Here is a 111,958-nt window from a genome sequence, read left to right on the forward strand (position 1 = left end):
CCCACGGCACGGCTTCGGCTAGAACTCCCTGTGGAAGGGCTCCGACGGTGAGTGCCTCGTGTAAAGGGTCCCGTCCGAGCCCTTGATCGCGTCGATGTTCAGCCCGAAGTCGAAGGTGATACCGTCCGCATTCGGAACCGGCGAGTCTTGGATAGTGATTTTCTGTGGAACGATTTTGTATTCCGTGTAGGTGATGGGCTTGCCGTCGAAGCCCGTCGCAGGCGCTCCGAGCGGGGGCTCGGCAGGAGCGGGGGCGGCCAAGGACGGGAGAAGGGGGTAGACGAAAGACAGCCCGAAATTCTCGATCGAGGGTTGCAGCTTGGGAAGGTTCTCCTCCTCCCACGCGACCCGTTTCTTGAGATTCGGGATCTCCTTCTGCAATGCGGACACGTCGCGGTTCGCCTCGGCCTGGTCTTGGTTCAGCGTGCCCACCGCAGCCGCCCAGGCGCTCTGCGCCGCACCGGCGAGGGCTGCCACCCGGCCCAGCTCTTGCTGGCGGAAGGGCTTCTCCCACACATGGGCGTTCGCGAGCGCGTTCCGCGCGTTCTGCAGGTCTTTCTCGGCTTGTTCTTTCTTCCGCTGCGCGTCCGCGACTCGGGCCTGGTCGCCCGGCACTGCGTCGACGAAGTGATTGTGCAAGACAGCACGGTCATTGTGTTCGGCGACGTCTCCCTGCGTTTCGGGCGATGAGTTGGGTCCGACGTCCACGGTTGCAACTTTTTCTGGCATGTCTCCTGCTTTCGAGTGTGTTCGGTTCTTGCGCCGCCGCGCGGGCTCCAAGCCCCGTGAACGGCGGCTTCGGGCCGCAAGGCCCGAAGGTTCGATTGGACTGTGCGAAATGTGTCAATTCCGGGCGCTAAGCCATAGGCCTCCTTCCGGTTCCTGGCCGTCCTTCCGCCGTTTCTCGCGTTGGACGACAGCGTTCAGCGGACGCAGAGGCGCCAGCCTCTGCGTCGGGGGTCGTATGGGCCGATGTCGATCACGCCCGACTCGTCCACGCTCGCGGGCGGTGTGATCTCCACCTCTCCCACATGCAGCTCTATTCGGATGACGTTCCACTCGCCCAGGACGACGGGGCGCACGGTGACCGGCTCTTGCGCGATGAGCACGCCGGGTATGGCGGTCAGCTCCACGCCGCCGATGAAGAGCCGGTGGTTGTCGATCACGGCTTTCGGAAGACGGACCACGCTGCCCCCTTTTCCGTCAGCCCGCGGGCACCGCGCGCAGCTTCGCGCGCCGTGCTCGCGGGTGCGCTCGGGCCATTCGACGTCCTCGGGCAGCGCGGACTGCTCGCAGGGCTCGAACGGGAGGACGGTGACCGCCATCGCGTCGGTGTTGCGGCGGGCGCGTTTGCTCGGGGGCTTGGGGGCGGGGCTGCGGCCTGCCATCGGTATCCACCCCCCTCGGATCACATCGACGCCAGCCCGTGCGGTCTGGTTCTAGCTGCCGGAAGAGCGGCTGCGGAGTCGGCTGGCGGCGTTCCGCACGGCAGACCCGACCCTCGCGCCGAGGCGGGACGCGGCCAGTCCGGCGCGGCGGGTGAGCCCGTAGAGCGCGTTGCGCATGTTCTTCCTCCTGGTTAGTTGGCGGCGCGGGGGAGCCCGCAGGCCTTCTTCTGGTTGGTGTTCTGCTGCTCGTGCTCGGCGGCGATCTCCTTGCGCCTGGCCTCCAGGGCGGCGGGGTCGATCCCGGCGAGCTGGGCGAGTTTGCGCCCGTCGAGGTATTTGTCGCCGTCGCAGCCCCGGTCCCAGCCGATGAGGTCGAGGAAGGCCTCTTTCTCCTCGCGGGTGAAGAAGCACGCCGCGCACCAGAACTCGCTGTCGGTGGCGAGGGTGATGCGGGCGTTCTCACTCGTCACGCGCTCGCGGAAGGCTTTCTGCACTGCGGTGAGCTCCACGGCGCAGTCTTTGGCGAAGTCCCCGGTGTACTCGACCCCGGCCAGGGGGTCGGCGGCGGGGTTCTAGTAGCCCTTGGGGCCGAGGCCCCCGGCCTTGACCCCCTTCCCGCCGCCCTTCTTCCAGCCGTCGCCGGTGCCGAATTTCCCCATCACACGACCTGCGGCCCGTCGAAGAACTCGTGGCGCAGGATTTCCAGCTCCGCGAGGGGGAACCATTCGAGGATCTGCGCGTAGTCCTCGGGCGCGTTGTCCTTGACCGGTTTGAGGAACCTGTGGTCGATCCCGTCGAACGATCTGCCGAACCACTGGTAGTCCACCGGGAGCGCGATGCCCTCGGCCTCGATGCGGCCTTTGACCTCTTTGGTGAGCCAGTCCGCTATCGGGCTGACTTTGCGCGTGTTGCGCTTCACGAGGCCTTGGGCGGTCAGGGCGATGCACCGGGGCGGGTTGTCCACCGCTTTCACGCCGTCCGCGACCCAGGTGTCTTTCGCCGCCCCGGTGTCCTTGCGGATCACCCGCCACATCTCCAAATCGTCCACCTCTGGGAAGCGCGCCATCTCGATGATCGCGCACCGTTCCGGGGGCGTGAATGTGAAGGCGTTGAGCATCCGGTACAGGGAGGGGTGCGGGTAGCGGCGGATGCGCTGCTGGAGCTTGTCCTCCAAGTAGTCCAGGCCGTCTTTCACGAACCCCAGCGGCTCCCCCGGCTCGCGTCCGGGCACGAAGTACAAGTACGCCAGCTCGGTCTGAACGCCCGCGTCCCGCAGCGCGAGGACGGTGGCGACGGAGTCCTTGCCCCCGGAGAACGCGACCATGACCGTCTTGCCCTCCGCGGCGAGCATCGCGCGGACCTCGGCGCTGGTGGGCTGCCCTTTGATGACGGTCGGCACTACGCCGCCCCTCGCGCCAGCTCGTCCAAGGAAACCGCGTGTCCGGTGACGGCGATGAAATGCCCGGAGCTGGAGAACTCGACGCCGCCCTGCCGCCACCCCGGCGCCGGGTCCGCGCGCACGAAGACGTGCAGCCCGTCCCCGGAGAGGGAGCGTTCGACGAACACCGGATCGCCCACGAGCGAGAGGGCCTGGCGAGCCCACGGGGCCAGGCGCCCGCCTTGCAGGCAGTGGTCGATGTCCCAGCAGCCGAGCCCGTCCCCGAGCATCACCCCCACCCCGTGCCCGAACTTCGAGCGCGACGCCGCCGCGTAGCTCGACCAGGTGCCCGGGTCCGCCGAGGAGGCGGGGCGCCCGTCGATGGTGTAGGGGCGTTTGCCGACCCTGCGGCACCACCGATCCAGCTTGGCCAGCTCCCACGGGAGCCCGTCGCGCTCCCGCCACGCACGAGTGCGGCATTTCGGGGAACAAAAACGGCGCGGCCTTCCCCTGGCGCTTTCAGAATCGGGAAGACGCGCCGAGCAACTGGCGCAGAACACCCATTCATTATAGGCGGGGGCGGCGGAATGCGACAATCCGAAAACCCCCTCGTCCCACGAATTCCCAGCGGCGGATAAACCCGAAAACAACTCTGGCGAACGGCCCTCGCGCCGAATTGCGCGGCACGTCTCGGCGCACGGGAAAAAACGAGGAAAAGCCCCGGAGCGGCGAGCGCGGGAACCCCCGTGCGCCCGCTCCCCCAGACCTGTACGAAATCCGAGCGCCTAAGACGACCGACGCTGCTTTTATTCCGGGGAGGGGAACCCCCACCCCTTTCAAGGAGCATTCTTTTCGCTTCTTGGGAATTGCTTTCCATTTGCGCTTTTAATTTCGTCACGCGGGGGGCACCGCCTTTGAAAACCACCGTCAGAATAGCGCATCGGGGGGACATGTCAAGCACCCCCTTTCGCGATGAGCCCCGGATGGGAATTGGCTTTGGCTTTCGACGTCCGCTCACGGCCCGCTCTCGCCTCTCTGGCGCTTTTCGCGCCGTGGCACACATCGCAGAGGCATTGCATGTTGTCGGGGTCTTGCTCGGGTCCGCCGAACGCGACAGGGACGATGTGATCGACTTGGGCATAGGGGGCGCCGCACCAGGCGCACCGGGCTTGATCGCGCTTGACGACGAGTTGGCGGACGCGCTCGGGAGTCCTGCTCCTGGGCACTCGGCGCGGCGCTCCCCACATGGCGAACCCCTCTCTCACGCTGCCCTGAAAAGCCTGTTCATCAGGGCATATATGCCTCTATGTCAGCACGGGGAGCGCCTGGACAGCGCGCGGGGTCCGGAAAGTGGGGAATTTCCCCACTTTCCGCAGCGGCCCTACGGGGCCTGGGGGCGAGGGGTCTCTTCGCTGAGGAGGCCGTGGAACTCCACGACGGCTTCGCGTTGCAGGACGCCAGGCCTGCCGGGGACGGACCGCCACTGGTCCGCTTGTCGTTCCGCCTGCTTGTGCTTCCGCGTGAGGGCGCGTTTGCAGAGGTAGCCGCCGACAGCCACCGTCACGAGGGAGGCGACGAGGTAGCCGTCCACCACGACGGCTTTGAGCAAGGTGTCGAGCTTGAGCCAGCCGAGGCCGGTGAGGACGCCGATCACGGCCTGGGTTCCCGCGGTGAACATGCAAAAGTCGGCGAAGCGCTCACGCTTTCGGGAAAGCCGCATCGTGGTCTCCTGCCTGTTCGGAGGTGTTTCAGGGATGGGTCTACCCACACCGGGGACGACGGTAGCAGTTTCCGCGGCAAGGGTGGGGAACCCCCGTTCGCGGGCCTCGCGCGCACACGCGCCTGCGCGCCTATCCGCGCGCGCCCGTGTGCGCGCTTTTGCTTCGAAGAAGCAAAGTGGTCGGGTATAGGGCCTGTTTGCTTCGTTTTGCTTGAAGCGGACGTTCAGCAACTTGCTTCGGTTTTGCTTGGATTTGCTTGAGCCTCACGGCAAGCAAATTGCTTCGGTTTTGCTTGAACGCCGATCCGGTAAGGAAAAGGGTGTTCGCACTGATGAAGACGCTCGCCACCCCGCGCTGCGGAACGGATTCCGCGTTGTTCCCGTCCGCCCGGTAATGCCCGAATCTCCAAGGGCATTCTTTTCGTCACCGACGTGCCCCCGAGCCTTTAGAAACATGACGGGAGCGGAAAAAATTCGTGCGGAAAACACTTCCAGGAGCCCCGGAAAAACTTTTTTCGCGAATTCTCCGATCCGGCTTGACAAACAGAAAAGCAGTGACGAAAATCAGTGGCGGGACATCAATTGGGCATCGCCCGAATCCGAACCAATCACCATCGCGCTTCCGCGCGCTCTTCTCCGGCCTTATCGCGCCGCGAAACCCTTCTGAGAGAAAGGCACAAACATGTCCGGCCCATTCGAATGGCTGAACGGCGCCAAGCAGCGCCCCCGCCTTCGCTTCACCGCATGGAGCAAAAACCACACCGGAATCTGCCTGCACAGCAACGGCGAGCAACAACTGCACCGGGCGCCGTCCGGCCGCCCCGCACCGAGCAGGCGCCCCGGCTGCTCCGCGCGCTCGCGACCGCCCCGCGCCTGACGAAAGGAAACCAGAAATGACACTGCCCAGCACCCGCCCGGGCGCCGCGACGGACATCGACGCGCCATCAGCCGAAGAGCTGCGACGGCGCGTCAAACAACTCTCCAAAGAGCACCGAGAAGTCCTCGCCCGCATGCCGAGACGCATCCGAATCTACATGCAGTGTGATCTGTCAACGGTTTTCCGGACGGTTATGCCACGCTCTCGGTGAGGGCGGGCAGGTTCTCGTAGGCGGCGGGGCTGTGGTAGCCGATGCCGCTGTGGCGTCTGAGGGGGTTGTACCAGGCTTCGATGTATTCGAATATGGCGTTGGCGAGCTCCGCTCGGGTGGCCCACTCTCTGCGGTCGAGGAGTTCGACCTGCATGGACGAGAAGAACGACTCCATCATGGCGTTGTCCAGGGCGCAGGCGACTTTTCCCATCGACCCGAGCAGGCCGGCCTCTCTGAGCCGGTGGCCGAAGATCCACGACACATATTGCCCGCCCCTGTCCGAATGGACGACCGTGCCGCGGGGCTTGCGCCGCCAGCGGGCCATGTCCAGGGCGTCGACCACCAGCTCGGCGCGCAGGTGGTCGGCTATCGACCAGCCCACGACCCGGCGGGAGAACACGTCCAGGACCGCGGCGCAGTAGACCTTGCCCTCGTCCGTGGCGTGCTCGGTGATGTCGGTGACCCACAGCTTGTCCGGGCGGTCGGCGGTGAACTTGCGGGCGACCAGGTCCGGGTGGACCGCTTGGGCGGGCTTGTTCCCGCGCCGCCTGCGGCGGTGGACCCCGGCGATCCCGGCCAGGCGCATCAGGCGCCCGACCCGGCGCAGCCCGACCCGAAGGCCCAGGCCCATGCGCAGCTCCGCATGGACCCGCCGGACCCCGTAGGTCTGCCGCGAGCCCGACCAGACGGTTCGGATCACGCCGGTCAGCGCCTCGTCCGCCACCTCTCTGACGCTCGGCGGGCGCGACGCCCAGTCGTAATAGCCCGAGCGGGAGACGCCCAGGACCCGGCAGGCCGCCGCGACGGGGAAACCGTCGTCGGCCAGCTCGTGGACCAGCCGGAAGATCATTTTGGGGTTGGGAGGCTCTCCCTCGCGAAGATCGCCGAGGCCCGTTTGAGGATCTCGACCTCCATCGCCAACACCCGGTTCTCCCGGCGCAGGCGGACCAGCTCGGCCCGCTCGTCGCCCGCGATCCCCTCGTGCCCTCCCTCGCGGACCACGCGCTTGCCCTCCACGCCGTCGGCCTGGGCCAGCCACTTGCGCAACGTCTTCGCGTCCACGCCCAGCTCCTTCGCTGCCCAGGCCACAGGCCGCCCGCCCTCGCGGGCGGCGCGGGCCGCCTCTGTCGCCCTGCGGCGGAACTCCTCCGGATGCGCGGCCATCCGCACTCCCTTCCCGAGGCCCGAGGCCCCGACTCAAAGTGTCCGGAAAACCGTTGACAGATCACCTCGGGGTCGGCGCGCGCTGGCCGGTGCCGGTGCAGGGCGTCGCGCCAGCCGCCGTCCTCGGGCAGCCACAGTCCGCTGTCCACGAGTCTTCTGGCCTGCGCGGGGGTGCCGATCATGGGCAGCGCCGAGCGGGGGAAGAACCCCGACGCGCCTTGTCTCTGCGACCAGGAGCCCGCACGCGTCCACAGGCCGACCGCGGCGTTGCCGGCGTCGATGGCCTGCGGGCAGTCGTAGAACTCGTCCCCGACCAGGAACCACGTCATCCGCCCTCCCTGCCGCGCCGCTCTGCGGTCGCGCGGAACAGCGTGGCGTGGTCGGGGTCCACGCACAGCGGCTCGCCGCACGCGGCGGACAACCGCCCGCGCCCGATGGGACCGTAGACGCGCTCGAACGCCCACTTGCGCGCCGAGACGCTGGTGCGCTCGGCGCGGATCAGCAGGGTCGGGACGCTCTCCCCGGTCCAGATCCAATACCCGCCCGAGAGTTTCACATGCGCGGCGAAGTGCTCTTCGATGGTCTGCGCACGGGGGCGGCTGCGCTCGGAGGCGTCGTTGCGCTCGCGGTTGTAGTGCTTCTCGCAGAGGCTCTTGGCGTAGGCCGGGAGCCCGCACACGGCGACCAAGCAGTGCCGGGGCTTTACGGGGCGCCAGCGGCGGAGCGGCCTGAGCCCGAGCACCCCGTGCCTGGCGGGCTTCTCGCAGCCGTCGAACGAGAAGGGCGCCTGCTGCGGGGGTTCGGGCCGGTGGTCGAAGCAGACATGCGCGGCGATGCGGCGGGAGCCGCTCGGGGGGCCGGGGTTCCACGAGCTTGCGCGCAGGCTGGGGCCGACGTGCTCAGCTTTGACCGCCAAATCGATGCGCCGCTCCCCCGTCTGGTTCCCCCAGCTTCGGGACTGGATCTTGCCGATGAGCATGACCCCGTCGCCTTTGCCTAGGGACTGGGCGCCGTGTGGCGCGAGCTCGCGCCACACGGCGCAGCGGAAGTAGCTGTTGGGTCCGTCCGCCAATTGGCGGGCTTGGGTGTCACACCGCCTGACGCCTGTGGCGACGGCGTCATTGGTGGTTTTCAGGTCGTCTCCGAACGCAGCCCGGAACTTCTTAACCGCCTCTCTCGGATCTGTGCCGAGTTCTTCAAGCACCTGGCGCAGCTCTTCTTTCGCGTCCGCAGACTCTTCGCCCCGTAGTTGCTGGGCGAATTCCTCTGTCGCCCGCCCCGCCCGGTCCCCACAGCGCGCGGCGACTTCCTGCGCGGAGGCGACGGGGCGTTTGGTGGGGGCGCCCATGACGGCTCGGCCCCACGCGGAGGTCTCGGCGTTCATCGCCTCCGAGTCGCGCATGAAAGTGGTCTTGCCCGGATAGGGCTCCCACGGGATCCAGACACCGGGGCGCGGGTCGTCGGGGTTGCGGTCGGCGAGCGCGACATACAGCAGGAACGTGGACGGCACCACTTCGACCACCCGCACCGACTCGCGCAGATCTGCGGGCTGCAGCGAGCCGTCCGGGTAGGCGTGGAAGAACATCGCCAGGCGCTCAGCGACATCGATGTAGTCCGAAGCGAACTTGCTCACAGGCACTCGGGCCTCCCGTCCTCGCCGCGCGCCGCCGCTTCAGGGCCCCTTGCCGCAGCGCGGGCGCACATGATCGCGTTCTTCAGCCACAGCCTGGCGTGCTTGAGCTGGACCTCGTCTATGTCGCCGAACCGTAGATCGCCGTTGAACTCGTCGAAGAACGCCTCGTGCTTGGCGTAGACCAGGGCGAGGTCGTCCGCGAGCTCCGCCATCCTGGTGTGGTTCACCTCGGCCCCCCGCGCTTGCCGCCCACCGGGTGCAGCAGACGGGACTCCAACTGGGCGAGGCGCACGCGCAGCGCGCGGGCCAACGCTCTGTGCAGGTGCGGGAACCTGGCGGCGAAGTCGTGGTCGCGCTGAACTCTGTCGAGCAACCCGCCGTAGTGGGCGGCCAAGTCGAGCAGGGACGGCTCTCTCATCAGGCCCCCAGTCCCCGGACGCGCGACGCGGGTAAGTTCTCCTCGGCCCATCCGCCTTTCGAGGCTTGGATCCTCGTGAAAGAGCGGCCCTCGACCCAACAGCTCCAGGCGACGAGGAAACATCCGAGGATTTCCCAGTTGGTGGTTTTCACGGAGTCGGCGCGGATCCTTCGCGGCCTGTGGTCCAGCGCCAGGATCAGGTCGGCGACGAAGCCCCACCGTCCCGCATCCATGTCCGAGCGGTAGCGCCCGAAGACCTGGCCGCAGATGAGGCGGTTGTGCGTGTTCGACTTCAGCCACCGCTCGGCCGTCGCGCACGACACCGCTGTGACACTGTGCGCGACAATAGGTGAGGGTGTGTTCAGGTCCTCGCCGCGATCTTCGGGTAAAATCATGGGGGTTGCTCCGTTTATTGTTGTTGGGCTGGCTCGGAGTCGAGGGCGCGGATGACGCCTCTCACGAGATCTATGGCCCGTTCGAGAACGGGCCGCAGCGCATGCGCGACCTCGTCGCGCTCACCAGGGGTGCGCGCGGACGCGATCAGGCCCTTCATCGCGCCGAGCACTTCGAAGGCGGATCTGTTCGCATCCGTGAGGAGTTGTTCGAGCGGGGCCACGCCTCTCCTTTCTCTGTCCATCTGTGATAGGGCGGCTCTTGGGCGGAGAGCTCTTCGAGCGAGCGACCCGGCAGCCCGGCGCGGTGCAGCAGGATTCCCAGGTCGCGTTTGGCAATCTGCTCGCATTGCGCGGCAAAGCGCTCGTCTCGTGCGAGCGCGGACAGGACGCACTCGGACTCCGTGCTGCACCTGCTGAACGCGGCCGTGAGCGGGGGCTAAGGGCGCAGGCTGGCTCCCAGCCGGGGCCCTCGGGTTCACGCGCTCGGAAAAGTTGGAAATTTCCCCACTTTCCTCAAGGCCACGCTGCACGGATGCGGCGGTCTCGTGGTCCGCGCCAGGCCTTTTCGCGTGCTCGCGGTTCGAAAGCTCCGGGTCTGCTTTCAGCGACACCGCCAAAAGCGTCCTGCGCTGCTCGCGGGTGAGATGGCGGCGGTGCACGTTGAGCCCCAACGCGAGCGAGCGATTCTGCTCGCCGCTGAGGACTTCGACGGTTTTGCTCGGGCAGCGCAGGCCATGGATCGCCGCGTCGGTCTTCTGCCGGTGGCGCCCGTCCACAACCACGCCCCGCTCGTCGCGGAGGACGAGCACTTGCAAACCGTACGCGAGAATTGAGGCCTCCAAGTCCCGGTACTCCTCCGGCGACTGCGGCGGAAGCGACTGGAACAGGTCCGGGCCGCTCACCCGCGCGCCCCTCTGACGCGACGCTTGCGGATACTGCCGGGGGCCAGGCCCCACGGGTTCGCGTCGCAGGCCGCCTCTCGGCGGTTCGCGCGCATGACCGCCTCGACGTCGGCCTCGGTCAAGCGCCACCGCTTGCCGAGCTTGGAGCCGGGAGCGCGCCGCGCCCGCAGCTCTTTCTCCAACCAGCTCGTGGAGCAGCCGAGCACGGTTGCGGCCTCAGCCGGGGAGTACGTGCGAGGGGAGAGCCTCAGTTCGGGGCGCTCCCCGTCGGGCTGGCCTTTCCCGGTCATCGCCGCGCCTCCGGGCTCGCTTTCGCGAGGATGCTCCCGCGCGTGGTCCCCAATGCCTTCGCCACAGCGGTCAGCTCCCAAAGCTGGAAGGTCTCGGGCGCGCTCAAACGCTTCCGCAGCGTCGTCTCCGACATGAGCGCCGCAGCGGCGACGCGGGGCACCGAGGAGCGTTGAGCGCGAATCAAATCAAGCAAGATCGGCCGAATGACCGCGTCTTCGTGTTTCATGCCGTCGAACAAACCACCCCCACACCCCGGATGCAACATAGAAAGCCCAGGTCAAGGACAAGAATTGCACATGTGAGCAATTTAGCCCCCTCACCGGCGCGCTCACGGGGAAAAAGCCCAGGCCACGGGTGCGCATGGCGTGCCCGCACATTTCGGGCCGAGATTGCACACCTGTGCATTACTGAGACCGGGGCCGCTGTCCGCGCAAAATCAAAGTGATTCATATCACTCATTTTTTTATAAAGTGCTCAAAAGCAAGTTTTTCCCGATACATGACGGTTTTATGCACATTTGAGCACAGAGAGCGCGTCAGAAGGTCAGCAACCCGGACCAGGGCGCGAGTCCGGCACCGCAGAGTTGGAACCTAGTGTGGTGGAAGAAGAACCCCGAGAAGAGGGCGCCGCCCCGGACCTCGGATACGCGGTCCCCATGGAACACGCGGCCCTCTTCAACAAGCATGTGGGCGCCGAGATCGCCCTATGGCGCAGGGTGCTCGACATGGGCCAAGACGAGTTCGCCGCGATGGTCGGCATCGAGCGCTCGCGGCTCTCGAAGATCGAGAACGGCAAGCTTGCCGCGCGAATGGACGAGTTCCTGGCGGTCGCAGCCCTAGTCGATACTAATGTCGTAGATCTCTTGCAGCCCGCTTACCACCGCTACCACGGCCAGATAAGCACGAAGAGCGGCCCTGCTCTGCCGGGAGCTTAGCACCTCGAACGGCCCAAACACGTCGAAAACCGTGATCTTCCGGTCCTCGCCCGCCCGCACCTCGGCAACCTTTTCGGAGAGCCGCTCCAAAAGCGGGACCGTCCTCGGATCAGCCCGCAGCCGTGCCGACACCGCCTCGAACTCGCTCAGCCGCCTTCCATCCGAGCGCATCGTAAAACCCCTTTTCGTGTCAACCTCCCCGCCTGCCCCCCTATTGTCAAGAAAGGCGGCTCGTGGAACCTCGGGGGTTCCGCGAGCCGCCGCTTGCCCGAACTACCGCCTCGTCATCAAAGGGCCGCAGACTCGTCATCGCCCGCGGGCGCAGCGACACCGCAATGCGGACACAGGCGCTCTTCCACCCTCGGCGAAGTGGCGCCGCAATGCGGACACAGGCGCTCCTTCGCCCTCGGCGAAGTGGCGCCGCAATGCGGGCACAGGTGCTCCCTGGCCGTCTTCGAGGCTGGCCCCCGTCGCAGCCGTTCGGACTCCCCCTGCCCTTCGCCGTCGGACCGCTTCACAGAATCTTGAACCATGCTCTAGCCATTTCTCCTTGTAATCCGATACCCCACCGTTCGTCGCCGACCGCCGGGAACTGTACGCTTCCGGATCGTACACAGTAAACATTTTTAATGCAATAGCAACATTATAATCTGTTAATTCACATTTAACGTCGAAAAATAACATTTTCTGTCTGTCGATAGTAGGATTGGCAACGTGCGAAGACTGGCAGACGCGATGGCGGACAACCTGCGTGGGCTGGCGGCCAAGCGGGGGCTCAAGTACACCGAGATAGCCGCGCTCACCGGCATCCACCCCGTCCACGTCAAACGGCTGTTGAGCAAAGAGACCAAGATGAACGTGGACGCGGCGCACATCTTCGCCCACCACCTCGGCACGGACGTGGTGGCGCTCGTGGCGGCTTCGCTCGAAGACGTGCCCGACCTACCCACACGCGCTGACGAGGAGGAAGAGCGAGCGGCCATCGGGGACGAGATCCTGCGTGAGGCGATCGGGCGCGGCGAGAATGCACCCAAAAAGCCGCGGAGATGGAAAAAGGACTGACAACCGCATGAGCACACTCAACGCGTACGTCCCCCCGGCGCTTCTCAACCAGATCGCCTCCCTCGTCGTGGCCGCGACCGCCGCCGTCCTACTCGCTGCCGCAGCCCGAAGGAAGCGCTCCTCAGCCAAGGCCCGGTTCACCGCAGGCCTGGTCGCCGCCGCCGCGGGGCACCTTTCCCTGCTGTCCTACATGGCAGTCGGCCCGTGGTTGCACCGCCACGCGGGCTTGATGAACCTCCCCGTCTTCTGCGGATACTCCCTCCTGGTCCTCTCCTCCTACCTCTACGGGACCGACACATGGCGCAAAGTGGTCGATTACGGGGAAGCCAGAAGCGTCTGGCCGCGCATCGCCGTGGCCTTGACCGCGATATCCATCGTCGGCATGAGTGTCGTCTATTTCGGCACCAAGCTGTGCAACCAGGCCATACCCGATCCGGGGAGCCATCACGGCGCGTGGAGCTTCGCCGCGGTGCTCCTGCAGACAACGGGCCTGCTGCCCACCCACGTCGCGGCCGGCGTGTACGCGCGCAAGCACCTACCGGGCCGGAGAATGAGGACTGCGCGAAGGCTCCTGCTCGCCTACGCGGGCGCGGGCGTTCTCTTCTCCCTGCTCATGATCTCCATCCGATTCAACACCCCCTTGCTGCGATGGGGCAAAGAGCCCATGTACCTCACTGCGGCCGTCCTGCAGTTCATCAGCCACGCCAGCCTCGCGGTCGCATCATGGAGTTATAGCGAGAAAGCACTGGGCGACGACGACTGAAAGCCCGGACACAAAACGCGACGAGCTTAAGAAGACGAACAACCACCGCCCAGCGGCCCCGCCAAAACCATGTTGACCCGGTCAACAAACCAGCCGTAAACACCAGGAGGCAAAAGACCCCGAAAAGCACTGCGCTAACCTGAAATCGCTGATAAAACCGCGCGACCTGCAAGGAAACCGGGAGTTCGAGTCCCCTCAGCTCCGCAAGAGAACACAGCGCGGGAAGACAACAGAGTGCGGGCGGGCCGGAAATTTCCGGCCCGCCCGCACTCTGTTGTCTGGATCAGTGCCTTGTGGCTCAAGCCCCGACGAGGTTGAGCCTTACTTCGTCCAGCGGTCTTTGCCGTCAGAGCCCTTCGAACAGGTCAGCTTGGCGCCATCGCTCGCGGTCGCGGACTTGCCTTCCTGCTCCTTTGCGCAAAACTGACCGGGGGTCGCGCTGTCGGCCGACGTCCAGCGGTCTTTGCCGTCAGAGCCCTTCGAACAGGTCAGCTTGGCGCCATCGCTCGCGGTCGCGGACTTGCCTTCCTGGTCCTTTGCGCAAAACTGACCGACGCCCGGCTGCGGGTCGGCCGACGCGCTCGGGGCGGAAAAACCGCCCAACAAGGCCGTGCCGACAAATAAAGAGGTCATGAACTTTTTCATCGCACCATCTTTCTCGATATGTGACGAGCCTCTCCGGCTCGTGCGCACAGTACCACGGCGCTTTCGCCCTTCCGTTCTCGCGCATACGGCACACTGCGGTTAGAGCGGCACTTGCGTGGCACAGCCCATACCTGTTTTAGCCTAGAAGAGACATGTGCGCCCTGCTAAGATTTTCCGCAGTGAGTTGTGTCAATTCAATTAACATGGATGGTCTCTTTTCCGGGGCCTGGAAATGCACGGTGAAAGGCGGCGTGATGAGCCAAGGCGGCGGTGAGGCCCGCAAAGAGCGCAAGCCGGGTTTGCTGAAGCAAAAGTGGCTGTACATCGTGGCTGTTCTTGTCGTCGCCCTCGTCGCGCTCGCCATCGACCGAATCGACAGCATGTATTTCCAGACGACGAACGACAAGGCCACGCCGAAAAACGCGGGCGACGTCGTGAAATTCATTCCGAAACACGTCACGTTCGAGCTCACTGGCGACATGGGCGGCAGCGGACAAGCCACCTACCTCGATGTCGACGCGCAGCCGCATGACGTCACGTTGACCTCGCTGCCCTGGTCGTACACCGAGACGACCTATCTCACCACTGCCTCCGCCACCATCGTCGCGCGTGTTCAGGGCGACAACCTCACCTGCCGCATCCTCGTGGACGGCGTGCTCAAAAAGGAGAACTCCTTGACGAACCCCGGCGCAACAGTCACTTGCGTGGTCTTGTCCGCATGAGCCAGCCGATCAGCGCGATCCCGCCCACGAAGAGGCCTTTTTTCGCGAAGACCATCCGCGCCCTCGCGGTGCCTGTCATCATCTTCTGGTTGCTCTTCGCCGCCGTGGTGGAGATCTTCCCGCCGCAGATCGACACTTCCTCCATCACGCTCGCGGGACCGATGGTCCCGCTCGACTCGCCATCGCAGAAAGCGATGCTGCACATCGGGGATGTGTTCCACGAGTCCACGTCCACCAGTATCGTCATGATCGTCCTGGAGGCCGACGGGCGCAAACTCGACGCCCAGGACCACCAGTACTACGACGACTTGCTCCGGAGGCTGCAAGCGGACAAAAAGCACGTCCAGTACGTCATGGACCTGTGGGGGAAAAAAGTCACGTCCGCCGGCGCGCAGTCCAACGACGGCAAATCCGCGTACGTGCTGGTGCGCCTGTCCGGCAACATCGGCGAGGCGGAGGCCACCGAATCGGTGAACGCGGTGCGAAACCGCGTTTGGGCCGACACGCACCCCCAGCAGTACCCGAACACGCCAGGGCTCAAGCCAGTTCCGCAAGGGCTGAAAGTCTACGTCACCGGGCCCGCGGCCCTGGCTTCGGACACGATCCAGGTCGCCACCGACAGCATGCGATGGATCTTGTATCTGACGCTGTTCATGATCATCGTGCGGATGCTGCTCCTCTACCGATCGCCCATAGCCGCAATCCTGCAGTACGTCGTGGTGGTCACCGAACTGCTCGCGGCCCGGGGCTTGGTCTCGGCCCTGGCGAACATGCACTTGATCCCGATCTCGACCTTCGCGGCGAACTTCGTGGTGACGATTGTCCTCGGCGCGGGGACGGACTACGGGTTCTTCCTGGTCGGACGCTACCGCGAAGCCCGCGCCCAAGGGCAAAGCAACGAGGACGCCTACTACGACGCCGTGCGCGGGGTCACGCACGTCATTCTGGGCTCTGGCTTCGCGGTGACCGGCGCGATGTTCTGCCTCGGCTTCACCCGTCTGAACTACTTCAGCACGATGGCGGGAGCCTGCTGCGTGGGCATGCTGCTGACCACGCTGATCGCCCTGACGATGGGCCTGGCGATGCTCGCCTTGGGCGGCAAGTTCGGCTGGTACGACCCGAAGCAACAGGCTTCGAACAGGGGGTGGCGCAAGGTCGGCGCCATTGTCGTCCGGTGGCCGGTCCCGGTGCTCGCCGCGAGCTCGGTCCTGGTCGTCATCGGAGCCGTCACCGTGTTGACCTACCACGTCGACTACGACGATCAGCACTCCCAACCGGATTGGACCGCGTCCAACCTCGGCTTCCAAGCCGCCGACCGGCACTTCCCGCCCGGCAAGATGAACACCGAGATGCTCATGGTCGAAGCGGACCACGATCTGCGCAACCCTGCGGACATGGTCGCCATCGAGCGCGTCGCGAAGACGATCTTCCGCGTCCCTGGGATCGCGGAAGTGCAAGGCATCACCCGGCCCGAGGGGCATCCGCTCGAACACGCCACGCTCGCGTACGCGCTCGGCAACAACGCGTCGAACTCCGCGGCGACGCTGGAAGTGACCAAAGACAACATCGCCAAGATGGAGCAGTTGGCCGAGGTCACGACGCACACAGAACTCATCTCGGAGAAACAGCTGTCCGTGCTCAAGGACCAACTCGCCCTCCAAGAAGAGCAAGCGGACATCTCGCACGACTCGCTGGCTTCCGCCCAACGCCTCACTGCTCTGACCGACCAGATCCGAAACGACGTGGGCTATCTCGACGACTATCTGCGCCCGTTCCGAAACTACTTCTACTGGGAGACCAACTGTTGGGAGCTGCCCTGGTGCTGGGTGGGCAGATCGACATTCGACATGTTGGACCAGTTCGACAAACAAGCTGACGAGACCGCGATCAGCATGAACAACGCCCAACGCACAGACGCGCTGCAGCCGAGGATCATCGCGCTCACCAAACAGAACATCGCGCTGACCGAAGAGACGATCGCGCAGACGAAGAAGCAGCTCGATCTGACACGCGAGCAGATCAGCATCCAAAAAGCACAGTTGACGCTGACCGAGTCCGGGCTTCCGGACGCGCTGCCGATAGGGAAGGCATACGACGACGCCCGCAACGACGAGGTGTTCTACATGCCCCCGTCCGCGTTCGTCAACCCGGACTTCAAGATCGGGCTCGAGTTCTTCATGTCCTCGGACGGCAAGGCCACCCGGTTCATCATCACGCACGAAGGCGACGCGCTGAGCGAGGCGGGCGTGCAGCACGCGCGGGCTGTCCTTGAAGCAACCGCGCAGGGCATCAAAGGGACTTCTCTCGCTGGGTCGAAAATTTATCTCGGCGGCGCGGGATCGAATTACATGGACATCCAGGACGCGGCCGATCTCGACTTCGTCATCGCGGCGATCTGCGCCTTCGCGCTGATCTTCTTGATCATGCTGTTCATCACCAAGAGCCTCGGCGCAGCGCTGACCATTGTCGCCACGGTGGCGTTCTCTTACACCGGGGCGTTCGGCATGGGCGTCCTGATCTGGCAGCACATCCTGCACAAACCGCTCAGCTGGCTCGTGCTCCCCATCTCCTTCATCATCATCGTGGCGGTGGGCTCGGACTACAACCTGATGCTCATCTCCAGGTACAAAGAAGAGGTCGCCACCGGAGCCGGGCTGAAGACTGCCCTCATCCGGGCGATGGGATCAACGGGCGCCATTGTCACCACTGCGGGCGCTATCTTCGCGGGCACGATGTTCGGCATGCTCATCAGCCATCTCAACAGCATCCGGCAAGTGGGCACCACCGTCGGCATCGGCCTGTTGATGGACACGCTCCTGATCCGCACATTCGTCACACCGTCCATCGCCACCCTGCTCGGGCGCTGGTTCTGGTGGCCGATGCGGGTGCGTCCCCGCCCAGTCAGCCTGCTCAGGAAGTGAGCGCCGTCAGCCAGTCTCGATCGCCGAGGTCGAGGAGTTTGCCGTTCTTCAGCAAGGACGGCACTCCTTTTCCGCCTGCCTTTTTGAGCTTGGCCAACGACGTCGCAGCTTCGGACTTCGCCGCCGCGACCTGGGCGCCTTGGCGGACGCAGGACGCCGCCGCCCCCGCGCCCACATCGACGGAGATCCGCGCCAAGTCGCCGTTCGAGAGATCAGAATCGCCCTGCTCCTCAGGCTGCACGTCAGGGGCGAACAGCCGGGAGCGGAACGCGGCGAGACGGCCCGGAACCAGGTTCGCGACGCACCGCGCGGCTCCCGCCGCGCGGGAGGAGTAATCCCCGGAGGCGGAAAACTTGTCGAGCTTGTTCACGAAGTGGTAGCGAAGCTTGATCCGCGACGCGCTCGCGGCCTTGCCCAATTCGGCTCCGTACTGCTGGTCGAAGGCGGCGCAAAACGGGCAGAGGAAATCCTCGTACACATCCACCGATGGCACTGGGGACGCGGCGGCCTGCGAACCAGCGAAAGGGGCCGCAGACAAAAGCAGGGCGGCGAGAAGCGCGCGACGCGGTGTGGGCATGGCGACTACTGTATCGCCTGATTTCCCGACGCGCGCAGGTTATCCGAGCAGCTTGCGCAACCAGTTTTTGTCATCCACATCCACCGGCTTGCCGTCCTTGACGACAGTCGGCACGGAGACTTGCCCTGTGCTCTGGCGAAGCTCGTCCGCGGACTGCTCCGCCAGATCCTCAGCGGCGGCGGTCTGAGCGCCGTCCGCGATCGCCGAGACCGCTCCTGGGTCCGCGCCGAGATCGTCGGCGATCTTCGCGAGCTGCTCGTTGGACAGGTCGCTCTTGCCGTGCTCCTTCGGCTGTGTCTCCTGCGCGAACAGGCGCTGGTGCAGGGGGGCGAAATCCTCCGGGTCGCGTTCGAAGAGGGCCAAGGCCGCCCCCGCCGCCCGTGACGAGTAGTCGCCAGAGGCCGACCTCGGGTCGAGAAAGCGCAGCATGTGGTATCGGACGCTGAGTTTTCCGCTCGCCGCGGCTTCGATGAGGCGAGCGCCGAACTCCTGCTCGAACGCCGCGGAATACGGGCACAGATAGTCCTCGTACACATCAATCACCACTGGGGCGCCATCGTCGCCGATCGTCGCGACCGCGGTGTCAGCGGGGTCCGCGCCCGCACGGGGAACCGGAACAACAGACAGAACCAACAGGATCGGCATGAGAAGAACGCGACGAAATCCGAGCACGTTCCTCACTCTACAAAACGGCTGCCAGTTTCACGAGCCTTCTTGGCCGGCCGAAACCGGCGCTCGGCCCTGCCGACTACGACTGCCGCAGAAAGGGTCAGCCCGCCGGCTTCGGAGCCGGGGTCTGCGCCGGGGTCGAGGTCTGCGCCGGGGTCTGGGTCAGGGCCGGGCCGCCGACGATCTTCTGAAGCCATTGGTCGTCGCGCTGCCAGTTCAACGGCTTGTTGTCCTTGAGAACCGTGGGCGTGGAAACCGACTTCGTGAGGCTCTGCAGCTGCTTGATCGCGGCTTGCGCGGAACCCGCCGCGGCCTTCACATCCGCGCCAGAGCGGATGTCCGCCGCCGCCGCGCCGGCTCCGACCGATTCGGCGATCTTCGCGAGCTGGTCGTTGGACAGGTCGCTCTCACTGCCCTCCCTCGGCTGTGTGTCGGCGGAGAACATCTTGGTGTGGAAGGCGAGAAACTTGTCCGGGGCCTTCTGGAACACCGCCAACGCCGCGCCCGCCGCGCGCGAGGAGTAATCCCCCGAAGCCGAGTTCCGGTTCAAAAAGTTCAGCATGTGGTACTGGACGCGCAACTTGCCGTCCTCCACAGCCTTCGCGATCTGCTCCCCGTACGCGCCCTCGAACTCGGCGCAAGCAGGGCACATGAAGTCCTCGTAGACGTCGATCACCGCAGGGGCGTCCGGTTTGCCGACCGACGCGAGCACCGGTTCGAACTTGCCCGGCGTGTCCTCCTTGTACTGCTGCTTGATCCCCCACCAGACGCCGACGGCGAGCGCCACGATCACGACGGTTCCCAGTGCCCAGGGCATCCATTCGCCGATCTTCGGGCTCGGGCCTTTGCGCACAGGCGCTTTCGCGGCGCCCTTCTTGGACTGTGTCTTCGTCTTGATCGTCATCTACGCCTCAGGTTTCTTCGCTCATTGGTTGGCAGGAGCCGGCGATGATTCTAGCGGAGCCGGGAACCGAGAGCGCGGCCCGAGCGCGGCCCACGACCTCGGCGCGACGGCGAGCCAGGCGGCGAGGACGAGGAAACCGGCGTCCCTGGCGATGTCTTTGGCGTAGCCCAAGCCGGTGGCGGAGGGGTCCTCGCCGCCCTTGGAGAAACAACCGCAGTCGATCCGGTAGCCGTGCGCCCACACCCAGACGATGCCCGCGATATAGCTGAGCAGCACCATTGCGCTGACAACCGCTGCAACACGCACACCGAGCCCTGCCAGGAGCAGCACGCCGAGGGCGACCTCCAAGGCAGGCTGCGCGCCCGCGACAGGGCGCACCGCCCAGTCGGGCAAGACCCGGAACGCGGAGACGGCGAGCTCGTTGAGGGTCGGGTCGCCGAAAAGTTTGGGGAGCCCCGCGTAGAGCCAGACGGCCGCAAGCCCCAACCGCGCGGCGGTGCTCACGAACGGCGCACTTCTCGCAAGCCGCGGGCTCGGATCATCTTTCACAGCCGAATGATACCGCTATGACGGCTTTTCGCTTCGGCCGCTGCCGATTTTGCTTGTGCTCTCCTCAGGAAAAATCAGGTATTTTCGACATGTGCCCTGCAACCCTGCCCGCTTTTCCGCCAGGCTCCTCGCCCTCGTGTTGACCGGTGCGGCTCCAGCCCTCCTCTGCGCAGCATGTTCCGGCCCCGCTCCCACTGGGGCCGACGAACGCTCAGGGGTGTTCACCCTGCGGCACGAGCACATCGCGACGCTCACCGGCCCGGCGAGAGACCAGCCTTGCGACATCGACGCGGACCTGTACCTGCCGTCCGACGCCACCTCCGAGCATCGTGCTCCGGCGCTCATTGACTCCCACGGCTTCGGCGCGACAAAAACGCAGGAGAGCCCGATGGACGCGGAGCTCGCCAGGCGCGGGTACGTGGTCCTCGCGTACACCCAGCTCGGGCACGAAGGGTCGGGCTGCCAAATCCACCTCGACGACCCCGACTACGAAGGCGCCGTGGCCAGCCAATTGGTCGACTACCTCGCCGGAGCCCCAGGTCTCGCGTTCGCGGACGCCGAACACACCAAGCCGCTCCCCGCGCTCACCGTCGTGGAAAGCGACGAGCAGGACCATGCGGGCGGCCATACGGCGCACGACCCACGAGTCGGCATGATCGGCGGCTCCTACGGCGGCGAAATACAGTTCATCGCCGCCGCGCGCGACCCACGGATCGACGTGCTCGTTCCCTCTGTCACCTGGAACGATCTGAACCAAGAGCTCGCGCCCAACTTCGCCACGCAGAGCGGCTCCGCGCCGCTGCCGGGCTCGCCCAAGGCGGGGATCGCTGAAAGTCTCTTGCGCAGCGGCGAGCACGATCCGGAAGCCACCTTCGGCTCCGTCGAACAAGGCAACGGCTGCCGCAGGATCGCACCCGTCGCCTGCCAGGCCCTCGTCGAGCTGGGGACACGGGGACAACTCAGCGAGGGCGAACGACAGCAACTGCTGTCCCGGTCGGTGAAAAGCTTCATCGACAAGATCAACGTCCCCGTCCTGCTCGCCCAAGGAGAAGAGGACCGCCTCGCCCCGTTCAACGAGGCGCTCAAAACCTACCAGGCGCTGCGGGAGCGCCATGTGCCCGTGCAACTCCTGTGGCACAAGTACGGGCACGACTCCCCATGGGACCATGGCGGACCGGTCGGAGACTCCGGCTGGAACTTCGACCCGGACAAGGTCGAGCACGCTTTCGCGAGCATGCAAGTGATCCGCTGGCTCAACCATTACCTCAAGGGCGAACAACTCGTGGACACGGGCGCGAGCTTCAACTACTACCGTCCTTGGTCGGACGGGCCAGGGGTCGAGTCGGCTCTGACGTACGGCAGGGCGGCGAACTACCCGGCGGGCCCCGAGCAGTCCTGGTATTTGACCGCTGACGAACAGCTCGTGGGAGTCCCCGGCGACCCGGCACAGGGCCAGCAAGCAGTCACCCGCGAACCAGCCGGGGGGAGCGGACCGGCGAAAACCTTCACCAGCGCGGCGCTCGAACAACCGGTGGACGTCGTCGGAGCAGGAAAACTCGCCGTGTCCATGTCGGCGGGAGCGGGCACAGGCACCGTGTTCGTCGCCCTGCGCGACATCGCGCCGGACGGAACGAGCGACCTGGTCACCAAACTGCCCTCCTTGGCCCGGTTCAGCGGCGAAGGCCCGGTGGTGGTCGAACTCGCCGGTGTCGCGCATCGGTTCGCCCCCGGGCACAAAATCCAGCTCACGGTCGCCGGCGCGGACCCGGCGTACACATCCGACCCCAACCCCGCACCAGTGACGCTGTTCCTCGGGGACTACAGCGCACGGCTGACCTTGCCCACGGCCCCCGCGAACTGACCGCCACAGCGGCGGGCCGGTTAGGCTGCTTCTGTGACCTCTCCGCAATTGCGCCTCATCGCACGGCTCAACCCGTCGGCGGCAGACTCGCGGCGCGGCGTCGTGCGCGTGCACGCCGAAGTGCTCGCGGCATTGGGGTTGCGGGAGTGGGACGCGGTCGAACTGCTCGGAGCCCGGACAACAGTCGCGGTCGCGGGGCTGTCCCCCGTTGGCTTCCCCGCTGGCGTCGCCCTCTTGGACGACATCACGTTCTCCAACACGGGGCTTCGGGAGAACGGCCACGTGGTGGTGAGCCCGATCAGCGTCGTCGGAGCCCGTTCGGCGCAGCTCTCCGGATCAGTCCTCGCCCGAGCCTCGATCACGCCCAACACACTGCGCCGTGCTTTGCTCGGCAAAGTGCTCTCGGTCGGCGACGCCGTCTCGCTGTTGCCACGAGACCTCGGCCCCGGCACGAGCACCGCGTCCGCTGTCGAGTCCCTGACCAGGTCAGTCGGTATCACATGGACCAGTGAACTGCTCACCGTCGTCGCGACCGACCCGCCCGGTCCGGTGAGCGTGCAACCGAATTCTGCAGTGAGCTTCGACGGCGCGGCGGTGCCCGAGCCTGCTCCGCAAGCCGCGTCGCCAACGGCTGCCCCGCCTGAGTCGGCGACGACAGCCCTCGGCACGCGCGCCGAAACGCCGAATGGGATCGGGCCCGCCGTGCGCGACTCGGCCGAGCTGGTCGGGGTCGGCCAGCAAGTCGCAATGCTGCGCGAGTGGCTCGCCCTCGCGTTGGACCAGCCCGAGCTGCTGCGCGCGCTCGGCGTCGAACCCCGGCTCGGCGTGCTGGTCACCGGATCTGGCGGAGTCGGCAAAGCGACATTCGTCCGCTCGGTCGCCCAAGGCAGAGCGCTGGTGGAGTTGGACGGGCCAAGCATAGGAGCACTGGAGTCTCATGCCCGCTCGCAAGCAGTCCGAGCGGCGGCCGCCGAAGCCGCGCGCCAACGCGCCGTGCTCTTGGTCACCGATGTGGACGCGCTGCTGCCGGACGATCCCGACCCGGTGGCAACCGCCATCCTCGACGAACTCACGAGCGTGGTCCGAACCCCCGGCTGCGCCCTCGTGGCCACCACCGCGCACCCGGAAGCAGTGGACCGCCGACTGCGCGACCCTGACCTGTGCGACCGCGCCATAGCGCTTCCCTCCCCCAACAGCCAGATCCGGGAAGACCTGCTGCGCGTCCTTTTGCGCGCCACACCGACCGGAGCATTGGACCTGCACGAGATCGCCCTTGGAGCACCCGGTTTCGTCGCGGCGGATTTGGCGGCCTTAGTCCGCGAGGCGGCGTTGCGCGCGGCGGCGAGAGCAAGCCAATCGAATGCGCCGCCGCTGATCGAGCAACAAGATCTGCGGGGCGCGTTGTCCGTCATCCGCCCGTTGTCCCGCTCCGGCGGCGAAGAACTTGCCGTCGGGCGGCTCACCCTCGACGACGTCGGGGACATGGCGGAGACAAAGCAAGCCCTCACCGAGACCGTCCTCTGGCCGCTGCGCCACCCGGACACCTTCGCCCGGCTCGGCGTGGCTCCACCGCGCGGCGTGCTCCTCTACGGCCCGCCGGGCTGCGGCAAAACCTTCCTGGTCCGGGCGCTGGCCGGATCCGGCCAGCTGTCCGTGCACGCGGTCAAAGGGGCCGAGTTAATGGACAAATGGGTCGGCTCGTCGGAAAAAGCGGTGCGGGAGCTTTTCGCGCGGGCCAGGGACAGCGCGCCCTCTCTCGTGTTCCTCGACGAGATCGACGCCCTCGCCCCCAAACGCGGCCAGTCCTCCGACTCCGGTGTCGCCGACCGCGTTGTCGCGGCCCTGCTCACCGAGCTCGACGGCGTGGAGCCGCTGCGCGACGTCTCCGTGCTCGGTGCGACGAACCGCCCAGACCTCGTGGACCCGGCCCTGCTGCGTCCAGGACGGCTGGAACGTTTGATCTATGTGCCGCCGCCGGACGCCGAGGCCCGAGAGGCGATTTTGCGGGCCACCGCCAAAGGTGTGCCGCTCGCCGACGACGTGGCGCTCAGCGAGCTGGCCGCGCAGCTCGAAGGCTACTCAGCCGCCGACTGCGCCGCCGTCCTTCGTGAAGCCGCGTTGACCGCGATGCGCAGAGACATCGAGGCGGCCGACATCACGAGGGCGGACGTCGAAGCCGCGGTCCGCGCGACACCAGGTTCGCTCGACCCTGGCCAAGTGTCTCACTTGGCGGCGTACGCGCAGGCACGGCAAAGCTAGGAACGAGCGTTCAAGCTCGACATTCTTCCATGCTGCAGAGCGCAGCTTGCGGCACGCCGCTCGCGAGTTGACAATGACGCGCAAAAAGAAGTTGGAAGTGAAGTAACGACTGAACCCTGAAAAAGGAACCAGGCCAGAGGATGCAATCCTCTGGCCTGGTCTTTCGTAGCGGGGACAGGATTTGAACCTGCGACCTCTGGGTTATGAGCCCAGCGAGCTACCGAGCTGCTCCACCCCGCGCCGGGGACGCTCTCACGAGCGCGGTTTTCGAGTATACCGGCGGGGCGTGCGCCTCGCAAACCCGCAGCTGAGCCTGAGGATCAGTTGGGGAGGCTGGCAAGATCGGCGACGCCTTTGCGGAACTCGACGACCGCGTTCTGATACGCATGCACCGCAGCGCTATAGGCGTCCATTGCTTTCTGTTGGTTGGCGAGCGCTTGGCCGATTCTGGCGAAGTCGCCGCTCTTCTCGGCCTCGTCCAGCTTGGCTTTTGCCGTCTCGACCGCGCCTTGGGCGGAGCCGAGGGACTGCTGGGCGGAGTCCAACGCCTGGCCGAGCGCTTGCAACCTGGCTTGGGCCTGGGGCTTTGTCTGCTGCGCTGGCTCCGGGGACTGCTGCGCGGGCGGGGGCTGCTGCGCGGGCGGCGAGCTCGGCTGCTGCGCTGTGGCGACAGCGCTCAGGTCGGCATTGATGCCCGCCTGCCCGAGCGCGTCCTGCAACGCGTCGGCGACCTTGGACTGGAAACCGATCTTGCCGTTGAAGTACACCACGACTTTGTACAAGAGCGGGAACGCCGCGTCCCTGCTCTTGACCTGGAAGTAGATCGGCTCCAGGTAGAGCAAGCCACCGTCGCCCACCGGCACGGTGAGCAAATTGCCGTACAAGGGGTCCACCACGTTGACCCTGGGGCCGATGTCGTTGCTGACCGTCGGCCGGGTTTCGTTCGCGACGTTGTTCGGCCCTGGTATTTGCGGGCTGGGAGGCAGCTGTTTGATGTAGATCTTGCCGTAGTCGTCGGGGTCTGAGGCGACCGCGATGTGCGCTGCCAGGTATTGCTGGTTCTGCGGGGTCATCACCGTGGTGAGCTGGAACGAGGCCCGGCCCTGGTGCGCCGGGTCGGGATCGGAGGCGACCATGTAGTAGGGCGGCTGGTTCGCTTGGCCCACGCTCTGCCCGATGCCCGCTGGCTCCAGCGGAACCGCCCAGACCGCTGTCTGGTCGAAGAAGACGGTGGGATTGTCCACATGGTACCGGGTCAGCAGCTCGCGCTGGACCTTGAACAAATCCTCCGGGTAACGGAAATGCGCTGCCAACTGGGGAGGGATTTGGCTCTTGGCTTTCACCAGGCCGGGGAAAACTCCCATCCAAGCTTTGAGCACCGGATCCTTGTCGTCCTGCTGGTACAAGGTGACTGTCCCGTCGTAGGCGTCGACGGTGGCCTTGACCGAGTTGCGGATGTACGAGACCTGGTCGGCGAGCTGGCTTTGCCGGACAGCAGAGCTGACCTGGGCGTCAAGGGTCGCGTCGCGCAGCGAGACAGGCTTGGAGTAAGGGAATTGGGCGAGGGTGGTGTATCCGTCCACAATCCATTGGATGCGTCCGTCGACCACGGCGGGATACGCCTTCTCGTCCAAGGTGAGCCACGGGGCGAGCTTGGCGACGCGCTCGCGCGGGTTGCGCACGAAGAGCAGCTTCGAGCTGTCCGTGATCTGCTCGGAGCGGAAAAAATTGAGCTCCCAGTACTTGACGGCGAACGCGAAACGGTTCACGAAGCCGCCGAGCGGCACGCCGCCCGCGCCTCGGTAGGAATACCACGGGGCCCTCTCCTGGTCGTACTCCTGGGCGGGGCCGCCGACAATGGCGTAGTCGGGGTCCGAGGCCGCGATGAGCGGGCCGTAGTACACCCGAGGCTCGGACACCCGCAGCGCGGGGGGGACGGAAGGGTCGTCCTTGGTGTAATTCGAGAGGTCGCTCACGGCGAAAACCGGCAATCCGCCCTGTGTGACCCCTTGCGGGGCCTGCCCTTGGGCCGGACTCGCGTCGCCCTGCTCGTTCACCTGGTTGGCCGGGGCCGCGACGAAGCCGTTCCCGTGCGTGTAGACCAGGTGCCGGTTCTGCCAGTTGGCCTGATTCCCGGTGAGATTGTCGCTGGAGAGCTCGCGAACTGCGACGATGTAATCGCGGAGTTGACCGTCCACCTGGTACCGGTCGAGGGCGAGCTGCTTCGGGAAGCCGTAGAAGGACCGGCTTCGCTGCAGCTGGGTGAAGGTGGGAGACAGCAGGTTGGGGTCGAGGACGCGCAGATGGGTCAGCGTGTTCGTGTCGTTCTGAACGCTTTTGGCGAACTCTTGTTTATTCTGCGGCGCGGCCCAGTCCACCGTCTTCACATCGCCTTCGGTGAGTTTGAAGGCAAGCTTGGTGGCTTCGATGCTCCGCTTGATGTAGTCGTGCTCCACTTCCCGCGCGTTGGGCGTCGCGGTGAGCCATTGCACGGTCGCGGGCCACGCCATGCCGACGAGGACCGACGACAGGACCATGAGCGCGGTGGCCAACGCGGGCACCCGCAAATCGCGGAGCACGATGGCGGAGAAGAACGCTGCCGCGCAGATCATCGCGATCGCGGTGAGGATGAGCTTCGCCGGAAGCACCGCCGTGATGTCGGTGTAGCCGGCGCCGTTGAACAGGGCTTCCCTGCGGGTCGAGAACAACAGCTCGTACTGGTCGAGCCAATACCCGACTGCTTTGAGCAGGAAGAAAATGCCCGCGATGACAGCCAATTGGACCCGTGCGGCCCGTGTGAGCATGCCGCCGGCGCGGGACGGGCGAATGCCGTCGAACAGGTAGTGGGTGACCAGGTTCGCCAAGAAACAGACGACGGCGACGACTTCGAGCGTGCCCAGGATGAAAACGTAGAACGGCAAGGCGAAGGCGTAAAAGCCCAAGTCGTGATGGAACTGGGGGTCTTGGACCCCGAACGAGGAGCCGTGCAGGTACAGCTCGATGACGGGCCAGTTGGCCTGCATGAGGAAGCCCGCGAGCATGCCGAACAGAGCAGGCATGCCGACCCCGAACAGCCGGACAGAATTCTCCACCACAGCGCGGTAGCGGGCGATCGGGCTCTCGGCGGACACCGGGATGAACATCGGCCGGCTGCGGTACGCGAACCAAAGCGAGGTGAAGACCAAACCGCCGACCAGCACCGACGTCGCGAGGAAAGCCACTGCCCTGACGCGCAGCACGGTGAGGAAGACCGAGGTTTGGCCAAGCTCCTTGAACCAGAGCCAATCGGTGTAGGGGCCGACGAGTTTGAGCGAGACGAAGGCCGCCACCACAAGCACGCCGACGATCATCGACATGGCCCGCACGCGCCGGGGTACAGTCCGAGGGCTCATTCGCTGCCAGCCTGCGCAGCCGTGTTCGTGTCCACCACGACAACCACTCTACGGAAACCATCTGTCAGGACTGCGGGCAGCCAGCCTCAACACGAGGGAACGGGCCGGCCGGCCCGCAGATCGTCCAGCTCGCGCACGGCGTCGTGGAGGGTGGCGACTTTCACCACGCGCATGCCTGCGGGGATGTCTGTGCTCGCCTCGGAGCAGTTGTCGGAGGGGACGAGGAAAACTGTCGCGCCGTCTCGGCGGGCCCCGAGCATCTTGTGGGTGACGCCGCCGATGGGGCCGACCTTGCCGTCGGGCTCGATCGTGCCAGTGCCCGCGATGTCCTTGCCGCCGGTGAGCTCGCCAGTGGTCAGCTTGTCGATCACGGCGAGGGCGAACATCAGCCCGCCGGAGGGGCCGCCGATCTTCGCCGGGACGGCGATCCGCACATGGAAAGGCACGTCGGCGGCGAGCCGCATCTGGACGCCGATCCGGCCTTTCGACGGGTCGTTCTCCCGCGGCGCGAGAACGAGACGCGCGCTGCCGAGCGTGTCGCCCCGCTGGTATTGCACGACGACGGCTTCGCCCGCTTTGCGGGCGGCGACCGCCTTGGACACGTCTTCGAGCGTTTTGGCCGCCGCGCCGTCGACAGAGACGAGCCAATCGCCGGGCCGCAAGCTGCCGTCGGCGGGCGAGCCGGGCAGGATTTTGGCCACTCGGACCCGCAACGGATACCCCAGCTCGCCAAGGGCGGCCGCCTCGGCGGCTTCCTCGGAGTTGGAGAAATCGGCCGCGTTCTCTTGCTCGACTTGCTCTCTCGGCTTGTCGGAGGGATACACCTCTTCGCGCGGGACGAGCTCCTCGTCGCCAGAGAACCACAGGCTCATTGCTTGGAACATGTTGAGCTGGTCGGCCGCGGACACCGTCACCAACCGCAGTTTGCCGCTCGTGGGGCTGGCCTGCTTGCCCGTCACGGTGACCACCGGGGCTCCGGTGTCCTTGCCGTTGTCGTCGATCCCGTCGCCGAGCAAGTCCAGGGTCGGACCAGGTCCGAGCGCGACATAGGGCACTTCGATCGAGCCCGCGATCACGAGGAGCGCCGCGAAGGCGAGCCCCGCCGCGAGAACGGCCGTGATTCGTTGGAGAACAGGACTGCCCAGGAAACGAGCGGGCTGGTCATGCGGCCCAGTGGTCATCGGGCAACCGTATCAGGTTCGCTCTGGGCAGAACCACAAGCAAAACGAAAGGCGTACCCTTGAACGAATGACAACGCCGCTCTTTGCCAGGAAGGACGAGGTGACCCTGTGAGCAAGCCACCATTCGGATTCTCCGCTTGGGAAGGCGGCGACGGACTCGGCGAGGGCGGGCCTTTCGGCCGTTCCTCCGGTTTCGACCCGAGCGACATCGGCAAGATGCTGTCCCAGCTCGGTGAGACGTTCAGCAAACTCGGCCAAGCGGCGAGCGGCGGAGCCGAAGCCCCGGTCGTCGATTACCAAGCGGTCTTGGACGGCGCGAAGAAAGCGGCGGGCAAGAGCCAAGCTCCGAAAGAGGAGCATCAGAAGGCCGTCGCCGACGCGGTTCGGCTCGCAGAACTTTGGCTCGACGAGGCCACAGCTCTTCCGACCGGAGTGAGTTCGACGGCCGCGTGGTCCCCCGCCGACTGGCTGGACAACGTGATCGGCTCCTTCCAAGAGCTGTGCGACCCCGTCATCGAGCGGATGGCGGGGGTCTGGCAGGACAACGTGCCGCACGAGGCTGCTGAAATTTTCGGCCCCATGCTCGCCATGGTCTCCCGACTGGGCGGATTCGCGTTCGGCGAGCAGTTGTCCCAGGGGCTCGGCGGCATCGCGGGCGAGGTGCTCGCCGCCACGGAGATGGGGATGCCGCTCGGCCCGGCCGGCGTCGCCGCGCTGGTGACCGAGAATGTCGCCGAATTCGGCGACGGCCTGGAACAACCCGCCCAAGAAATCCTGGTGTACTTGGCGGCCAGGGAGGCGGCGCATCATCGTCTGTTCAGCCATGTGCCGTGGTTGAAGCCGACCATGCTGTCGGCGTTCCAGAGCTACGCGCGGGGCGTCCACGTCGAACTGCCGGACTTCCAGTCCGCCGCCGCGGGGCTCGACTTTGCGGCGTTGCAGGACCCGGAGCAGATGCGCGAGCTGTTCGACCCGGCCAAATTCGAGCTGAAACCGACCGAAGAGCAATTGCAGGCGCTCAGCCGTCTCGAGCATTTGCTCGCCACAGTCGAAGGCTGGGTCCGCGCGGTCGTCACGACAGCGCTCACCGACCGCCTGCCGAGCACGGCGGCCCTCGACGAGATGATCCGTCGCCGGGCCGGCGGAGCGGGCAGCGCCGAAAAGGCGTTCGCCACCTTGCTCGGGCTCGAGCTGCGCCCCAAGAAATGCAATGAGGCGACGCGGCTCTGGCTCCAGGTCGGCGACAGCGTCGGCGCCGACGCGCGAGACCGGCTTTGGGAGCACCCCGACCTCATGCCCACCCAAGAGGAGCTGGACCACCCCGCACGAGTGGTGGACCGCCTCCTCGCCGAGGACGAGGGGCCGGGGACTGCCGCATCCTGAACACGGCGTCCTCGCCGCCCGGCCCGTGAGCGGCGCAGGTTGTGGACAGCCTGTGGACAAAGAATTCGACTTCGGGCGCTATCGCTGACAAAGTGCGCAGCATGGCGACAACGTGCGGCAAATTTCCTGTCCATCACCGCGCAGAATCGGCTTTCCGGCCCACCTCGTCGCAGAGGTGCGCGGGCTTGCTGCGGCTGCGCACCGGCGTGACCGCCTTCCCTCGCGCGGACGGGAGCATCCAGGTGGGCTGCTCGGAACGATCAGGCTTGCGCCTGCGGCCTCCCTCCTCGCTCGACCAGCGGAGCTGCCTGAAATTGCTCTCGCTCCTGGAAGCGGGCCGCACCGCGGCGCAACTGCGCGGCGCGGCGAAGCAAGAGGGCGCGGAGCCCAAAGCGGCAGAGGAGCTTGTCGCGCACGTCCGCATCGCAGGTCTGCTCGCCGCGGCGGACGAGGAGAAACCGGCCCGTGTCCATGTGCACGGCTCGGGGCCGCTTGCGACTGGCTTGCGCAGCGCGCTCGAAGAGGGCGGAGCGCTGGTGACTGCCACATGCGAGGCTCCCCTGCGCGGCGGCATCCCCGAGCACAATCCAGAACTCGTCGTTCTCACCGACCGTGTCGCGCCCGACCCGGCTGTCGTGCACCAGCTGCTCGTGGCCAGCGCGCCGCATCTTCGAGTCCGCCTGGTGGACGGCTGCGGCCAGATCGGCCCGCTGGTGCTGCCGGGCCGGACGAGTTGCCTCTGGTGCGAACAGCACCACGCCTCGGACGCGGACCCTCTCTGGCCGGAGCTGCTGCGCCAACTCGGCGCCGCAGCGGGCCGCGCGGAGATCAAAGTGGTCCGCGCGGCGCTCGCCCAGGCAACAGTCGAAATCGATCACACCATGAGGTTTTTGCGCAGCCGACGGCCTGTGCCCCCACCGCGAGCGCTCGGCGGGGTCGTCGAGCTCCGCCACGACGGGCTCCTCTCACCGCCGAGGAAAGCGCCGGCACATCCCCGGTGCGTGTTCCACACTGTCCTCCCGCACCTGGGTTTGCCCCTTCGCCAGGACCGGCAAACCGCTCCTCGTCGGGATGTATCTCACAGATGCTCCCCTGTTGGGACTGTAGTATCAAATGTCTATGAATGACATCTCCCGCGGCAGTTTCCGGCGGACCACAAAGATTGCTTCATTCGGTCTGGAGGTCGCAGGACGCGGCATGCTTGGCTTCGGGAAAAAACTCGCGGGCCAGGACAAGGAGACTGTCAACGCGGAGCTGTTGCAAAAGTCCGCAGAGCAGCTGTTCTCTGTGCTCGGAGAACTCAAGGGCGGGGCGATGAAGATGGGCCAAGTGCTGTCGGTCTTCGAAGTGGCCGTGCCCAAAGAATTGGCCGAGCCGTTCCGCGAAGCCCTCGCGAAACTGCAAGACGAAGCGCCGCCCATGCCGGCGAAGAAAATCCACCAAGTGCTCGACCAGCAGCTTGGGACGAAATGGCGAGAGCGGTTCCAGTCTTTCGACGACGCCCCTTCCGCGTCCGCGAGCATCGGGCAAGTGCACCGGGGGGTCTGGTCGGACGGGCGGCCGGTCGCGGTCAAAGTGCAATACCCTGGCGCAGACCACGCCCTGCGCAGCGACTTCAAAACGATGCGCAGGCTCACTGGAGTCTTCAAAGCCGTCTCCCCAGGCACCGACTTCGACGCGATCATGGACGAAATCGACGAACGGGTCGAAGAAGAGCTGGACTACCGGAGCGAGGCGAGCAACCAGCGCCACTTCGCGAAGATCTTCGCGGGGGACTCTGACTACCTCGTCCCCAAGGTGGTGGCGAGCTCGCCCAAGGTGATTGTTTCCGAGTGGGTCGAAGGGACCTCGATGCGAAAGATCATCGCGAGCGGCTCTCAAACCGAGCGTGACCACGCCGCGGCGCGGCTCTGGGATTTCCAGTTCGCCGCTATGGAGCGCGCGAAACTGTTGCACGGCGATCCTCACCCAGGAAATTTCATGTTCTTGCCGGACGGGCGAATGGCCGCCCTCGATTTCGGGACGTGCGCCCCGTACCCAGAGGGCGTTCCCAGCTGGATCGGCGAAGTCGTCACCCTCGCCCTCGACGACGACTACGACGGCGTCGTCGAAGTGATGCGCAGGCATGATTTCTTCCGGGCCGGGTATTCGGCGACTCCCGAACAGGTCCGAGGGTACCTGCGGCCGCTGTGCGATCCGCTGCACACGGAAGACTTCCATTTCAACAGGTCTTGGGCGCAGGAGACGGCGAACCCCTACACCGACGTCCGGGGGGAGAACTGGCAGACCGGGAGGCAGATGAACGCCCCCGCGAGCCATTTGCTCCTGTTCCGGGTCATCAGCAGTTGCGCTGCGATCAGCGCACAACTCGACGCCCGAGTGCCGCTGCGCAGCATCGTGAAACAGTGGAATCCTTCCTGGAGATGACGGGAAAGGACCAGGTCATCGCGCTGACCGGGCCGCCAGGAGCTGGAAAAAGCACTGTCGCCAACCTGCTCGCCGAACGGTTCGCGCTGAGCGTCCACCTGGTCGGGGACGCTTTTTGGCACTTCATCCGCTCCGGTTTGATCCTCCCCCACCTCCCGCAAGCGCAGCGGCAGAACGAAATCGTCACACAAGCTGGAACGCGGCGTGTGCCGGTTGCGCCCGTGAACAGGCGCCGCTGGGGCGCTCACGCGCAAGCAACGCGCGAGCGCCCCGGTGAGCGCTCACGCCCCGACAGCTTCGGCGACAAGCTTCTTCGGCCTGCCCCGAGGCCTTTTGCGGGCGATGACCTCCCCCTGGTGGAAGATCTCCCCGCCCCACACGCCCCAGGGTTCGCCCCGGCGCAACGCCTCCGCGAGGCAGGCTTCGCGGACAGGGCAAACCCCGCAGGACTGCTTGGCGAATTCGAGAGCGGCGGGCTCTTCGGCGAACCACAGGTCTGGGTCTAATGCCTCCTGGCAGGGCAAACCAGGGCCGACGGTACGTGAGGCAAAACCTTCCAGCTGCGCGACTGGGAACATGATGAACTCCTTGGACAAAAAATCGGGAAATCGACGGTGTCGTCGTGAGCAGCGCTGTCGCAACACCTGTCAGGTGGGGGCGAGAGCCTGCTGCGGACGGAAACAACAAGTGGGCACGAGAGGCGAAACAACGGCCAGATCAAAAACAGGCGGCGCTGCCCAGAACCCCAGGCAGGTGCTCGAATCGGTGCGGCTACGACAAAAACTTCAGGTCAGCGGCAGAACGGCTGACGACTGTTCGCGAAATTACGAACGCGGCAGACGGCGCCCGCGTTCCGGAAGAGCCGAACGCTCACCGGGAATCACACGCCCAAACGCCTGCGCCAGGCCGTCGCGCGCAGACACCGCCCGCGGGGAGAGCCAAGACCCATGGGGCTGCGGTTTCGCCTGGGAATCGCGCAGGCCTTGGAGGTTCTCGGTCCCGATCACGGCAGCCTGCATCGCGAGCGTGCTCACAGCGGTGTTGCTCATATCGGTCGTACCTCCTACAGATCTCCGCGGAACCTCAGGATAACGAGTCCTCCACGACTTCTTTGCGATTATTGTAACGAGCGCCGCAAAAGTGCGCAATCAATTTTTGATCAGGCTTTTTTCCGCTCCGTTCGAGCGGAGCGGCGCGAGGAAGCGCGACGGCCGGGCGGCCCGGCCGTCGCGCTCGCAGTACCACGAGAGCACAAGACGTGTCCGTGCCCGCGTGATGCCGACGTACAGCAGCCTGCGTTCCTCGGCCACCGCGTCAGCCCCGGCGGCGCTCGCCCACCCGAGCGGCAGAACCCCTTCGACGAGGCCGACGAGGAAGACCGCTTCCCATTCCAAACCTTTGGCCGCGTGCAGAGAGCACAAAGAAACGCCGCCCTCTCCGGTGGGGACCCCCCGCGCCCGCAGCGCCCGCTCGAACCGCGCGGCGTGGGTGTTGGCCCGGAAAAGGACGGCGATCTCGCGGGCGGGCACGCCGTCGCGGATCAGGCCGACGATCTCGTCCGCGGTCGCCGTCGCCTCTCTTGCCTCGTCCGCGTGCCCGACGAACCGCGGAGCCGGACCGTCGGGCACTTGGCCTCGCAAGTCGCCAGCAGCGCCGAGCAGCCGGTTCGCCAAATCCGTCACCTGCGCTGTGGAGCGGTAGTCGCGATCCAGCCGGAACAAGGCCGCGTGCGGGAACCGTCTGGCGAACTCGGCGAAAAACGCGCCCCTGGCCCCGGCGAACGAGTAAATGGTCTGGTTGGGGTCGCCGACCACCGTCACATTGTCCCGAGCCCCGAGCCAGGTCATGAGCAGCTCGTGCTGCAACGGCGTGACGTCTTGGAACTCGTCGACGAGGAAGCATCGCAGCCATGAGCGCAGCTGGTTGGCCGCGGCCGCTGACGACTTCGCCACCCCGATCATCGCGAGCAGCACGTCGTCGAAATCCAGCTGCCGCGGCGCGGCGGCCGCCTTGAGCGCCTCGTATCGGCCGTAGACGTCGGCGATCGCCTCCAGGCTCGATGTGACGGCCCTGCGTCGCGCGCGGGCCGCCTGAGGGTATTGCTCGGGCCCGATCAACGAGGCTTTCGCCCATTCGATCTCGCCTTGGGCCTCCTTGCAGTCGAACCCTCGGTCCGACAGTCCGGCCGCGGCGGCAGCTCGCGAGATCAACGGCGCTTTCCGGTCCAGGATCTGCCATGGGCGCGACTCGGCAGGCCAGAAGTGGCCGAGCTGGCGGGCGGCGGCGGCGTGGAACGTGGACGCGCGGACCGCCGCAAGCCCGAGCTCGCCCCCCGCGAGCTCGTCGAGCGCGTCGAGGCGCGCGCGCAGCTCGCCCGCCGCCCGAACAGTGAAACTCACCGCGAGCACCTCGCCGGGGCGGACTTGCTCCGAGGCGACCAAATGCGCGATTCGCCTGGTCAGAACCCGAGTCTTTCCTGATCCGGCTCCGGCGAGCACCCGCACCGGCCCGCGCGGCGCGGCCACTGCGCAGCGCTGGCGCTCGTCAAGGCCGCGCAGCAGCGCCCGCATGAATTGGGCACGGGCAGAGGACATAGGGCCATCATGGCAGAAAACCCTGACACACCCCGGCTTGCGGGGAATAGATCGGGGCTTCTGCTGTTATTAGGAGCGTGAGCACTGCGACCGAACCTCGATTCACCTTGTACAGCACGACCTGGTGCGGCTACTGCCGCAGGCTGAAGATCCAGCTGGAGCAGGCACAGATCCCCTTCGCCGAAGTGGACATCGAAGAAGACCCGCAAGCCGCCGAATTCGTCCGCTCGGTGAACGGCGGCAATCAGACGGTGCCGACGCTGCGCTTCCCCGACGGGACCGCCTTCACCAATCCGCCGTTGTCCAAGATCAAGGAGAAGCTGGCGGAAGCGGACAACGTCTAGCGAAAGGCTTGCTAGGCTGTCGCACATGGCAGATATCGTCCCCATTTCGCTCGGCCTCACCGAAGGCGACGTCTTCACTCTTTGGGCTCCGCGCTGGCAGGAGGGCGACGACGAGTGGGAGGCGTTCCTCGGCAAGGACGAGGACCTCTACGCTTTCCCGACAATCGCGGCGCTCGTCGCTTTTGTGCGGTCCGAAACCGACCACGACCTCGTGGACCATCCCAGCTGGGGCGCGCTCGCGGGCCTTGCCGCAGAGGACTTCGTCCCGGCAGAGGACCGCGTCTTCGACCTGGTGAGCCTGCCCGAGCTCGTCGCGGAGGACCCGACCGACGAGTCGTTGGCCGAAGTGGGCGACATCTTCGAGCTCAGCAACAGCATCGGCGAGGTTTGCGAAGTCGCCGAGGTGGACAAATTCTTCACCAAACACCCCGTGCTGTCGCTGCAGTACACAAACGCGCGAGACTACCAAGGCCGAGACGGCGCGCGCCTGTGGTCGGTCATCGGCAGGGCGGTCGAGCAGGACTGGGACAACGTCCTGGACGCGATCGACGAGTTGGTCAGCTCCCCCGAAGTGGACAAGGGCGCGGTCCGCGAAGCGGAGGAAGAGCTCGAGGCCGCAGCCCTCGCGCACGAGGACGACGAGGCCGAAGAGCTGGACGAACTCGACGACGCCGACCTTGACGACGAGGATTTGGACGACGAGGACGACCTCGACGACGAGGACCCCGAACTGGACCTCTGGACGGAGATCGGCATCGACCCGGTCAAGATCGTCACCAAAACGGGCGACTTCTACACCTTGCGCTGCTATTTGGACGGGGACCCCGTCTTCCTCGGCCGCGACGGATCGATCTACGTCTTCGGCTCGGGCCGGGCCATGCTGCGCTACCTCGCCGACGACCACGAGCACGAGCTCGCAGAGGTCGCCACGTACGACCGGCTGCGCCTCGCCGTGCTCGACGGCTTCGCCGATGTGGACGTCGCCGAGGAGAACATCTACATCCTGACCGGCCTCGCGGAGGACCTTGAAGAAGGCCCGGAGGCGGTCGACCGCGACCAGCTGGACCTCGCAGTCGAGCTTTTCACCGACGCGGCCGACTTCGCGGGCGACTCGAACGTCGAGAGGGAGCTCTCCCCGTCCACAACGCTCGGCAGGCTCGTGACGCACATTCTCGACCCGAAGAAAGGCAGGATCGCCCCGAGCGCGCCGTACGACGCGGAGGCGGCCGCGTGGAAAGCCCTGGAACTCGAATTCGAAGCGCGCCTTTCGCGGCGTTAGCCCCGGACCCGGTCAGAGGTCTTCGCGCGACGCCGGGTTTTCGAGCTCCGCGCGTGCCTGGCTGTGCTGGGAGGCTTCGCCGGGCTCCTGCTGCATGGCGAAATTCTCCCGAACTGCCTCATAGATGGCGAGGCCCTGGCTGACGAGCCCGCTGGCGAGCTCGTTGAGCCCGCTGCTGCCGTTGAGGACCGTGAGGTTGGCCCCGGAGAGCCCTTTGGCGACCTGTTCGGCGATGGCGGGGAGTTGGTTGACCAACGCCTGGTCGAGCGCCACCCGGTTGTGCGAGGAGAACGCGGCGGCCTGGGTCTTGATCTTCTCCGCCTCCGCCTGGGCGAGGATGCGGATGCGCTCGGCCTCCGCCTCGGCGGGTTTGACGACTTCGGCGACGAGCTGCTGTTGGCGCAAGGCCGCCGCGCGCTGCGCGAGCTGCGTCCTCATCTCCAACACCTCTCGTTCGGCGAGCGCCTGGGCGAGCGGCCCGGACTGGGCGGCCTTGGCCTGCTCGGCGTCGGTCTCCGCCTTGTACTGCGCCTGCACGATGGCCGTGTCCCGAGCGTATTCCGCCTGTTTGCGCTGCGACTCCTGCTCCGCCTCGGCGGCCGCCTGAGCGGCGCGGGCCTGGGCGATCTGCGCCTCGCGCTGGATGGCGGCGTTGTGCGGAGCCGACATCGCCTGGATGTACCCGAGATCGCCGTCGTCGATGGACTGGATCTGGAAGGCGTCCACCGCGAGGCCGATCTTGGCCATTTCCGCCTTCGAGCTCTCCAACACCTCCATTGCGAGCTTCTGCCGGTCTTTGATGATCTGCTCGACGGTCATCGAACCGATGATGGAGCGCAGATGCCCGGCGAAGATGCGGCCGGTGAGCACGCCCATCTGGTCTTGTTCGTCCAGGAAGCGCTGAGCGGCGTTGACGATGCTCGCCTCGTCGTTGCCGACTTTGAACGCGACCACCGCGCGGACATTCAAGGTGAGGCCCTGCTGGGTGACGCACTTGTCCGCTATCTCGGCCTCGCTCATCGCCAAGGTGAGGAAGCGAGCTTTGCGCAGGACCGGGATGACGAACGCGCCATGGCCGGTCACGACCCGGAACGGGGATTCGGCATTGCCGCGCCTGCCGCCCGAGATGAGCATGGCTTCGTTCGGGTTGGGCACTTTGTAGCCAAACATAGTCTTCCTCCTGGTCGTGCGTTCCCTAGATCAGGGTCCACGGTTCGACGTGCACGGTGAGCGGACCTCTCTCGTCGATGACGAGCACGGAAGTCCCGACCGGAAGGGCATCGTCCGACCAGGCCAGATACGCTTCTCGCCCGCCTCGGACGTCGAGCAACGCCTCGCCGGGGCCGTCCGCGCCGCGAGTCGCGATCGTCAAGACCCCCGTTCGTCCAACCATGTCGCCCACAGTTGTCCATATTACAGCCTAATGGCCGGTCTATCGCCGCCGCCGAGCGATACGGCGCCGAATCGAGAACTCTCTTCACATCACCCGCGTCGGCCCCTCGCCCCAGCGCGCAAGCGCGTCGTAGCCAGGGACGATGACCTCTTCGATGAGCTTTTTGCGCTCCGGGTAGTGGACAAACGCGCAGCGGGCGGCGTTCACAGTGAGTTTGCGGACGTCCTCCAAGGTGAGGCCCAGCGCCTGCACGCAGCGGTGGATCTCCTCGCTCGGGCCCGCGTCGCCGAGCAACCTCGAATCGGTGTTCAGCGTCGCGCGGAAGCCGAGCCGCAACAGTGTCTTGACCGGATGCTCGGCGAGGCTCCCCACCGCCCCGGTCTGCACATTCGAAGTCGGGCACAGCTCAAGGCCGATCCGCCGGTCGCGGAGCGTGTGGGCCGTCAGGCCCAGTTCTGCGGTGGAGAGATCGTCGAGGTCGGCAATCTTGATGTCCTCAATGATGCGCACGCCGTGGCCGATCCGGTTCGTCCCGCACACCGCGACGGCTTCCTTGATGGACGGCGGGCCGTACGCCTCCCCCGCGTGGATGGTGAAGGGGACGTTCGCCTTGCGCAGATGCTCGAATGCGGCGAGATGCCTGGCGGGGGGGAACCCGTCCTCCGGGCCCGCGATGTCGAAGCCGACCACCCCGCGCTCACGGAACCGCACCGCGAGTTGGGCGACTTCGAGCGAAAGGTTCGCTTGGCGCATCGCGCAGACGAGCGAGCGGGCGATGATGGTCTTGCCGGCCGCCGCCGCTTCCCGCTCCCCTTCGGCGAGGCCGACGAGAATCGCCTCTTGCGCCTCGTCCAGGCTGAGCCCGCCGCGCAGTGACAGCTCGGGCGCGTAACGCAGTTCTGCGTACACGACGCCGTCGTCCGCGAGGTCGACCACGGCCTCGCGCGCGACGCGCCTGAGGGCTTCGGCGGTCTGCAGCACAGCGACGGTGTGGTCGTACACCTCCAGGTAGCGGACCAGCGATCCGCTGAACGCGGCCTCGTGGAAATAACGGGACAACGCGCCCGCGTCGCCCTGCGGCAAGCCCCGATAACCCGCCGCGTCAGCGAGTTCGATGAGCGTCTGGGTGCGCAGACCGCCGTCGAGGTGGTCGTGCAGCAGCACCTTCGGCGCACGCTTGATCGTGGCCAAATCCGGTTTGTCGCTCCTGGTGAGGGTGTTCGTGGAAACCGTCATAGCCCGACGTTACCTCGTGAACGCGTTGCGCGGCGGCCCAGGCGGATGAGACGCAGGGGTTGGGGCGCAAAGGGCCGCACAAGCTTTCGGCCCGGACGTGGCGTCGTGGCACGGGCCGGGGCGCGCGAGGAGCGAGCAACGCGCAGATCGCCAGCCGGGCCGCCAGAATCAGCCGACGCGGTCCAGGATGAGGGCGGGAGCCGTGAACGCCGCCTCGTGGTCGGCGATGGCGAAACTGTTGGCGAGCACGTCTCGGGCCCAGCCGAAACGCTCCCGGTCGTCGGCGAGCATCGTCGCCAGCGGCTCCCCCGCTTCGACCAGATCGCCCGGACGTTTCGCGAGCAAGACCCCGGCGCCGAAGGACACCGGGTCGCCTTGGCGCTCCCGGCCCGCGCCGAGGCGCCATGCGGCGACGCCGACACCGCGCGCGTCGGCGGCGACCACTCTGCCAGAGCGCGGGGCGACGAGGACTTCTCGGTGGGCCGCCTCGGGGAGGGGGGCGTCCGGGTCGCCGCCCTGGGCCTGGACCATGCCGCGCCACGCGGCGTGCGCCCGGCCGGAGTCGAGCGCCTCGCGCGGGGAGCTCTCCGGGGATTCCGGGTCTCTCCCGACGAGGCGCAGCATCTCTTCGGCGAGGGCGATCACGAGCTCTCGCACGTCCGCCGGGCCGCCGCCGCGCAGCACTTGGACCGCCTCGGCGACTTCGACGGCGTTGCCGACCGCGCGCCCGAGGGGGACGTCCATGCCGGTGAGCAGCGCCACGGTGGCCACCCCCGCGTCCTTGCCGATGCGCACCATGGCCTGTGCCAGCTCGCGGGCCTGGGCCAGATCGCGCATGAACGCCCCCGAGCCCACTTTCACGTCGAGGACCAACGCCCCCGTTCCTTCGGCGATCTTCTTGCTCATGATCGAGCTCGCGATCAACGGGATGGACTCCACGGTGCCGGTCACGTCCCGCAACGCGTAGAGCTTGCGGTCCGCAGGAGCCAGATCGCCCGACGCTGCGGCGACCACCGCGCCGATCTGTTCCAACTGGGCGAGGAAGGCTTCGGGCGAGAGGTGCGGCGACCAGCCGGGGATGGACTCCAGCTTGTCCAGGGTGCCGCCGGTGTGGCCGAGCCCCCTGCCGGACAGCTGCGGCACCGCCGCGCCGCACGCCGCGACGAGAGGTGTGAGCGGGAGGGTGATTTTGTCCCCGACCCCGCCGGTGGAGTGCTTGTCCACGGTCGGCCTGCTGACGCTGGCGAGGTCGAGCCGTTCGCCGGAGCCGACCATCGCCTGGGTCCAGCGGCTGAGCTCGGCCGCGTTCAGCCCGTTCAGCAACACCGCCATCGCCAGGGCGGCCATCTGCTCGTCCGCGACCTCGCCCCGCGCGAAATTCGAGATCACCCAGTCGATTTGGCCGTCTGAGAGCGCCCTGCCGTCGCGCTTGTCCGCGATGATGGAGACCGCGTCGAAATGCTCGCTCATCTTCTCACGCCCCGTATCGCCCCACAGATGCGAGAACGCGCTGTTCCAGCGATGCGCGGCGTGGCCGCTCTGCTCGGTGTCATGCCTCCACCATCGCATGCTGGGCGTGGCCGCCTGATCGGCGCCATGCCCTCTGCGCCGACAAGGACCAGGGCGCCGCCGAGGATCTGGCGCGCTTGTTCTTTTCAGCGCTGGCGCGCGGCGGCGGTTTCACGACTCCGCGCTGGCTCCCATCGGCAAATCGCTCTCGAAAGCGCGCGGCAGCAGCTCCCCGAGGGGGACCGGCCCCTGCGCGTGGTCCACGAGCATCTGGGGGCCGCCGTGCTCGTACAGCAACTGGCGGCAGCGCCCGCACGGCATGAGCGGCTGGCCCTGCGCGTCGCAACACGCCATCGCGAGAAGCCTGCCGCCGCCGCTGAGCGACAGCGCGCCGACGAGCCCGCACTCGGCGCAAAGGGTGAGTCCCAATGAGACGTTCTCCACATTGCATCCGGCGACGACTCGGCCGTCGTCGACCAACCCCGCCGCGCCGACTGGAAAAAGGGAATACGGCGCATAGGCGTGGCGCATCGCGTCTTTCGCCTTTTCACGAAGTATTTCCCAATTGATCTCTTGCATACTCGTTGTGTCCTTTTCCGCCATTAGCAAACATCGAAAAACCTTGATTGCCCGTCCCACCAGCATTGGATAGGCAAACCTTATTCTTTTGGCCAGTCTCCAATCTCACAGGGACTCGTGACTTTCCGTGCTTGTACGAGGTCTAGAGTCACAAGTATTAGCTATTAGCTCCGTTGCATCGGCCCGACAGCGGGGCCGGCGAGTCAGAGATGGAGGCAGAATGCGAAATAGGGAGACGCCATGGCGGTGAGCACGCGGTCCCTCTACCGAGGCGATCCTGGCATGTGGTCGTGGGTGTTGCACCGTTTCACGGGTGTGGCCATTTTCTTCTTCCTGTTCGTCCACGTCCTCGACACCGCCATCATCCAGATCAGCCCCAACCTGTACAACCAAGTCATCGAGACGTACAAGAGCCCCGTGTTCGGGGTCTTGGAGATCGGCCTCTTCGGCGCGGTGCTCTTCCACGCGCTCAACGGCCTTCGCGTCGTGCTCGTCGACTTCTGGTCCAAAGGCCCCCGCTACCAGCGGACCATGCTCTGGGCGGTCGGCGCGGTCTGGGTCGGGGTGTTCGCGGCGGCGGGCGGGGTCATGTTCTACATCCTCGTGAGGAGCATCAAATGACGGCGACGCTCACCCGCTCTGCCGCGCCGACGCCGGGCCCGGCGAAGAAAAGCAACTTCTGGCGGCACTTCGAGCGCCATGCCTGGTTCTTCATGCGGATCTCCGGCGTCGCGCTGCTGCTGCTCGCCCTCGGCCACATGCTCATCATGCTCACATTCGACCCCTCCGGGCCCAATCCGGGCGTGCACCGGGTGGACGCCTCGTTCGTCGCGGCGCGCTGGCACCAGCCGTTCTGGCGGGGCTGGGACCTCATCATGCTCTGGCTCGCCCAACTGCACGGCGCGAACGGCGTCCGGGTCGTCATCGACGACTACGCGCGCAGGCCCGCGACACGCCTCATCCTGCGGACCCTGCTCGCGGTGTCCGCCTTCATCACTCTGGCCGCAGGCACCTACGCCCTGATCGCGTTCTCGTGACAGGCTCTGGGAGAAAGGAATCTCATGACCACCCATGAGCACCAGTACGACGTGGTGATCGTCGGAGCCGGCGGCGCAGGCATGCGCGCAGCGATCGAAGCCGGCCCCCGCGCCCGCACCGCCGTCCTCACCAAGCTCTACCCCACGCGCAGCCACACCGGCGCGGCGCAGGGCGGCATGTGCGCGGCCCTGGCCAACGTCGAAGACGACAACTGGGAATGGCACACCTTCGACACCGTCAAAGGCGGCGACTACCTGGCGGACCAGGACGCGGTGGAGATCATGTGCAAGGAGGCCATCGACGCGGTCATCGACCTCGAAAAGATGGGACTGCCGTTCAACCGCACCCCTGAGGGCAAGATCGACCAGCGCAAATTCGGCGGGCACACCCGAGACCACGGCAAAGCGCCGGTCCGGCGGGCCTGCTACGCGGCGGACCGCACGGGGCACATGATCCTGCAGACGCTCTACCAAAACTGCGTCAAACACAACATCGAGTTCTACAACGAGTTCTACGTGCTCGACCTGCTGCTGACGGAAACCGCCGAAGGCCCGGTCGCCACCGGCGTCGTCGCCTACGAGCTGGCCACCGGAGAACTGCACGTCTTCCACGCCAAGGCCATTGTGTTCGCCACCGGCGGGTCTGGGCGCATGTTCAAGACCACCTCCAACGCGCACACCCTCACCGGGGACGGCATGGGCGTCGTGTTCCGCCGGGGCCTGCCGTTGGAGGACATGGAGTTCCACCAGTTCCATCCCACCGGCCTGGCGGGCCTCGGCATCCTCATCTCCGAGGCGGTGCGAGGCGAGGGCGGCATCCTGCGCAACGCGTCGGGCGAACGGTTCATGGAGCGCTACGCGCCGACGATCAAGGACCTCGCCCCACGCGACATCGTGGCCCGTTCGATGGTGCTCGAAGTGCTCGAGGGCCGAGGAGCCGGGCCGAACAAGGACTACGTGCTGATCGACGTGACGCACATTCCGGAGGAAGTCCTCGACGAGAAGCTGCCGGACATCATGGAGTTCTCCCGGACCTACCTCGGCGTTGACCCGGTCAAAGAACCCGTGCCGGTGTTCCCGACCTGCCATTACGTCATGGGCGGCATCCCGACGAACGTCGAAGGCCAAGTGCTGCGCAACAACACGGACATCGTCCCCGGCCTGTACGCCGCGGGCGAGTGCGCGTGCGTGTCGGTGCACGGCGCGAACCGGTTGGGCACGAACTCGCTGCTGGACATCAACGTCTTCGGCCGCCGGGCCGGGATCGCAGCGGCCGAGTACGCCAACTCGGTCGGCTTCACCCCCCTGCCCCAAGAGCCGCACACGATGGTGCGGGACTGGATGGCCGGGATTCTCTCCGACCACGGCCGTGAAAGCGTCGCCGACATCCGGACCAAGCTCCAGAAGTCGATGGACGAGAACGCCTCGGTGTTCCGCACCGAGGAGACCCTCAAGCAGGCCCTCACCGACATCCACGAGCTCAAAGCGCGCTACGAGCACATCACCGTCACCGACAAGGGCAAGCGTTACAACAGCGACCTGCTCGAAGCCGTGGAGCTCGGCTTCCTGCTCGAACTCGCCGAGGTGACCGTGGTCGGGGCGCTCGCCCGCAAGGAGTCCCGAGGCGGACACGCCCGAGAGGACTACCCCGCCCGCGACGACGTGAACTTCAAACGGCACACCATGGCCTACAAAGCGGGCCAGGGGCTGGCCTCGGAAATCCGCCTGGACTACAAGCCTGTCGTAGAGACCCGTTACGAGCCGATGGAGCGCAAGTACTGATGACAGCCGCACAGACAGAAGCCCAGCTCACCGAATACACCCCGCCCCCCGAGGGCAGCGTCGAGCCGCCGGTGCCCGAGGGGTCGGTCATGGTCACTGTGCGCATCATGCGCCACAACCCCGAAAACCCTTCGGCGAACGGCTGGCAAGACTTCCTCGTCCCCGCCCTCCCCACCGACCGAGTGCTCAACTTGCTCCTCTACATCAAGGGCTATCTGGACGGGACGCTCACGTTCCGCCGCTCGTGCGCGCACGGCGTCTGCGGGTCCGACGCGATCCGGCTCAACGGCGTGAACCGCCTCGCCTGCAAAGTCCTGATGAAAGACCTCATTCGCAAGGACGGCAAGCCCGTTGTGCTCACCGTGGAGCCGATCCGAGGCCTTCCGGTGGAGAAGGACCTCGTCGTGGACATGGAGCCGTTCTTCGACGCGTACCGCAGCATCAAGCCGTTCTTGATCAACACCTCCCCCGTCCCCGAGAAAGAGCGTTTGCAGAGCGCCGAAGAGCGTCACCGCTTCGACGACACGACCAAGTGCATCCTCTGCGCCTGCTGCACCACGTCGTGCCCGGTGTTCTGGACCGAAGGCAAGTACCACGGCCCTGCTGCGATCGTGAACGCGCACCGCTTCATCTTCGACAGCCGCGACGAGGCGGGGGCCGAGCGGATGGAGATCCTCAACGACGAGTACGGGGTGTGGCGTTGCCGCACGACCTTCAACTGCACGGACGCCTGCCCGCGCGGCATCCAGGTCACCAAGGCCATCCAAGAGGTCAAGCGCGCGGTCCTCTTCAGTTCGAAGTAGCGCAGGAACTCCAAGGAGCGCAGCGGCGAACACCGCGCTCCTTCGGCGTGTGCCGGGTTCGGCGAGGAAAACGAGCTGACCACCCTGGCCTCGTGTTGACGACAGAGCGCCGAACTCGAGGGCGCGGCGTGCGCCCGCTTTGTGTCAATACTGTGTGAAATTCTCGACTTCACACGAATTCTCCCGACGAGCGCGGTTGTCCTCATCAATACTGTGGCTATGGTTTCGGTTCAGAACGCCTCTGGGGCCCCGTTCCCGAAGGCGTCCTCTCCGGGACGCCCCGTCCACCCGGTCGACGAGGTGCTGGCGCCGCACAAATTGGTCGCGTACGGCCTGCAACATGTGCTCGCCTTTTACGCCGGGGCGGTTCTGGTGCCGATCCTTGTCGCGAACGCGCTGGGGCTGACGCAGGAGCAGCTGGTCCACTTGATCAACGCGGATTTGTTCACCTGCGGCATCGCGTCCCTGATCCAGTCGGTCGGCTTCGGCCGAGGATGGTTCCGGTTCGGGATCAGGCTGCCTCTCTTGCAGGGGGTCACCTTCACCGCCGTGAGCCCGATGATCGCTATCGGCTCCGCAGTGGTCGCCGGAGGCGCGAAGCCGGTCGACGGGCTCCTCACGATCTACGGATCGGTCATCGTCGCCGGGCTCTTCACCATCCTGGTCGCGCCCTTCTTCGCCCGCCTCGTGCGCTTCTTCCCGCCGGTCGTCACCGGCTCGATCATTCTGGTCATCGGCGTCGCCTTGATCCCGGTCGCCGCAGGCGACGTCACCTTCGGCGCGATCGTCGGGCAAAACGGGTTCTACATCGACCCTGCCACCCATCAGAAGGTCGCGCAGACCGCCCCGCTCGACTACACGGTGCGCAACGCGGGCCTGCTCCTGCAAAACCTCGCCTACGCCTTCGGCACACTCGCCATCGTGCTGCTGGTCCAGCGTTTCTCTCGGGGGTTCCTTCAGACCGTGGCTGTGCTGATCGGTCTCGTCGCGGGGACGGCGGCGGCGTTCGCCCTCGGCGACGCGAGCCTCGGGAACACCGCGAGCACAGCGTGGTTCGGCGTGGTCACCCCGTTCTCCTTCGGCACGCCGGTGTTCTCGGCCACCGCCATTGCGTCGATGGTCGTCGTCATGCTCATCACCATGGTCGAAACGACCGGCGACAGCTACGCGACCGGTGAGATTGTTGGAAAACGGATCTACCCCGACGACATCGCGGCGGCGATCCGGGCCGACGGTCTGGCGACCGCCCTCGGCGGCGTGTTGAACTCGTTCCCCTACACCGCGTTCGCCGAGAACGTCGGCCTTGTCCGATTGACCCGGATCAAAAGCAGATGGGTCGTCGCAGCCGCGGGCGCGATGATGATCGTCATCGGCCTCGTGCCGAAAGCCGGTTCGGTCGTGGCAAGCATCCCGAACCCGGTGCTCGGCGGCGCCGCGCTCGCGTTGTTCGCCGCTGTGGCGGTGGCAGGTGTGCAGACTCTGCAGAAAGTGGACTTCACCGACCATCGCAATGGGATCGTCGTCGGCACGACGCTCGGGATGGCTGGGCTCATCACCGCGTTCGGCGCGATCTCCTCCGTCCTTCCGCATGGGGCGCAGATCTTTTTCGGCTCCGGCATCACCTTCGGCGCTATCACGGCGATTGTGCTGAACCTGCTGTTCTTCCACACGGGCGGACGCGGGCAAGGGGTGGCTGGGCGGCCCGGCGACAACTTCATCACCCTCGACCAGGTCAATGTGATGGGCGCGAAGGAGTTCGACCGCGCTTTCAGCGACATTTTCCAGGGCCAAACGTGGATTCTGGAGCGCAGCCGCGCGCGCCGCCCGTTCAAGGACGTGCTGGAGCTTCGGGGCTCTTTCCAAGACGCGTTGCTGTCTTCCTCAGAAGAGGAGCAATGCTCCCTGCTGCGGTCCTTCCCGGAGCTCACCAGCGCGGACGAGACCGGGCACATCCACGCTCCCGATCACGAGGCCAGGGGCATCGCGGCCGTGGACAACGACGTCTATGCCGACATAGGGGCGCTCACCGCCGCCTACCACGAGCGATTCGGGTTTCCCCTCATCGTCTGCGCGCGCGACGTGGAGCACTACGAGCGCGTCGTGGCACATGGGTGGTCGAGAATGGCCAACTCCCCAGTCGCAGAGCGCGTGTTCGCGCTCATGGAGGCCGCGAAGATCTTCAACTACCGCTTCGACGACAGGATCGCCGACGCGAACCCGATCGCGTCGGCGCGACACCGCCTCGCGAGCAGAGAGTGGCGCTAGCAGGAGCCGTGGACGTCGCCTTCGGCGTCGCTCAACCTGCCCTGCAGGTCCTCGCCGCGCTGGTTCACCGACTCCAGCTGCGCTTCTGATTTCGCGGCCTTGCGCTGGGCGAACAGGCCGGGGTATTGGCTGAGCACGTTCACATAGGCGCTGAACTTCTGACGCACCGCCGGGTCCTTGAGCTGGGCGAGCGCCGCGCGGGCGTCGCGCAGCTCTTGGTTCGCGGTGTCGATCGCGTCGGTGTAGAAGTTGTTCACCGAGTCCGGGTCGTCGAGGTTCGGCACGCCGCCCGCGCCGAGCGCGCGCTGGTACCCGACGGCCTGCCCGAAGTAGTCGTTGACGACGGCGCAATCATCGGCCGCATCGGCGAGAGCCGGGGCGGCGCAGGTCGCAGAAGCGGCCAACAGAGCCGCGCTGAAAAGTTGCCATGTTGTTGTCGCGCGCATCGCCCGATCCTCCATGTTTCTGCCGAAACCGGCTCCGAGTAGCCCAGAGGGCGCTTCGAGCGGAGAAACCCTCCGCCGTCGCCCGCAGCATAGCAGCCGTGAAACCGCGCATGCGCGACCCTTGACGCAAGGGGACGCATGCGCGGTTTCACGGCAAGGGGGACCTGCCCGAAGCTCGCGGCGAAGAGCTCTAGCGCTCGAGGATCGCGGTGATGCCAAGGCCGCCGGCGGCGCAGATCGAGACCAGCGCGCGGCCCGACCCGCGCTCAGCGAGCTGCTTGGCGACCTGGGCCACCACTCGGGCGCCGGTGGCGCCGAAGGGGTGCCCGATCGCGAGGGAGGACCCGACGGTGTTGAGCTTCGAGCGGTCGATCTCGCCGAGGGCGCCGTCCAGGCCGAGCTTCTCCTTGCAGTACTCGTCCGAGGCCCAGGCCTTCAGGTGGGCGATCACCACGGAGGCGAATGCCTCGTGGATCTCGTAGACGTCGAAGTCCTGCAGTGTGAGCCCGTTGCGGGCGAGCAGGCGCGGCACGGCGTAGCTCGGAGCCATCAGCAAGCCGTCGGCGCCGCTCACATAGTCCACAGCGGCGACCTCGACGTCCACAAGGTGCGCGAGCACGGGAAGGCCGCGCTCGGCGGCCCACTCGTCCGTGGAAAGCAGGACAGCCGCAGCCCCGTCGGTGAACGGGGTGGAGTTTCCAGCCGTCATCGTCGCGTCGCCCGCGCGCACGCCGAACACCGGCTTGAGCTTGCCAAGCTTCTCCAGCGTCACGTCGGCGCGCAGGTTGTTGTCCCGCACGAGGCCGTGGTACGGGGTGATGAGGTCGTCGAAGAACCCCCGCTCGTAGGCGGCGGCCAAGTTCTTGTGGCTGGCCAACGCCAGCTCGTCCTGCTCCTGACGGGTGACGCCGAACTTCTTCGACGTGATCGCGGCGCTCTCGCCCATGGTCAGCCCGGTGCGGCGCTCGCCGGCGGACATCTGCATGGCGAAGGAACCGGGGCGCAGCGACCCCACGAGCTTGAGCCGGTCTTTGAGGGTCTTGGCGGTCTGGAGGCGCTGGCCGATCTTGATCAGCCCTTCGGGGATGCCAGCGGCAGGGATGCTGTAGGAGTCGACGCCGCTGCCGACGCCGGCCTCGTAGCGGCCGAGCGCGATGTCGCTCGCGACGTCCGCGGTCGCGCGCAGCGACGTTCCGCACGCCTGCTGCACGTCCCAGGTGGGCGTGTACGGGGACAGGCCGCTCGACAGCACCGCCTCGCGGGTCAGGTTGAAGTAGGCGGGGTCCTTGGCGACGCCGCCCCCGACGACGGCTCCGAGTTGTTCGCCGTGCAGTTCGAATCGGTTCACAAGGCCCTGCAGGGCGGCGGTGAGCAAGTCGAGGACGTTCGAGTCCTTGTACGCGGTGAAGGCCCGCGCGAAGGGGGTCCGGTTGCCGCCGACGATGGCGACCGGACGGCCCAGCTTGGCTCCGCCGGTCTGCGGGGCGGGGTTCGAGCGCGAGCGGGTCCGGCGCTGCGAGGTCGATGCTGTGGTGGCCACGGTAGTCCTCCATGGGGTCAGTGGTGGGTCAGAACTCTGCGTTCTCCCATCATTTGTACCCTGTCTCCGGGCACGCTGTCACACCCGGGGCAAGAAATAGCTACTCAGGAGTAGCTTTCGAGCTACTCGGGAGTAGCTTCGCACCCCCTGCCGCCGCGGCCGGCGGGAAGGGAACTATCATTTCTCCTGGCTCTGACAATCATCGATGAAAGGCGTGACGTGGCATCCCCTCTCGGCAAAGACCCGATCTCAGCCCTCTGGACTTCCGGAGCAGGCAAATTCGTCACCAAGCAGCTTGGCCTCCCGCAGCCTCCGGAGCTGTACCGCTACAAGCCCGGCAAGCCGCTCTTGCTGGGCCCTGTGCTGATCGGCGGCTCCGGCCCCGACGGAGCCGGGAAACTCGTCGAGCCTTTGCACCACATCCTGGGCGAGGACTACGACCTGGTCACCTTGAACCGAGGCGCGCGGGGAGCCGACAAGCTCGGCGCGCTCGTCTTCGACGCGACAGAGATCGCCGATCCGGACGGCCTCTTCTCGCTGTACCAGTTCTTCAACGCGAACATCCGCAGCCTCGGCCGCAGCGGCCGCGTCGTCGTGATCGGCACCACCCCGGAGGAAGCCGGCTCCCCGGTCGCCCAAGCCGTGCAACGCGGCCTGGAAGGCTTCACGCGATCGTTGGCCAAAGAGCTGCTCGGCGGCTCCACCGTCCAGCTCGTGTACCTCTCCCCGAACGCCAGCACCGGCCTGAGCGGACTTGAGTCCACCGTCCGGTTCCTGCTTTCGGGCAAATCCGCCTACGTCGACGCCCAGGTCATCCGGGTCGGCGGCGCCGACGCGAAAGCCCCCGCCGACTGGAAGCAGCCGCTCGCCGACCGGGTCGCCGTGGTGACCGGAGCCGCGCGCGGCATCGGAGCCGCCATCGCGGAGACTTTCGTGCGCGACGGCGCGAAGGTCATCGTCGTCGACGTGCCGCAGGCAGGCGAGGCGTTGGAAGCCACGGCCAAGCGCCTCGGCGCCGTCGCGGTCGCGGCGGACGTCACCTCGCCGGACACGGTCAGCGCCCTCGCTGAGGCCTCCAAAGAGTTCGGCGGCGTGGACGTGCTGGTCAACAACGCGGGCATCACCAGGGACAAGCTCCTCGCGAACATGGACGCCGCCAAATGGGGCGCGGTCATCTCCGTGAACCTCAAGGCTCCGTTGCAGCTGGCCAACGGCTTGTTCGAGAACGGGACGCTCAAGGACGGCGGCGCGGTCGTGGACGTCGCCTCGATGGCGGGCATCGCCGGCAACCGGGGCCAGACGAACTACGCCCTCACCAAGGCCGGTGTGATCGGGCTCGTGAACGCGTACGCGCCGATCTACGCCCAGCGCAACATCACGATCAACGCGGTCGCCCCCGGGTACATCCACACGCCGATGACCGACGCCGTGCCGCTCCTCACCCGCGAAGTCGGCCGTCGGCTCAACTCCCTCCTGCAGGGCGGCCTGCCGGTCGACGTCGCAGAGACGATCGCCTACTTCGCAGCCTCGTCGTCGAGCTCGGTCACCGGGAACGTGGTCCGCGTCTGCGGCCAGATGTCGTTGGGAGCGTGATCGACATGGGAAAGACCGTCACCCTCCCCAAGGCTCCCACGCTCGGGCCCGCGTACCTGAAGGTCATCAGCACGGACCTGCTGCGCAAGCGCAAAGTGCAGAACTCGGCGAATGCGGCGCTGCCGTCAGGAGCGGTCGCCGTGCGCGGCCTGAGGATCGATCCGGGCAAATTCGCCAACTACATCCGGGTCACCGGGCTCAAACTCACCGGCGAAGCGCCCTCCACGTACGCGTTCATCCTCTCCCAGCCGCTGATCATGACGATCTTCGCGGACCCGCGTTTCCCGTTCCAACCCAACGGCCTTGTGCATTTCGAGAACGTCATCCGCCAAGAGCGCCCCGTCTCGCCGGACGAGCGGTTCAATGTCCGCGCCTGGGTGGACAACCTGCGCGAGCACCGCAAAGGCCTGCTCTTCGACGCCACCGCGGAGATCTCCGTCGGCAACGAGTTGGTCTGGACGCAGAAGTCGACCCTGCTCAAACAGCAGAAGACCAGCCTGTCCGACCAGCCCGCGCCAGAGCCCCCGCAGCAGAAGCTGCCGCCGGTGGCGAACCTGCTTTCCATCGGCCAATTCCAGATCTGGGACTACGCGGCGGCTTCGGGGGACTTCAACCCCATCCACATCTCCGGACCGACGGCGAAGCTCCTCGGCTTCCCCAAAGCCATCGCGCACGGCATGTGGGAGGCCGCGGCAGCGCTGCGCTACGTCGAGGGGAGCGTCCCGCCGTCGCACACCTACAGCGCGCGGTTCGGGCGGCCGCTGTTCTTGCCGGGCACCGTCGCCGTCTATGTGGGCAAAACGCAGGAGAAGACCGAGATCGCCCTGCGGGACCGCAAGACCGGAGCACCCCACTTCCAGGGGACCATCTCCCGGAACGCGTAAGCTGGCGGGCATGTCGTACTCCCCTGACCAACCGCCGAGGAGCTCTTGGCCCGTCGAGACGGGCTCCGGAGCGCCCCACGAGCTGCGGGCGAAGCTGCTGCCGCCGGTGATCGCCGCAGTGGCGGGCATCGTGGCGGCAGTCCCGCTCGTGCTCATCGCGACTGCCGCTTTCACCCAGGACAGCCGCCCAGCGGTGTCGACGCCGTCGAACCCCGATCAATCGCTGCTTGGCCAAGTTCCGTACGGCTCTCACTGACCCAGGTCGCCGAGGCGGCGCCGGGGAACCCTCTCGCGGGCACGGCGCATGGGGCATGGACGGCTTGGGGACGGGCAACGAGCTGCGCGGCGCGGCGCGGTGGCTCGCCTGCGCGGCGATCACAGCCTTGTGCTTCGCCCAGTCCCCTGGCCTGATCGCGGCAGACACAAAGCTGGACCTGACCGGCAATCCCGTCGGCTTCCTCCGCCAAGCCTGGTCGTTGTGGAGCGACACCGCTCCCCTGGGCCAGCCCCGCAATCAGGCCTACGGGTACCTGTTCCCGCACGGGGCCTTCTTCGCATTGGGATCGCTCCTGCACATCCCGATGTGGATTGTGCAACGGTGCTGGTGGTCGGCACTGCTCTGCGCCGGGTTCCTCGGTGTGGTCCGCCTCGCAGAGGCCCTCGGCTTGGGCACGCCGGCGAGCAGGATGATCGCGGCCGCGGCCTATCTGGCGAGCCCGAGGGTGATGACCACGCTCGGCGCCATCTCGTCCGAGACCGCGCCGATGATGCTCGCGCCGTGGGCGCTGATTCCCCTCGTGCGGGCCTGGACCGCGCCAGACCCTCCGATGCGGCGTTTGGCCGCCCGCTCCGCGGTCGCGGTGGCCCTGATGGGCGCGGTCAACGCGGTCGCGACCGCTGCCGCATGCCTCCCTGCTTTCCTGTGGTGGGCCGGCCGGGCCCGCCGCGCCAGACGGCTGAACCCGCGCTGGGTCGCGTTCTCCGCGTGGTGGATTCCCTGCCTCCTGCTCGCCTGCGCGTGGTGGATCACAGCGCTCGTGCTCCTCGGGTCGGTGAGCCCGCCGTTCTTGGACTTCATCGAGTCCGCCAGGGTCACCACTCGCTGGAACTCGCTGGTCGAGGTGCTGCGCGGGACGGACGGCTGGACTCCCTTCGTCGACCCGAGCAGAATGGCGAGCACCGGGCTGGTCAGCTACCCCGTCCTTGTGCTCGCGACCGGGGTGCTCGCGGCGGTGGGGCTCGCGGGTCTGTGCCTGCGCAGCACCCCAGACCGGGGGCGGCTGCTCGTCATCCTGGGCGTCGGCGTGCTCGGCGTCTGCATCGGGTACGCGGGGCCGCTCGGCGGGCCGCTCGCCGAGCCGGCGCGGGCGTTCTTGGACGCGGCGGGAGCCCCGCTGCGCAATGTCCACAAACTCGACCCCTTGATCCGGCTGCCGCTCTCGCTCGGCGTCGCCAGCGCTCTTGCGGGGCTGCCGGAACGCGCCCGAGAATTGTTCCCCGCCCTCGCCCGGCCGGAACGCCACCGCGCCGCGGCGGCCGCCATAGCGGTGCTCATGGTTGTCGCGCTGAGCGCGGCCGCGTCGTGGACCGGCAGGCTCGCGCCCGGCAAACCGTATCGGGCACTGCCCGAATATTGGCGCAGCGCCAGCGGCTGGCTGCACGAGCACCTCGCTGCCCAGCCGCCCGGAGCCAGGGCGCTGATCGCGCCCGGCGCCCCCTGGGCCGACCAAGTCTGGGGCCTCACCCGGGACGAGCCGATTCAGGCGCTCGCGGACTTCCCTTGGGCGGTCCGGGACGCGATCCCGCTGACGCCGCCCGGCGCGATCCGCTCGCTGGACTCGGTGCAACGGCTGTTCGCCGAAGGCCGCGCTTCTGGCGGGCTTGCGGACACGCTCCTCGCGCAGGGCTTCGCATATGTCGTGCTGCGCAACGACCTCGACCCGGAGACTTCGCACAGCGCCAGGCCGATTCTCGCCCACCAAACCGTCGAGGGCTCGCCAGGCCTGAAAAAAGTCGCCGAATTCGGGCCGCTGACCGGCGCAGGGCGGATTCCGGGCGCAGTGGTGGACGACGACCTGCGGGCGCGCTACCCCGCCGTGGAGATCTATCGCGTCACCGGGAGCGAGCACAGCGAACCGCCAGGGCCGTACCTCGTCGGCCTTGACGACACCACTGTTGTCGACGGCGGCCCCGAGGCCTTGCTCTCCACCATCGAGCACGCCCATGAGCTCGGCGACCCAGAACCTGGGCCGATCCTGCTGCGCGGCGACGCGCGCAGAGCGGGCATCGAGCCCGCGACGGTCACGGTGACCGACACCCCCGCGTTGCGCGAGACCGACTACGGCAGGGTGGACGACCATGTTTCAGCAATCCGGGCCGACGACGACCCGAAACGCGCGGCGAACTCGGTCGCCGACTATCCAACCGATGGCGCGGCCATGGTGCGCGGCGTGTGGGAGGGCGCTCGGGTGACGGTTTCCAGCTCCGTCTCCGAGGCCAACGGGCTTTCACTCGTCTCTCCTGGCAACAGCCCCCGCGCCGCGTTCGACGGCGACCCCTCCACGAGCTGGCTCTCCGCCGGGCTGGACCACGCGGTCGGCCAATGGCTCCAACTCGACTTCGCGTCCCCCGTCTCCGACCCCCAGGTGACCGTGACGGTGAGCCGCGCGATCGGGCCTGCGGTCGACAGATTGGAGATAGCGACCGAACGAGGCACCGCCACCCTGCGCGACGTCGTGACCGACCGCCCCGCCAGCGCCACCGCGCCGACCGGGCAGACCCATTGGCTGCGCATCACCGCGACCGGCACCGCGAACGGCACCGCTGGCAACCAGTTCGGCATCAGCGAACTGCACGTTTTCGACGGCGCAACAGGAAAAGAGGCGCCTGTGCGGTTCAAAGTGCTCGTCCCAGACGCAGGCCCGAACACCATCGTGCGCCAATGGGAGCTCGGGCAGGAGTTCCCCGGCCGGGCGGGCTGCGCGCGAGGGCCTGCGCGCACCCAGTGCGCGCAGGCCCTCGCCCTCGCCCCAGAGGAGCCGACTGTGTTCTCCAGGACTCTCGAGGTGGCGCGGGCGGCCGATGTGCTCCCCGCGCTCTTCGTCCGCTCCCGGCTTTCCCCCGCCAGCACGGACCTCTTGGCGGAGCCGGGCCGCGTCCTCGCGACCGGGGCGAGCGCGAGCGGCGATTCCCGAGGCTCGGCCTACGCGGCCGTAGACGGCGATCCCGGCACGTCCTGGACGGCCTCGCCGAGCGCGCTCAAACCCGGAGCGCCCAAACCGCGATTGACCCTGCAACTGCCGAGACCCGCCGACGTGGCGCAGCTGCGGATCACCCCGGCCGCCGGGGCCCTGCCCGCGCGACCCGTCAAAATCGCGGTCGACCTCGGCGACGGCAGACAAGTGCGCGACATCGACCCCGACAAGGGCTCGGTGGTCGTCAACCTGCGGCCGCGGCGCACCGATCACGTCGTCATCACCGTCCTCGCCTGGCAAGACGTGCTCAACGTGAACGCTCTCGGATTCGCGGAGCTCCAGCCGCCAGGGTTCGCGGAGGCGCAGCTGCTGGGGCCTGACGGCAGGGCGGTCCCCGGATCAGCCGCCCAAGACCAGCGCCGTCTGGACGAGAGCGAGAGCATCGTTGTGGACTGCGAGCACGGGCCGGTCTTGAAAATCGGCGCGAAGACGGTGCCGACCGCTGTGACCGCCACAGTCCAAGCGTTGCGCTCGGGCGCTGTCGTGCGCGCGACGCCCTGCGACTTCACGCCGATCCGCCTCGGCCCAGGCCCGCATGACGTCACTGTGGCGCCGGGGAACGCGTTCACCGTGGACTCGATAGTGCTGCGGGATGTGCGGCTGCCTGCCCCGCATGCGGCACACCCGCAACCCGCCGACGTCCGCTCGTGGGGCGTGGACTCGCGCGACATCGCCGTGCCAAAAGCTGCGGTGGAACGGATTCTCGTGGTTCCTGAGAGCGTCAACCCGGGCTGGGAAGCTGTCGCAGGCGGGAGGCCATTGCCGCCGGTCACCGTCAACGGCTGGCAGCAAGGCTGGCTGGTCCCCGCGGATTTCGAGGGCTCCGTGCAGCTGCGTTTCCCCAGGAACACCTGGTATCACGTCGGGCTCCTGGCCGGTCTGAGCGGCCTCCTGCCGCTGGCGGCGCTCGCGCTCACCCCCGAGGCGGCGCGCAGACGCGATCCCGAGCCCCTGGGGAACCCGCTGCGCGCGAGACGGCTCGGAGCCCTCGCGGGGTTGTGCTGCGCATGGCTTGTCGCGGGCTGGGGCGGACTCGCGGCCGCAGCGGCCCTTGGCGTGGTTTTCTGGCAGCTCTCGCGCCGGGGGCGCGACGTCGCCCGCGCAGCGGCGCTGGTCAGCTCGCTCTCAATGACAGGGGCCTCGGCCCTGCTCGCGCTCGGCCCCTGGCGCAGCCCGCACTACCTCGGCAACACGCTCGCGCCACAGCTGCTGGCACTGATCGCGCTCGGCGGAGCGGTCTGCTCTGTGATTTTTGAAGGCTCCGCGCTCTTTGAAGGCGCTGCGCCCTCTGGCCGGGAAGACCCCCAGCGCCGGGCGCACGGGAACTCGACCCAGGCGTAGCTCAACGCGGAAACACCGACCGAGAAAACCATGGCGACCACAAACGCCACGGCGATCCGCACACCAGAGGCGGGGAGCCCGAGAATCGGCAGCAACACGCCGAGCACCGCCAAATGCCACAGGAAAAAGCTATACGACCAACGTCCCAAAGCCAGTGTGACCGGGTGCGCGAGCACGCGGTGCCCGCTTTGCGGCCCGGCGAGCGCGGCGGGGGCCAAGAGCGCCGCCGCGAGCACCGCGCCGAGGCCGATCTTCGTCGCGAACTGCCATGGCTGGACCAAGGTGAGATCGGGCGGACCACCGAGGCCGGTGCATTCCAACCCGAAGGACACAACTGCGGCAAGCAGGCACGCCCACCGGGACCTCCCGCGCACCGCCCAGCCCTGGCTGCGCAGCTCCGAGAGGACCATGCCAGCCGCGAACCAGGGCAGATAGCCGGGCAGCCATAGTTTGGGGTTGGCGAAATCCTCATCCGGCCACGGCAGGAACGCCCAACCGAGCGAGACCGCCGAGACGGCGAGCAGCGCCGGAGCGCGCCATCGGGCGTGGGCCCCTTCGAGCTTGGACATCGCCGCCGCGCACGCGGGGAGCACGAGGTAAAAAGAGACCTCTACCGACAGGCTCCACATCTGGGTCAGCCCTGTGGCGAGCGTGAACGGCACAAACGGTTGGGCCAAAGCGAGGTTCGCGAACCACACCCTGGCGTCCGCGCGGACCGAGACGAGCACGACGCACACCACGACCCAGTACGCGGGCAGAATCCGCGCAGCCCTGGAACGGTAGTACTGCGACAGGCGCGGAGCCGCGCCCCGGCCTCGGGCGCACGCCGCGTGCGGGCGCCAGAGCAAAAACCCCGAAAGGGCGAAGAACACCGCCACAGCCAGATCCAACCGGCTGAACACATGCTGGTACCAGTGCCCAACGCCAGCCCCGGTCAAAAACGCCGTGTGCGTGCCGAGCACGGCGAGCGCGGAAAACCATCGCAGCCCCTGCAACGCGGGCAGGAACTCGCGGCTGGCGCTGGCTGTGGTCTGGCTCATCATGTCCAGCATCGTCCTGCGCGAGCGCCGCAGTCAACTTAAGCTGGACGCGATGTCCGACACCAACCCGCTGCGCTCGCTCGCCCTCTGGCGCAAACTCGTCATGGCCGTTGCGACGGCGATCCCAGTTTTCGGTTTCCTTGTCGCCATTGCGTTCGTGAACCGGCCCGAGCCGATCGTGCTGGGTTTGCCGCTGATGCAGTTCTGGACCGCGCTGTGCGTGCTGCTCACCGGGGCGTGCCTCACGCTCGTGTACCAGCTCGACCCCAGGAACGCCCCGGAGCAGCACGATGAGAACGCGCCGTGATAAGCCTGGCGATGCTGCTCGGCACTGCCGCGGCAGCGCTGGTCGCGGTCTGGCTCGCCACGCGCAGACGCGCCAAAGAGCTCTCCGAATGGGCCGTGGGGAGCCGCAGTTTCGGAGCCGCCATGGTGTTCGTGCTCTTCGCCGGGGAGAATTTCACGACATTCACTCTGCTCGGCGGGGCGGGATGGGCGTACGACAAAGGCGTCGCGGCCGCCTACACCTGGTGCTACACCCCGCTCGCCTGCGTCGTGAGCTATTGGTACCTCCCGAAGATCTGGCGGTACGCCAAAAAGCAACGCGCGGTGTCCCAGTCGGACTATCTGCGCTTGCGCTACGACAGCAAAGCGCTCGGCGTGCTGGTCACACTGGTGGGCGTGGTCGCGATGACGCCCTACCTGGCGCTCCAGCTCAAAGGCCTCGCGATCATCGCCCATGAGGCGAGCCACCAGCAGATCCCCATCGCGGCGGGCGTCATCGCGGGCGCCGCTTTGGTCGCCGTGTACTCGGTGCTCGGCGGACTGCGCGGGGCGGCGCTCACCTCGATCGTCAAAGACATCGCCGTCGTCATCGTGGTGCTCGGCGTCGGCGTGTGGCTGCCCTACCACCTCTACGGCGGGCCGGGCCCGATCACGCGGATCGTGGCCGAACAGCACCCCGAGCACATGGTGCTCGGGCCCGAACGGGGCTACGGCCCGGCCTGGTTCATCACCACTGTGCTGCTCTGCGGGCTCAGCGCGCATATGTGGCCGCATCTTTTCGCCTCGTTCTTCTCCGCGAGAAGCGAAGCGAGCCTGCGGCGCACCCTCGCGGCCGCGCCCTTGTACACGGTCGCGCTCGCCACCACCTTGACCATCGGCTTCGCCGCGCTCGTGACGCTGGCGCCCCTCGGCAAAGGGAACGAAGACCTCGCGTTCCTGCGGCTGGTGGCGGCGGCCGCGCCCGATCCTGTGCTCGGCTTTGCCGGAGCGGCTGGGCTGCTCACCGCGCTCGTCCCCGGATCTGTGCTTGCCACCACCATCGCCACCTCGCTCACCCGCGACGGCTACGCGAACCTGCGCCCGGACGCGTCCGAGCCCGAGCTCGCCCGGGCGGCAAAATGGTTGCTGCCGATTGTGGTCGCGGCCGCAGCGGTCTTCGCGCTTTCCGGCGGGCAGACCATTGTCGGCCTCTTGCTCGCCGGGTACTCGATCGTGGCCCAGGCGTTGCCCGCCGTTGTCGGCTCTGTGCTGCCGCGGAACCCCTTCACCCTCGAAGGCGTGGTCGCCGGGCTCGTCGTCGGCACCGTCATGGCCACTGCCGCGCCATTCGTCGGAATCGACTGGCGGCATTGCAAGGCGTTCCTGCCCGAACAGCTCGCCGAGGTGAACGTCGGCCTCGTCGCCTTGATGGTCAATCTGCTGGTCGCTGGCCTGGTTTCGTTGTGGACGCGCAAGCCTCGCCCGGCAGCAGCGGGCTGAGCGTCGCGCCCGCGAGTTCCACAACTCCAGGCTCATGGCCGTTCGCGACGAGGTTGATGACAAGGCGGTCCACCCCGTGGTCGAGCACCCTGGTTTTGATCTCGCGGGAAACCTCGACCGGATTGCCCGCGAAGACGCGATCCGTGAGGGCGAGCCGCTCGGCCTCGGAAAGCGCCGGGAAGTCGATGCCGCGCCGCGCGAACTGGTCGCGCAGCAATTGCCGCGCCCGCTCGCCGTCCTCGTCAAGGATCACCTGAGCGAAGTAGCTCACCTCAAGGGTCGCGGGGTCGCGCCCGGCCTCGGCGAGGCGCTGGTGCACGGCGTCGAGCTTGTGCGGCAGCTCTGAAGCCCCGCAGGCGAGGTTCAGGTGGTCGGCGTGTCGCACCGCGAGGGCGAATGTCTTGCGCTCTCCTGAGCCGCCGATGAGCACCGGGACATCGTCGCGCAAACGGGGCTCGTTGATCGCGTCGTGGACCTGGTAGTGCTTGCCCGCAAAGGTCGGGCGCTCGCCGCGCAGCATCGCGGTGACGATCTGCAGCGCCTCCGCGAGACGCTCGAAGCGACTGGTGAAGTCGCCGAATTCGTAGCCGTAGCCCTCGTGCTCGGGTTCGAACCAGCCCGCGCCGAGGGCGCAGAGCGCCCGACCGCCGCTGACGACGTCCAACGTGGTGACAGCTTTGGCCAACAGCGCCGGATTGCGGTACGTGTTGCTGGTGACCAGTGTGGAGAGCTGGACGCGTTCAGTGGCGGCGGCGATGGCTCCGAGCAGTGTGTACGCCTCCAGCATCGGTTCGTCGGGATCGCCGATCTGCGGCAGCTGGTAGAGATGGTCCATCACGAAGACGCTGTCGAATCCCGCCGCCTCGGCGCTGCGGGCTTGGGCGAGGACCGCTGGAAAGATCTCCGCGACAGAACCTCCGTAGGAGAAGTTCGGTATCTGGTAGCCCAGTTTGACGCTCACATCCGGTGAGCCTACCGCCCCGCAGGCGGGGCGGTAGAGCCTTTGGCTTTCGCACGTCGCTCGACGAACAACCCGGCTGCCGCGAGCACCGCCGCAAGCCCGAGCGTGAGCCAGAACTGCTCCTGCGTCTCCTGGATGAACCCCATGCTCAAAAACAGCGCCGCGATGAGGCCGATCGTGATGTACGAGAGGTAGGGGTAGCCCCACATCTTGACCGAGATCTCCTTGCCCGAGGCGCGCAGCGCACGCCCCATGCGCATCTGCGCGACGGCAATGACCAGCCAGACGAGCAGGCCGATCCCCCCAGTGGTGTTGTTGAGCCAGACATAGATAGTTTTCGGGTAGTTGACGTTGAAGAGCACGATGACGAAGCCGACCGCGCTCGCGGCGAGCACCGCGAGGTACGGCGAGCCGGTGCGGCTGAGCTTGGTCAAAGCCTTGGGCGCGTCGCCGCGTTCAGCGAGCGAGTACAGCATCCTGCTCGCGGTGTACATGCCCGAGTTCAGGCAGGACAGCACTGCGGTGAGCACGATGACGTCCAAGATGGTCGGCGCGTAGGGGATGCCGAATGTGCGGATCGCGGCGACATACGGGCTCTCCGCGATGGACTCGCCGCTGATCGCCGGGTCGTTCCAGGGCAAGATCGAAATCACGATGGCGAGCGAGCCCAAGTAGAAGAGCGAGACCCGCCAGACGACGGAGTTCACCGCTTTGCGGACCGCGCTCTGCGGATCTTTCGACTCGCCCGCCGCGATTGTCGCGATTTCCGCCCCGAAGAACGAAGTGACCACAATCGGCACCGCGATCAGCACTGCCCCGAAACCGTTGGGGAACAATCCCCCGTCCGCTTGGACCTGGACCCAGGACCGGACATGGACCCCAGGGCACAGGCCTGTCCAGGCGAACGCGCCGAGGAAGAGGAAGACCACGATGGCCGTGATCTTGATGCTGGAGAACCAGAACTCGAACTCCCCGTACCCCTGGACAGTGAACAGATTCGTCCCGGTGAGCGCCAACATGAGGACGAGCGCCCACACCCACTGCCATTTGGAGTCCCAGCCGAACCACCGAGTGACAATGCCCGCTCCGGCAGACGCTTCCACACCGAGAATGATCGACCAGAACCAGGCGTAGAGCCAACCGATGGACAAACCGGCCCATCTGCCGATCGCCTTGTCGGCATAGGCCGAGAAAGAGCCGGTCTCCGGGTTGGCGGCCGCCATTTCGCCGAGCATCCTCATGACGAGCACGACGACAATCCCGGCGAGCGCGTAGGAGGCGAGCACGCCTGGCCCGACCGCGTGGATCGTGGCCCCGGAGCCGACGAACAGGCCGGCGCCGATGACGCCGCTGATGGCGATCATCGAGAGATGCCGCTTCTTCAGGCCTGGCCGCAGCCCGGCAAGAGCTTCGTTCGAAACAACACCGGTCTGTGTCATTGGCGGGAGCCTCCTCGTTGTGTTGCGCTTCACCATAACGGTTGCACCGGGATTCCGCGGATCTCCCGTCGAGCGCCGCGACCGGCGGCGGAGCTACGCCCAGACCGCTTCCGGGGCGTGTTGGGCGATGAAGCCGCGGCCGCTGGCGACGTCGGCGAAGGCGTTGAAACCGAACGCGAACACGCGGGCGCTGGTCTCGGTGCCGAAACTCACCACACCGACAAGCACGTCGGAGCCGTCTTTGCCCTTCACAACCAGGGGGCCGCCGCTGTCGCCGAACCCGACCTGCACCGAAAGCTCCGGCAGGACCGTGGTTTGCGCGCACGTCGCGCCAATATATTTGACCTCGACAAAGGTCTGCGCGTCGCAGTCCTGGTTCGAGATGAGCGTCAAAGAGCCCCGCAGCAAATCGTCCGAGATGTCGCCGGACGGGGTGAGGCCGTGTCCGTAGACGCGGGCGCGCGCTCCCGGGTCGGGCAGCACGGCCGTCAGCGGTATGACGGCCTTCGGGTCGCCGAACCCTCGGTCGAGCACCAAGACGGCAAGGTCGTGGCGCGCGGCGGCGCGAGACGGGTCGTGGGGCTCAAACTGGGAAGCGAGCAGATGGAAGTCCGGGTCGACGAAGACCGACACCACTTTCCTGATCTGCGCTTGCGGCGAGTTGAGATCGCGATTGGCCCGAACGACCTCCACCGAGCGCGGGCTCATCGGCCGAGGCGGGACGGCGGGGTCCACGCTGAACGAGTCCGGCGTGACCGCGCAGTGCCCAGCGGTGAGCACCTTGTCCGGGGCGATGAGCACCCCGCCGCACTTGAGCCGTTCCGTCGGCGGAGTCCCCTCCCTGGTCGGGATGGTCAACGCGACCATCCAGGGCGCTTCGTCCGGGTCCGCGACGACAGCGCCGTTCGACATCGAGACGGCCTGGGACTGCCCACCGAGCACGGCGACGAACGCGAGCGTCATGGAGTACGCGAGCGTGCGCACAAGAGGCGCAGTTCGGTGCATGAGGATCACTGTAACCGATAGACGGCCCCAGCATGGGAGATAACAGCATGGGAGACACGCGCGGATGTGGCACAGTCAGTGATGTGGCACAGTCAGTTCCGCCTGTCTTCGTCAAACGCAATCTCGCCGCGCCGCCGGGCTTTTTCGCGTGCGAGGCGGCCGGACTGCGTTGGCTCGCGGCGGTGCCGTCCGGGGCCGCGTGCGTGCCCGTGCTCGATGTCACCGAACACGCGCTGACCTTGGTCCGACTGGACACAGTGCAACCTGAAGCCCACGCCGCCCGCGCGTTCGGGCGCGCGCTCGCGCGCACCCACCGGGCCGGGGCGCGCGGTTTCGGGGCGGCGCCCGACGGCTGGGAGCAGGACGGGTGGTTCGGCCCGTTGGACGCGCCCATGCCAGTCCCTTTGCGCAGCCGGGCGAGCTGGGGCGAGCACTACGGCGAGGACCGCCTGTCCCCCATGGTCGAACGCGCGGGCAGGGCGTTCTCGGCAGAACAGCGAACGGTGCTGCTCGAACTCGCGCGACGGTGCGCGGACGGCGATTTCGACGACGACGAGCCGCCGAGCCGGGTCCACGGCGACCTCTGGAGCGGCAACGTTCTGTGGACTGCCCACGGAGCGGTGCTGATCGACCCCGCAGCGCACGGCGGACATCGGGAGACCGACCTGGCGTATTTGAAGCTTTTCGGCGTGGCGCACTACGAAGAGATCATCGCCGGCTACCAAGAAGAGCACCCCTTGCGCGACGGCTGGCGCGGCCGCCAATGCCTGCACCAGACATTCATGCTCCTCGCGCATGTGGTGCTGTTCGGGCGCTCCTACGTGCCGGAAACCGTCTCGGCCGCGGAACGCTCGCTGGCGCTGTTGTGAGCCGCGGCCGACCGGCCGGAGCGCAACCGCGCCGCCCACTGCTCGCGAACAGACGCCGGGGTCGGCGAGGTCAGAAGGCTCACCACGACGAACACGACCGCCGAGCAAACCAGACCGAGGTAGACGGGAGTGATCGCTTCCGGGTCCGTCGTGCGCAGCAGCTCGAACACGGCCCCCGCCGCGCCCGAGGCCATCGCCGCCAAAGCCCCGGCCCCGTTGGCTCGTTTCCACAGAAAACCGCCGAAAACCGGCACGATCAAAGCGCTCACCACAATGGCGTACCCCACGGCAAGCGCGGCGAGCACATTGTCGACAAAGCACGCCACAAGCACGTTCGCCAGCCCGAAAGCCAGGACGTACCAGCGGTCGAGGCGGACCAGCGAGCGATCGGCGCGGGCCTCGTCGGGATCAGGTCGGCGCAGAGCCCGCAGCACCAGCGGCGCGATGTCCCTCCTCGCGACGGTCGCAGCCGCGAGGATCGAACCCGAAGCCGTGGACATCATCGCGGCCATGGCGCCGGCGAGCACCAAAGCGCTCAGCACCGGCGGCAAGAGCGACACCGCGAGCGCGCCGTACACCTGGCTGGGCCCCAGCGCCGGCAGCAGCAACGCGCCCGCCGTCCCGATGAGCGCCACGGCGACCCCGTACGCGACGCAGTACAGGCCGCTGACAGCTCCGGCCCAACGGGCGACCGACGCGGAACGGGCAGTCGCGGCCCGCTGCCAAAGATCTTGCGAGACGAGCGACCCGACTGCGTAGAGCACGAAAAAGGTAAGGATCTGTTTCCATCCCAGTGCGAAAGGGTCAAATGCCCGGCCGCGGAATTTCTCCTGCGCCCCGGCGAGGCCCCCGGACGCGGACAGCGCGGCGGGCAGCAGCAGGAAGAACACCGCGGCGGTCTTCATCGCGAACTGCACGACGTCGGTCACGCTGATCGACCACATGCCGCCGAGGACGCAGTAGCAGACCACCACCGCGCCGCCGAGCAACGTGGACTGGATGTGGCCGAGGCCGAGCAGCGCGTGGAACACCGTGGCGTAGGCGACGGTCGAAGTCACCGACACCAGAAAAACGTGCGCCACCATGACCAGCCCGGACCAGCCCGCCTCGCGCATGCCGTAGCGCAAGGCGAGCATTTCCGCGATGGTGTAGACCCGCAGCGCGCGGATCTTCCCCGCCAAAAGCAGGCTCACCCCCGCCGCGCCGAACCCGATGGCGACGACCATCCACATGCCGCACAGCCCGTGCTGGAATCCGAGCCCGACGCCCCCGACGGTGGAGCCGCCGCCGATGACCAGCGCGCCCATGGTCGAGCAGTACAGAACCGGCCCGAGGCTGCGCCCGGCGAGGAGGAAGTCGGCGGAGCCCCGCACCCGCCGCCGTCCCTGCCATCCGATGGCTGTCATGAGGGCGAAATACCCGGCGATGACCATGCCGTTGACGACTGATGCGTTCATAGACGGACAGTATGGCCGACGGGTTGTAATCTCGGTGGCATGACCGACGCACCGGACGGTTCCCGCGAGATCCTCGGCCCTTTTGACGGTTTCACACGCCCCAGGTTCGCCGAACCTTCCACCTTTGCCCGGCTTCCCCGCCTCGACCAGGTGGGGCATGCGGACATCGTGGTCCTCGGCGTGCCTTTCGACGGAGGCACGAGCTATCGGCCAGGCGCCCGGTTCGGCCCCGGCCACGTCCGGGCCTCCTCGAAACTGATCCGCCAATACCATCCCCCGCTCGACGTCTACCCGTTCCAGAACTGGCAGGTGGCCGATGCGGGCGACCTCGGGATCGGCCCGTACAGCATCGTGGACGCGCTCGCCGTGATCGAAGAGGCGGCCGACGAGCTGATCGGCGGCGGGGCCACCGTGCTCGCCGTCGGCGGGGACCACACCGTCGCGTTGCCGTTGTTGCGCTCGACCGTCAAGAAGCACGGCCCGGTCGCCGTGCTGCACTTCGACGCGCACCTGGACACCTGGGACAGCTACTTCGGCGCGGACTACACCCACGGCACGCCTTTCCGACGGGCGAGCGAGGAAGGCCTCATCGACCTCAACCGCTCCCTGCACGTCGGCATCCGGGGGTCGCTCGCCGGACGTGAGGACCTTCAGGACGACGCGGTCCTCGGGTTCCAGATCATCCACACCGACGACTTCGAAACCGGCACGGTCGCGCAGATCGTCGAGCGGATGCGCAAACGGCTCGGTGGAGCCGACGGGTCGGGCGGCCCGGTCTACATCTCCGTGGACATCGACGTGCTCGACCCCGCGCACGCCCCCGGCACGGGCACCCCGGAGGCGGGCGGGCTCACCACCCGCGAGTTGCAGCACGCGCTGCGCGGGCTCGTGGGGCTGCCCGTGGTCGGCGCGGACGTGGTGGAAGTCGCTCCGGCCTACGACCACGCCGAGATCACCGGGATCGCGGCGGCGCATGTCGTGTACGAGCTTCTCGCCTTGCTGACCAAGACCCAGTTCGGCTGACGAGGCCGTTGCGCGGCAGAAGATCACAGTCCCGTCAGCAAGGCCTCTGATCGGCTGACGAGCCAGGCCGCAATGCTGTACTGTGAGCCCCTGGCGGTGTTGCAGACGCCGCCAGAGCTGGACGTATTTTCCTTCACAAAGAAAAGAACGGCGCAACACAGGCACCGCGCGTCAAGGCACGGAGCGCGAGGAACGGTTCCCCAGGAGCATTCGACCACAACCGGGAAGGAGGCAGACGCTATGGCGGGCAGTGCGAGCGTCATGGACGCGATCTCGGCAAAGCCGGGACACGACGCACCGGTCCTCTTCACCCACGCGAACGGCGAGAGCCCCTCGATGGGAGCCCCGAAAGCGGTGGCCAGGATCCAGTCGTTCCTGCGCGAGCGCCCGACCGAGACCCCGTGCTTGGTGGTGGACCTGGAAACAGTGCGCGAGCGTTACTGCCAGCTGACCGCCGCGCTGCCGAAGGCCCGCGTGTATTACGCGGTGAAAGCGAATCCGGCGGCCGAGGTGGTCCGCGAGCTGGCGGCCGCCGGCTCGTGCTTCGACGTGGCGAGCGTGGCGGAGATCGAGCTGTGCCTGGCAGCAGGAGCCAACCCGCGCGACCTCTGCTACGGGAACACCATCAAAAAACCCGCCGACGTCGCCAAAGCGCACGCCCTCGGAGTGCGCCTGTACACGACGGACAGCGAGACAGACCTGGAGGCGCTGTCCGAGCACGCCCCCGGCTCCTCGGTGTTCTGCCGGATCGCGGCCGTGCACGACGGCGCGGTGTACTCCTTCGGCGCAAAGTTCGGCTGCGCGCCGGAGCTCGCGGAATCCTTGCTGCTGCGCGCCGGGACGCTCGGACTCGCCGCGGCCGGGGTCTCGTTCCACTCGGGCTCCCAGCAGCTGGACCCGCATGCCTGGCGGAGCGGGATCGCGCACGCCGCGCAGATCGCCGCCCGCCTCGCCGCGAAAGGCGTGCGCCTGCCGATGCTGAACATCGGCGGCGGCCTGCCCGGCAGCTACACGCATGCCGCGCCGCCGCTGGCCGATTACGCGGACGCGATCAGCGCGGCGGTGCGCGAGCACTTCGGGGCAGTCGGGCTCCACGAGCCCCTCCTCGTGCTCGAGCCGGGGCGTTATCTCGTGGCCGACGCGGGGCTGCTGCGCTCAGAAGTGGTCCTGGTCTCGCGCAAATCCCCCGCCGACGAGCACCGCTGGGTGTACGTCGACGCCGGTCGCTACAACGGTTTGACCGAGACGGAGGGCGAATGCGTCGCCTACGTCCTCGCCTCGCCCGAGCACGCCGGCCCAGCGGCTGCCGAAGACACTGCGCCGGTCTACCTGGCCGGTCCCACCTGCGACGGAGACGATGTTCTCTACCAAAGGACGGTTTACAGGTTGCCGTCGGCGCTTCGCGTCGGCGACCACCTGGACTTCTTGAGTACCGGGGCCTACACGGCAAGCTACGCGTCGATCGCCTTCAACGGGTTCTCGCCGCTGAAGACGCTCTGCATCTAAATCCCCTGGCATCTGCATTCCGCGGCGCAAGCCGCATTTCGGACCGACGAGTCCGCGCATCAAGACCGTTCACAGTGACCAGCCGTATGGCACGAGCACCCCTCGAAGGGAGTGAAAATGACCCAAGTACTGGAGTCCGCACACGCAGTTGGAGCTTTCACCGGGCAACACATCATTGCCGAAGTGCAAGGCGTCAAAGCAAAGCGCCTCAACGACGAATTGTTCCTGCGGGACGTCATGGCCGCCGCGCTCACCGAGGCGGGGGCGACCGTCCTCGACATCACCTCCAAGCGGTTCGACCCGCAAGGGGTCACCGTTCTCGTGCTGCTGTCCGAGTCGCACGCCTCCCTGCACACCTACCCAGAGGTCGGCTCGGCGTTCATGGACGTCTTCACCTGCGGGCGCCGGGCGGACCCGGAGCGCGCCGCACGTTTGATCGCCGAGGCGCTCAAAGCCCCGGTCGTCCAGCTCAAGGCCATCCGGCGAGGTGTGCAGTGAGCGCCCGACAGATCTACGAGCCATTGGGCCGTGTCATTCAAGAGCCGTTGGCTCCGGGCCTCACCAGGGTGTGGGAGCTGGAGAAGACCATCTGGGAGGGGGACACGCCCTTCCAGCACATCGTGATCGCCCAGACCAGCCAAGGCGTGTCGCTCTTCTCGGACAACGACCGGCAATCGACCGAGTTCAGCCAGCTCGTCTACCACGAGGCGCTCATGGTTCCCGCGTTGCTGCTGGCCGATCAGGTGCGCTCCGTCTTGGTCGTCGGCTCCAGCGAGGGCGTGGTGTGCCAGATGGCGGTGGCGGCGGGCGCGAGCCGCGTCGACCATGTGGACATCGACGAGGACGCGGTCAAACTGTGCGCCGAACATTTGCCCTATGGCTACACCCTGGAGGAGTTGCGCCGCGCAGAGCAGGGCGACGGCGCCATACAGATGCATTACAGCGACGGCTTCCAGTATCTCGCCGAAGCCGCCGCGCGGGCAGAGCGCTACGACATCGTCCTGGTGGATCTGCCCGATGAGCGGCCTGAGGATCCTGGGGCGCAAATCAACCGGCTGTACGGCGCCGACTTCTTGCGCCAGTGCAAGGCCGTCCTCGCCCCCGGAGGCGTGGTGGTGAACCAATCGGGCTGCCCGACGCTCTGGCGCAATCACACCCTCACGACCTCGTGGCAAAGGTTCGGCGAGGTGTTCGACACGGTCGCCTACTACGGGTCGGACGAGCACGAGTGGGCCTACTTGTTCGGTCGGGCGGAAAAAGTCGAAGACCCGGCCGGGCTGATGGTTTCCCGCCTTCCCGCCTGCGGTTACCGGCCCGTTTCCATCGACGAGGACGCGCTGCGCGGCAATACGACTCCCCCGCACAGCGTGCGCCACCGGCCTTAGGTCGGGCGAGGAAGCTGCCAGCCCTCCGCTGGCGGCGCGGCGCCCCGTGGCCGAAGACGAGCTGCCCGTCGCGTGTGCTGACGCAGGCTCTTTCCGCCCGTGCCCTGCCGCGTGTCAGCCTAGGAAATCCAGCACTGCTTTGTTGAACGCCGCAGGGTTCTGCAGCATTGCGAAATGGCTGACTTCCGGCAGGATCACCAGCCGCGCGCCGGGGATCGTGGCAGCGATGTGCTCGGTGTGCTCGCGCTTGATGACCTCGTCGTATTGCCCGTCCGCGATCGTCGTGCGCACATGGATGGAGCGCAATTGGTCGTCGCTGATGTCAGGCTGCGCGGCCCACATCCTGTTGATCTGATCGTTGAAACTGTCCCATTGGTCCGGAGTGGGCGAGACCCGCAGATACTCTTCGCGGGCGCGCTCGGTGCCCATGGAGAAGACCGGGGACTGGTCCCCGCCAGGAATGAGGCCGTCGGGCCGCGTGTTCGCCCCGTAGGCGAACAGGCCCGACAACAGCTCGGGGTCATGGATCGCCAGGTCGAGGCCGATGATGCCGCCGTCGCTCCACCCGACGAGGTCCACTTTGGGCACCTGCAGGAAACGCAGCAGGAGCTGGACGTCCTCTGCCATGAGGTCGTAGCTGTACGGCTCGATGTTCCTGGTGCTGCGCCCATGTCCTCGGCTGTCCATGACAATCACGGTGCGCCCGCGCGCGACGAGCGCCGGAACCAGATCGTTCCAGTAGCTCGAGTCCGCGAGCCCGCCGTGCAGGAGCAGCACAGGGGGCTTGGCCGAATCGGGCCCCGGCTCGGGGCCGTACTCGGCGTACCAGATGTTGATGCCGTTCACCGGCGCGGAACCGCTTCGGGCGCCCTCGGGCTGCGGCCCGAACGGCGGGAGGCTCGTCCAGGCGGACTGCCCGTCCTTGTCCGACGAAGGCCCGGTGTGCGTGAAACCTGCCGCGACCCAGGCGAGGGAGAGCACGACGAACAGGAGCAACACGGCGAAGGGAACGCCAGAAAGAAGGGTGATCCGTTGTGCTTTCCGCAATGCGCTGGCTGACATAGGGATAGCTTATGCGATGAGCGGAGCCAGAGCCTTCCCCGCAAGCTCGACAATGCCCGGTTCGTGGCCGTTGGCGAACATATTGATGATGACGCCGTCCACCCCAACGTCCAGGATCTGCTCTTTGATCTGCGCGGCGACCTCGTCGGGCGTGCCGACGAATTCGCCGTGCATCCTGCCGGAGCGCGGAACCCTGAACGCTTTCGACTGACGCTCGAGATGCTCCTGCTGCAACTGGCGAGCCCGGTCTCCGTCCTCGTGGACGATCACCCTCGCCAGGTAGCTGGTCTCCAGCGTGGCCGGGTCGCGCCCCGCCTCGTCGAGGCGTTGGCGGAGCACCGAGAGCTTGCGCGGCAGGTCTTCGGGATCGACGCCGACGATGTTGAGGTGGTCGAAATGCCGCGCGGCCAGAGCGAAGGTTTTGCGCTCCCCCGAGCCGCCGATCAGCAAGGGCATGTCGTCACGGATTCTCGGCTCGTTGATCGCCTCCTTCGCCCGGTACCACGTGCCGTCGAAGCTGGGGCGTTCGCCTCGGAGCATCGCAATGATGATCTCCAACGCTTCCGCGAGGCGTTCGAAACGGTCGGTGAAGGTGCCGAACTCGTACCCGAAGGCGACGTGCTCCAGCTCGTGCCACCCGGCGCCGATGGCCAGCACGGCGCGTCCGCCGGAAACGACGTCCAGGGTGGTCGCGATCTTTGCCAGCAGCGCCGGGTTGCGGTACGTGTTCCCGGTGACCAGCGTGGAGAGCTGGATTGTCGACGTCGAGGACGCGAGCGCGCCGAGCAACGTGTACGCCTCGAGCATCGGCTCGTGCGCGTCTCCGATCATCGGCAGCTGGTAGAAATGGTCCATCACGAAGACCGTGTCAAAACCAGCGGCCTCTGCCTCCTTCGCCTGTGCCACCACCTGCGGGAAGATGTCGTTCACCGTGCCGGGGTAGGTGAAGCTTGGAATCTGGTAGCCGAGTTTGACCGTCATGCCTGCCAGCCTAGAACCTTGAGCGCCCTCCAGGTCAAGACCCGCGTACGCTGAAGGACATGACCGTCGTGAAAATCAACGCCATCGATGTGCCCGAAAACGCCGGAGACGAGCTGGAGCGGCGTTTCGCCAACCGGGCGCACGCAGTGGAAGGCGCCCCCGGGTTCATCAGCTTCCAGCTGTTGCGCCCGACCGCGGGCGAGAAACGCTACTTCGTCGTCACGGAGTGGGACTCCGAGGAGGCCTTCCGCGCCTGGGTGGACGGGCCCGCGAAGGAGGCCCACGCGGGCGAGCGGGCGAAGCCGGTCGCGACGGGGGCGAGCCTGTTGGAATTCGAGGTCGTGCTGCGGGCTGACAAGAAAGCCTGACGCCGGCGCGCGCCCCTGCTCAGGCTCTGCGGCCCTATCCCAGGGGCTCGGCCACAAGCCGTGCCGGGTCGTGGCCGTCGCGCTGGCGCGCGGGACCGGCGAAATACCAGCCCGAGGCGGCGAGCAGCACCCCGAGGAAAAGCCACGGCATCAGGTTCGTCGGCCATACGGGAACTGGGTAGATGTTGCGGTAGAACACATACGACAGGCATATCGCGACAATGCCGCCGATGAGCGCGGCCAGCCCGGCGCCCGCGCGCGGGGCGAGTTTGCGCAACAGGACTGGGGCGCCGAGACCCATGAGGATATAGGCCACCATATAGCCGAAAGTGCCGAGCGTGCCGGAGTACGAGTAGACATCGAGTTCGTTGACGCCGCTGGCCGCCATGCCGAGGGCGACCGCCAAGGCGACAACGCTGAGCAGGAGGATCGCGATGTGCGGGGTCTTTCGTTCAGGGTGGGCGAGAGCGACTTTCGGATGCACGAGCCTCGATTCCCCCATCGCGTGCAGCACCCGGCTCGCGGCGGTGAGCGAGCCGGTGACGCAGGCGAAGTTGGACGCGACCGCGCCCAAGTCCACCATGAGCGCGAGCCAGTGCTGCCCCAAGCCGTCGGCCAAAGTGTTCAGCGGGGTCGCGTCGGCGGCGAGCTTTTCCGACCCGTCGAAGCTCGCCATCTGGGCGTAGGAGGAGTACAAGTACAACGCTCCGGCCAGCAAGGCGCTGCCGAACACAGCCCGAGGAATGGTGCGCTGCGGGTCTTTCGCCTCGACCGAGAGGCAGGCCGCCGACTCGAACCCGACGAAGCCCAGCAGTGCGAGCACCATGCCGCCGACGACCTGCCCGAGTGTGATCCCGGTGGGCAACAACGGCGCGAGGACAAACCCGTGCCGCAAGAGCGCGAGCGTGAGGACAAGCAGGATCGCGCCAATAGACAAGATCTCGAGCACCACGCCCGTCCACGCCGAGACCCGAACCCCTCGGATCATCATGAAGGCCGCTCCAGCGACACAGAGGACTTCGAAGACGAGGGTGAACCCGAACGATGTGCCCGGGGCTCCCGCGCTGACCGGCGGGGCGACGCCGAAGAGCGGTTTGACGTATTGGGAGAACTGCGCGACGCAACCGGCCGCGATGAGCAAGTAGCCGAAAGCGAGGCCCATGGACCCCACAAAACCCACAGCTCGGCCGAACGCGGCCGTGATGTGCGAGAGCATCCCCTCGCCCGGACGCAGTCGCGCCACTCTCGCCACGCACCAGCCCACGAGCATCAACACTGCGAGCGAGACCACGTAGGAGTACAACGTGCCCGGCCCAGCGATCGCCGCCACCAATGTCGCGCCCGAGACCATGACCGCGCTCGGCGCGATGCCCGCCGTGGACTGGGCCATCAGCTCGACGCCGCCCATGGTCCCCTCGGCGAGCCCGGATCGGGCGGACCGCCCGGCTTGCACGTCTTGGATCTGTTCCACAATCGGCAATGAGGGCATACATCTCCGTTCGGTCCAGCGCGGATCTGAACCAACGTACAAACGAGGTGTTACCTGCGGTGGCCGATCATGTTACAAATGCGCGGAACGCTGCTCAGGCTTTGTTCGCCCGATCGACCGTCGCGGCGAACAGTGTGTCCAAGAGCGGGATCTTGCCGAGATCGTTGGTCGAGGCGGACACCACGACCCCGCGCAGCGACGCCGCGTAGAGCTGCTGCGAGAGCTGCATGCGCATGTCTTCTCCATCGGCGTTGATGGACGTCGTCGATTTCATCTGCATGCCGAAAGACTTCTCGGCCTGCGCCGACGGCGGCTTCACCTCCGTGACCTCGATCTTCATGGTGACCGACACCTCGACGCCGCTTTCCGACAAGGAACCCTGCATAGTCGCCGAGGAGCATTTCGCAATGTATTCGCGAAGCGTGCGCACGGCTGTGTCGTAGTTCGCGCTGTCGCTGATGGACACATTGATCTGGGCAGGGCCTTGCTGCCCGGAGCCGTCCTGGCCCACGCTTTGGGCAGCGCCGCCGCGCGGTGTGCCCTGCACCGTCGCGAGTTTGTGCGTCTTGTCGGACACGGATTGCGCTTTCTCCGCCAGTTCTGCGAGCCCGCAGCCCGACGGGGTCGCGGTCAGTTGGGACAGAAAATTCTTTAAGCCCTTTTGAAATTCGTTTTGCGCGGCGTCGTCGCCAGACGGGTTCGACACGGGATTATCGCTGACAGTCCAGTCCGGGCCGAAATCCTCTTGTTTGGGCAGAAGGGCAACGTAGTCCGATTGCGCCCGTCCGGTGAGCGCCAGTTTGCCGCCCGAGGCCGAAGAGCCCGGCAAGAACGCCACCGCCAGGCCGATCCCGACAGCGAGGACGACGACGAGCGCGGCGGCCACGCCGATCCACACGGCGAGGTTCTTCTTCTTGGGCTGCGGCGGATAGTGCGGGTACTGCGGCTGCCCGCCGTACTGCCCCGGGCCGCCGTACTGCCCCGGGCCGCCGTACTGCCCCGGGCCGCCGTACTGCCCCGGGCCCCCGAGCGGGGGATACTGCGGGTACTGCGGCTGGCCGCCGTACTGCCCCGGGCCGCCGAGCGGCGGATACTGCGGATACTGCGGCTGCTGGGGGTTCTGGCCGGACCCAGGCGGGTATGTCATGCCCCCTATTCTTGCAAACTCTTTCGCGACGCAGGTCGCGGTGTTCTGACATCGCCGCGCTGGTTGTCATGCGCCCCTGCGCCCGAAGCGGCGGTGATCGCCGATCGTTGTTGATCGTTGACCGTTGTTGATACCGTGCCGGCATGGAAGTCTCCCGACGCGCCGCCATCGAGGGCATTGCGGCCCTCGCCGCGCTCGCGGCCTGCGGCACTGCGGAAAAAGATCCGGGCTTCGCCGCCTCAAACGCGCAATCATCGCAGTTCACTGGCGCAACAGTCTTCGAGTCGGCGGTGGCCGCGCTCGAAGCGCGCCATAAAGCCCATGTCGGCGTTTTCGCCCTGGACACCGGCTCCGGGAACACACTCGAACACCGCGCGGACCAAAGGTTCATGATGTGCTCGGTCTGGAAAACGCTCGTTGTGGGCCTGGTGCTGCGGCGGGCGCAAGCCGACCCGGGCCTTCTGGCCGCTTCGGCCGTCATCCCCGCCGACCCAGGCCCCATCGCCGAAGACTCGCCCTTCGCGAAAGGGCGGCTCGGGCAGACCGCGACCTACAGCGAACTGTGCGGGGCGGCCATCCGGCTGAGCGACAACATCGCGGCCAATATCCTGCTCCAGCAGTTCGGCGGACCGCCCGCGGTGACTGACTTCGTCCGCTCCCTCGGCGACGCGACAACCCGTTTGGACCGCTACGAAGAGGAGATGAACTACGGCAGCCCCGAGGACCTGCTCGACACCACCACAGCCCGTGCGCTCGCTTCGACGTATCAGAAGCTCCTGCTCGGCGATGCGCTCGCCCCGCCGCAACGCCAACAGCTGACCGATTGGATGGAGGGCACGACGACCGGGCTGCACAGGATCCGGGCCGGGCTCCCCGCCGCCTGGCGGGTCGCGGACAAAACCGGCACGGCAGGGCGCCGGCAAGGCAACGCGAACGATGTCGCAATCGCTTGGCCGGACGGCGGACGAGCCCCGCTGGCGATCTCCGTGCTCACCGTCGCCCCAGGAGTCGCAAAGCCCGACGACCGACTCCTCGCCGACGTCGCGAGCGCGGCGCGGTCAGCCCTTGCGCTTAAATAGAGGGATGGCCGCACCCGCTGAGATCAGCGTCGAATCCGTCCTCGCCGACGTCGACTCCCAACTCGCCAAGCTGTACCCGGGCAACAAGGTCGAGGGCCAGCCTGCGCACACCGTGTACGTGAGCGCGGCGAAAGCCGAAGCCGACCTGCCCGAGCAGTGGGGGTCCGCCGCGCTCGACGCGGTGAAACGCCACGCCGACGCGTTGCGCGGCCTCGACGAGACCGACGCGGTCAAACTCGTCAAGGCCCGGCTGGCTTCGCAGCCGGTCCAAGACCTGCGATTCGATTTCGAAGACGGCTACGGCGCGCATGACGACGAGGCAGAAGACGAGCACGCGCGGCGGGTGGGCAAGATCTTCCAAGGCTGGACCGAGCCGGGGTCGCCGACCATGTTCGGCGTGCGGATCAAAGGCTTGACCACTGCCTTGCACCAACGCAGCCGCCGCACCCTCGAGCTGATCCTCGACGCCGCCGGGGGGGCGCCCGACGGCTTCGTCTTCACCGTACCCAAGGTGCGCGTCCCCGTCCAAGCCCTCGCCGCCCGGCTGCTGTGCGAGGAGCTCGAAAAAGCGCACGGCCTCGCAGAAGGGACGCTGCGCTTCGAGCTGCAGATCGAAAGCCCCCAGATCGTGCTGGGCCACGACGGGGCGGCGGCGCTCGCCGAGGCGATGAACCTCGCCGGGGACCGGGTGAGCGCACTGCATTACGGCACCTACGACTACAGCGCGGCCTGCGGGATCGCCCCCAGCCAGCAATCGCTCAAACACCCCGTCGCCGATTACGCGAAAGCGGTGATGCTCGCCGCCGCCGCCGAACGCGGGGTGTGGGTCAGCGACGGCGGATCCATCGTCGTCCCCGAGGGCGGCCCGGACGAGGCCGACTGGGCGGTCGCCGAACATTTCCGGCTCGTCACCCGCTCGCTGGACCACGGCTACTACCAGGGGTGGGACTTGCATCCCGCCCAATTGCCCACCCGCTGGCTGGCCACCTTCGGCTTCTACCGCGAGGCGTTCGCCGAGGCCGCCCCTCGGCTGCGGGCCTACCTCACGGACACCGCCTACCGGGGCAAGCTCGACGAGCCCGCGACCGCGCAGCAGTTGGCCGCGGTCACGCTGCGCGGTCTGTCCATCGGCGCGATCACCGAAAAAGAGGTCTCGTCCAAAACGAAATTCGCGACCGCCGACGTGCTGCGCTCGCTGTACCGCAGAGAAAGGCCCAAAAAGTGAGCCCTGATCCCCTGGACCGGCCGGACCCTCGCGACTGGCATGAGCTCCCGGACCTGGCCGGGCGACAGCTCGGCGGCTCGGTGCTGTGGGCGAACGACGAGTTCTTCGCCGAGAAGGAAAACCTGCTCAAACCCGGCAGCGCGGCATTCACCCCGCACAACTTCGGGCACAAAGGGCAAACGTACGACGGGTGGGAAACCCGCCGCAGGCGAGAACCAGGGCAGGACGAGGCGATCATCCGGCTCGGCGCGTCCGGCCAAGTCCGCGGCGTGGTGGTGGACACCGCGTGGTTCAAAGGCAACGCCCCCGCCCACGTCACCGTCCAAGCGCTCGCACTGCCGGGATACCCGTCGGTGCCGGACCTGCTCGCGAGCGAGGACTGGGAGACGATCGTCCCCAAGAGCGCCGTCGAACCGGACTCGGTCAACCGCTTCGACGTCCCCGAGCCCCAGCGCCAATCCCGGCGCACCCACATCAAGCTCATCATCCACCCCGACGGCGGGGTCGCGCGCTTTCGGGCGCACGGGCTGGCGATCCCCGACCCCGCGTTCGTGTCGGCGGGGCATGTGGATTTGGCGGCGGCGGAGAACGGCGGCTTGATCGTGGGTTGCTCCAACCGTTTCTACAGCCATCCGCAACAGCTCCTCCTGCCCGGCAAGGCCCAAGTCATGGGCGACGGGTGGGAGACCGCCCGGCGGCGCGACGAAGCCAACGACTGGGTGCGGGTGCGCCTTGGCGGCGAGGGCAAGCCCCGCTGGGCCGAGATCGACACCTCGTGCTTCCTCGGCAACGCGCCAGGAGCGGCGAGCCTCACCGGCTTCACCGCCGCCGGGGACGAGATCGCCTTGCTCCCGAGAGTGGAGTTGCGGCCAGACACCTGCCACCGCTTCGCGCTGCCCGCCGACGCGCCCGCCGTCGAAGAGGCGCGATTGGACGTCTATCCCGACGGCGGGCTCGCCCGACTGCGGCTGTGGGGCGAATTCACCCCGAGCGCGCTGGAGCGGATCCGCACGTCCTGGGGCGACCATGGCTGAGTATCCGAGGGATCTCGTCGGGTACGGCCGCTCCCTTCCTGATCCTCAGTGGCCCGGGGGCGCGCAGATCGCCGTGCAATTCGTGTTGAACTACGAGGAGGGCGCGGAGAACTGCGTGCTCGACGGAGACCCGCACGCCGAGACCTTCCTCTCGGAAATGGTCCCCGCCGAGCCGTTCCCCGACCGGCATCTGAGCATGGAATCGCTCTACGAGTACGGCGCGCGGGCCGGAGTGTGGCGGGTGCTGCGCGCCTTCGAACGGCGCGGGCTGGCGCTGACTGTGTTCGCGGTGGCGAAAGCTTTGGAGCGAAACCCCGAGGCGACCGCCGCGTTCGTCGAGCTCGGCCATGAGATCGCCTGCCACGGTCTGCGGTGGAAGTCGTACCAGAACATCGCCGAGGACGTCGAGCGCGCGCATATGCGCGAAGCTGTCGCGCTGCACACCGCCCTCACCGGGTCCGCGCCGCTCGGCTGGTACACCGGCAGGGACTCGCCGAACACCCGCAAGCTCGTCGTGGAGCACGGCGGCTTCGTCTACGACTCGGACTCCTACGCCGACGACCTGCCGTATTGGGCCAAGGTCGCGGGGAACGACCATTTGGTCGTCCCGTACACGCTCGACACCAACGACATGCGATACGCCTCGCCCGCGGGGTTCAGCACGGGCGAGGATTTCTACGCGCATCTGCGGGACGCGTTCGACGTGCTGTGGCGCGAAGGCGGCGAAGGCTCGCCGAAAATGCTTTCCGTGGGACTGCATTGCCGACTCGCAGGGCGCCCCGCCCGCACGGCGGCGTTGGAGAGATTCCTCGACCACGTCCTCTCGCACGAGCGCGTGTGGGTGGCCAAGCGGATCGACATCGCCGAGCACTGGCGGCGGGTCCACCCGGCGTAGGTCGTCCGGGGCCTCACTCGTAGTGCACGTCCAGCAGGTAGACGCTGTACGGGTTCCAGCGCGAGACGGCGATCGCGATGGTCTTGGCCGACTCGTCCACCTCCACGACAAATCCTCCGTACGGCCCGCCGGGCTCGTTGAAATGCGCGTCGGCCGGTCCCCGTCCTCGGCCGGGGTCCGCAGTGACGACGAGTTCGGGCGCGCTGAAGCAGGACAGGTCCGAGAGCGGAGCCGAGCGCAGCACAATGCCGAGTTTCTCATCCGTGTAGATGATGACGAGCTTGTCGTCGACGACTGCAGCGCCGCCCTCGCCCACATTGGGGAAATCGGGGATCGTGTGCGCCTCGCCCGGCGCGGGCGCGCGGCCCGGCGCGCCCCAGCCGTCCGGTCCGAAATACCGCCAACGGGCGGGGTCCAGAAGAGTTTCCGCGTTCGCCTTGGCCACATGCGGGCCGGGGTTGCCCCTGGCCGCCTCGGAGCCGACGATGAAAAACTCCTCCTGCCCGCCGACCATATGCGAAGCGAGCTGGATCTGCTGGAAGTCCGGATTGCCGACGGCCACTGGCCGCTCTGCGGCCACCTTCGATGTGACACTGGTGCGGGCGTCGAAGTCGAACCGCTGCAACCACGAGCCTTCGCCGAGCGCAGGGCCCGCCCCGCCGGGCCCCCAGTCCACCTGCTGCCACGCCACGACGAGCTTGCCCGCCGCCATGATCGCGCCGGTCGGCACCACCGACCTCGGCTTCGCGTCCGGATAATCCCGCCCGTTGAAACGGCCCTCTTTGGCGCGCGCGAACCTCGTGCGCACATGCGGGCGTTCCACCGGGAACAACTCCCACGGGAAGTGGCAATACCGGGGATCGCGCACGAAACCGTCCATCACCATGCGGCCCCGCTGGTCCTTATGGGCGAGGAGCGCGGCGTTCCCGGCGATCCTCGGGCCGCCGAACCCCCCCAGGTTCTCGCCCTGGTCGTCGAGGTTGTCCCTGTCCCCGGTGTCCCCCATCAAATACACGTACCGCCGCACGCCGTCGTGGTCTTTTCCGAGCAACACCGGGACGCCGAGATCGGCGTTGCGCACGTTCGGCAACAACGTGTCGTCGTCCCTCCTGCCGCCGAAGAGGGACCTCATCACCCTGGTGATCCGGCCGACATAGCCCCGGCCGTGGTTTTCGGGCTGCCAGAAGTACATCGCGGACCCGCCGACGACTTCCAGCGGCTCCTCTGACTCGGGCAGCACGTTCGCCACGGTCAAAAAACGGGGATCACGGGCGGCTTGGGCCATGTCGCACTCCTCATCGTCGGCGCCGTTCTTTACGGTACTCTCAACGCATCGCAAGCACAGACCTCTCCCCCGAGCCAACCCAGCGCGGCGAAGCGCCCAAAGGCCTCAAACTCGGCGCGATCGGCCTCGTCGGCAGCATCGTGATCGGCCTTTCCGCCACAGCCCCCGCGTACAGCCTCGCCGGAGCCCTCGGCCCGCTCGCCGGGGCTGTCGGGGAGAAAATCCCGGCGATCCTGCTCGTCTCGTTCCTGCCCACGCTCTGCATCGCCTTCGCGTATCGCGAACTGTGCCGCGACACCCCGGACTGCGGCACCACCTTCACGTGGGCCACCAAAGCATTCGGGCCGTGGACGGGCTGGATGTCCGGCTGGGGCCTGGCGGTCTCGGGGATCATCGCGGTGGGCAATGCCGCCGAAATCGCCTCGATCTACCTGTTCCGCCTGTTCGGCCATCCAGCGGGCGGCGGCGCGAAAATCGCCGTCGCGGCGGCGATCATCGTGCTCATGACGTGGGTCAGCTATCGAGGCCTGGACCTCGGGGAACGCATGCAGAACGTGCTCATGGCAATCCAGTTCGGCGTGCTGGCCGTCATCTCGGCCATCGCGCTCGTCCGGGTCCTCACCCATCATGCGGGGCCGCAGGCGCTCGCCCCGCGCCTGAGCTGGCTGATCCCGACCGGCCTTTCGACCTCGCAATTCGCCGCGGGCGTCATTCTCTGCGTTTTCATCTACTGGGGATGGGACGCGTGCCTCGCGGTGGGCGAGGAGACTCGGGACTCGACCCGCACCCCTGGACGGGCGGCGGTGATCTCGACGCTGCTGCTCGTGACGACCTACGTCATGGTCAGCTACGCCGCGCAAAGCTTCGCCGGTTTCGGAACCACCGGGATCGGGCTGAACAACCCGGGCCACGCGAGCGATGTGCTCACCGTGCTCGGCGAGCCCGCCGGGGGCCAGGCAGCGGCGGTCGCCCTCCTGCTCACGGTCAGCGTCTCCGCGCTCTCCTCGACACAGACGATCATCCTGCCCACCGCGCGCCAAGCCCTCTCGATGGCCTCCTACGGCGCCCTGCCCGAGCGTTTCGCCTCCGTGAACACGAAATTCCTCACCCCTGGCTTCGCGACAACGGTCACCGGCGGATGCTGTCTGTTCTTCTATTTCGCGCTGTCCCTTGTGAGCGAAAACGTGCTCGTCGACTCGGTGTCCTCGCTCGGCCTCGCCGTGGCGTTCTACTACGCGATGACCGCCTACGCCTGCGTGTGGCACTTCCGGCGCAGCCTGACTGCTTCGCTGCGCGACTTCCTGCTGCGCGGCCTGCTGCCGTTGCTTGGCGCGCTCACGATGACCTGGGCGTTCGTGAGGAGCAGCATGGACATGGTCGATCCCGGCTACGGCGAAACCCGCTTCGGCCCTGTCGGGGGGGTCTTCGTCATCGGCGTGGGCATACTCGTGGCCGGGGCGCCGTTGATGCTCCTCGCGACCATCACCGGGAAGGACTTCTTCGCGGGTCGCACGCTCAACGCCCAGACCGAGGCCCGGATACCGCCGCCCCCGGACTCGTTGTGACCGCCGCGCTGTGATCTGAGCCCCGCACTGTGGTCTCTGGCCGGTGACTGGCGTGAGCATCGTGGGACTGGTGTGAACATTGTTGCTCGCTGGCGCGTCGGGCCGAAGGCAACCGCGCCCGACGTTATGCTCGACGCGTGCTCAGGACCGGCAAGTCACTCAAAAATGCCGCCGCCGCCTCGCTCGCCCTGTTGGCCGCGGCCTCGATCGCTCCTGCGAGCTGGGCTGATCCTGACGATGGACAGGACTCCGCCTGCGCGCAGCGCGTCACCCCGCCGCCAGCTGTCGACTCCTCCGAAGCCCCCCAGCCGGGCCATCCCGAACTGCCGCCGCTGCCCGTCCCCGCCGTCACGGTCGGCGGGGCGGCGCTCGCCTCGTGCGGCGTGGTGCAGCCCCCCGGCTCGCCCGCCCTCCCACAAGGCCCCGCGCACGGCTGGCTCGTCGCGGACCTCGACAACGGCCAAGTGCTCGCGGCCGAAGACCCGCACGGCCGGTTCCGCCCCGCCAGCACGGTCAAAACCCTCCTCGCCCTCGCGGTCCTCAACGAGTTGGACCCCAAGCAGCTGGTCCAACTGACCGAAGGCGACCAGACCGCCGACGAGGAGAGCGAGCACAAGTTCATTCAGGCAGGGACCACCTACAGCGTGTTCGACTTGCTCGAAGGCGCGCTCATGGTCTCCTCGAACGGCGCCGCGAACGCGCTGGCCCGCGTGCTCGGCGGACCCGGCGGCGTGGCAGCCGCGGTGCAGAAGATGAACAGCCTCGCCGACGAGCTCGGCGCGAAAGACACCCGGGCCACCACGCCCTCCGGCGTGGAAGCCCCCGGCGGGCCGTCGAGCAGCTCTCCCTACGATCTCGCCCTCATTTTCCGCGCGGCCATGAAGCACGCGGACTTCCGCAAGATCGTCGGCCAGAAGTCTGTGTCGATGCACGGCAACCCGGACGACTTCCCCTTGGTCAACGACAACGCGATGCTGGACGACTACCCTGGCATGCTCGGTGGCAAAACCGGGTACACCGACGACGCCGAAAAGACGTTCGTCGGCGCGGCCGAGCGGGGCAGACGGCGCCTCGTGGTGACCCAGATGTACGGCCTCAACGGCGCAAGCACGTTCCGCGAGCAGGCTGCGGCGCTTTTGGACTGGGGGTTCTCCTCCGACCCCGCCATCGGCGTGGGCAAACTGGTCGAACCCGCCCCCAAGCCCGCGCCGGCCGCCACGATCGCCGCGCCGGCCGGCGGCGCCGAGTCCTCCTCGACAGCGACAACGACGCTGTTGCTCGGCGGCATCCTGGCAGGCGGCTTGGTCCTCGCGAGCCGTGAGCTCAAACGCCGCAAGGGCGCTTCGCCGACCCACGCGTAGCCCGGTAGGGTGCTGCCCATGTCGGTGACCTACCTGCGCGGCGACCCTGGCCTTCCTCCCGTCGGCGTGGTCGAGCGCCGCCAGCCGAGCCTCCTCGCGCGCGTCCTCCTCGTCGCTGTCGCGCTCCTCGGCGCCGCCGCATGGAGCGTGATCGCGGCGCAGCGGTCCGAGCCGGTGAACGCGGTCTGGTTCGTGCTCGCCGCTATCGCGAGCTACCTCGTCGCCTACCGCTGCTACGCGAAGTTCATCGAGCGCAACGTCGTGCGGCCCCGTGACGAGAACGCCACGCCCGCCGAGCTGTTCGAGGACGGCAGAGACTTCGTCCCGACTGATCGGCGCGTCCTTTTCGGCCATCATTTCGCCGCCATCGCGGGAGCGGGCCCCCTCGTGGGGCCTGTGCTCGCCGCCCAGATGGGATACCTGCCGTGCACGCTGTGGATCGTCATCGGGGTGGTGTTCGCCGGGGCGGTGCAGGATTACCTCGTCCTCGCCTTCTCGGCCCGCAGGCGCGGACGAAGCCTCGGCCAGCTGGCACGAGAGGAGCTCGGCCCGGTCGGCGGGGCGGCGGCGCTGGTCGCCGTGCTCGCGATCATGCTGCTCTTGACCGCCGTGCTGGCCATGATCGTGGTCAATGCGCTCGCGGAAAGCCCGTGGGGCGTGTTCTCCATCGCCATGACCCTGCCGATCGCCCTGCTCATGGGAGTCTGGTTGCGCTACATCCGGCCCGGCAAAGTCGGCGAGGCCACAGCGATCGGCGTCGCCTTGCTGCTCGTGGCGGTCGCGGGCGGCGGTTGGGTCGCGGACACGCCGTGGGGCTCGCACGCCTTCGCCTTGTCCAAGACGACGATCGCGCTGGCAATCGTCGTCTACGGGTTCCTCGCCTCGGCGCTGCCGGTCTGGCTGCTGCTCGCGCCGCGCGATTACCTCTCCTCGTTCATGAAGGTCAGCGTCATCAGCCTGTTGGCCGTCGCGGTGCTGCTCGCCCGCCCGGCCACGCAGATGCCCGCGATCACCGCGTTCGCGACGAGCTGCACTGGGCCTGTTTTCGCAGGCACACTCTTCCCGTTCCTCTTCATCACCATCGCGTGCGGGGCGCTCTCGGGATTCCACGCCCTTGTCTCCTCCGGAACAACACCGAAGCTTTTGGAGAAGGAGGGCCAAGCGCGGCTGATCGGCTATGGGTCGATGCTGCTCGAATCCTTCGTCGCGATCATGGCCCTCCTGTCCGCCGTGATCCTCGACCCGCATCTGTACTTCGTGATGAACGCGCCCGTCGCAGTGACCAAAGGCACCGCAGAAGCCGCCGCGAACTGGGTCAACAGTCTCGGCTTGCCAGGAGCACCGCTCCCCTCGGCAGCGATCGGAGACGCGGCTTCGGCGGTCGGCGAGCACAGCGTCGTCTCGCGAGCAGGCGGCGCGCCGACGCTGGCCTTGGGCATGTCCCATGTGCTGAATGTTTTCGGGGGCAGCGCGCTCGCAGGATTCTGGTACCACTTCGCCATCATGTTTGAGGCGCTTTTCATCCTCACCACAGTCGACGCCGGCACCCGCGTCGCGCGGTTCATGCTGTCGGACACCCTTGGCAACGTCCGCGGCCTCGGAAAGCTCAAAGACCCCTCCTGGCGCCCAGGGTCGCTCGCGTGCTCCTTCGCGGTCGCGGCGGGGTGGGGAAGCCTCTTGCTCATGGGGGTGACCGACCCGCTCGGCGGGATCAACACGCTCTACCCGTTGTTCGGCGTCGCCAACCAGCTGCTCGCCGCTGTCGCCCTCACCGTGGTCACGATGATCCTCGTGCGCACCGGGCTCGCCCGCTGGGCCTGGGTGACGCTCGTGCCGCTGGCGTGGGATCTCACCGTCACGCTCGCCGCCTCGTGGCAAAAGATCTTCTCCGCGAACCCGGACATCGGCTACTGGGCGCAGCACCGGCGTTACGCGGCGGCGCAGGCCCGTGGCGCGAACTCCTTCGGATCGGCGAAGACTCCCGCGCAAATCGAAGCCGTCGTCCGCAACACCGCGGTGCAGGCCGCGCTTTCCGTGCTCCTCGCTGTGCTGGTGCTCGTCGTCGTGCTGACCGCCGCTTGGGTGGCGTGGCGGACATTGCGCGGTTTCCCCGCCCTGGTCGAGGAGGAGCCAGCCGTCCCGTCGCGGATCTTCGCCCCGCGCGGATTGTTCCCGACCAAAACCGAACGCGCCGTGGCCCAAGAATGGGCCACGACCGGCGCACCCGGGCGTTCGGCTTTGCCGCGCGTGTCCGAGACCGCCCAACGCTGCTGCTGAGCCAACGTATAATCGAAAATATGAACGCCACCCCGTACGCCTCCCCCTCCCCCTCCGGTTTCTTCCACGAGATCGGCCGTGTCCTGCGGTATTGGCCCGCTGTGCTCGTCTCCGGGATCGTCACCGTGGTCGCGGGCGTTCTGGCGATCATCTATCAAGATGTCACCGCCATCGTGGCCGGTCTGCTCTTCGGCCTCGGGATACTGTTCCAAGGGGTTCTCTTCGCGGCGACCGCCATCGGCGCGAAACCCGGCACGCCGGGGCGCGCGTGGCTCGGCGTGTGGGCGGTCTTGAGCATCGGGGCTGGTTTGCTCGCCATATTCTATCCGTGGTCGGGCGTGTTGGCGCTGGCCTATCTGTTGATCTTCTGGTTCCTCGTCAACGCCGTCAACAACATCGTCCGAGCCGCTTCGGACAAAAACCACCGGGTCTGGTTCGGCGTGCTCGGCGCGCTGGAGCTCATCGTCGCGGTATGGCTGCTGGTTGATATTTTCACCGCTGTCAGCACGGTTGTGCTCCTCGTCGGCTTCGGCTTGCTGCTGCGCGGCGTCGGCGAGATCGCCGTCGCGTTCCGCCTGCGCCACGTTGGCAACGTGCTGCGCAGCCAGTGAGCATGCGGTTGCGCGGAGCCGTGGCGGGGATCGCGGCCCCTTTGCTCGTCATCGCCTCCGCGCACAACGCCGCAGCAGATCCCAGCCCGTTGCCGCCAGACACGGACCTCGCCCAGTTTTTGCCTGCCCGGCAAGAGTTTCCCGCTGGCTGGACAATCGGCGAGCGGGACGGCCGTGAGAAAGCCGCTGGTTTCTCCAAGGACGGAATCCTCGCGGAGTTCGGCAAACACGCCACTCCGAAGAACTGCTACCCCGACGCCTTGGTTTTCTTCTCCGCTTCCGGGATCGCCGAAGGGGGCAAGCCCGCAGAGCCGGCGTCCGGGTCGTACGTCTTCGTGACCATCGTGCGCTCGGACGAGGACCCCCGCGCTCGCGGGTACGCCAAAATCCTCCACTACTGGGTCGACAACTGCTCGACGTACTCGGTCGAGGCGATCCCGGACTGGTCGGGCCCGATCACTGGCAGTGTGAGCGCTCGCGCCATGCCCATTGTCCGAGCCGACGACTCGGTCGCGATTCGCGTCACGGAGAAAGGCACTTCGGGGCAGGACGTGGAGCTGACCGCGATAGCGGCCAGGCTTCGCGGCGTGGAGGTTTTGGCCACGGGTTATCCCGGCGCGGACGAGCGCCTCGTCGACGCGCTCTTTCGCGCCACGGTCGACAGGATCGACCAGTGGGCGCCGTAGGAGTGCTGATGCGAGCCAGAATGCCGCAAGGCTTCGCGGCCGGATTGGCCCTCGCCGCCGCGATGCTGGCCACTGTGCCGCCTGCTGCCGCGGCGCAGGGGGATCTCGCGTCGGACACGAACCTCGACCAGTTCTACCCCGGCCAGGACGACGGGCCCGACGGTTGGTCGCTCGCGGAATCTGACCACACTGCTCCACCGTCAGCGCGTTCGACCACGCCGCCCGGCTGCTCTTTCCAAACCCTGTTCCCCGCTGAGGGCAGCCGCCGAGCGGTCCTGCCCTCAGGCTCGGTCCTCTCTGTGCAGCTGCTCCGCGCACAGAAGGACGGGGCACAGCGGGACGTGCGGACGGTCCAGTCGTGGGCCGAGCGGTGCGCAAGTTTCACGGCGCTCGGCGGCGGCGGCACGACCGGGAAGAACTGGCTGCGGGTCGAGCCCGCAGACGCGCCCTCGGCCAAAGCGGTCAGTTATCTGGTCTCGGCCCAAAGCCCCTTTGTGCCCGACGAGCTGGAACTCGCCGGAACTGTTCGCGGCGCGCTGATCCTGGTCTCGCAGACCGACCCGGGCGACGACGACTCGGCAGCCGACGTGTACCGCGCGATAGCCGCGAAAATCAACGACTGGCGCGGCTGAGCCTGCTCGCCGCCCACGACTCGATCATCTGGCGCGCGATAGAGATCGAACCCGGCAGGAACAGCTCGGCTTCGGGCTCGCCCTGCGGCGATGGGACCGGGGGGCCAGCGCCCCAGTCCAGGCCGCGTTGGAGCGCGTCGGCCACCTCGTCCACATGGAACCAACGCGCCTCTTCGATCTCGCCGTCGGCGGGGACGACCGGCTGAGCCGGGTCGCCTTGAGCGTGGAAACCCAACATGAGCGAGCGGGGGAACGGCCACGGCTGGCTGCCGAGATAGCCGATAGCGGACACATCGACCCCGACCTCTTCGGCGATCTCCCGCTTGACGCACTGCTCCAGCGACTCCCCCGGCTCGCAGAACCCGGCCAGGACGGAGAACCACCGCTGCGGCCAGATCGGCTGTCGGGCGAGGAGCACCTGGTCCGCGCCGTCGTGGACCAAACAAATGACTGCGGGGTCGGTGCGGGGGAACTCTTCTTTGCCATCGGCGGCGACGCGGACCCAGCCGCCTTTGACGAGGGCCATCGGCTCGCCCGACCAAGGCGCGAACCGAGAACGGCCCTGCCAGGAAAGCATCGCGACGGCTGTGGCGGCCAAACTCGCGTCTTCGGCCGAGAGCTGGTGCCCCGCGAAACGCAGGTCGAGCAGCTCGCCGTCTAACTCCGGCACTTGGACCGCCCACACATGGGAGCCGCCGCGTTCGCCGAGCCTGTGTTCGCCCAGCCTGTGTTCACCAAGGAACACAGCCCCTTCAACCGGGGGTTGCGGCGCGAGCTCCAGCGCCGGGCTCAAGATGAGCCTGCCCGCCTGCGCCAGGAACTGCCCGCGCCGAGTCACCAAAAGCACCCGCGCCGTGCGCCAGCCTTCGGCGAGCGCGGCGGTGTCGGCGCGAAGGCGCTCGTCCCGGCAGACCGGAGCCCTGGAGAGGAGGGGCTGCTGTGTCAAAGAGAAACCCATCGGCTCACTCCTTGCTCACCGTGTGGACGTACAAGATCCGGTCTCCCAGCTCCAACGCGTCCACGCGCTCGTCGCCGACCCGGATCAGCTCGCCGCCGCGCACCACGCCGAGCACGATGTCGGCGAGGTGTTTGGGGTCCGCGCCGACCTCGGGCTGCTCCACATCCCGCTCCGACACAGCGAAACCCGCCTCGGGGGTGAGCAAGTCCTCGATCACTTCGACCACGGACGGGGCGCTGGTGGCGATGCCGAGCAACCGTCCCGCCGTTTCGGAGGAGACCACCACAGACGTCGCGCCGGAGCGGCGCAAAAGGTGCACATTCTCCGTCTCGCGCACCGCGACCACCACTTGCGCCGACGAAGTGAGCTCGCGCGCGGTGAGCGTGACGAGCACAGCGGTGTCGTCTCGGTTGACCGCGACCACGATGGACGAAGAGCGTTCCGCTCCCGCCGACCTGAGCACATCAGAGCGGGCGGCATTGCCTTTGAGGGTGACCAGGCCCAGCTCGGACGCGGCGGAAAGCAACGCCGGATCGACGTCCACGACGACGATCCGGTTCGGCTCCACCCCGTCTGCGAGCATCGCGGCGACTGCCGAGCGCCCCTTGGTGCCGTATCCCACGACAATGTTGTGATCGCGCACTTTGTGCCTCCAACGTTGGACTCGGATCGCCTGGCGGCTCCGCTCGGCGAGCACCTGCAAGGTGGTGCCGACCAAGATGATGAGGAACAGCACTCGCATAGGCGTGATGACCAGGATGTTCACCAGTCTCGCGCCTTCGGTCACCGGAGTGATGTCGCCGTATCCGGTGGTCGTGAGCGAAACGGTGACGTAGTAAAAACAGTCCAAGAGCGTGAGCCGGCGATCCACAATGTCCCGGTAGCCCGCACGGTCCGCGTAGACGACAAAGGCGGCTACCACGAGCAGGAGCACCGCGACGAGCAGTCGGCCCGTGATGGCCCGGAGCGGGCTGACCTGACGGTCCGGAACCAACAGTCTTGGCGAGAAAGGAGCCGCCACTTGTCCTGCCGTCACGGAGGGTAAGCCTACAACGCGCTCGTCCGCGCGGCGCGCGGCGCGGCTTTTCTCGCGCGCTTTTCCCGGCGCGCCCGCGCCTTGTCCCGGTTCCCGCAGCCAGCCATCTCGCACTGGCGGCGGCCGCCTCGGCAGCAGAGCAGCCGTCGGAATCCAAGGCCGTGTTGCCGCAGACACATGTGAAGCCAGTCTCCGCGCCTCCGTTTCGCCTCGTCGCAAACCCCGTGAATGGTTACGCTTGGGCGCATGCCCGCACAGCAGGAAATCGCCGCGCGCCCGCAGACAAAGCCGCGCCGTCTCGTGTTCGCAGAAGCTGCGCAGGGCCCGCTGCTCGTGGTCTCGTGGTCGAGCGCGTTCGTGGCGGGTGTGATCGGCACGAAGGCCGGGACGCCGCTCTTGTTGTGCTGCCTGCGGTTCACCTTTGCGGCGCTGATCGTCGGCGCGCTCGCGCTGGTGATGCGATCGAAGTGGCCGACCGGCAGAACGCTCCTGCACACCGTGGTCGCGGGCGTGTTCATGCACGCCGTGCAGTTCTGTGGTTTTTACTACGGGATGGCGCACGGCCTCGGCGGCGGCGTCTCGGCGCTCATCCAAGGCCTGTCTTCCATGATCGTGATCGTCCTCGCGGCCCTCACCCTCGGCGACCGGCTGACGAGCGCGGGCTGGGCGGGCTTTGTGATCGGGGTTTTCGGCGTCGTCGTCGCGATCGAGGACCGTCTCGCCCTCTCCCCGGTCGCCGTCGCCTCCGCGTTCCTCGGCCTTGTGGGCATCACGGTCGGAACCTATTGGCAGAAACGTTTCGTCTCCGGCGTGGACGTGTTTTCGGGGACCGCGGTCCAGCTCGCCGCCTCTGCCCCGTTGGGGCTCGCCGCCACCTTGCTCTTCGAGCACCCGCAGGTGAGCGATCCCGCCCGGTTCGGGGCCGCGGTCCTCTGGATAGTGATCGTGAACTCGGTGGGCGTGTTTTTGCTGCTCAACCACATGTTGCGCACGCTGCCCGCGAGTTCGGTCTCGACTCTGTTCCTCGCCGTCCCCGCAGTCACCTCACTGCTCAGCTGGGTCGTCGCCGGACAAACGATGAGCAAGCAGGCCGTCGTCGGACTCGTGATCGGCGGATTCGGGGCCGCGCTGGCCGTGTTGGCCGGGCGGCGTGGTCGCGCCGCCGCGTAACGGGCCGGGCGTTACCGTCCCGCCGCCCAACGCCGGTCCACCACCGGGCGCAACGGAACATCGAACTTCGCAGAGGACCCGCCGAGTTCGCTGCGGCCCAATTCCAAGGAGGCTTGCAACTCGGACTCCGCGAGGGTGGCGACGATGCGCAAACCGAGCCGCTTCGTCGCTTTCGGGTCGAATCCTTCGGGGAAGCCCACGCCGCTATCGGCCACCTGGACGCTGAGCCACTGGCCTTTGCGCTCCGCGCCGATCACCACCTCGCCCGAATCGCCAGGTTTGAAGGCGTGCTCAAGGGCGTTCTGGGCCAGTTCGGTGAGGACCGTGGTCAGCGACATCGCCCGCTCCGCCTCCAAAGACCCGAATCTGCCCTGGCGGCGCACGACGACGCTCGTCCCCGGAGCGCTGAGGTCGGACAGCATCACAATGAGCTTGTCGACGATATCGTCCACCGAGACATGCTCGTTTGAGGAGATGGACAACGCGTCGTGCACCAACGCGATCGAACCGATCCGACGGACCGAGTCTTCCAGCGCCTGGCGGGCCTCCAGATTCTCCGTCCGCCTTGCTTGCATGCGCAGCAGGGCGGAGACCGACTGCAAATTGTTCTTCACGCGGTGGTGGATCTCGCGGATTGTCGCGTCCTTGCTGATCAAAGCACGTTCACGGTGGCGCAGCTCGGTCACGTCGCGGAGCAAAACCACCGCGCCAGCCATCTCGTCCGATTGCCGCAGCCCGATCACACGCCACGATGTGACGGCCCCGTTGGACTCCACTTCGACCCGCGCGTCGGCGACTTCGCCCTCCAACGTCGCCGTGAGCGCGGCTGCGGTTTCCTCGGCGATGAGCGAGCCCGAGACGGACGCGCGGACAATCTCGACCAGCTCAGAGCCCATGAACGTGCCTTCCCAGCCCAACCTGCGCAAGGCAGAAGAGGCGTTGGGGCTGGAGTAGGTGATGGCCCCGGTCTCAGCGAGCCGGAGAAACCCGTCACCAGCCCTGGGGCCAGGGCCTTTGTCCGAACGGTCTGGGAAAAATCCGTCGCAGACCATTTGGCACAGCGCGTCCGCCGCGCTTGTGTACGCCATCTCCAAGTTGCCGGCCGAGCGGGGCTGGAGCATGTTGACGTAGCGCGAAACAACCGCGATCACCTCGCCGCCCTCGCGCACCGGGATCACCTCCCTGCGGGTGGGCACGTACTCCAGCCACATCGGGTCTTCCGGTTCGATGATCTCGCCCTCGACGAACCCTCGGCGCAACTGGCTGGCGAGCGGTTCGCCCACCTCGGTGCCCACCATGTCGCCCGGCAGCAGCGTGGTGGCCGTGGTCGGCCTGCACTGCGCGACGCACACGAACCGCTCCCTCGGATCATCCCCGTCCGAGTCCTGCCCCTCGGGGGCTGTGTCCGCGTCTTGGCGCACCCACAGGAGAAAGTCGGCGAACGCGAGGTCGGCGATCAACTGCCACTCCACGACAAGGCGTTGCAGATGCTCGGCTTGCGCTCCGGCAAGGGTGGTGCGATCAGCGAGGAGCCTTCTCAGCGTCGCCACAAGCCCCCCCTTCGTGACGTCGGCTTCGGATATGTCATCCTATGAGTATGGCAAAACGAGGACGTAAGAAGCGCGACCGGCGCAAGAGCAAAGCCAATCACGGGAAACGCCCGAACAGCTGACCGCTCGCCCGGTCATTCGTCTCGGTTCTCCGAATCCACGCGAGGGTGCGAGAGATTGAGCATGTTCCGAATCTCGCCTCGCAGCTTTTCTTTGAGGCCCTCTGGCGCGCACGGCTCTGATTTGCATTTCTTCGAGAGCAGTTCCTTGATTCGGACCTCGAGCTCGTACTGCGTGTGACAGGACGGGCAGTTTTCGAAATGGGCTTCCAGCCGCTCGCGGAGTTTGACGTCGCAGCCGCCGTCCGCGACGAGCCAGAGCGCTTCGACCTCCTCACGGCATTTCGGAATCGCTCCGCGGCAATCGAAACTCGTCAAAGTCTCCGCGAGCTTCGGGTCGATCGGCTCGAAAGCCCGCTGCATCTCTTCGAGCTGCGCGCGCTGCAGCGCGCTGGGCTCCGGGCCAGGCGCCGAAACCGGCTCTGCGTCCGTGCTCAACTTGCCACCTCTTCGTTTTCATTCTCGACTGCGCTGTGGCCACGCCCGTTGCGGCGAGCTTCGGGGCCGATGCCGTATTCGGCGGCGAGGCCTTCGAGCTGGCTGCGCAGCTGCTTCCTGCCTCGATGCAACCGGGACATGACCGTTCCGATTGGGATTTCCAGGATGTCGGCTATCTCCCGATACGGGAAACCCTCGACATCCGCGTAGTACACGACCATTCGGAAATCCTCCGGCAACGACTGCAACGCCTTCATGATCTCCGTGTCGGGCAGACCGTCCAGCGCCTCGACCTCCGCCGAGCGCAGTCCGACCGAGTCGTGGCTCGCCACGTCCGCGAGCTGCCAGTCGGTGATCTCATCCGTCGGGTATTGGGAAGGCTGGCGTTGGCGCTTGCGATAGGAGTTGATGTAGGTGTTCGTGAGGATGCGGTGCAGCCACGCGGAGAGGTTCGTCCCCTCGGCGAAGGTGTGGAACGCGCCGAAAGCCTTGATGTACGTCTCTTGCACCAGATCCTCAGCGTCCTGCGGGTTGTGCGTCATCCGCATCGCGGCCCAGTACAGTTTGTCGAGCAGCGGCATTGCCTCCTGCTCGAAACGGCGGCTGAGCTCGGCTTGGGACTGGCTGGAACGCGACAGGGGCTCCTCTGCCGAATCCTTCACAGGCATCCGGGCTCCACGCGGGGGCTTCGAAAACATGGAGGACGGCGCATCTTTCAACAGTAGCGCAGCAGCGTCCGTCCTGCGTTCGGGGCATAGCACTGACATATCGACGGCGCTCCTCTCTGTCCATCTGGAGAACACTGCAGGGTCGGAGTTTGTTCCCGGCGCGCCAGGGCGGCGCCGCGGACGGACACAGCGCCCCGCTGGCCGAACACACGGGGACCACTGCGACAATGGCGGGGTGAGTTTTTGGGACGCCCCCGCGGTCCGCGGTCCGCTCGACGCGGTGGTGGTCGTGCCTGGCTCCAAATCGATCACCAACCGGGCGCTGGTGCTCGCCGCGCTCGCCCGGACCCCGTCCCGGATCTTCGGCGCGTTGCGCAGCCGTGACACCGACCTCATGCTCGACGCGCTGCGACAGCTGGGCGCCGGCGTCGAGATCGGGGACGACGGGACGACGGTGGACGTCGCCCCTGCCCCCCTGCGCGGAGGGTCCGTCGACGTCGGCCTGGCCGGCACGGTCATGCGGTTCCTGCCGCCAGTGGCGGCGCTGGCCGAGGGCCCGGTCCGCTTCGACGGGGACGAGCAGGCCCGCGCGCGTCCGCTCGGCACAATCCTGAACGCCTTGCGCGACCTTGGTGTGACTGTGGACGGCGACGGGCTGCCGTTCACCGTCCGGGGCGCGGGCGCAGTCCGGGGCGGCGAAGTAGCCATCGACGCCTCGGCTTCTTCGCAATTCGTCTCGGGCCTCTTGCTCTCCGGAGCCCGGTACGACGAGGGGCTCGCCGTCCGACACGTCGGCGGCCCGCTGCCCTCCGCGCCGCACATCGACATGACCGTCGAGATGCTTGCGGCGTCCGGAGTGCGCGTGGAACAACCCGAACGGCATATGTGGCGGATCCCGCCCGCGTCCTTCAGCGGACGGGAATGGCATGTGGAACCCGATCTCTCCAACGCGGGCCCGTTCCTCGCCGCGGCAGCAGTGGCCGGTGGCCAGGTCCGAGTCCCGAGCTGGCCTCAGTCCACCACGCAAGCGGGCGACCAGATCCGGCACATCCTCGCCAGCATGGGCGCGACCGTGCGGTGGGAAGACGGGTGGCTCACCGTGAACGGCAGCGGCGAGCTCACCGGGATCGACATCGACCTTGGCGAGATCGGCGAACTCACCCCGACTGTGGCCGCGCTCGCCGCGCTCGCCTCCTCCCCCTCTTCGTTGCGGGGGATCACGCACTTGCGCGGCCATGAGACCGACCGGCTCGCAGCGCTGTCCTCACAGATCAACGCGCTGGGCGGGCACTGCGTCGAACTCGACGACGGACTGTCGATCACCCCAAAAGCGCTCCGGGGCGGGCCGTGGAAAGCCTTCGCCGACCACCGCATGGCCACTGCGGGCGCGATCATCGGACTGAAAATCCCCGGCGTGCGGGTGGACGATGTGGACTGCACGAGCAAGACGCTGCCCGGATTCGCCGACCTCTGGGCCCAGATGTGCGCGACCGCATCGGACGGTGCATGAAACGAGGACAAGACCTCAGCCGTTACGACGAGTCTGACGTGCGTCTTCGACCGGGGGCCCCGAACCGTGCCCGCACCAAACGCAGGCCGGAGCACACCGAGGCGAAACCGGCGATGGTGGTCGGGATCGCCCGAGGCCGCCAGCTGTGCGCGTTGGAGGATTCCGACATCCTGGTCCCCACCGTGCGCGCCAGGGAACTGGGCCGACGCGGCGTGGTGGTCGGCGACCGCGTGCATCTCGACGGGGACGTGTCCGGGGCGGCGGACACACTGGCGCGGATCGTCCGGGTGGACAAGCGCTCGTCCGCCCTGCGCCGCACAGCTGAGGACGACGCCGGGTCCCCCGGCGGCGCGGTGGAGCGAGCCGTTGTCGCCAACGCGAGCCAACTGCTCATCGTCGTCGCGGCGGCGGACCCGCCGCCGCGGATGGGGCTCGTGCGCCGGGCTCTCGTCGCGGCCTACGCGGAAGGCATCGTCCCCAGGCTCGCGATCACCAAGACCGACCTCGCCGACCCGGCCGAGTTCGAAGCCGGGTTCTCGGGCCTTGAGCTCGACATCCAACGCTGCGGCACAGAAGACGACCTCGCCGATCTGGAAGGACTGTTCGAGGACCAGTTGACCGTGCTGCTCGGGCATTCCGGAGTCGGCAAATCCACGCTCGTGAACCGGCTCGCCCCGAGCGCGAACCGCGTGGTCGGCGAGCTGACCCGGATCGGCAAGGGCAAGCACACCTCCACCGACGCGCGCGCCTTCCCCTTGCCGCGCGGCGGTTGGATCGTGGACACCCCCGGCGTGCGCTCCTTCGGTCTGGGCCACGTCTCGCCCGAGCAAGTTTTGGGCGCGTTCTGCGACCTGTCGGAGGCGGCTGAGGACTGCCCGAGGGGGTGCGGGCACCTCGGGCCGCCCGCCGATCCAGAATGCCAGCTCGACGAGCTGGCCGACCAAGCGAGGGTCGCCGCCGTCCGAGAGCTGATGCGCAGCGTGGGAGCATAAAGCCATGGCCGACCAACGCCCGCCGCTCCCCCCGTTCGATCAGAACGGCCTCATGACGCACCGGCACGCCAGCATCAACGACCTGCCCCTGCGCGCGTCCGAGCGGCTTGTGCGCTGGCCGCTCGGACGCCGCCCCGACCATCGCCCAGGACTGGGCGAGCTGGGCCCCTGATAAGGAGAAACCGCCATGCCCCACGCCCAATTCGACCCCACAGCGCGCGAAGAGCTCGCCCTCGCCGCAGTCGAGGCAAAAATCCAGAAAGACCTCACCTGGCACGAGATCGCCGAAGCCGCCGGTTTCTCCACCGCTTTCGTCACCGCGGCCGTCCTCGGCCAGCACGCGCTCCCGAAAGAGTCCGCGGAGAAGGTCGCTGCGCTCCTCGACCTCGACGCAGAAGAAACCCTGCTGCTCCAGACCATCCCGCTGCGGGGGTCCATTCCCGGCGGCGTGCCGACCGACCCGACCATCTATCGGTTCTACGAAATGGTGCAGGTCTACGGCACGACGCTGAAGGCATTGATCCATGAGCAGTTCGGCGACGGCATCATCAGCGCGATCAACTTCCGGTTGGACGTGCAGAAAGTGCCGGACCCGGAAGGCGGGCACCGAGCCGTTATCACGCTCGACGGCAAATACCTGCCGACGAAACCGTTCTAGAGGGCGCTTGCGCCGTCAGCCGAAGTGTTGTTCGAAAGTGCGCGCCGCCGCAGATTCCCAATCCCGCGCCCGCGCGGCTGCGCGGCGAGCCTTGCGCTTCGTCGACTCGTACGCCGATTTCAGGCCTTGCCGAACGCCGGTCGCGGGATCGATCTTCGGCTTCGCGGGCTCCCCCGCGACGCGGAAGCGCAATTCCGAGGAGGTTTCCGGGGCGTTGTCGCTCGTGGCGCTCAAAAAACGGTCCGGCAGCGAGAGCTTGGCGATCGTGCGCCACGTCAAGAAATACTGCCGGGCGAACGCGCCCGTTGTGTACGGCAGGTCGTACTTCTCGCAGAGCGCGCGGACCTTCACAGCGATCTCGTGGTAGTGGTTGCTCGGCAGATCGGGGAAGATGTGGTGCTCGATCTGGTGGGAGAGATGGCCGGAGAGGAAACCGAGCACCCGGCCCGCGTTGAAATTCGCCGAGCCGAGCATCTGACGCAGATACCACTGGCCCCGAGTCTCGTTCTCCACGTCGGCTTGGGTGAACTTCTCCGCCCCGTCCGGGAAGTGCCCGCAGAAAATCACCGCGTTCGCCCAAATATTGCGGATCACATTCGCCAACGCGTTCGCGGTGAGCGTGGTGCGGAAGGCCTTGCCCGTCAACGCCGGGAACAGCACATAGTCTTTCGTGATCTGGCGGCGGATTTTCTCGCCCGACTCGCGGCGGCGCTTTTTGGCCAGCGCCCGCTCGGCGGGGTCTTCGATCTTCTGGATCGTCTTGTCGCGCAGCACGATGCTCTGCATCCCCACGCCCCACTCGAAGAACAAGGTCAGAAGGGTGTTCCAGAACAAGTTGGCAAGGTGGGCCGGATTCCACGGCTCGTCCCTGGTCACCCGGATCGTGCCGTAGCCGATGTCGTCGTCGAGACCGAGGATGTTCGTGTACTTGTGGTGCAAATGGTTGTGCGTGTGCTGCCAGTGCGAGGAGACGCCCACCATGTCCCACTCCCAGGTGGAGGAGTGGATCTCGGGGTCGTTCATCCAGTCCCACTGCCCGTGCATGACGTTGTGGCCGATCTCCATGTTCTCGACGATCTTCGCGAGCCCGAGCGAGACGGCCCCGAGCCACCAGAGCCCCTTGCGCCGGCTGCCGACCAAAGCCAGCCGGCCGACGAGTTCGAGGGAACGCTGGAAGCGGATCGTGTTGCGGATGTAACGGGCGTCGCGTTCGCCCCGCGCCGACTCGATATCGCGGCGGATGGCGTCGAGCTCTTCGCCGATGGCCTCGATGTCCGTCTCGGTGAGATGGGCGAACTCTTTGATGTCACTGATCGCCATAAATGCCTTTCCACGCGATGGCCGTTACGGGAGCAGGCCGGTTCGAAACCGGCACGGCTCCACAGTATAGAAATGTCTCTGCCAGGAACCGAAAATCTTTCACGAACAGGCGGTGATCAACTGGCCAACACCGGGTGCGCGGGCGCGAGCCCAGGAAGACGCCGGACCGTGCGGATGAGCCGTTTCTGCCACGCGGGCCGCGTCATGCCGTACGCGGTGTTCAGGCCGAGCCGCCCGCCGGAGGCCGATCTCGCCGGTTCGTCGAGCCCTCGGAAGCGCAACTCGGAGGAGGTCTCCGGCGCGTTGTCGCTCGTGGCGCTCAAAAAGCGGTCCGGCAGCGAGAGCTTGGCGATCGTGCGCCACGTCAAGAAGTACTGCCTGGGGAACGAGCCGGTCGTGTACGGCAGGTCATATTTGGCGCAGATCTCCCGCACTCGTTTGGAGATTTCATAGAGCCGGTTGCTCGGTATGTCCGGGTACAGGTGGTGCTCGATCTGGTGGCACAGGTTGCCCGACATGAAGCGCATGAGCGGGCCGGCGGTGAAGTTGGCCGAGCCGAGCATCTGGCGCAGATACCACTGGCCTTGGGTCTCGCGCTCGATCTCGGCGGCGGTGAACTTCTCCGCCCCGTCTGGGAAGTGCCCGCAGAAAATCACCGCGTTCGACCAGAAATTGCGGATCAGATTGGCCACGAAGTTGGCCCGCAGGGTCGATTTGAACGCCGGGCCGGTGAGCGCGGGGAACAGCAGGTAGTCCTTGCCGATTTGTTTGGCGATCTTCTTGGCGACCTCGCCGACTTTCCGCTTGCCCTCCGCAGAGGCGTACCAGCTGGGCGGCTTGGCCTCCATGTTCGCGGCGGCGCTCGGGCTGATGTGCTGCAACGCGACGCCGAACTCGAAGAGCGAAGCCAGAAGGGTGTTCCACAGCAGGTTGCCGAGGTGGCTCGGCTTCCACGGCTCGTCCCTGGTCACCCGGACCACGCCGTAGCCGACGTCCTCGTCAAGGCCGACGATGTTCGTGTACTTGTGGTGCAAATAGTTGTGCTGGTGCTTCCAATGGGCGGCTGGCGAGGTGTTGTCCCATTCCCACTGCGAGGAGTGGACCTCGGGGTCGTTCATCCAGTCCCACTGCCCGTGCATGACGTTGTGGCCGATCTCCATGTTCTCGACGATCTTCGCGACGCCCAGTGCGACGGCCCCGAGCCACCACAACACGGGCGTGCGGCTGCCGAACAACACGATCCTGCCGGCAAGCTCCATCGAACGTTGGAAACGGATCGTGTTGTAGATGTAGCGCGAGTCCCGCGCGCCGAGCGAACTCTCGATGTCGCGCCTGATGGCGTCGAACTCCTCGCCAATGGCCTCGACATCCGTCTCGGTGAGATGCGCGAATTCTTTGATGTCGCTGATCGCCATACTGCCTCCGCGGCCTTCGTTTTGTCGCGAGTTCAGAACGGGCCGCGCGCCTGAACTCAGGCGAGGCAGCTTTTCGCCGAGCTCTTTCAGCCGGGCTGCTCTCACCCAATCGCCGCCCAATGATTGTGACTGCGCCCACGGGAAATTATAGGTCGATAACGCAGTTACCGACAGGGGCGGTGCAACAGGTTTGTATGCGTTCGCCCTCCTCGTGAAGATTTCCGTTACGCAGATCACAAACAGTCCCTTGCGAGAGCTGACTGGAGCAGGTGTGGCAAATGCCCATCCGGCAGCCGAACGGAAGCACCAGCCCCGCGCTCTCGCCAGCTTCGAGAATCGTCGTCGCCCCGTCCGAAACCACCTCCTTGTCCGAGCGCGCAAACCGGACCACGCCGCCCAACGCCCCGGAGCCAGCCCCCTCGGACGGACCGGTGCGGCGCAAGGCGAACTGCTCCGTCTTCAGGCGCTCGGGCACCCCGGCCGCGGTCCACCACGCCGCGAGGGCCTCCAAGAGCTCCGCGGGCCCGCAGGCCCACGTCTGGCGCTCGCGCCAGTCCGGGACGAGTTCGCTCAGACGCTGCTCGTCCAGGCGGCCCTGCGCGGAGGTGATCTGGAGATGGAAGGCGAGGCTCAGGAACTTTTGGCCGAACTCACGCAGCTCTTGGCCGAAGATGACGCCCTGTTCGGTCCGCTCGGAATGCACATGCGCCACCTGGACCGGCATATCTCGGCGGGCGAGGTGCCGCAGCATGGACATGACCGGCGTGATGCCGCTGCCCGCGGTGATGAAGAGGATCTTGGGCGGCGGCGGCTCGGGGAGGTGGAAATCCCCGGCAGGAGCTTGCAGTCGGATCACCGTCCCCGGACGAACCCCCGAAGTCAAATGCGAGGAGAGCCTGCCCTCCGGCACCGCGCGCACAGTCACCGAGAGCGGCGCGTGCATGGCTCGGCTCTTGACGGAGTACGCCGGGACGCTGGTCAAGGAGTAGGAGCGCCAAACCCACCTTCCTTCGATCCGGACACCGACGCCGACGTGTTGGCCAGGCGCGAACCTCGGATCGAATCCCCAGCCGGGACGGATCACCAGGGTGGTCGAATCGGCCGTCTCCGGGCGCACATCGATGATCTGGCCGCGCAGCTCGCGCGCGGACCACAGCGGGTTGAAAAGCTGCGCGTAGTCATCCGGCAGCAACGGGTGGGACAGGCGGGCCACAGCGCCTCGGACCATATTGACGCCCCAGTTCCGCGCCGGAATGTGCTGTGCAGGTTTTTCAAGCCACGCTCGTATGCCCATATCTGGAAGTCTAGCCAGCGCTGCAGGGACCCGACGAAGCACGATGCGTCCAACCCCGGCGGAGGGCGCCGCCGCGCTGGACGAGGCGCTCAGTCCCCTAAATGCAACACCAGTGAGAGTTCCGTCGACGCGTACCACGCGAGCGGCTCGTCTTGCGCGTCGGCCACGATGTGCTCGGCGTCGCAGTCGCCCAGATCGGCCGCGTCAACCGCCTGAACAGCCCTGGCCACCACGTCTTTCGCCGAGAGCAAGTCCACGTAGAGGCAGTCGACCGCGTCGAGCTTGACCGGGCCTTCTACACGCACCACCGCGTCGTCGAGGTCGGGGCGCAAGGTCGCCGAAGCGACCTCGAGCACCAACACCACCCGAAGCGGGGGCGCGTCGTCCTCCTCGGACAAGAGGCGCAACGAGGCGAGCGCGGCCTCGTCCAACGCCACCTCGGCGAGTTCCTCGTCGTCGCCGCTCGCATACGCCTCGCGCAACGCGGGAGTCACCGCGAAGGCAGTGCCGGAGCGGGGACGGACCTCGCCAGACTCAAGCCATTGCGCGAGCAAGCCCAACGTCGCAGGCACGAACACACGGCGCAGCTCCTGGTGCGAGGAATCCCTTTCGCGCTTCGCGGGCTCAGACATACCTTCTGCGCCCTCAGGGGCGCTCACCGCCCCTGCTTCCGTGCCGCCGCCCGGCGCTGGCGCCGGGTGCCCTGCGGCAGTTCGCCAGGCGAAGGGCTGCGACTGACCACAGCAGCGCCGTCCTCGCCGGGAGCCGTGTAGGTGAGCGCCTCCTCCGGCTCGGAATCAGGCTCAGGGGAGCCGCCGATCTGGGGCTTCGGTTGCCCGTGCGGCGCTGCGGAGTCCTCTTCCCCGCCCTGGGGCCGCTGGGCCGCCTCGGGCTGCGGCTCAACGGTGACGTTCACGTTGAAGAGGAAACCCACCACCTCTTCCTTCAGGCCGTCGAGCATGCCGGTGAACATGTCGAAGCCTTCGCGCTGATATTCGACCAGCGGGTCGCGCTGCGCCATCGCGCGCAGGCCGATGCCTTCCTTCAGGTAGTCCATCTCGTAGAGGTGCTCGCGCCATTTGCGGTCGAGCACTTGCAGCATAATCATCCGCTCCAGCTGGGCCATCCCGCCTTCGCCGACGACAGCGTCGATCTCTTCCGTGCGCTTCTTGTAGTGCGCTCGGGCGTCGTCGAGGACCTTCTCCAGCAGCTCCTCGGCGCTCACATCCTTGCGATGGCCCTTCTTGTCGGTCGGGACGGCTTCCTCCTGGGAGATCCCGACCGGGTAGAGCGTGCGCAACGCCGCCCACAACGCGCCGAGGTCCCAGTCCTCCGCGTAGCCCTCCGCGGTCGCGCCGTTCACGTAGGCGGTGACCGTGTCGGTGATCATGTGCTGGACCTGTTCGCCGAGGTCTTCGCCTTCAAGTATCCGCCGACGTTCTGCGTAGATCACCTTGCGCTGCTCGTTCATCACGTCGTCGTATTTGAGGACGTTTTTGCGGCTCTCGAAGTTCATCTGCTCGATGTCGGTCTGCGCGGTCTTGATCGCCCGTGTCACGAGTTTGTGCTCGAGCGGCACGTCGTCCGGCTGCCCGCCGCTGCGCAGCGCGAACTCCAAAATGCCCTGGTTGAACCTGCGCATCAGCTCGTCGCCGAGGGAGAGGTAGAAGCGCGACTCGCCTGGGTCGCCCTGACGGCCCGCGCGGCCCCGGAGCTGGTTGTCGATGCGCCGGGACTCGTGGCGCTCCGTGCCGAGGACGTAGAGCCCGCCCGCGTCACGGACCTTTTCGGCCTCCTCCTCGGCTTTCTTCTTGACCTCGGTGAGCGTCGGCTCCCACCGGGCCTCGTACTCCTCCGGCGTGTTCACCGGGTCAAGGCCCTGCTCGCGCAAATGCTCGTCGGCGATCACGTCGACGTTGCCGCCGAGCACGATGTCCGTGCCTCGTCCCGCCATGTTCGTGGCCACCGTGACCGCCCCGAGCCTGCCCGCGCGGGCAATGATGGCGGCCTCCTGCTCGTGGTACTTGGCGTTGAGCACCGTGTGCGGCACATTGCTCTTCTTGAGCAGCCTCGAAAGATGCTCCGAGCGTTCCACGCTCGTGGTGCCGATGAGCACCGGCTGGCCCTTCTTGTGCCGTTCGGCGACGTCGGCCACCACCGCGTCGAACTTCGCGTCCTGGGTGCGGTAGATGAGATCGGCCTGGTCCGTGCGGATCATGCTCCGGTTCGTGGGGATGGAGACCACGCCCAGCTTGTAGATCTGCTGGAATTCGCTCGCCTCGGTCCGGGCCGTGCCGGTCATGCCCGCGAGCTTGTCGTAAAGGCGGAAATAGTTTTGCAGGGTGATCGTCGCGAAAGTCTGGTTCTCAGCCTTGACCTCGACATTCTCCTTGGCCTCGATCGCCTGGTGCAAGCCTTCGTTGTACCGCCTGCCCACCAGGAGCCGGCCGGTGTGCTCGTCGACGATCAGCACTTCCCCGCTCTGGACGAGGTAGTCCTTGTCCCGGACGAAGAGCTCCTTCGCCTTGACCGCGTTGTTGAGATAGCTGACCAGCGCTGAGTTCGCGGCCTCGTAAAGATTCCCGATGCCGAGCTGGTCCTCCACGAAACTCACGCCGGCCTCGGACACCCCGACGGTGCGCTTGCGCAGATCGACCTCGTAATGCACGTCTTTCTTCATGCGCTCGACGATCCGGGCGAATTCGATGTACCACTTGGACGAGGAATCGGCGGGCCCCGAGATGATGAGCGGGGTGCGCGCCTCGTCGATGAGGATGGAGTCGACCTCGTCGACGATGGCGAACGCATGTCCTCGCTGCACCAAGTCGTTCACATTGTGCGCCATGTTGTCGCGCAAGTAGTCGAAGCCGAACTCGTTGTTCGTCCCGTACGTGATGTCCGCCTGGTAGGCCTCCCGCCTGCGGGCGGAGCCGCCACCGGCCAAAATGGCCCCGACGCTCAACCCGAGGAAGCGGTGCACGCGGCCCATCCACTCGGCGTCGCGCTTGGCGAGGTAGTCGTTCGTCGTGACGACATGGACGCCGTCGCCGGAAAGCGCGTTGAGGTACACGGGCAGAACCGAGGTCAGGGTCTTCCCCTCGCCCGTCTTCATCTCGGCGATATTGCCGTAGTGCAGCGCGGCCCCGCCCATGACCTGCACGTCGTAATGCCTCTGCGACAGCACGCGCATCGAGGCCTCCCGCGCGGTCGCGAACGCCTCGGGCACGAGGTCGTCAAGGCTCTCGCCGTTCTTGTGCCGCTTTTTGAACTCGTCCGTCTTGGCCTGGAGCTCGGCGTCGGTCAGCTTCTCGAAATCGTCAGAAAGCGAATTGACCTGGCTGACAACGTTGCCGAGGCGCTTGAGCGCGCGGCCCTCTCCGATTCGCAGCAGTCTGTCGAGCAACGACACCGAAACACTCATTTCTCTCGTCGCGGGCAAGTTCCTTGTCCCCTGCCCTGCGGTCTTCTTCCAGCCGGAACTCGATCCGGCGAACGCATCCATACTAGGGGACGAAGCGCGTGCGGCGCGTTATGCTCGTGGCGCAGCCCCAGCGGGGCGGGGCGAGGACCATGAGCGGAGGACAGGCCATGAACCGGCAAATCCGCATCGGCGTGCAGCTTCAACAGCAGCACGCCCGCGATTACTCGGCAATCCGCGACGCGGTGTCCCGCGCCGAAGACATCGGCGCGGACATTGTTTTCAACTGGGACCATTTCTTCCCGTTGCACGGCGGCGAGTTCCCGTCGCACGGCGGCGAGCCGGATGGCGGCGATCAAACCGCTCCGCGGTGGCAGGACGGAACGCACTTCGGCGACGGCTGGACCCTTTTGGCCGCTTGGGCGGAGCAGACTTCCCGCGTGCAGCTCGGGGTGCTGGTCACCTGCCTCGGCTACCGGAATCCCGACTTGCTCGCCGACATGGCGCGGACCGTCGACCATACCAGCGGCGGCAGGGTGATCCTCGGCGTCGGCGCGGGCTGGGCCGAAAAGGACTACGCCGAGTACGGCTACGAGTTCGGCACAGCGGGCTCCCGGCTCGACCGCTTCGCGGATGGCCTTGAGCGGGTCAAAGCCCGACTGGGAAAACTCAACCCCCCGCCGCTCGGCGGGGGCCTGCCGATCCTCATCGGCGGCAGCGGCGAGCGCAAGACGCTGCGCGAAGTGGCCAAACACGCGGACATCTGGCACAGCTTCCTCCCCCTGCCGGAGTTCCTCCGCAAAAACGCGGTCTTGGCGGAGCACGGGGCCCAGGTCGGCCGGGACGTCTCCCAGATCGAGCGCTCCATGAACTGGCCCGGCTCGGGGAGCACGATCATCACGGCTGTGGACCCGGCCCGAGCACCACGCGTGGCAGATGCGCTCCTCAGCGCAGGCGTCACGCTCTTCACCGTCGGCGCCTCTGGCCCCGATTACGATTTCACCACGTTGCGGGAGGCCATACGCTGGCGTGACGCGAATGCTTAGCCCGCGCCGCGCCAGGGCGGCCGACTACTGCTGCTCGAGGCGGATCAGTCCGTAGTCGTACCCCCGCCTGCGGTAGACGACGGACGGCAGACCGGTCTCCTTGTCGTGGAAAAGATAGAAGTCGTGGCCGACGAGCTCCATACGGTTGAGCGCGTCCTCCACTCCCATCGGAGAGGTCGGATGCGACTTGACCCGCACGATCTGGCCTGGGCCAGAGGGCGCCTTGTCCGCCTGCGCGTCCCCTCGCGCCGGGGAGAAGCCCGACGAGGCCCCCAAGGCGGGCGAGGCTTGCGCCGAGCCGGGGCCGCCATTGGCCGCCGCAGGCGCCATTTCCGGCTCCCAGCCGTTCGCCGTGGCCTCGGCGACGGAAGTCGGCCGGTGTTGCCCGTGGTGCACCTGGCGGCGGTCCTTGCTGCGCCGCAGCCGCTCTATGATCTTGTCCGCCGCGAGGTCCAAAGCGGCGTAGAAGGTTTCCGCCCGCGCTTCGGCGCGGACCACCGGCCCCTTGCCGAGCACGGTCACTTGGACCCGTTGGCATTGCTTGGACTGCCGAGGGTTCGACTCGTGGGCGAGCTCCACTTCCACCCTGTGGCAATGCGCGTCGAATTTCTCCAAACGCGCCATTTTCTCGGCGACGTGTTCGCGGAAGTGCTCTGGGACGACGACCCGGCGACCGGTCACCACAATGTTCGGACGGGCTTCTTGGTTCGGATGCGATTCGGGCTCTTCGGCGAACTCCGCCTCGCCGCGCCTGACTGCCAATTGCTGGGTCATTCTCGAACCTCCTTGTTCTCAGGCCGAGGCCGCCACGACCGCGCGGCCTTTTCGGGCAGCGAACCGACAGTCCGGACTCGGACCTGTCACCATGTCCGCTCCTTGTGACGGTAGTCGCAATTTTGCGATCTTGCCACCCCTGAACGTCATCCGGTGACCAAAGAGACGTCATCTTCTCGTCACCCGGCGATCACCACGACGGCGGCCACCGGAACACCCGCCCCGGCCAAGGCGCGAATCGCTTCGCACGCGGTGGCCCCAGAAGTGAGCACATCGTCCACCAGCACCGTCAACCGGCCCGCAGCCGGCGCCGGGACCGCCCGCACGCGCACCCTGCCTCGGACGTTCGCGCGGCGCTGCCCAGCGCCGAGGCCCACCGAGTCGCGCACGCCGAGCCGATAGCGGAGCAGGTCCTCCACATCGGTGTTCGGCAGCGCCCGCGAAGCAACAGCGGCGAACCGCAACACAGGGTCCCCGCCCCTCGCCCGCGACGAGCGCCAACGTGTCGGCGCGGGCACAAGGCGCAATCCCCGCCGGGGCGCGAGCGCGCCCCGGCCGCGCAGCTGGGCGAGCAGGCGGGCGAGCTGCTCCCCCAACGGGGCCGCCATATCACGACGGCCGCCCGCCTTGGCGGCGAGCACCGCGCCGCGGCGCGGCCCGCCGTACCTGCCGCCCGAATACACCGGCACGCCAGGGTCGAACACGGGACGCAGACGGCACGGCTCGCCCCTGGTCCGCCGCGCGCAGTCCGCGCACCAGAGCACGCCCCGCGTCCGGCAGCCGCCGCACTCCCTCGGAGCCAACAAGTCCACGAACGACCGCCCGAGCGACCCCAAACCCTCGACCACGTCCATGCCCGCAAGCATGCCAGCGCGCACTGACAATGTTCCGGGCCAAAACGGGCCCGCCTGCCCGACCGGCTCTTCCGACGCAGCCCCGGAAAACGCTATTTCGGCAGGACGATGGTCGACAAGGTTCCGTGGAGCATCGGGATCTCTTTCCAGAAATCCTCGGCCCCGCTGTTTTTGCGCAGCTGCAGCACCGCCCGAGAGTCCGTGACGTACATCGTCGTCGCAGAGGCGGTGATGGAGGAGATCGGCGGCGTGAGGTTGCGGCTCGGCACCGTGACCGAGAACGGGCTGCCGATGGGGACTTCGAGCACGGGGGACTGCAAGGCGGTGGGGACGGCGGGGGCCTGCGCCACGTACAGCACATCGCCAACGCCCCAATCCACACTGGTCACCTGCACGGGATGGTCCGGGGTGGAGGTCAGCAGGGATTGCGCGTCGGTCAACGTGTAAACCCCGTTCTCGTTCTGCCGCACGTTCATCGTGATGAGCCTGCCGCTCACGACCAGCGCGGCCCTGACCCCGTCAGGCGAGAGCCGAAGCTCCGTGATCGGACCGTCCTGCGGCGCGCGGCCAAGTTCTGAAACGTCCACTTCCGAACGGCTCAGCTGGCCGTTCGGGTCGACGCTGACCGAGGCCACCGTGCTGCCGTCAAGCACCGTCCACACCTTCGAGCCGTCCGGGGTCCAGGTGGGCCTGGTCATGGTGTGCTCGGCGGCGGCCCCGAGGTTCACCGTTTTATCCGGCGGCCCCACCATCAGCTGCGCCGAGCCGTCTGGGCCTTTGACCACGGCCGCGGCGAACGTCTCCTGTTGGTTCACCGCGGCGGCGAGGATGGAGTTCACCACCCCGAGCGCCCCGGCCACTCGCTGCACCCCCCGGTCGGTGACTCGGGCCAGCGTGCCCCCGGAGACCGCGTACATCGAGTTTCCCGCAGACTCCGCGTTCGGGTCCCACGCCGCGACGTCGTTCACCGTCCAGCCAGAGGCTAGGCGCTCTTCGAGCGGGGAACCATCGGCGGAAAGCGCATAGGGCCCGGTGACGCCGGCCGCGGCCAGCGTCCAGACCACTTGCGCCGCGAGCAGCTGCTTGTCTTTTTGGCTGAGTTCGCCGAGCCCGGTGAAGTCGACGCTCAGGCCTCGGGCGTTCGGATTGCCCGGCAGGGCGCTCACGCGGGCGACGGGCGAGCGCAACGCCGCCCGCTGCGGGATCTGCGTGCGCACCGCGTTCGCCAGAACTGGTCTCGGCCCCTTGATGAGCGAGCGCACCAGCTGCTCCGCCATTGCCGTCTGATCCCCGCAGACCCACCTCGGGTCCGGCACCAGCTGCGCGCCGGACGGGTTCAAAAAGTACAGGTTGCGGCGCTGGTAACGGTATTGGAACTGCTTCGCGTCGACGAGCACCCCCTTGTCGAGCGAGCTGATGCGCCATTCCCCGCGCACTCTCGTGACTTCGATTTGCCGGTCCACCGCGGTGTCGTCCCGGCCCACCACGCCGTCTGGCTCGATGTGGCCGACCGCGAGAGCGCGGATCTGAAAACGCATCCGATCGGACTGGTGCTCGTTCTGCTCCTCGGGGACGAGCACGTCGATGGTGTCGATCACTGCGCCCCCGGACCCGTCGTCCCAGCCGCGCGACGCCTCTTCAGTGAGAAATTTCCGGGCCTTGCCATGCCGGTCGGCGGGATCGACCGAAGCTTTCAAGAAATCTCGGATCAACGTCTCCGGGGCCATGCCCGGAGCAGGCTCGGGGACAGCCATGGTGTCTTGCGCCCCCATCGCCCGCTGCACCGGCCCGAGCGCATGGGGCGGGCTGCCCGTGGGGATCGTCGCGCACGATGCGACCAGCGCCGCGCACAAAGCCAACGAAGCCGCGCGGGGCAGCAGACGCCCAAGCCGCATCACTCGGCCCCTTTCCCTCGGGTCGCCGAAGAGTCCGCCAACACCTCGCGAAGCTCGTGTGCGGACGGGATGCGCTGCGGGCTGGCCGGTTTGAGCGGCAGCGGGCTGCCGACCACCTTGTGCCCGCGCACCAGCGGCAACGTCAGCCGGAAACACGCGCCCCGGCCTGGCTCGCCCCAGGCCTCCAGACGGCCTTGGTGCAAACGCGCGTCCTCGTAGCTGATCGCAAGGCCGAGGCCAGTGCCGCCCATCCGGCGCACCCGAGAGGGATCGGCTCGCCAAAAGCGGTTGAAGACAAGTTTCTCCTCGCCCGGTTTCAAACCGACGCCCCAATCTCGGACGGTGACGGCCACCGCGTCCGTGTCGGCGCGCATTTTCACCTGCACCGGCCGCGCATCGCCGTGGTCAACGGCGTTCGCCAACAAATTCCGCAGCACCCGTTCGACCCGGCGTTGGTCCACCTCCGCGATCAACGGCTCGTCGGGCAGGTCGAGCTGGATCGCCGTCCCCGTGCTCTTGGCCATCGGTTCCACGATGTCCACTGCCGCGCGGACGCAACGGCGCAGGTCGACCTGCTCGGCGGAGAGATCCGCGACGCCCGCGTCGTGCCGGGAGATCTCCAGAAGGGACGTGAGCAGGGACTCGAACCGGTCCAGTTCGGCCTCTAAAAGCTCCGACGAGCGCGCCAGCTCCGGCGAGAGCTCGTCGCGGGAGCCGTGGATGAGGTCCGCCGCGAGACGCACCGTGGTGAGCGGTGTGCGCAGTTCATGGCTCACATCGGAGGTGAACTGACGCTGCAACTGGCCGTACTCCTCCAGCTGGACGATCTGCCGGGACAGGCTCTCCGCCATTTCGTTGAACGACATCGCGAGCCGGGCCAAGTCGTCTTCCCCTCGGACGGGGACGCGCTCGTCCAGCCTGCCGTTGGCGAACCGGACCGCGATACGCGCGGTTTGCCGCACGGGCAGCACGACCTGTCTGGCAACAAACATGGACACCGCCGCCATCAGCAGGGAGAGCACCAAACCGCCCATGACCAAGTTGCGCTGCACCAGATTGAGCGTGGACTCCTCGTTGGACAGCGGGAAGATCAAATACAACTGCACGCCTGCCGCCCCGACGGCCATCGGCGTGCCCATGACAAGGACCGGCCTGGTCCCTCCGCCGGGCGCGGGCTCTTTGGCGTAGATGTAGCTGACCTGGCCAGAGCGCACGAAGTCCTGCAACGCCTCGCTCACGGTCTGTCCCGGGCCCAGAACGACCTTGCCCTGCTTGCCGCTCTCGGGGACGATGATGACGGAGTCGAAAACCCCGGCGAGGCCCGCCGCCGAGCCTGGGTCGGAGAGCCGGAGCCGAATGGCCCGCATCTTGCTTTCCAACCCCTCGGCCTCCCCCATGCCGACCAGTTCGCTCTCCACCGTGGTGCGCGCCCGCGCGAGCTCGTCGGAGGCCGCGGCGATCTTCTGCGAGAGCAGCCGGTCGGCGATCTGGCTGGAAAGGAAGAATCCGAGCACCAACATGAGGGCCAACGACAATGCCATCGCGGAGACCAAGACCCGCAATTGCAGCGAGCGCCGCCAGCGTTTGCCGACGAAACGCGAAGCGCGCTCCAGCCACGTCAAGAACGTGGCCGGGCCGTGCTGCAAACGACGAGTTCCCCCGATCACGCGCCGCTCTCTCCTGTCACGATATCTAGTGAATCACAAACGGCCGCAGATCACGGCGGGCCGGCCTTGTAGCCCACGCCGCGCACGGTGAGCACGACCCGAGGGGCGTCCGGGTCTTTCTCCACTTTGGCGCGCAGACGCTGCACATGGACGTTGACCAATCGGGTGTCCGCCGGATGGCGGTAGCCCCAGACCTGCTCCAGCAGGACTTCGCGGGTGAACACCTGGCGGGGCTTGCGCGCGAGCGCGACGAGGAGGTCGAATTCGAGAGGGGTGAGGGAGATGATCTGATCGCCCCGGCTGACCCGGTGGGCGAGCACATCGATCTCGACGTCGTCGATCGTGAGCACTTCCGGCGCGGCGACCTCGTTGCGCCGCAGCCGGGCCCGGACCCTCGCCACAAGCTCTTTCGGCTTGAACGGCTTCATCACGTAGTCGTCCGCGCCAGACTCCAGGCCGACGACCACGTCGATGGTGTCGGTGCGGGCGGTGAGCATGACGATCGGCACGCCCGACTCGGCGCGCACCTGCCGGCACACGTCGATGCCGTTGAGCCCGGGGAGCATCACGTCGAGCAGCACGAGGTCGGGGCGCAACTCCCGCACAGCGGGCAGGACTTTCGTCCCGTCGGAGACGACGACCGGGTCGAATCCCTCACCGCGCAGGACGATGGTCAGCATTTCCGCCAAGGCCACATCGTCGTCAACCACAAGAATCCGCTGTCGCATGGCGTTCATGGTCGCATCTCGACCTGATAACGGTCCAGGCGGCGCGCCGTGACACAGCGACCCCGCGCCCCCAGGCGATGCCTTTTCGGCCAAAAAAGACCCTCTTTTTCACAAAATCCGATTTTCTGCCCGACATCGGACGGCGCGTGGGCGATGCGGGAGCGACCGACAGCACGGGGGCGTTGATGTTATAGTTTTGTGATGAAACGAGGCGTGCGCGCTTGTGTCTGAAGTTCCAGTCAGACCGAAGCATATGGAAGCCCTGCAGCTCGGGGCGCAGCTCTGCTTCGCCATGTATTCGACGACCAGGTCCATGACCGCCTCGTATCGGCCGCACCTGGAGGACATGGGCCTCACCTACCCCCAGTACCTCGTCCTGTTGGCATTGTGGGAACACGAAGAGCTGACCGTGAAAGAGCTCGGCCAGAAAATGCGGCTCGACTACGGCACCGTGTCGCCGTTGACGCAACGGCTCGAACATTCCGGCTTGGTCGAGCGCCGACAGAGCGAGCACGACGGCCGGGTGACTGTGCTCCGGGCGAGCGCGGCAAGCCTTGCGCTGCAGCCGAAAGCGCTCACCATGATAGAAAGCGTGTTCGGCGGACTCGGCTACACGATCGATGAAATCATCTCGCTGCGCGATCAGATCAACGAGTACCGCAGACGTTTGGACAAACTCATCGAGCGCGACGCCGCCGGCCGTCAAGCCTGATGGCCCTGTCCCCCGCCCAGCGCGCCGAGGGGCTGGGCGCGCCCCGGACGCAGCGCCTCGCGCAGCGACGCTCTCGATCAGATCGGCCCGCCGGGAAGAACCCGGGAGTCCTGGGCGTTTGACATACTGGTGTCGGCGCTCGCCGACTCGTCCACGATCCGAAAGGACCGACCATGCCCCTTGTTGACGTCAGTTTGAAAGCAGGCCGCAGCCCTGAGCAGCTGCGCGAGCTCATCGCCGAGCTCACCGCGACCGTCCAGCGGGTGCTCGGCTCGCCGCCGGAGGCGGTTTCGGTGATCCTGCGCGAGGTGGCCCCGACGCATTGGGCCAACGCGAACACCACCCTCGCCGAGCGCGACGCGGCGAACTAAACCAGCTCCGCGGCGAGGGCGGCGGGGTCGGCCTCCGGCGCGACAACGCGCCACGGCCCGGCCCAGCCTGTTGCGGCGAGGCCGCCATAGACCGCGCCAACTCGTTCTTGGAGTTCACCGTCCCGCTCGTAAGCGTCGCGCGCCCGCCCTGGATCTGCGGCAGCGCGCGAGCGCGCCCGCTCGGCGGCAAGCCCCGCAGGGGTGGCGAGCAGCAGCTGGCAGTCCGGTTCCGGCAGGCCGAGGCGGCCGAACTCGAACTCGAACACCCAGGAGGCGAAGGGGCCAGCCGCGTCCTCGCCGAGCCGCGCCGCGCCGTACGCCGCGTTGCTCGCCGCATAACGGTCGCAGAGCACGATGTCATGCGAGCCGAGCAACGCGGCAAGCTCGCCTTTCGCCTCGTGCCGGTCCAACGCGAAGAGCAACCCCATGGCGAGCGGGTCCGCCGCGATCCTGCCGCCGAAGGCCCCCCGCAGCGACTCGGCCGCAAGATCGGCATGGGCCGACTGGCCGTAACGGGGAAAAGCCATCTGGGCGACGGAGCGCCCTTGCGCGCGCCACACAGCGGACAGAGCATCTGTGATGGTGCGCTTCCCGGCGCCGTCGAGGCCTTCGACAGTGATAAGCATGGTGGGCAGAGCCTATAGCATCCCCCCGGCGGACCGGAATGACAGTGACATCACGGTGCGCGGACCGCAGCGGCGGACGGTCTGGTCG

The 111,958-nt window shown here is 67.1% G+C and carries 110 protein-coding genes, 1 tRNA gene and 1 pseudogene; 49 read left to right on the top strand and 63 right to left on the bottom strand.

What is annotated here, in order from left to right; all coding sequences use genetic code 11:
* Nucleotides 1–18: 18 nt before the first annotated feature.
* From SROT_RS10545 to SROT_RS10625, 16 genes are all read right to left on the bottom strand, one after another.
* Complete coding sequence (locus SROT_RS10545) at nt 19–729, bottom strand: hypothetical protein (protein ID WP_013139014.1); 711 nt, start codon at nt 727–729, stop codon at nt 19–21.
* Nucleotides 730–923: 194 nt separating this feature from the next.
* Entirely contained in the window at nt 924–1,388 is a 465-nt protein-coding gene (locus tag SROT_RS10550; protein ID WP_013139015.1) for a hypothetical protein, read from the bottom strand.
* A gap of 51 nt (nt 1,389–1,439) precedes the next feature.
* Nucleotides 1,440–1,565 carry a hypothetical protein gene (locus SROT_RS17285; protein ID WP_013139016.1) on the bottom strand — a complete coding sequence of 42 codons (126 nt, stop codon included), beginning with the start codon at nt 1,563–1,565 and terminating at the stop codon, nt 1,440–1,442.
* 14 nt (nt 1,566–1,579) lie between these two features.
* A complete protein-coding gene (locus tag SROT_RS10555; protein ID WP_049773346.1) occupies nt 1,580–1,897 on the bottom strand; it encodes a hypothetical protein in 318 nt (105 codons plus the stop codon).
* A 149-nt stretch (nt 1,898–2,046) separates the two neighbouring features.
* Complete coding sequence (locus SROT_RS10560) at nt 2,047–2,787, bottom strand: adenine nucleotide alpha hydrolase family protein (RefSeq protein WP_013139018.1); 741 nt, start codon at nt 2,785–2,787, stop codon at nt 2,047–2,049.
* A complete protein-coding gene (locus tag SROT_RS10565; RefSeq protein WP_049773347.1) occupies nt 2,787–3,326 on the bottom strand; it encodes a hypothetical protein in 540 nt (179 codons plus the stop codon). Before SROT_RS10565 ends, SROT_RS10560 begins: the two co-directional genes overlap by 1 nt.
* A 393-nt stretch (nt 3,327–3,719) precedes the next feature.
* On the bottom strand, nt 3,720–4,013 hold the full coding sequence (locus SROT_RS15700) for an HNH endonuclease (protein WP_013139020.1): 294 nt from the start codon (nt 4,011–4,013) through the stop codon (nt 3,720–3,722).
* Nucleotides 4,014–4,147: 134 nt separating this feature from the next.
* Nucleotides 4,148–4,486, bottom strand: coding sequence for a hypothetical protein (locus SROT_RS10575; RefSeq protein ID WP_013139021.1), 339 nt, complete (start codon nt 4,484–4,486; stop codon nt 4,148–4,150).
* Nucleotides 4,487–4,910: 424 nt separating this feature from the next.
* Nucleotides 4,911–5,288 carry a hypothetical protein gene (locus tag SROT_RS16535; protein ID WP_148223418.1) on the bottom strand — a complete coding sequence of 126 codons (378 nt, stop codon included), beginning with the start codon at nt 5,286–5,288 and terminating at the stop codon, nt 4,911–4,913.
* A 266-nt stretch (nt 5,289–5,554) separates the two neighbouring features.
* Nucleotides 5,555–6,424, bottom strand: a complete 870-nt coding sequence (locus SROT_RS10590; RefSeq protein ID WP_013138084.1) for an IS3 family transposase — start codon at nt 6,422–6,424, stop codon at nt 5,555–5,557.
* Nucleotides 6,421–6,738: a transposase gene (locus tag SROT_RS10595; RefSeq protein ID WP_013138085.1), complete on the bottom strand. Its 318-nt coding sequence runs from the start codon at nt 6,736–6,738 to the stop codon at nt 6,421–6,423. Before SROT_RS10595 ends, SROT_RS10590 begins: the two co-directional genes overlap by 4 nt.
* A 325-nt stretch (nt 6,739–7,063) precedes the next feature.
* Nucleotides 7,064–8,371: a single-stranded DNA-binding protein gene (locus SROT_RS15705; protein WP_148223419.1), complete on the bottom strand. Its 1,308-nt coding sequence runs from the start codon at nt 8,369–8,371 to the stop codon at nt 7,064–7,066.
* Entirely contained in the window at nt 8,368–8,583 is a 216-nt protein-coding gene (locus tag SROT_RS10610; protein WP_013139024.1) for a hypothetical protein, read from the bottom strand. The genes SROT_RS15705 and SROT_RS10610 overlap by 4 nt, the downstream gene beginning before the upstream one ends.
* 11 nt (nt 8,584–8,594) lie before the next feature.
* On the bottom strand, nt 8,595–8,789 hold the full coding sequence (locus SROT_RS10615) for a hypothetical protein (RefSeq protein WP_013139025.1): 195 nt from the start codon (nt 8,787–8,789) through the stop codon (nt 8,595–8,597).
* Entirely contained in the window at nt 8,789–9,184 is a 396-nt protein-coding gene (locus tag SROT_RS10620) for a hypothetical protein (RefSeq protein ID WP_013139026.1), read from the bottom strand. Before SROT_RS10620 ends, SROT_RS10615 begins: the two co-directional genes overlap by 1 nt.
* Nucleotides 9,185–9,198: 14 nt before the next feature.
* Nucleotides 9,199–9,405 carry a hypothetical protein gene (locus tag SROT_RS10625; protein WP_041407206.1) on the bottom strand — a complete coding sequence of 69 codons (207 nt, stop codon included), beginning with the start codon at nt 9,403–9,405 and terminating at the stop codon, nt 9,199–9,201.
* Nucleotides 9,406–9,837: 432 nt separating this feature from the next.
* On the opposite strand from SROT_RS10625, the gene SROT_RS16540 reads away from it, so the two are divergent.
* On the top strand, nt 9,838–10,017 hold the full coding sequence (locus SROT_RS16540; protein WP_148223420.1) for a hypothetical protein: 180 nt from the start codon (nt 9,838–9,840) through the stop codon (nt 10,015–10,017).
* A gap of 65 nt (nt 10,018–10,082) precedes the next feature.
* Here the strand turns inward: SROT_RS16540 and SROT_RS10635 are convergent, their stop codons facing one another.
* Entirely contained in the window at nt 10,083–10,376 is a 294-nt protein-coding gene (locus SROT_RS10635) for a helix-turn-helix domain-containing protein (protein ID WP_013139028.1), read from the bottom strand.
* A complete protein-coding gene (locus SROT_RS10640) occupies nt 10,373–10,603 on the bottom strand; it encodes a hypothetical protein (RefSeq protein WP_148223421.1) in 231 nt (76 codons plus the stop codon). Before SROT_RS10640 ends, SROT_RS10635 begins: the two co-directional genes overlap by 4 nt.
* A gap of 369 nt (nt 10,604–10,972) precedes the next feature.
* On the opposite strand from SROT_RS10640, the gene SROT_RS10645 reads away from it, so the two are divergent.
* Nucleotides 10,973–11,311, top strand: coding sequence for a helix-turn-helix transcriptional regulator (locus tag SROT_RS10645; protein WP_013139030.1), 339 nt, complete (start codon nt 10,973–10,975; stop codon nt 11,309–11,311).
* A 287-nt stretch (nt 11,312–11,598) separates the two neighbouring features.
* Here the strand turns inward: SROT_RS10645 and SROT_RS16545 are convergent, their stop codons facing one another.
* Entirely contained in the window at nt 11,599–11,844 is a 246-nt protein-coding gene (locus SROT_RS16545; RefSeq protein ID WP_148223422.1) for a zinc ribbon domain-containing protein, read from the bottom strand.
* 181 nt (nt 11,845–12,025) lie between these two features.
* Here SROT_RS16545 and SROT_RS10650 point away from each other — a divergent pair, with 181 nt between their 5' ends.
* Together SROT_RS10650 and SROT_RS10655 are read left to right on the top strand one after the other, a co-directional pair.
* A complete protein-coding gene (locus SROT_RS10650; protein ID WP_013139031.1) occupies nt 12,026–12,373 on the top strand; it encodes a helix-turn-helix domain-containing protein in 348 nt (115 codons plus the stop codon).
* A gap of 7 nt (nt 12,374–12,380) precedes the next feature.
* Nucleotides 12,381–13,136 carry a hypothetical protein gene (locus tag SROT_RS10655; RefSeq protein WP_013139032.1) on the top strand — a complete coding sequence of 252 codons (756 nt, stop codon included), beginning with the start codon at nt 12,381–12,383 and terminating at the stop codon, nt 13,134–13,136.
* Between the two features lie 321 nt (nt 13,137–13,457).
* On the opposite strand, the gene SROT_RS10660 is transcribed toward SROT_RS10655, so the two are convergent.
* Nucleotides 13,458–13,829: a hypothetical protein gene (locus SROT_RS10660; RefSeq protein WP_245535290.1), complete on the bottom strand. Its 372-nt coding sequence runs from the start codon at nt 13,827–13,829 to the stop codon at nt 13,458–13,460.
* Between the two features lie 206 nt (nt 13,830–14,035).
* On the opposite strand from SROT_RS10660, the gene SROT_RS10665 reads away from it, so the two are divergent.
* Nucleotides 14,036–14,503, top strand: coding sequence for an MmpS family transport accessory protein (locus tag SROT_RS10665; RefSeq protein WP_013139034.1), 468 nt, complete (start codon nt 14,036–14,038; stop codon nt 14,501–14,503).
* Entirely contained in the window at nt 14,500–17,424 is a 2,925-nt protein-coding gene (locus SROT_RS10670) for an MMPL/RND family transporter (protein WP_013139035.1), read from the top strand. Before SROT_RS10665 ends, SROT_RS10670 begins: the two co-directional genes overlap by 4 nt.
* Here the strand turns inward: SROT_RS10670 and SROT_RS10675 are convergent.
* From SROT_RS10675 to SROT_RS10690, 4 genes are all read right to left on the bottom strand, one after another.
* Nucleotides 17,414–18,001, bottom strand: a complete 588-nt coding sequence (locus tag SROT_RS10675; RefSeq protein ID WP_049773349.1) for a DsbA family protein — start codon at nt 17,999–18,001, stop codon at nt 17,414–17,416. The genes SROT_RS10670 and SROT_RS10675 overlap by 11 nt on opposite strands.
* Nucleotides 18,002–18,040: 39 nt before the next feature.
* Nucleotides 18,041–18,646, bottom strand: a complete 606-nt coding sequence (locus tag SROT_RS10680; protein ID WP_148223423.1) for a DsbA family protein — start codon at nt 18,644–18,646, stop codon at nt 18,041–18,043.
* 124 nt (nt 18,647–18,770) lie between these two features.
* Nucleotides 18,771–19,574: a DsbA family protein gene (locus tag SROT_RS10685; protein WP_013139037.1), complete on the bottom strand. Its 804-nt coding sequence runs from the start codon at nt 19,572–19,574 to the stop codon at nt 18,771–18,773.
* A gap of 21 nt (nt 19,575–19,595) precedes the next feature.
* On the bottom strand, nt 19,596–20,078 hold the full coding sequence (locus SROT_RS10690; protein ID WP_013139038.1) for a MauE/DoxX family redox-associated membrane protein: 483 nt from the start codon (nt 20,076–20,078) through the stop codon (nt 19,596–19,598).
* 136 nt (nt 20,079–20,214) lie between these two features.
* On the opposite strand from SROT_RS10690, the gene SROT_RS10695 reads away from it, so the two are divergent.
* Together SROT_RS10695 and SROT_RS10700 are read left to right on the top strand one after the other, a co-directional pair.
* The gene (locus tag SROT_RS10695) at nt 20,215–21,984 is read left to right on the top strand and encodes a CocE/NonD family hydrolase (RefSeq protein ID WP_013139039.1); all 1,770 of its coding nucleotides are present in this window, start codon (nt 20,215–20,217) and stop codon (nt 21,982–21,984) included.
* A gap of 33 nt (nt 21,985–22,017) precedes the next feature.
* Nucleotides 22,018–24,243: an AAA family ATPase gene (locus SROT_RS10700; RefSeq protein ID WP_013139040.1), complete on the top strand. Its 2,226-nt coding sequence runs from the start codon at nt 22,018–22,020 to the stop codon at nt 24,241–24,243.
* Nucleotides 24,244–24,409: 166 nt separating this feature from the next.
* Here SROT_RS10700 and SROT_RS10705 read toward each other — a convergent pair.
* From SROT_RS10705 to SROT_RS10715, 3 genes are all read right to left on the bottom strand, one after another.
* Nucleotides 24,410–24,483: transfer RNA gene (locus tag SROT_RS10705), tRNA-Met, on the bottom strand.
* Nucleotides 24,484–24,563: 80 nt separating this feature from the next.
* Nucleotides 24,564–27,635, bottom strand: a complete 3,072-nt coding sequence (locus SROT_RS10710; protein ID WP_013139041.1) for a UPF0182 family protein — start codon at nt 27,633–27,635, stop codon at nt 24,564–24,566.
* Between the two features lie 86 nt (nt 27,636–27,721).
* Nucleotides 27,722–28,816: a YlbL family protein gene (locus tag SROT_RS10715; protein WP_013139042.1), complete on the bottom strand. Its 1,095-nt coding sequence runs from the start codon at nt 28,814–28,816 to the stop codon at nt 27,722–27,724.
* A gap of 108 nt (nt 28,817–28,924) precedes the next feature.
* Between SROT_RS10715 and SROT_RS10720 the strand changes: the two genes are divergently transcribed.
* The 3 genes from SROT_RS10720 to SROT_RS10730 all read left to right on the top strand — a co-directional run bounded on the left by SROT_RS10720 (nt 28,925) and on the right by SROT_RS10730 (nt 32,626).
* The gene (locus SROT_RS10720) at nt 28,925–30,199 is read left to right on the top strand and encodes a zinc-dependent metalloprotease (RefSeq protein WP_013139043.1); all 1,275 of its coding nucleotides are present in this window, start codon (nt 28,925–28,927) and stop codon (nt 30,197–30,199) included.
* Between the two features lie 101 nt (nt 30,200–30,300).
* Nucleotides 30,301–31,326 (top strand): hypothetical protein, encoded by a 1,026-nt coding sequence (locus tag SROT_RS15710; protein WP_013139044.1) that lies wholly within the window; start codon nt 30,301–30,303, stop codon nt 31,324–31,326.
* Nucleotides 31,319–32,626 (top strand): ABC1 kinase family protein, encoded by a 1,308-nt coding sequence (locus tag SROT_RS10730; RefSeq protein WP_013139045.1) that lies wholly within the window; start codon nt 31,319–31,321, stop codon nt 32,624–32,626. Before SROT_RS15710 ends, SROT_RS10730 begins: the two co-directional genes overlap by 8 nt.
* A 281-nt stretch (nt 32,627–32,907) precedes the next feature.
* Here SROT_RS10730 and SROT_RS16135 read toward each other — a convergent pair whose 3' ends face one another.
* The 3 genes from SROT_RS16135 to SROT_RS10750 all read right to left on the bottom strand — a co-directional run bounded on the left by SROT_RS16135 (nt 32,908) and on the right by SROT_RS10750 (nt 35,220).
* Nucleotides 32,908–33,204 (bottom strand): WhiB family transcriptional regulator, encoded by a 297-nt coding sequence (locus SROT_RS16135; protein WP_013139046.1) that lies wholly within the window; start codon nt 33,202–33,204, stop codon nt 32,908–32,910.
* Between the two features lie 246 nt (nt 33,205–33,450).
* On the bottom strand, nt 33,451–33,675 hold the full coding sequence (locus SROT_RS10745) for a hypothetical protein (RefSeq protein ID WP_013139047.1): 225 nt from the start codon (nt 33,673–33,675) through the stop codon (nt 33,451–33,453).
* A 99-nt stretch (nt 33,676–33,774) separates the two neighbouring features.
* Nucleotides 33,775–35,220, bottom strand: a complete 1,446-nt coding sequence (locus SROT_RS10750) for an ATP-dependent helicase (protein WP_148223424.1) — start codon at nt 35,218–35,220, stop codon at nt 33,775–33,777.
* Nucleotides 35,221–35,288: 68 nt separating this feature from the next.
* On the opposite strand from SROT_RS10750, the gene SROT_RS10755 reads away from it, so the two are divergent.
* Nucleotides 35,289–35,564, top strand: coding sequence for a mycoredoxin (locus SROT_RS10755; protein ID WP_187288087.1), 276 nt, complete (start codon nt 35,289–35,291; stop codon nt 35,562–35,564).
* 25 nt (nt 35,565–35,589) lie between these two features.
* Nucleotides 35,590–36,843, top strand: coding sequence for a hypothetical protein (locus SROT_RS10760; protein WP_013139050.1), 1,254 nt, complete (start codon nt 35,590–35,592; stop codon nt 36,841–36,843).
* A gap of 12 nt (nt 36,844–36,855) precedes the next feature.
* Here the strand turns inward: SROT_RS10760 and SROT_RS10765 are convergent, their stop codons facing one another.
* From SROT_RS10765 to SROT_RS10785, 5 genes are all read right to left on the bottom strand, one after another.
* Nucleotides 36,856–38,013 (bottom strand): SPFH domain-containing protein, encoded by a 1,158-nt coding sequence (locus SROT_RS10765; protein WP_013139051.1) that lies wholly within the window; start codon nt 38,011–38,013, stop codon nt 36,856–36,858.
* A 25-nt stretch (nt 38,014–38,038) separates the two neighbouring features.
* Entirely contained in the window at nt 38,039–38,236 is a 198-nt protein-coding gene (locus SROT_RS10770; protein WP_013139052.1) for a hypothetical protein, read from the bottom strand.
* Nucleotides 38,237–38,320: 84 nt separating this feature from the next.
* The gene (locus tag SROT_RS10775; protein WP_013139053.1) at nt 38,321–39,472 is read right to left on the bottom strand and encodes an adenosine deaminase; all 1,152 of its coding nucleotides are present in this window, start codon (nt 39,470–39,472) and stop codon (nt 38,321–38,323) included.
* A gap of 168 nt (nt 39,473–39,640) precedes the next feature.
* On the bottom strand, nt 39,641–40,942 hold the full coding sequence (locus tag SROT_RS10780; protein WP_041407930.1) for a thymidine phosphorylase: 1,302 nt from the start codon (nt 40,940–40,942) through the stop codon (nt 39,641–39,643).
* A gap of 210 nt (nt 40,943–41,152) precedes the next feature.
* The gene (locus tag SROT_RS10785) at nt 41,153–41,584 is read right to left on the bottom strand and encodes a cytidine deaminase (protein WP_281042071.1); all 432 of its coding nucleotides are present in this window, start codon (nt 41,582–41,584) and stop codon (nt 41,153–41,155) included.
* Nucleotides 41,585–41,800: 216 nt separating this feature from the next.
* Here SROT_RS10785 and sdhC point away from each other — a divergent pair, with 216 nt between their 5' ends.
* The 5 genes from sdhC (at nt 41,801) to SROT_RS10810 (ending at nt 47,447) form a co-directional block, all read left to right on the top strand.
* On the top strand, nt 41,801–42,181 hold the full coding sequence (sdhC, locus tag SROT_RS10790) for a succinate dehydrogenase, cytochrome b556 subunit (RefSeq protein WP_013139056.1): 381 nt from the start codon (nt 41,801–41,803) through the stop codon (nt 42,179–42,181).
* The gene (locus SROT_RS10795) at nt 42,178–42,597 is read left to right on the top strand and encodes a succinate dehydrogenase hydrophobic membrane anchor subunit (protein ID WP_013139057.1); all 420 of its coding nucleotides are present in this window, start codon (nt 42,178–42,180) and stop codon (nt 42,595–42,597) included. The genes sdhC and SROT_RS10795 overlap by 4 nt, the downstream gene beginning before the upstream one ends.
* 24 nt (nt 42,598–42,621) lie before the next feature.
* On the top strand, nt 42,622–44,379 hold the full coding sequence (sdhA, locus tag SROT_RS10800) for a succinate dehydrogenase flavoprotein subunit (protein ID WP_013139058.1): 1,758 nt from the start codon (nt 42,622–42,624) through the stop codon (nt 44,377–44,379).
* An 89-nt stretch (nt 44,380–44,468) separates the two neighbouring features.
* Nucleotides 44,469–45,182: a succinate dehydrogenase iron-sulfur subunit gene (locus SROT_RS10805; RefSeq protein ID WP_245535405.1), complete on the top strand. Its 714-nt coding sequence runs from the start codon at nt 44,469–44,471 to the stop codon at nt 45,180–45,182.
* Between the two features lie 219 nt (nt 45,183–45,401).
* Nucleotides 45,402–47,447, top strand: coding sequence for a solute carrier family 23 protein (locus SROT_RS10810; RefSeq protein ID WP_013139060.1), 2,046 nt, complete (start codon nt 45,402–45,404; stop codon nt 47,445–47,447).
* Here the strand turns inward: SROT_RS10810 and SROT_RS10815 are convergent.
* Both SROT_RS10815 and SROT_RS10820 read right to left on the bottom strand, forming a co-directional pair.
* Nucleotides 47,444–47,893 carry a hypothetical protein gene (locus SROT_RS10815; protein ID WP_013139061.1) on the bottom strand — a complete coding sequence of 150 codons (450 nt, stop codon included), beginning with the start codon at nt 47,891–47,893 and terminating at the stop codon, nt 47,444–47,446. The genes SROT_RS10810 and SROT_RS10815 overlap by 4 nt on opposite strands.
* 190 nt (nt 47,894–48,083) lie before the next feature.
* Complete coding sequence (locus tag SROT_RS10820) at nt 48,084–49,433, bottom strand: acetyl-CoA C-acetyltransferase (protein WP_013139062.1); 1,350 nt, start codon at nt 49,431–49,433, stop codon at nt 48,084–48,086.
* Nucleotides 49,434–49,652: 219 nt separating this feature from the next.
* Here SROT_RS10820 and SROT_RS10825 point away from each other — a divergent pair, with 219 nt between their 5' ends.
* Genes SROT_RS10825 through SROT_RS17440 form a run of 4 tightly spaced genes read left to right on the top strand, consistent with a single transcriptional unit; the run spans nt 49,653 to nt 56,505 of the window.
* Nucleotides 49,653–51,026 (top strand): 3-oxoacyl-ACP reductase, encoded by a 1,374-nt coding sequence (locus SROT_RS10825; protein ID WP_013139063.1) that lies wholly within the window; start codon nt 49,653–49,655, stop codon nt 51,024–51,026.
* Nucleotides 51,027–51,031: 5 nt separating this feature from the next.
* Nucleotides 51,032–51,910 carry a MaoC/PaaZ C-terminal domain-containing protein gene (locus SROT_RS10830; protein WP_013139064.1) on the top strand — a complete coding sequence of 293 codons (879 nt, stop codon included), beginning with the start codon at nt 51,032–51,034 and terminating at the stop codon, nt 51,908–51,910.
* Nucleotides 51,911–51,920: 10 nt separating this feature from the next.
* Complete coding sequence (locus SROT_RS10835; protein ID WP_013139065.1) at nt 51,921–52,166, top strand: DUF2613 domain-containing protein; 246 nt, start codon at nt 51,921–51,923, stop codon at nt 52,164–52,166.
* A 55-nt stretch (nt 52,167–52,221) separates the two neighbouring features.
* Nucleotides 52,222–56,505, top strand: a complete 4,284-nt coding sequence (locus tag SROT_RS17440; RefSeq protein ID WP_013139066.1) for an alpha-(1->3)-arabinofuranosyltransferase domain-containing protein — start codon at nt 52,222–52,224, stop codon at nt 56,503–56,505.
* Nucleotides 56,506–56,522: 17 nt separating this feature from the next.
* Here the strand turns inward: SROT_RS17440 and SROT_RS16140 are convergent.
* A pseudogene (locus tag SROT_RS16140) lies at nt 56,523–57,557 on the bottom strand (acyltransferase family protein); the annotation flags it as partial.
* Between SROT_RS16140 and SROT_RS10850 the strand changes: the two are divergent.
* Nucleotides 57,547–57,852 carry a DUF3311 domain-containing protein gene (locus SROT_RS10850; protein ID WP_222829193.1) on the top strand — a complete coding sequence of 102 codons (306 nt, stop codon included), beginning with the start codon at nt 57,547–57,549 and terminating at the stop codon, nt 57,850–57,852. The pseudogene SROT_RS16140 and the gene SROT_RS10850 overlap by 11 nt on opposite strands.
* Entirely contained in the window at nt 57,849–59,309 is a 1,461-nt protein-coding gene (locus SROT_RS10855) for a sodium:solute symporter family protein (RefSeq protein ID WP_245535291.1), read from the top strand. Before SROT_RS10850 ends, SROT_RS10855 begins: the two co-directional genes overlap by 4 nt.
* Here SROT_RS10855 and SROT_RS10860 read toward each other — a convergent pair.
* From SROT_RS10860 to SROT_RS10870, 3 genes are all read right to left on the bottom strand, one after another.
* Complete coding sequence (locus tag SROT_RS10860) at nt 59,242–60,270, bottom strand: LLM class F420-dependent oxidoreductase (RefSeq protein WP_013139070.1); 1,029 nt, start codon at nt 60,268–60,270, stop codon at nt 59,242–59,244. The genes SROT_RS10855 and SROT_RS10860 overlap by 68 nt on opposite strands.
* An 11-nt stretch (nt 60,271–60,281) precedes the next feature.
* Complete coding sequence (locus tag SROT_RS10865; RefSeq protein ID WP_013139071.1) at nt 60,282–61,709, bottom strand: amino acid permease; 1,428 nt, start codon at nt 61,707–61,709, stop codon at nt 60,282–60,284.
* 93 nt (nt 61,710–61,802) lie between these two features.
* A complete protein-coding gene (locus tag SROT_RS10870; protein ID WP_013139072.1) occupies nt 61,803–62,714 on the bottom strand; it encodes a S1 family peptidase in 912 nt (303 codons plus the stop codon).
* A 47-nt stretch (nt 62,715–62,761) separates the two neighbouring features.
* Here SROT_RS10870 and SROT_RS10875 point away from each other — a divergent pair, with 47 nt between their 5' ends.
* Nucleotides 62,762–63,583, top strand: a complete 822-nt coding sequence (locus SROT_RS10875; RefSeq protein WP_013139073.1) for a fructosamine kinase family protein — start codon at nt 62,762–62,764, stop codon at nt 63,581–63,583.
* On the opposite strand, the gene SROT_RS10880 is transcribed toward SROT_RS10875, so the two are convergent.
* Nucleotides 63,532–65,040, bottom strand: a complete 1,509-nt coding sequence (locus SROT_RS10880) for a sodium:solute symporter family transporter (RefSeq protein ID WP_013139074.1) — start codon at nt 65,038–65,040, stop codon at nt 63,532–63,534. The two genes, SROT_RS10875 and SROT_RS10880, sit on opposite strands and share 52 nt — an antisense overlap.
* 39 nt (nt 65,041–65,079) lie before the next feature.
* Between SROT_RS10880 and speB the strand changes: the two genes are divergently transcribed.
* From speB to SROT_RS10900, 4 genes are all read left to right on the top strand, one after another.
* On the top strand, nt 65,080–66,063 hold the full coding sequence (gene speB, locus SROT_RS10885) for an agmatinase (RefSeq protein ID WP_013139075.1): 984 nt from the start codon (nt 65,080–65,082) through the stop codon (nt 66,061–66,063).
* Between the two features lie 240 nt (nt 66,064–66,303).
* Complete coding sequence (locus tag SROT_RS10890) at nt 66,304–67,569, top strand: type III PLP-dependent enzyme (RefSeq protein WP_013139076.1); 1,266 nt, start codon at nt 66,304–66,306, stop codon at nt 67,567–67,569.
* A 117-nt stretch (nt 67,570–67,686) separates the two neighbouring features.
* Entirely contained in the window at nt 67,687–68,067 is a 381-nt protein-coding gene (gene speD, locus SROT_RS17135; RefSeq protein ID WP_013139077.1) for an adenosylmethionine decarboxylase, read from the top strand.
* Complete coding sequence (locus SROT_RS10900; protein WP_013139078.1) at nt 68,064–68,954, top strand: spermidine synthase; 891 nt, start codon at nt 68,064–68,066, stop codon at nt 68,952–68,954. The genes speD and SROT_RS10900 overlap by 4 nt, the downstream gene beginning before the upstream one ends.
* Nucleotides 68,955–69,068: 114 nt before the next feature.
* Here the strand turns inward: SROT_RS10900 and SROT_RS10905 are convergent, their stop codons facing one another.
* Nucleotides 69,069–70,016: an alpha/beta fold hydrolase gene (locus SROT_RS10905; RefSeq protein ID WP_013139079.1), complete on the bottom strand. Its 948-nt coding sequence runs from the start codon at nt 70,014–70,016 to the stop codon at nt 69,069–69,071.
* Between the two features lie 9 nt (nt 70,017–70,025).
* Complete coding sequence (locus tag SROT_RS10910) at nt 70,026–70,997, bottom strand: LLM class F420-dependent oxidoreductase (protein WP_013139080.1); 972 nt, start codon at nt 70,995–70,997, stop codon at nt 70,026–70,028.
* 59 nt (nt 70,998–71,056) lie between these two features.
* Here SROT_RS10910 and SROT_RS10915 point away from each other — a divergent pair, with 59 nt between their 5' ends.
* Entirely contained in the window at nt 71,057–71,365 is a 309-nt protein-coding gene (locus SROT_RS10915; RefSeq protein ID WP_041407225.1) for an antibiotic biosynthesis monooxygenase family protein, read from the top strand.
* A 34-nt stretch (nt 71,366–71,399) separates the two neighbouring features.
* Here SROT_RS10915 and SROT_RS10920 read toward each other — a convergent pair whose 3' ends face one another.
* Together SROT_RS10920 and SROT_RS15720 are read right to left on the bottom strand one after the other, a co-directional pair.
* Nucleotides 71,400–72,854 (bottom strand): APC family permease, encoded by a 1,455-nt coding sequence (locus SROT_RS10920; RefSeq protein ID WP_013139082.1) that lies wholly within the window; start codon nt 72,852–72,854, stop codon nt 71,400–71,402.
* Between the two features lie 94 nt (nt 72,855–72,948).
* Complete coding sequence (locus SROT_RS15720) at nt 72,949–74,001, bottom strand: hypothetical protein (RefSeq protein WP_013139083.1); 1,053 nt, start codon at nt 73,999–74,001, stop codon at nt 72,949–72,951.
* Nucleotides 74,002–74,144: 143 nt separating this feature from the next.
* On the opposite strand from SROT_RS15720, the gene bla reads away from it, so the two are divergent.
* Genes bla through puuE form a run of 4 tightly spaced genes read left to right on the top strand, consistent with a single transcriptional unit; the run spans nt 74,145 to nt 78,234 of the window.
* Nucleotides 74,145–75,080 (top strand): class A beta-lactamase, encoded by a 936-nt coding sequence (gene bla, locus SROT_RS10930; protein ID WP_013139084.1) that lies wholly within the window; start codon nt 74,145–74,147, stop codon nt 75,078–75,080.
* A gap of 4 nt (nt 75,081–75,084) precedes the next feature.
* A complete protein-coding gene (locus tag SROT_RS10935) occupies nt 75,085–76,305 on the top strand; it encodes a DUF6986 family protein (RefSeq protein ID WP_013139085.1) in 1,221 nt (406 codons plus the stop codon).
* Nucleotides 76,302–77,339 carry an allantoicase gene (alc, locus tag SROT_RS10940; RefSeq protein ID WP_013139086.1) on the top strand — a complete coding sequence of 346 codons (1,038 nt, stop codon included), beginning with the start codon at nt 76,302–76,304 and terminating at the stop codon, nt 77,337–77,339. The genes SROT_RS10935 and alc overlap by 4 nt, the downstream gene beginning before the upstream one ends.
* Nucleotides 77,332–78,234: an allantoinase PuuE gene (puuE, locus tag SROT_RS10945; RefSeq protein WP_013139087.1), complete on the top strand. Its 903-nt coding sequence runs from the start codon at nt 77,332–77,334 to the stop codon at nt 78,232–78,234. The genes alc and puuE overlap by 8 nt, the downstream gene beginning before the upstream one ends.
* A gap of 13 nt (nt 78,235–78,247) precedes the next feature.
* On the opposite strand, the gene SROT_RS10950 is transcribed toward puuE, so the two are convergent.
* Nucleotides 78,248–79,519 carry a DUF4185 domain-containing protein gene (locus SROT_RS10950; RefSeq protein ID WP_013139088.1) on the bottom strand — a complete coding sequence of 424 codons (1,272 nt, stop codon included), beginning with the start codon at nt 79,517–79,519 and terminating at the stop codon, nt 78,248–78,250.
* Between the two features lie 47 nt (nt 79,520–79,566).
* On the opposite strand from SROT_RS10950, the gene SROT_RS10955 reads away from it, so the two are divergent.
* The 6 genes from SROT_RS10955 to SROT_RS10980 all read left to right on the top strand — a co-directional run bounded on the left by SROT_RS10955 (nt 79,567) and on the right by SROT_RS10980 (nt 86,651).
* Nucleotides 79,567–81,084: an APC family permease gene (locus SROT_RS10955; RefSeq protein ID WP_013139089.1), complete on the top strand. Its 1,518-nt coding sequence runs from the start codon at nt 79,567–79,569 to the stop codon at nt 81,082–81,084.
* A 137-nt stretch (nt 81,085–81,221) separates the two neighbouring features.
* Entirely contained in the window at nt 81,222–82,445 is a 1,224-nt protein-coding gene (locus tag SROT_RS10960) for a D-alanyl-D-alanine carboxypeptidase family protein (protein ID WP_013139090.1), read from the top strand.
* A gap of 18 nt (nt 82,446–82,463) precedes the next feature.
* Entirely contained in the window at nt 82,464–84,722 is a 2,259-nt protein-coding gene (locus SROT_RS10965; RefSeq protein ID WP_013139091.1) for a carbon starvation CstA family protein, read from the top strand.
* Between the two features lie 20 nt (nt 84,723–84,742).
* Nucleotides 84,743–85,333: an HdeD family acid-resistance protein gene (locus tag SROT_RS10970; protein WP_013139092.1), complete on the top strand. Its 591-nt coding sequence runs from the start codon at nt 84,743–84,745 to the stop codon at nt 85,331–85,333.
* A gap of 2 nt (nt 85,334–85,335) precedes the next feature.
* Entirely contained in the window at nt 85,336–86,019 is a 684-nt protein-coding gene (locus SROT_RS10975; protein ID WP_013139093.1) for a hypothetical protein, read from the top strand.
* 8 nt (nt 86,020–86,027) lie between these two features.
* Nucleotides 86,028–86,651, top strand: coding sequence for a hypothetical protein (locus SROT_RS10980; RefSeq protein WP_013139094.1), 624 nt, complete (start codon nt 86,028–86,030; stop codon nt 86,649–86,651).
* Here SROT_RS10980 and nudC read toward each other — a convergent pair.
* Together nudC and SROT_RS10990 are read right to left on the bottom strand one after the other, a co-directional pair.
* Nucleotides 86,632–87,609 (bottom strand): NAD(+) diphosphatase, encoded by a 978-nt coding sequence (gene nudC, locus SROT_RS10985; protein WP_013139095.1) that lies wholly within the window; start codon nt 87,607–87,609, stop codon nt 86,632–86,634. The genes SROT_RS10980 and nudC overlap by 20 nt on opposite strands.
* A gap of 4 nt (nt 87,610–87,613) precedes the next feature.
* Nucleotides 87,614–88,645 carry a potassium channel family protein gene (locus tag SROT_RS10990; RefSeq protein ID WP_049773351.1) on the bottom strand — a complete coding sequence of 344 codons (1,032 nt, stop codon included), beginning with the start codon at nt 88,643–88,645 and terminating at the stop codon, nt 87,614–87,616.
* 246 nt (nt 88,646–88,891) lie between these two features.
* Between SROT_RS10990 and SROT_RS10995 the strand changes: the two genes are divergently transcribed.
* Nucleotides 88,892–89,815: a DMT family transporter gene (locus tag SROT_RS10995; RefSeq protein ID WP_013139097.1), complete on the top strand. Its 924-nt coding sequence runs from the start codon at nt 88,892–88,894 to the stop codon at nt 89,813–89,815.
* A gap of 11 nt (nt 89,816–89,826) precedes the next feature.
* Here the strand turns inward: SROT_RS10995 and SROT_RS11000 are convergent, their stop codons facing one another.
* Nucleotides 89,827–91,365 carry a sensor histidine kinase gene (locus tag SROT_RS11000; RefSeq protein ID WP_013139098.1) on the bottom strand — a complete coding sequence of 513 codons (1,539 nt, stop codon included), beginning with the start codon at nt 91,363–91,365 and terminating at the stop codon, nt 89,827–89,829.
* A gap of 47 nt (nt 91,366–91,412) precedes the next feature.
* Between SROT_RS11000 and SROT_RS17445 the strand changes: the two genes are divergently transcribed.
* Complete coding sequence (locus tag SROT_RS17445) at nt 91,413–91,487, top strand: 50S ribosomal protein bL37 (RefSeq protein ID WP_148223600.1); 75 nt, start codon at nt 91,413–91,415, stop codon at nt 91,485–91,487.
* 12 nt (nt 91,488–91,499) lie between these two features.
* On the opposite strand, the gene rsrA is transcribed toward SROT_RS17445, so the two are convergent.
* Complete coding sequence (gene rsrA, locus SROT_RS15725; protein ID WP_013139099.1) at nt 91,500–91,922, bottom strand: mycothiol system anti-sigma-R factor; 423 nt, start codon at nt 91,920–91,922, stop codon at nt 91,500–91,502.
* Nucleotides 91,919–92,590, bottom strand: coding sequence for a sigma-70 family RNA polymerase sigma factor (locus tag SROT_RS11010; RefSeq protein WP_041407228.1), 672 nt, complete (start codon nt 92,588–92,590; stop codon nt 91,919–91,921). Before SROT_RS11010 ends, rsrA begins: the two co-directional genes overlap by 4 nt.
* A 235-nt stretch (nt 92,591–92,825) precedes the next feature.
* On the opposite strand from SROT_RS11010, the gene aroA reads away from it, so the two are divergent.
* The 4 genes from aroA to cynS are packed head-to-tail and all read left to right on the top strand — an operon-like array spanning nt 92,826 to nt 95,750.
* Complete coding sequence (aroA, locus tag SROT_RS11015; RefSeq protein WP_013139101.1) at nt 92,826–94,100, top strand: 3-phosphoshikimate 1-carboxyvinyltransferase; 1,275 nt, start codon at nt 92,826–92,828, stop codon at nt 94,098–94,100.
* Entirely contained in the window at nt 94,097–95,092 is a 996-nt protein-coding gene (rsgA, locus tag SROT_RS11020; RefSeq protein WP_013139102.1) for a ribosome small subunit-dependent GTPase A, read from the top strand. The genes aroA and rsgA overlap by 4 nt, the downstream gene beginning before the upstream one ends.
* Nucleotides 95,093–95,096: 4 nt before the next feature.
* Nucleotides 95,097–95,264 carry a DUF1348 family protein gene (locus tag SROT_RS16555; RefSeq protein ID WP_222829194.1) on the top strand — a complete coding sequence of 56 codons (168 nt, stop codon included), beginning with the start codon at nt 95,097–95,099 and terminating at the stop codon, nt 95,262–95,264.
* Between the two features lie 15 nt (nt 95,265–95,279).
* Nucleotides 95,280–95,750: a cyanase gene (cynS, locus tag SROT_RS11025; protein ID WP_013139103.1), complete on the top strand. Its 471-nt coding sequence runs from the start codon at nt 95,280–95,282 to the stop codon at nt 95,748–95,750.
* Between the two features lie 15 nt (nt 95,751–95,765).
* On the opposite strand, the gene SROT_RS11030 is transcribed toward cynS, so the two are convergent.
* From SROT_RS11030 to secA, 5 genes are all read right to left on the bottom strand, one after another.
* Nucleotides 95,766–97,070, bottom strand: coding sequence for a fatty acid desaturase family protein (locus tag SROT_RS11030; RefSeq protein WP_013139104.1), 1,305 nt, complete (start codon nt 97,068–97,070; stop codon nt 95,766–95,768).
* Between the two features lie 116 nt (nt 97,071–97,186).
* A complete protein-coding gene (locus SROT_RS11035) occupies nt 97,187–98,485 on the bottom strand; it encodes a fatty acid desaturase family protein (protein ID WP_013139105.1) in 1,299 nt (432 codons plus the stop codon).
* Nucleotides 98,486–98,630: 145 nt separating this feature from the next.
* Complete coding sequence (locus SROT_RS11040) at nt 98,631–99,779, bottom strand: ferredoxin reductase (protein ID WP_013139106.1); 1,149 nt, start codon at nt 99,777–99,779, stop codon at nt 98,631–98,633.
* A gap of 89 nt (nt 99,780–99,868) precedes the next feature.
* The gene (locus SROT_RS11045; protein ID WP_041407948.1) at nt 99,869–100,366 is read right to left on the bottom strand and encodes a DUF6912 family protein; all 498 of its coding nucleotides are present in this window, start codon (nt 100,364–100,366) and stop codon (nt 99,869–99,871) included.
* A gap of 68 nt (nt 100,367–100,434) precedes the next feature.
* Nucleotides 100,435–103,182, bottom strand: coding sequence for a preprotein translocase subunit SecA (gene secA, locus SROT_RS11050; protein WP_041407949.1), 2,748 nt, complete (start codon nt 103,180–103,182; stop codon nt 100,435–100,437).
* A gap of 185 nt (nt 103,183–103,367) precedes the next feature.
* Between secA and SROT_RS11055 the strand changes: the two genes are divergently transcribed.
* The gene (locus SROT_RS11055) at nt 103,368–104,243 is read left to right on the top strand and encodes an LLM class F420-dependent oxidoreductase (RefSeq protein ID WP_013139109.1); all 876 of its coding nucleotides are present in this window, start codon (nt 103,368–103,370) and stop codon (nt 104,241–104,243) included.
* A gap of 24 nt (nt 104,244–104,267) precedes the next feature.
* On the opposite strand, the gene hpf is transcribed toward SROT_RS11055, so the two are convergent.
* The 5 genes from hpf to mtrA form a co-directional block, all read right to left on the bottom strand.
* Complete coding sequence (gene hpf, locus SROT_RS11060; RefSeq protein WP_013139110.1) at nt 104,268–105,017, bottom strand: ribosome hibernation-promoting factor, HPF/YfiA family; 750 nt, start codon at nt 105,015–105,017, stop codon at nt 104,268–104,270.
* A 179-nt stretch (nt 105,018–105,196) separates the two neighbouring features.
* Complete coding sequence (locus tag SROT_RS11065) at nt 105,197–105,871, bottom strand: ComF family protein (RefSeq protein WP_041407951.1); 675 nt, start codon at nt 105,869–105,871, stop codon at nt 105,197–105,199.
* 92 nt (nt 105,872–105,963) lie between these two features.
* A complete protein-coding gene (gene lpqB / locus SROT_RS11070; protein ID WP_013139112.1) occupies nt 105,964–107,766 on the bottom strand; it encodes an MtrAB system accessory lipoprotein LpqB in 1,803 nt (600 codons plus the stop codon).
* A complete protein-coding gene (gene mtrB, locus SROT_RS11075) occupies nt 107,766–109,433 on the bottom strand; it encodes an MtrAB system histidine kinase MtrB (protein ID WP_013139113.1) in 1,668 nt (555 codons plus the stop codon). Before mtrB ends, lpqB begins: the two co-directional genes overlap by 1 nt.
* A 50-nt stretch (nt 109,434–109,483) precedes the next feature.
* Nucleotides 109,484–110,170 (bottom strand): MtrAB system response regulator MtrA, encoded by a 687-nt coding sequence (gene mtrA / locus SROT_RS11080; RefSeq protein WP_013139114.1) that lies wholly within the window; start codon nt 110,168–110,170, stop codon nt 109,484–109,486.
* Between the two features lie 244 nt (nt 110,171–110,414).
* Between mtrA and SROT_RS11085 the strand changes: the two genes are divergently transcribed.
* Together SROT_RS11085 and SROT_RS11090 are read left to right on the top strand one after the other, a co-directional pair.
* The gene (locus SROT_RS11085; RefSeq protein ID WP_013139115.1) at nt 110,415–110,873 is read left to right on the top strand and encodes a MarR family winged helix-turn-helix transcriptional regulator; all 459 of its coding nucleotides are present in this window, start codon (nt 110,415–110,417) and stop codon (nt 110,871–110,873) included.
* Nucleotides 110,874–111,046: 173 nt separating this feature from the next.
* Entirely contained in the window at nt 111,047–111,244 is a 198-nt protein-coding gene (locus SROT_RS11090) for a tautomerase family protein (RefSeq protein ID WP_013139116.1), read from the top strand.
* On the opposite strand, the gene SROT_RS11095 is transcribed toward SROT_RS11090, so the two are convergent.
* Nucleotides 111,241–111,870: a dTMP kinase gene (locus tag SROT_RS11095; protein ID WP_013139117.1), complete on the bottom strand. Its 630-nt coding sequence runs from the start codon at nt 111,868–111,870 to the stop codon at nt 111,241–111,243. The genes SROT_RS11090 and SROT_RS11095 overlap by 4 nt on opposite strands.
* Between the last annotated feature and the right edge of the window lie 88 nt (nt 111,871–111,958).

The organism is Segniliparus rotundus DSM 44985 (assembly GCF_000092825.1).
GTDB classification, from domain to species: Bacteria; Actinomycetota; Actinomycetes; order Mycobacteriales; family Mycobacteriaceae; genus Segniliparus; species Segniliparus rotundus.

Bases quoted from the DNA above. Each gene is read 5' to 3' on its own strand.
- SROT_RS17285 (WP_013139016.1), bottom strand. From the start codon at position 1,565: ATGCGCAACGCGCTCTACGGGCTCACCCGCCGCGCCGGACTGGCCGCG.
- SROT_RS10575 (WP_013139021.1), bottom strand. From the start codon at position 4,486: ATGCGGCTTTCCCGAAAGCGTGAGCGCTTCGCCGACTTTTGCATGTTC.
- SROT_RS10710 (WP_013139041.1), bottom strand. From the start codon at position 27,635: ATGAGCCCTCGGACTGTACCCCGGCGCGTGCGGGCCATGTCGATGATC.
- sdhC (WP_013139056.1), top strand. From the start codon at position 41,801: ATGGCGGTGAGCACGCGGTCCCTCTACCGAGGCGATCCTGGCATGTGG.
- SROT_RS10775 (WP_013139053.1), bottom strand. From the start codon at position 39,472: ATGACGGTTTCCACGAACACCCTCACCAGGAGCGACAAACCGGATTTG.
- SROT_RS10890 (WP_013139076.1), top strand. From the start codon at position 66,304: ATGGCGGGCAGTGCGAGCGTCATGGACGCGATCTCGGCAAAGCCGGGA.
- SROT_RS11040 (WP_013139106.1), bottom strand. From the start codon at position 99,779: ATGGGCATACGAGCGTGGCTTGAAAAACCTGCACAGCACATTCCGGCG.
- SROT_RS10685 (WP_013139037.1), bottom strand. From the start codon at position 19,574: ATGACGATCAAGACGAAGACACAGTCCAAGAAGGGCGCCGCGAAAGCG.
- SROT_RS10875 (WP_013139073.1), top strand. From the start codon at position 62,762: ATGGGAGACACGCGCGGATGTGGCACAGTCAGTGATGTGGCACAGTCA.
- lpqB (WP_013139112.1), bottom strand. From the start codon at position 107,766: ATGCGGCTTGGGCGTCTGCTGCCCCGCGCGGCTTCGTTGGCTTTGTGC.
- SROT_RS10835 (WP_013139065.1), top strand. From the start codon at position 51,921: ATGTCGTACTCCCCTGACCAACCGCCGAGGAGCTCTTGGCCCGTCGAG.
- SROT_RS10550 (WP_013139015.1), bottom strand. From the start codon at position 1,388: ATGGCAGGCCGCAGCCCCGCCCCCAAGCCCCCGAGCAAACGCGCCCGC.
- SROT_RS11065 (WP_041407951.1), bottom strand. From the start codon at position 105,871: ATGGACGTGGTCGAGGGTTTGGGGTCGCTCGGGCGGTCGTTCGTGGAC.
- SROT_RS10615 (WP_013139025.1), bottom strand. From the start codon at position 8,789: ATGAGAGAGCCGTCCCTGCTCGACTTGGCCGCCCACTACGGCGGGTTG.
- SROT_RS10610 (WP_013139024.1), bottom strand. From the start codon at position 8,583: ATGGCGGAGCTCGCGGACGACCTCGCCCTGGTCTACGCCAAGCACGAG.
- SROT_RS10975 (WP_013139093.1), top strand. From the start codon at position 85,336: ATGCGGTTGCGCGGAGCCGTGGCGGGGATCGCGGCCCCTTTGCTCGTC.
- SROT_RS10815 (WP_013139061.1), bottom strand. From the start codon at position 47,893: ATGCGCGCGACAACAACATGGCAACTTTTCAGCGCGGCTCTGTTGGCC.
- SROT_RS10980 (WP_013139094.1), top strand. From the start codon at position 86,028: ATGCGAGCCAGAATGCCGCAAGGCTTCGCGGCCGGATTGGCCCTCGCC.
- speD (WP_013139077.1), top strand. From the start codon at position 67,687: ATGACCCAAGTACTGGAGTCCGCACACGCAGTTGGAGCTTTCACCGGG.
- SROT_RS10655 (WP_013139032.1), top strand. From the start codon at position 12,381: ATGAGCACACTCAACGCGTACGTCCCCCCGGCGCTTCTCAACCAGATC.
- SROT_RS11030 (WP_013139104.1), bottom strand. From the start codon at position 97,070: ATGGCGATCAGTGACATCAAAGAGTTCGCCCATCTCACCGAGACGGAC.
- SROT_RS10870 (WP_013139072.1), bottom strand. From the start codon at position 62,714: ATGCACCGAACTGCGCCTCTTGTGCGCACGCTCGCGTACTCCATGACG.
- SROT_RS11085 (WP_013139115.1), top strand. From the start codon at position 110,415: ATGGAAGCCCTGCAGCTCGGGGCGCAGCTCTGCTTCGCCATGTATTCG.
- hpf (WP_013139110.1), bottom strand. From the start codon at position 105,017: ATGACCCAGCAATTGGCAGTCAGGCGCGGCGAGGCGGAGTTCGCCGAA.
- mtrA (WP_013139114.1), bottom strand. From the start codon at position 110,170: ATGAACGCCATGCGACAGCGGATTCTTGTGGTTGACGACGATGTGGCC.
- SROT_RS15700 (WP_013139020.1), bottom strand. From the start codon at position 4,013: ATGTGGGGAGCGCCGCGCCGAGTGCCCAGGAGCAGGACTCCCGAGCGC.
- SROT_RS10780 (WP_041407930.1), bottom strand. From the start codon at position 40,942: ATGAGCGAGCATTTCGACGCGGTCTCCATCATCGCGGACAAGCGCGAC.
- SROT_RS11055 (WP_013139109.1), top strand. From the start codon at position 103,368: ATGAACCGGCAAATCCGCATCGGCGTGCAGCTTCAACAGCAGCACGCC.
- SROT_RS17440 (WP_013139066.1), top strand. From the start codon at position 52,222: ATGGACGGCTTGGGGACGGGCAACGAGCTGCGCGGCGCGGCGCGGTGG.
- SROT_RS10590 (WP_013138084.1), bottom strand. From the start codon at position 6,424: ATGATCTTCCGGCTGGTCCACGAGCTGGCCGACGACGGTTTCCCCGTC.
- SROT_RS10910 (WP_013139080.1), bottom strand. From the start codon at position 70,997: ATGACGGTCAAACTCGGCTACCAGATTCCAAGCTTCACCTACCCCGGC.
- SROT_RS11035 (WP_013139105.1), bottom strand. From the start codon at position 98,485: ATGGCGATCAGCGACATCAAAGAATTCGCGCATCTCACCGAGACGGAT.
- SROT_RS10765 (WP_013139051.1), bottom strand. From the start codon at position 38,013: ATGTTTGGCTACAAAGTGCCCAACCCGAACGAAGCCATGCTCATCTCG.
- SROT_RS10850 (WP_222829193.1), top strand. From the start codon at position 57,547: ATGTCCAGCATCGTCCTGCGCGAGCGCCGCAGTCAACTTAAGCTGGAC.
- SROT_RS11090 (WP_013139116.1), top strand. From the start codon at position 111,047: ATGCCCCTTGTTGACGTCAGTTTGAAAGCAGGCCGCAGCCCTGAGCAG.
- SROT_RS15720 (WP_013139083.1), bottom strand. From the start codon at position 74,001: ATGACATACCCGCCTGGGTCCGGCCAGAACCCCCAGCAGCCGCAGTAT.
- SROT_RS10675 (WP_049773349.1), bottom strand. From the start codon at position 18,001: ATGCCCACACCGCGTCGCGCGCTTCTCGCCGCCCTGCTTTTGTCTGCG.
- SROT_RS16135 (WP_013139046.1), bottom strand. From the start codon at position 33,204: ATGTTCCCAGTCGCGCAGCTGGAAGGTTTTGCCTCACGTACCGTCGGC.
- SROT_RS15710 (WP_013139044.1), top strand. From the start codon at position 30,301: ATGGCGACAACGTGCGGCAAATTTCCTGTCCATCACCGCGCAGAATCG.
- SROT_RS10970 (WP_013139092.1), top strand. From the start codon at position 84,743: ATGAACGCCACCCCGTACGCCTCCCCCTCCCCCTCCGGTTTCTTCCAC.
- SROT_RS10935 (WP_013139085.1), top strand. From the start codon at position 75,085: ATGGCCGCACCCGCTGAGATCAGCGTCGAATCCGTCCTCGCCGACGTC.
- sdhA (WP_013139058.1), top strand. From the start codon at position 42,622: ATGACCACCCATGAGCACCAGTACGACGTGGTGATCGTCGGAGCCGGC.
- SROT_RS11010 (WP_041407228.1), bottom strand. From the start codon at position 92,590: ATGCCTGTGAAGGATTCGGCAGAGGAGCCCCTGTCGCGTTCCAGCCAG.
- SROT_RS10665 (WP_013139034.1), top strand. From the start codon at position 14,036: ATGAGCCAAGGCGGCGGTGAGGCCCGCAAAGAGCGCAAGCCGGGTTTG.
- SROT_RS10920 (WP_013139082.1), bottom strand. From the start codon at position 72,854: ATGCCCTCATTGCCGATTGTGGAACAGATCCAAGACGTGCAAGCCGGG.
- SROT_RS10830 (WP_013139064.1), top strand. From the start codon at position 51,032: ATGGGAAAGACCGTCACCCTCCCCAAGGCTCCCACGCTCGGGCCCGCG.
- SROT_RS10795 (WP_013139057.1), top strand. From the start codon at position 42,178: ATGACGGCGACGCTCACCCGCTCTGCCGCGCCGACGCCGGGCCCGGCG.
- bla (WP_013139084.1), top strand. From the start codon at position 74,145: ATGGAAGTCTCCCGACGCGCCGCCATCGAGGGCATTGCGGCCCTCGCC.
- SROT_RS10785 (WP_281042071.1), bottom strand. From the start codon at position 41,584: ATGGCGGAAAAGGACACAACGAGTATGCAAGAGATCAATTGGGAAATA.
- SROT_RS10965 (WP_013139091.1), top strand. From the start codon at position 82,464: ATGTCGGTGACCTACCTGCGCGGCGACCCTGGCCTTCCTCCCGTCGGC.
- SROT_RS10620 (WP_013139026.1), bottom strand. From the start codon at position 9,184: ATGATTTTACCCGAAGATCGCGGCGAGGACCTGAACACACCCTCACCT.
- puuE (WP_013139087.1), top strand. From the start codon at position 77,332: ATGGCTGAGTATCCGAGGGATCTCGTCGGGTACGGCCGCTCCCTTCCT.
- rsgA (WP_013139102.1), top strand. From the start codon at position 94,097: ATGAAACGAGGACAAGACCTCAGCCGTTACGACGAGTCTGACGTGCGT.
- cynS (WP_013139103.1), top strand. From the start codon at position 95,280: ATGCCCCACGCCCAATTCGACCCCACAGCGCGCGAAGAGCTCGCCCTC.
- SROT_RS10640 (WP_148223421.1), bottom strand. From the start codon at position 10,603: ATGAAACACGAAGACGCGGTCATTCGGCCGATCTTGCTTGATTTGATT.
- SROT_RS10880 (WP_013139074.1), bottom strand. From the start codon at position 65,040: ATGAACGCATCAGTCGTCAACGGCATGGTCATCGCCGGGTATTTCGCC.
- SROT_RS10865 (WP_013139071.1), bottom strand. From the start codon at position 61,709: ATGACACAGACCGGTGTTGTTTCGAACGAAGCTCTTGCCGGGCTGCGG.
- SROT_RS10745 (WP_013139047.1), bottom strand. From the start codon at position 33,675: ATGAGCAACACCGCTGTGAGCACGCTCGCGATGCAGGCTGCCGTGATC.
- SROT_RS10915 (WP_041407225.1), top strand. From the start codon at position 71,057: ATGACCGTCGTGAAAATCAACGCCATCGATGTGCCCGAAAACGCCGGA.
- SROT_RS10760 (WP_013139050.1), top strand. From the start codon at position 35,590: ATGGCAGATATCGTCCCCATTTCGCTCGGCCTCACCGAAGGCGACGTC.
- SROT_RS10805 (WP_245535405.1), top strand. From the start codon at position 44,469: ATGGTCACTGTGCGCATCATGCGCCACAACCCCGAAAACCCTTCGGCG.
- SROT_RS10810 (WP_013139060.1), top strand. From the start codon at position 45,402: ATGGTTTCGGTTCAGAACGCCTCTGGGGCCCCGTTCCCGAAGGCGTCC.
- SROT_RS10730 (WP_013139045.1), top strand. From the start codon at position 31,319: ATGAATGACATCTCCCGCGGCAGTTTCCGGCGGACCACAAAGATTGCT.
- SROT_RS10715 (WP_013139042.1), bottom strand. From the start codon at position 28,816: ATGACCACTGGGCCGCATGACCAGCCCGCTCGTTTCCTGGGCAGTCCT.
- SROT_RS10995 (WP_013139097.1), top strand. From the start codon at position 88,892: ATGCCCGCACAGCAGGAAATCGCCGCGCGCCCGCAGACAAAGCCGCGC.
- SROT_RS10670 (WP_013139035.1), top strand. From the start codon at position 14,500: ATGAGCCAGCCGATCAGCGCGATCCCGCCCACGAAGAGGCCTTTTTTC.
- SROT_RS10950 (WP_013139088.1), bottom strand. From the start codon at position 79,519: ATGGCCCAAGCCGCCCGTGATCCCCGTTTTTTGACCGTGGCGAACGTG.
- SROT_RS10595 (WP_013138085.1), bottom strand. From the start codon at position 6,738: ATGGCCGCGCATCCGGAGGAGTTCCGCCGCAGGGCGACAGAGGCGGCC.
- SROT_RS16545 (WP_148223422.1), bottom strand. From the start codon at position 11,844: ATGGTTCAAGATTCTGTGAAGCGGTCCGACGGCGAAGGGCAGGGGGAG.
- SROT_RS10545 (WP_013139014.1), bottom strand. From the start codon at position 729: ATGCCAGAAAAAGTTGCAACCGTGGACGTCGGACCCAACTCATCGCCC.
- SROT_RS10635 (WP_013139028.1), bottom strand. From the start codon at position 10,376: ATGACCGGGAAAGGCCAGCCCGACGGGGAGCGCCCCGAACTGAGGCTC.
- SROT_RS11095 (WP_013139117.1), bottom strand. From the start codon at position 111,870: ATGCTTATCACTGTCGAAGGCCTCGACGGCGCCGGGAAGCGCACCATC.
- speB (WP_013139075.1), top strand. From the start codon at position 65,080: ATGACCGACGCACCGGACGGTTCCCGCGAGATCCTCGGCCCTTTTGAC.
- SROT_RS10750 (WP_148223424.1), bottom strand. From the start codon at position 35,220: ATGTCCTCTGCCCGTGCCCAATTCATGCGGGCGCTGCTGCGCGGCCTT.
- SROT_RS10770 (WP_013139052.1), bottom strand. From the start codon at position 38,236: ATGGTTGGACGAACGGGGGTCTTGACGATCGCGACTCGCGGCGCGGAC.
- SROT_RS10905 (WP_013139079.1), bottom strand. From the start codon at position 70,016: ATGTCAGCCAGCGCATTGCGGAAAGCACAACGGATCACCCTTCTTTCT.
- nudC (WP_013139095.1), bottom strand. From the start codon at position 87,609: ATGGGTTTCTCTTTGACACAGCAGCCCCTCCTCTCCAGGGCTCCGGTC.
- SROT_RS16555 (WP_222829194.1), top strand. From the start codon at position 95,097: ATGGCCGACCAACGCCCGCCGCTCCCCCCGTTCGATCAGAACGGCCTC.
- SROT_RS10680 (WP_148223423.1), bottom strand. From the start codon at position 18,646: ATGCCGATCCTGTTGGTTCTGTCTGTTGTTCCGGTTCCCCGTGCGGGC.